The sequence below is a fragment of the Qipengyuania flavescens genome (genome assembly GCF_029688735.1).
Classification (GTDB): Bacteria; Pseudomonadota; Alphaproteobacteria; order Sphingomonadales; family Sphingomonadaceae; genus Qipengyuania.
Map to the genome: position 1 here is coordinate 170,007 of NZ_JARULD010000001.1, position 110,209 is coordinate 280,215.

Annotated in this window: 110 protein-coding genes, 5 tRNA genes, 1 other RNA gene and 1 pseudogene (2 of these 117 only partly in view); 41 read left to right on the forward strand and 76 right to left on the reverse strand. The window is 64.0% G+C overall.

Annotation, left to right across the window (positions count from 1 at the left end):
- The 4 genes and pseudogenes from P8R33_RS00815 to P8R33_RS00830 all read right to left on the reverse strand — a co-directional run.
- Window positions 1–241: pseudogene (locus P8R33_RS00815) on the reverse strand (SDR family oxidoreductase) (its annotated part extends 209 nt beyond the left edge of the window); the annotation flags it as partial.
- A gap of 30 nt (window positions 242–271) precedes the next feature.
- Window positions 272–394, reverse strand: a complete 123-nt coding sequence (locus tag P8R33_RS00820; protein ID WP_278327095.1) for a hypothetical protein — start codon at window positions 392–394, stop codon at window positions 272–274.
- A gap of 3 nt (window positions 395–397) precedes the next feature.
- Window positions 398–541 (reverse strand): SDR family NAD(P)-dependent oxidoreductase, encoded by a 144-nt coding sequence (locus P8R33_RS00825; RefSeq protein WP_278327096.1) that lies wholly within the window; start codon window positions 539–541, stop codon window positions 398–400.
- A gap of 73 nt (window positions 542–614) precedes the next feature.
- A complete protein-coding gene (locus P8R33_RS00830; RefSeq protein ID WP_278327097.1) occupies window positions 615–1,022 on the reverse strand; it encodes an EVE domain-containing protein in 408 nt (135 codons plus the stop codon).
- A 205-nt stretch (window positions 1,023–1,227) separates the two neighbouring features.
- Here P8R33_RS00830 and P8R33_RS00835 point away from each other — a divergent pair, with 205 nt between their 5' ends.
- The 5 genes from P8R33_RS00835 to P8R33_RS00855 are packed head-to-tail and all read left to right on the forward strand — an operon-like array spanning window position 1,228 to window position 6,478.
- The gene (locus P8R33_RS00835; RefSeq protein WP_278327098.1) at window positions 1,228–2,871 is read left to right on the forward strand and encodes a putative bifunctional diguanylate cyclase/phosphodiesterase; all 1,644 of its coding nucleotides are present in this window, start codon (window positions 1,228–1,230) and stop codon (window positions 2,869–2,871) included.
- 52 nt (window positions 2,872–2,923) lie between these two features.
- Window positions 2,924–3,733 carry a diaminopimelate epimerase gene (gene dapF / locus P8R33_RS00840; RefSeq protein WP_278327908.1) on the forward strand — a complete coding sequence of 270 codons (810 nt, stop codon included), beginning with the start codon at window positions 2,924–2,926 and terminating at the stop codon, window positions 3,731–3,733.
- Window positions 3,730–4,905: a MiaB/RimO family radical SAM methylthiotransferase gene (locus tag P8R33_RS00845; RefSeq protein WP_278327099.1), complete on the forward strand. Its 1,176-nt coding sequence runs from the start codon at window positions 3,730–3,732 to the stop codon at window positions 4,903–4,905. The genes dapF and P8R33_RS00845 overlap by 4 nt, the downstream gene beginning before the upstream one ends.
- Window positions 4,902–5,828, forward strand: a complete 927-nt coding sequence (gene ftsY, locus P8R33_RS00850) for a signal recognition particle-docking protein FtsY (protein WP_278327100.1) — start codon at window positions 4,902–4,904, stop codon at window positions 5,826–5,828. Before P8R33_RS00845 ends, ftsY begins: the two co-directional genes overlap by 4 nt.
- Entirely contained in the window at window positions 5,828–6,478 is a 651-nt protein-coding gene (locus tag P8R33_RS00855; protein ID WP_278327101.1) for an inner membrane-spanning protein YciB, read from the forward strand. Before ftsY ends, P8R33_RS00855 begins: the two co-directional genes overlap by 1 nt.
- Window positions 6,479–6,528: 50 nt before the next feature.
- Here P8R33_RS00855 and P8R33_RS00860 read toward each other — a convergent pair whose 3' ends face one another.
- The 11 genes from P8R33_RS00860 to P8R33_RS00910 all read right to left on the reverse strand — a co-directional run bounded on the left by P8R33_RS00860 (window position 6,529) and on the right by P8R33_RS00910 (window position 15,455).
- The gene (locus P8R33_RS00860; RefSeq protein WP_278327102.1) at window positions 6,529–7,212 is read right to left on the reverse strand and encodes a DUF6445 family protein; all 684 of its coding nucleotides are present in this window, start codon (window positions 7,210–7,212) and stop codon (window positions 6,529–6,531) included.
- Window positions 7,213–7,269: 57 nt separating this feature from the next.
- Entirely contained in the window at window positions 7,270–9,216 is a 1,947-nt protein-coding gene (locus P8R33_RS00865) for a potassium transporter Kup (RefSeq protein WP_278327103.1), read from the reverse strand.
- A 119-nt stretch (window positions 9,217–9,335) separates the two neighbouring features.
- Window positions 9,336–9,992 carry a tetratricopeptide repeat protein gene (locus P8R33_RS00870; RefSeq protein ID WP_278327104.1) on the reverse strand — a complete coding sequence of 219 codons (657 nt, stop codon included), beginning with the start codon at window positions 9,990–9,992 and terminating at the stop codon, window positions 9,336–9,338.
- Window positions 9,989–10,399, reverse strand: a complete 411-nt coding sequence (locus tag P8R33_RS00875; RefSeq protein ID WP_278327105.1) for a cytochrome c-type biogenesis protein — start codon at window positions 10,397–10,399, stop codon at window positions 9,989–9,991. Before P8R33_RS00875 ends, P8R33_RS00870 begins: the two co-directional genes overlap by 4 nt.
- Window positions 10,396–10,920, reverse strand: a complete 525-nt coding sequence (locus P8R33_RS00880; protein WP_278327106.1) for a DsbE family thiol:disulfide interchange protein — start codon at window positions 10,918–10,920, stop codon at window positions 10,396–10,398. Before P8R33_RS00880 ends, P8R33_RS00875 begins: the two co-directional genes overlap by 4 nt.
- A complete protein-coding gene (locus P8R33_RS00885; protein WP_278327107.1) occupies window positions 10,917–12,872 on the reverse strand; it encodes a heme lyase CcmF/NrfE family subunit in 1,956 nt (651 codons plus the stop codon). Before P8R33_RS00885 ends, P8R33_RS00880 begins: the two co-directional genes overlap by 4 nt.
- Complete coding sequence (gene ccmE, locus P8R33_RS00890) at window positions 12,869–13,339, reverse strand: cytochrome c maturation protein CcmE (protein WP_278327108.1); 471 nt, start codon at window positions 13,337–13,339, stop codon at window positions 12,869–12,871. The genes P8R33_RS00885 and ccmE overlap by 4 nt, the downstream gene beginning before the upstream one ends.
- Entirely contained in the window at window positions 13,336–13,476 is a 141-nt protein-coding gene (locus P8R33_RS00895; protein ID WP_278327109.1) for a hypothetical protein, read from the reverse strand. Before P8R33_RS00895 ends, ccmE begins: the two co-directional genes overlap by 4 nt.
- Complete coding sequence (gene ccmC / locus P8R33_RS00900; protein ID WP_278327110.1) at window positions 13,476–14,198, reverse strand: heme ABC transporter permease CcmC; 723 nt, start codon at window positions 14,196–14,198, stop codon at window positions 13,476–13,478. The genes P8R33_RS00895 and ccmC overlap by 1 nt, the downstream gene beginning before the upstream one ends.
- 60 nt (window positions 14,199–14,258) lie before the next feature.
- Window positions 14,259–15,326, reverse strand: coding sequence for a Leu/Phe/Val dehydrogenase (locus P8R33_RS00905; protein WP_278327111.1), 1,068 nt, complete (start codon window positions 15,324–15,326; stop codon window positions 14,259–14,261).
- A gap of 52 nt (window positions 15,327–15,378) precedes the next feature.
- A tRNA-His gene (locus P8R33_RS00910) sits at window positions 15,379–15,455 on the reverse strand.
- Window positions 15,456–15,648: 193 nt separating this feature from the next.
- Between P8R33_RS00910 and P8R33_RS00915 the strand changes: the two genes are divergently transcribed.
- Both P8R33_RS00915 and P8R33_RS00920 read left to right on the forward strand, forming a co-directional pair.
- Window positions 15,649–16,284 carry a prolyl hydroxylase family protein gene (locus P8R33_RS00915; RefSeq protein ID WP_278327112.1) on the forward strand — a complete coding sequence of 212 codons (636 nt, stop codon included), beginning with the start codon at window positions 15,649–15,651 and terminating at the stop codon, window positions 16,282–16,284.
- The gene (locus P8R33_RS00920) at window positions 16,281–16,595 is read left to right on the forward strand and encodes a hypothetical protein (RefSeq protein WP_278327113.1); all 315 of its coding nucleotides are present in this window, start codon (window positions 16,281–16,283) and stop codon (window positions 16,593–16,595) included. The genes P8R33_RS00915 and P8R33_RS00920 overlap by 4 nt, the downstream gene beginning before the upstream one ends.
- 65 nt (window positions 16,596–16,660) lie before the next feature.
- Here P8R33_RS00920 and rpmE read toward each other — a convergent pair whose 3' ends face one another.
- The 12 genes from rpmE to rpsB form a co-directional block, all read right to left on the reverse strand.
- Complete coding sequence (rpmE, locus tag P8R33_RS00925) at window positions 16,661–16,888, reverse strand: 50S ribosomal protein L31 (protein WP_278327114.1); 228 nt, start codon at window positions 16,886–16,888, stop codon at window positions 16,661–16,663.
- Between the two features lie 94 nt (window positions 16,889–16,982).
- Entirely contained in the window at window positions 16,983–17,441 is a 459-nt protein-coding gene (gene fabZ, locus P8R33_RS00930; protein ID WP_278327115.1) for a 3-hydroxyacyl-ACP dehydratase FabZ, read from the reverse strand.
- A 22-nt stretch (window positions 17,442–17,463) separates the two neighbouring features.
- A complete protein-coding gene (locus tag P8R33_RS00935) occupies window positions 17,464–18,153 on the reverse strand; it encodes an OmpH family outer membrane protein (protein WP_278327116.1) in 690 nt (229 codons plus the stop codon).
- Window positions 18,153–20,801 carry an outer membrane protein assembly factor BamA gene (bamA, locus tag P8R33_RS00940; RefSeq protein WP_278327117.1) on the reverse strand — a complete coding sequence of 883 codons (2,649 nt, stop codon included), beginning with the start codon at window positions 20,799–20,801 and terminating at the stop codon, window positions 18,153–18,155. The genes P8R33_RS00935 and bamA overlap by 1 nt, the downstream gene beginning before the upstream one ends.
- 169 nt (window positions 20,802–20,970) lie before the next feature.
- Window positions 20,971–22,104 (reverse strand): RIP metalloprotease RseP, encoded by a 1,134-nt coding sequence (gene rseP, locus P8R33_RS00945; RefSeq protein ID WP_278327909.1) that lies wholly within the window; start codon window positions 22,102–22,104, stop codon window positions 20,971–20,973.
- A 10-nt stretch (window positions 22,105–22,114) separates the two neighbouring features.
- Window positions 22,115–23,266 carry a 1-deoxy-D-xylulose-5-phosphate reductoisomerase gene (dxr, locus tag P8R33_RS00950; RefSeq protein ID WP_278327118.1) on the reverse strand — a complete coding sequence of 384 codons (1,152 nt, stop codon included), beginning with the start codon at window positions 23,264–23,266 and terminating at the stop codon, window positions 22,115–22,117.
- Window positions 23,263–23,973, reverse strand: coding sequence for a phosphatidate cytidylyltransferase (locus tag P8R33_RS00955; protein WP_446532487.1), 711 nt, complete (start codon window positions 23,971–23,973; stop codon window positions 23,263–23,265). The genes dxr and P8R33_RS00955 overlap by 4 nt, the downstream gene beginning before the upstream one ends.
- Window positions 23,960–24,643, reverse strand: a complete 684-nt coding sequence (uppS, locus tag P8R33_RS00960) for a polyprenyl diphosphate synthase (RefSeq protein WP_278327120.1) — start codon at window positions 24,641–24,643, stop codon at window positions 23,960–23,962. Before uppS ends, P8R33_RS00955 begins: the two co-directional genes overlap by 14 nt.
- Before the next feature lie 24 nt (window positions 24,644–24,667).
- Window positions 24,668–25,225, reverse strand: a complete 558-nt coding sequence (frr, locus tag P8R33_RS00965; protein ID WP_278327121.1) for a ribosome recycling factor — start codon at window positions 25,223–25,225, stop codon at window positions 24,668–24,670.
- A 12-nt stretch (window positions 25,226–25,237) separates the two neighbouring features.
- A complete protein-coding gene (gene pyrH / locus P8R33_RS00970) occupies window positions 25,238–25,963 on the reverse strand; it encodes a UMP kinase (protein ID WP_278327122.1) in 726 nt (241 codons plus the stop codon).
- A gap of 737 nt (window positions 25,964–26,700) precedes the next feature.
- Window positions 26,701–27,627: a translation elongation factor Ts gene (gene tsf, locus P8R33_RS00975; RefSeq protein WP_278327123.1), complete on the reverse strand. Its 927-nt coding sequence runs from the start codon at window positions 27,625–27,627 to the stop codon at window positions 26,701–26,703.
- Window positions 27,628–27,744: 117 nt separating this feature from the next.
- A complete protein-coding gene (gene rpsB / locus P8R33_RS00980) occupies window positions 27,745–28,494 on the reverse strand; it encodes a 30S ribosomal protein S2 (RefSeq protein ID WP_278327124.1) in 750 nt (249 codons plus the stop codon).
- A 352-nt stretch (window positions 28,495–28,846) separates the two neighbouring features.
- Between rpsB and P8R33_RS00985 the strand changes: the two genes are divergently transcribed.
- Complete coding sequence (locus P8R33_RS00985) at window positions 28,847–29,089, forward strand: hypothetical protein (protein WP_278327125.1); 243 nt, start codon at window positions 28,847–28,849, stop codon at window positions 29,087–29,089.
- Here the strand turns inward: P8R33_RS00985 and P8R33_RS00990 are convergent.
- The 4 genes from P8R33_RS00990 to P8R33_RS01005 all read right to left on the reverse strand — a co-directional run bounded on the left by P8R33_RS00990 (window position 29,073) and on the right by P8R33_RS01005 (window position 33,115).
- Window positions 29,073–29,900 (reverse strand): CDP-alcohol phosphatidyltransferase family protein, encoded by an 828-nt coding sequence (locus tag P8R33_RS00990; protein WP_278327126.1) that lies wholly within the window; start codon window positions 29,898–29,900, stop codon window positions 29,073–29,075. The genes P8R33_RS00985 and P8R33_RS00990 overlap by 17 nt on opposite strands.
- Window positions 29,897–30,649 (reverse strand): phosphatidylserine decarboxylase, encoded by a 753-nt coding sequence (locus P8R33_RS00995; protein WP_278327127.1) that lies wholly within the window; start codon window positions 30,647–30,649, stop codon window positions 29,897–29,899. Before P8R33_RS00995 ends, P8R33_RS00990 begins: the two co-directional genes overlap by 4 nt.
- Before the next feature lie 39 nt (window positions 30,650–30,688).
- Window positions 30,689–31,831: a beta-ketoacyl-ACP synthase III gene (locus P8R33_RS01000; protein ID WP_278327128.1), complete on the reverse strand. Its 1,143-nt coding sequence runs from the start codon at window positions 31,829–31,831 to the stop codon at window positions 30,689–30,691.
- A gap of 63 nt (window positions 31,832–31,894) precedes the next feature.
- Window positions 31,895–33,115, reverse strand: a complete 1,221-nt coding sequence (locus tag P8R33_RS01005) for an MFS transporter (RefSeq protein WP_278327129.1) — start codon at window positions 33,113–33,115, stop codon at window positions 31,895–31,897.
- A 91-nt stretch (window positions 33,116–33,206) separates the two neighbouring features.
- Between P8R33_RS01005 and P8R33_RS01010 the strand changes: the two genes are divergently transcribed.
- Window positions 33,207–33,545: a tRNA-binding protein gene (locus P8R33_RS01010; protein WP_278327130.1), complete on the forward strand. Its 339-nt coding sequence runs from the start codon at window positions 33,207–33,209 to the stop codon at window positions 33,543–33,545.
- Here the strand turns inward: P8R33_RS01010 and P8R33_RS01015 are convergent.
- The 4 genes from P8R33_RS01015 to P8R33_RS01030 form a co-directional block, all read right to left on the reverse strand.
- Window positions 33,542–35,509: a tetratricopeptide repeat-containing sulfotransferase family protein gene (locus P8R33_RS01015; RefSeq protein ID WP_278327131.1), complete on the reverse strand. Its 1,968-nt coding sequence runs from the start codon at window positions 35,507–35,509 to the stop codon at window positions 33,542–33,544. The two genes, P8R33_RS01010 and P8R33_RS01015, sit on opposite strands and share 4 nt — an antisense overlap.
- A 79-nt stretch (window positions 35,510–35,588) precedes the next feature.
- Window positions 35,589–38,234: a TonB-dependent receptor gene (locus P8R33_RS01020; protein WP_278327132.1), complete on the reverse strand. Its 2,646-nt coding sequence runs from the start codon at window positions 38,232–38,234 to the stop codon at window positions 35,589–35,591.
- A gap of 364 nt (window positions 38,235–38,598) precedes the next feature.
- Window positions 38,599–40,284 (reverse strand): BCCT family transporter, encoded by a 1,686-nt coding sequence (locus tag P8R33_RS01025; protein WP_278327133.1) that lies wholly within the window; start codon window positions 40,282–40,284, stop codon window positions 38,599–38,601.
- Between the two features lie 157 nt (window positions 40,285–40,441).
- Window positions 40,442–40,527, reverse strand: a tRNA-Tyr gene (locus P8R33_RS01030).
- A 152-nt stretch (window positions 40,528–40,679) separates the two neighbouring features.
- On the opposite strand from P8R33_RS01030, the gene rlmB reads away from it, so the two are divergent.
- The gene (gene rlmB, locus P8R33_RS01035) at window positions 40,680–41,474 is read left to right on the forward strand and encodes a 23S rRNA (guanosine(2251)-2'-O)-methyltransferase RlmB (protein WP_278327134.1); all 795 of its coding nucleotides are present in this window, start codon (window positions 40,680–40,682) and stop codon (window positions 41,472–41,474) included.
- Window positions 41,475–41,572: 98 nt separating this feature from the next.
- Here rlmB and P8R33_RS01040 read toward each other — a convergent pair whose 3' ends face one another.
- From P8R33_RS01040 to P8R33_RS01075, 8 genes are all read right to left on the reverse strand, one after another.
- Entirely contained in the window at window positions 41,573–41,845 is a 273-nt protein-coding gene (locus tag P8R33_RS01040) for an HU family DNA-binding protein (protein WP_278327135.1), read from the reverse strand.
- Between the two features lie 252 nt (window positions 41,846–42,097).
- Complete coding sequence (gene lon, locus P8R33_RS01045) at window positions 42,098–44,491, reverse strand: endopeptidase La (protein ID WP_278327136.1); 2,394 nt, start codon at window positions 44,489–44,491, stop codon at window positions 42,098–42,100.
- A 130-nt stretch (window positions 44,492–44,621) separates the two neighbouring features.
- Window positions 44,622–44,951 carry a YbaB/EbfC family nucleoid-associated protein gene (locus tag P8R33_RS01050; protein WP_278327910.1) on the reverse strand — a complete coding sequence of 110 codons (330 nt, stop codon included), beginning with the start codon at window positions 44,949–44,951 and terminating at the stop codon, window positions 44,622–44,624.
- Between the two features lie 7 nt (window positions 44,952–44,958).
- On the reverse strand, window positions 44,959–46,800 hold the full coding sequence (locus tag P8R33_RS01055) for a DNA polymerase III subunit gamma/tau (protein ID WP_278327137.1): 1,842 nt from the start codon (window positions 46,798–46,800) through the stop codon (window positions 44,959–44,961).
- A 93-nt stretch (window positions 46,801–46,893) separates the two neighbouring features.
- Window positions 46,894–46,988, reverse strand: an RNA gene (gene ffs, locus P8R33_RS01060) — signal recognition particle sRNA small type.
- A 173-nt stretch (window positions 46,989–47,161) separates the two neighbouring features.
- A complete protein-coding gene (locus tag P8R33_RS01065; protein ID WP_278327139.1) occupies window positions 47,162–47,440 on the reverse strand; it encodes an ETC complex I subunit in 279 nt (92 codons plus the stop codon).
- Window positions 47,441–47,556: 116 nt separating this feature from the next.
- Window positions 47,557–49,998: an ATP-dependent helicase HrpB gene (gene hrpB / locus P8R33_RS01070; protein WP_278327140.1), complete on the reverse strand. Its 2,442-nt coding sequence runs from the start codon at window positions 49,996–49,998 to the stop codon at window positions 47,557–47,559.
- Window positions 49,999–50,035: 37 nt separating this feature from the next.
- Window positions 50,036–51,052: a polyprenyl synthetase family protein gene (locus tag P8R33_RS01075; RefSeq protein ID WP_278327141.1), complete on the reverse strand. Its 1,017-nt coding sequence runs from the start codon at window positions 51,050–51,052 to the stop codon at window positions 50,036–50,038.
- Window positions 51,053–51,119: 67 nt separating this feature from the next.
- Between P8R33_RS01075 and P8R33_RS01080 the strand changes: the two genes are divergently transcribed.
- A complete protein-coding gene (locus P8R33_RS01080) occupies window positions 51,120–51,428 on the forward strand; it encodes a chorismate mutase (protein ID WP_278327911.1) in 309 nt (102 codons plus the stop codon).
- Here the strand turns inward: P8R33_RS01080 and P8R33_RS01085 are convergent.
- The 4 genes from P8R33_RS01085 to P8R33_RS01100 all read right to left on the reverse strand — a co-directional run bounded on the left by P8R33_RS01085 (window position 51,425) and on the right by P8R33_RS01100 (window position 54,732).
- Window positions 51,425–52,825 (reverse strand): sensor histidine kinase, encoded by a 1,401-nt coding sequence (locus P8R33_RS01085; RefSeq protein ID WP_446532488.1) that lies wholly within the window; start codon window positions 52,823–52,825, stop codon window positions 51,425–51,427. The genes P8R33_RS01080 and P8R33_RS01085 overlap by 4 nt on opposite strands.
- Before the next feature lie 28 nt (window positions 52,826–52,853).
- Entirely contained in the window at window positions 52,854–53,531 is a 678-nt protein-coding gene (locus P8R33_RS01090; RefSeq protein WP_278327142.1) for a response regulator transcription factor, read from the reverse strand.
- 97 nt (window positions 53,532–53,628) lie between these two features.
- Complete coding sequence (locus P8R33_RS01095; protein WP_278327143.1) at window positions 53,629–53,931, reverse strand: hypothetical protein; 303 nt, start codon at window positions 53,929–53,931, stop codon at window positions 53,629–53,631.
- Between the two features lie 72 nt (window positions 53,932–54,003).
- Window positions 54,004–54,732 carry an SIMPL domain-containing protein gene (locus tag P8R33_RS01100; protein ID WP_278327144.1) on the reverse strand — a complete coding sequence of 243 codons (729 nt, stop codon included), beginning with the start codon at window positions 54,730–54,732 and terminating at the stop codon, window positions 54,004–54,006.
- 141 nt (window positions 54,733–54,873) lie between these two features.
- Between P8R33_RS01100 and P8R33_RS01105 the strand changes: the two genes are divergently transcribed.
- From P8R33_RS01105 to P8R33_RS01115, 3 genes are read left to right on the forward strand one after another with little or no spacing between them, the layout of a single operon-like run.
- Window positions 54,874–56,439 carry an amidohydrolase family protein gene (locus P8R33_RS01105; protein WP_278327145.1) on the forward strand — a complete coding sequence of 522 codons (1,566 nt, stop codon included), beginning with the start codon at window positions 54,874–54,876 and terminating at the stop codon, window positions 56,437–56,439.
- A 42-nt stretch (window positions 56,440–56,481) separates the two neighbouring features.
- Window positions 56,482–58,287, forward strand: a complete 1,806-nt coding sequence (locus P8R33_RS01110; RefSeq protein WP_278327146.1) for an ABC-F family ATP-binding cassette domain-containing protein — start codon at window positions 56,482–56,484, stop codon at window positions 58,285–58,287.
- Window positions 58,284–58,862 carry a uracil-DNA glycosylase family protein gene (locus P8R33_RS01115; protein WP_278327147.1) on the forward strand — a complete coding sequence of 193 codons (579 nt, stop codon included), beginning with the start codon at window positions 58,284–58,286 and terminating at the stop codon, window positions 58,860–58,862. The genes P8R33_RS01110 and P8R33_RS01115 overlap by 4 nt, the downstream gene beginning before the upstream one ends.
- Here the strand turns inward: P8R33_RS01115 and P8R33_RS01120 are convergent.
- The gene (locus P8R33_RS01120; RefSeq protein ID WP_278327148.1) at window positions 58,847–59,320 is read right to left on the reverse strand and encodes a DUF6456 domain-containing protein; all 474 of its coding nucleotides are present in this window, start codon (window positions 59,318–59,320) and stop codon (window positions 58,847–58,849) included. The two genes, P8R33_RS01115 and P8R33_RS01120, sit on opposite strands and share 16 nt — an antisense overlap.
- Before the next feature lie 88 nt (window positions 59,321–59,408).
- Between P8R33_RS01120 and P8R33_RS01125 the strand changes: the two genes are divergently transcribed.
- Together P8R33_RS01125 and P8R33_RS01130 are read left to right on the forward strand one after the other, a co-directional pair.
- Window positions 59,409–59,981, forward strand: a complete 573-nt coding sequence (locus tag P8R33_RS01125) for a helix-turn-helix domain-containing protein (protein ID WP_278327149.1) — start codon at window positions 59,409–59,411, stop codon at window positions 59,979–59,981.
- On the forward strand, window positions 59,978–61,168 hold the full coding sequence (locus P8R33_RS01130; RefSeq protein ID WP_278327150.1) for a glycosyltransferase: 1,191 nt from the start codon (window positions 59,978–59,980) through the stop codon (window positions 61,166–61,168). Before P8R33_RS01125 ends, P8R33_RS01130 begins: the two co-directional genes overlap by 4 nt.
- Before the next feature lie 9 nt (window positions 61,169–61,177).
- Here the strand turns inward: P8R33_RS01130 and secF are convergent, their stop codons facing one another.
- The 3 genes from secF to yajC are packed head-to-tail and all read right to left on the reverse strand — an operon-like array spanning window position 61,178 to window position 64,113.
- Entirely contained in the window at window positions 61,178–62,155 is a 978-nt protein-coding gene (gene secF / locus P8R33_RS01135; RefSeq protein ID WP_278327151.1) for a protein translocase subunit SecF, read from the reverse strand.
- A gap of 13 nt (window positions 62,156–62,168) precedes the next feature.
- Window positions 62,169–63,767: a protein translocase subunit SecD gene (secD, locus tag P8R33_RS01140; protein WP_278327152.1), complete on the reverse strand. Its 1,599-nt coding sequence runs from the start codon at window positions 63,765–63,767 to the stop codon at window positions 62,169–62,171.
- Window positions 63,768–63,786: 19 nt separating this feature from the next.
- Window positions 63,787–64,113, reverse strand: a complete 327-nt coding sequence (gene yajC / locus P8R33_RS01145) for a preprotein translocase subunit YajC (protein ID WP_278327153.1) — start codon at window positions 64,111–64,113, stop codon at window positions 63,787–63,789.
- Window positions 64,114–64,345: 232 nt separating this feature from the next.
- On the opposite strand from yajC, the gene P8R33_RS01150 reads away from it, so the two are divergent.
- Both P8R33_RS01150 and P8R33_RS01155 read left to right on the forward strand, forming a co-directional pair.
- A tRNA-Pro gene (locus P8R33_RS01150) sits at window positions 64,346–64,422 on the forward strand.
- A 134-nt stretch (window positions 64,423–64,556) separates the two neighbouring features.
- Window positions 64,557–64,970: a holin family protein gene (locus tag P8R33_RS01155; RefSeq protein WP_278327154.1), complete on the forward strand. Its 414-nt coding sequence runs from the start codon at window positions 64,557–64,559 to the stop codon at window positions 64,968–64,970.
- A gap of 40 nt (window positions 64,971–65,010) precedes the next feature.
- On the opposite strand, the gene P8R33_RS01160 is transcribed toward P8R33_RS01155, so the two are convergent.
- Window positions 65,011–65,244 carry a hypothetical protein gene (locus tag P8R33_RS01160; protein ID WP_278327155.1) on the reverse strand — a complete coding sequence of 78 codons (234 nt, stop codon included), beginning with the start codon at window positions 65,242–65,244 and terminating at the stop codon, window positions 65,011–65,013.
- A 94-nt stretch (window positions 65,245–65,338) separates the two neighbouring features.
- Here P8R33_RS01160 and P8R33_RS01165 point away from each other — a divergent pair, with 94 nt between their 5' ends.
- The 4 genes from P8R33_RS01165 to P8R33_RS01180 all read left to right on the forward strand — a co-directional run bounded on the left by P8R33_RS01165 (window position 65,339) and on the right by P8R33_RS01180 (window position 68,437).
- Window positions 65,339–65,773: a type II 3-dehydroquinate dehydratase gene (locus tag P8R33_RS01165; RefSeq protein WP_278327156.1), complete on the forward strand. Its 435-nt coding sequence runs from the start codon at window positions 65,339–65,341 to the stop codon at window positions 65,771–65,773.
- Window positions 65,774–65,846: 73 nt separating this feature from the next.
- On the forward strand, window positions 65,847–66,341 hold the full coding sequence (gene accB, locus P8R33_RS01170) for an acetyl-CoA carboxylase biotin carboxyl carrier protein (protein ID WP_278327157.1): 495 nt from the start codon (window positions 65,847–65,849) through the stop codon (window positions 66,339–66,341).
- 9 nt (window positions 66,342–66,350) lie between these two features.
- Window positions 66,351–67,703, forward strand: a complete 1,353-nt coding sequence (accC, locus tag P8R33_RS01175) for an acetyl-CoA carboxylase biotin carboxylase subunit (protein WP_278327158.1) — start codon at window positions 66,351–66,353, stop codon at window positions 67,701–67,703.
- Between the two features lie 173 nt (window positions 67,704–67,876).
- Window positions 67,877–68,437: a hypothetical protein gene (locus P8R33_RS01180; protein WP_278327159.1), complete on the forward strand. Its 561-nt coding sequence runs from the start codon at window positions 67,877–67,879 to the stop codon at window positions 68,435–68,437.
- A gap of 12 nt (window positions 68,438–68,449) precedes the next feature.
- Here the strand turns inward: P8R33_RS01180 and P8R33_RS01185 are convergent, their stop codons facing one another.
- From P8R33_RS01185 to P8R33_RS01195, 3 genes are all read right to left on the reverse strand, one after another.
- On the reverse strand, window positions 68,450–69,244 hold the full coding sequence (locus P8R33_RS01185; RefSeq protein WP_278327160.1) for a class II aldolase/adducin family protein: 795 nt from the start codon (window positions 69,242–69,244) through the stop codon (window positions 68,450–68,452).
- 316 nt (window positions 69,245–69,560) lie between these two features.
- On the reverse strand, window positions 69,561–69,989 hold the full coding sequence (locus P8R33_RS01190; protein ID WP_278327161.1) for a GFA family protein: 429 nt from the start codon (window positions 69,987–69,989) through the stop codon (window positions 69,561–69,563).
- A gap of 12 nt (window positions 69,990–70,001) precedes the next feature.
- The gene (locus P8R33_RS01195; RefSeq protein ID WP_278327162.1) at window positions 70,002–70,469 is read right to left on the reverse strand and encodes an Lrp/AsnC family transcriptional regulator; all 468 of its coding nucleotides are present in this window, start codon (window positions 70,467–70,469) and stop codon (window positions 70,002–70,004) included.
- A 230-nt stretch (window positions 70,470–70,699) separates the two neighbouring features.
- On the opposite strand from P8R33_RS01195, the gene P8R33_RS01200 reads away from it, so the two are divergent.
- From P8R33_RS01200 to P8R33_RS01215, 4 genes are all read left to right on the forward strand, one after another.
- Window positions 70,700–72,475 (forward strand): sensor histidine kinase, encoded by a 1,776-nt coding sequence (locus P8R33_RS01200; RefSeq protein ID WP_278327163.1) that lies wholly within the window; start codon window positions 70,700–70,702, stop codon window positions 72,473–72,475.
- A gap of 35 nt (window positions 72,476–72,510) precedes the next feature.
- Window positions 72,511–73,512 carry a polysaccharide deacetylase family protein gene (locus P8R33_RS01205; protein WP_278327913.1) on the forward strand — a complete coding sequence of 334 codons (1,002 nt, stop codon included), beginning with the start codon at window positions 72,511–72,513 and terminating at the stop codon, window positions 73,510–73,512.
- A 57-nt stretch (window positions 73,513–73,569) separates the two neighbouring features.
- Window positions 73,570–73,646 (forward strand) — tRNA-Ile (locus P8R33_RS01210).
- Between the two features lie 27 nt (window positions 73,647–73,673).
- A tRNA-Pro gene (locus tag P8R33_RS01215) sits at window positions 73,674–73,750 on the forward strand.
- 34 nt (window positions 73,751–73,784) lie between these two features.
- Here the strand turns inward: P8R33_RS01215 and P8R33_RS01220 are convergent.
- On the reverse strand, window positions 73,785–74,408 hold the full coding sequence (locus P8R33_RS01220; protein ID WP_278327164.1) for a glutathione S-transferase family protein: 624 nt from the start codon (window positions 74,406–74,408) through the stop codon (window positions 73,785–73,787).
- Between the two features lie 61 nt (window positions 74,409–74,469).
- On the opposite strand from P8R33_RS01220, the gene P8R33_RS01225 reads away from it, so the two are divergent.
- Entirely contained in the window at window positions 74,470–75,810 is a 1,341-nt protein-coding gene (locus tag P8R33_RS01225) for an MATE family efflux transporter (protein WP_278327165.1), read from the forward strand.
- Here the strand turns inward: P8R33_RS01225 and P8R33_RS01230 are convergent.
- Entirely contained in the window at window positions 75,782–76,939 is a 1,158-nt protein-coding gene (locus tag P8R33_RS01230; protein ID WP_278327166.1) for a GGDEF domain-containing protein, read from the reverse strand. The genes P8R33_RS01225 and P8R33_RS01230 overlap by 29 nt on opposite strands.
- Before the next feature lie 314 nt (window positions 76,940–77,253).
- Here P8R33_RS01230 and ettA point away from each other — a divergent pair, with 314 nt between their 5' ends.
- The gene (gene ettA / locus P8R33_RS01235) at window positions 77,254–78,927 is read left to right on the forward strand and encodes an energy-dependent translational throttle protein EttA (RefSeq protein WP_278327167.1); all 1,674 of its coding nucleotides are present in this window, start codon (window positions 77,254–77,256) and stop codon (window positions 78,925–78,927) included.
- A gap of 948 nt (window positions 78,928–79,875) precedes the next feature.
- Window positions 79,876–80,313 (forward strand): FKBP-type peptidyl-prolyl cis-trans isomerase, encoded by a 438-nt coding sequence (locus P8R33_RS01240; RefSeq protein WP_278327168.1) that lies wholly within the window; start codon window positions 79,876–79,878, stop codon window positions 80,311–80,313.
- Window positions 80,314–80,394: 81 nt separating this feature from the next.
- Here the strand turns inward: P8R33_RS01240 and P8R33_RS01245 are convergent, their stop codons facing one another.
- A complete protein-coding gene (locus P8R33_RS01245; RefSeq protein ID WP_278327169.1) occupies window positions 80,395–81,282 on the reverse strand; it encodes an OmpA family protein in 888 nt (295 codons plus the stop codon).
- 268 nt (window positions 81,283–81,550) lie between these two features.
- Entirely contained in the window at window positions 81,551–82,120 is a 570-nt protein-coding gene (locus P8R33_RS01250; RefSeq protein WP_278327170.1) for a pyridoxamine 5'-phosphate oxidase family protein, read from the reverse strand.
- A 184-nt stretch (window positions 82,121–82,304) separates the two neighbouring features.
- Between P8R33_RS01250 and P8R33_RS01255 the strand changes: the two genes are divergently transcribed.
- Entirely contained in the window at window positions 82,305–83,165 is an 861-nt protein-coding gene (locus P8R33_RS01255) for an RcnB family protein (protein WP_278327171.1), read from the forward strand.
- 87 nt (window positions 83,166–83,252) lie between these two features.
- On the opposite strand, the gene P8R33_RS01260 is transcribed toward P8R33_RS01255, so the two are convergent.
- Window positions 83,253–83,810: a cytochrome b gene (locus P8R33_RS01260; RefSeq protein ID WP_278327172.1), complete on the reverse strand. Its 558-nt coding sequence runs from the start codon at window positions 83,808–83,810 to the stop codon at window positions 83,253–83,255.
- A gap of 97 nt (window positions 83,811–83,907) precedes the next feature.
- Between P8R33_RS01260 and P8R33_RS01265 the strand changes: the two genes are divergently transcribed.
- Window positions 83,908–84,576 (forward strand): prolyl hydroxylase family protein, encoded by a 669-nt coding sequence (locus P8R33_RS01265; protein WP_278327173.1) that lies wholly within the window; start codon window positions 83,908–83,910, stop codon window positions 84,574–84,576.
- 11 nt (window positions 84,577–84,587) lie between these two features.
- On the opposite strand, the gene P8R33_RS01270 is transcribed toward P8R33_RS01265, so the two are convergent.
- The 4 genes from P8R33_RS01270 to P8R33_RS01285 form a co-directional block, all read right to left on the reverse strand.
- Window positions 84,588–84,851: a hypothetical protein gene (locus tag P8R33_RS01270; protein ID WP_278327174.1), complete on the reverse strand. Its 264-nt coding sequence runs from the start codon at window positions 84,849–84,851 to the stop codon at window positions 84,588–84,590.
- Window positions 84,832–85,644: a PAS domain-containing protein gene (locus tag P8R33_RS01275; protein WP_278327175.1), complete on the reverse strand. Its 813-nt coding sequence runs from the start codon at window positions 85,642–85,644 to the stop codon at window positions 84,832–84,834. The genes P8R33_RS01270 and P8R33_RS01275 overlap by 20 nt, the downstream gene beginning before the upstream one ends.
- A 157-nt stretch (window positions 85,645–85,801) precedes the next feature.
- Entirely contained in the window at window positions 85,802–87,427 is a 1,626-nt protein-coding gene (locus P8R33_RS01280) for a lysine--tRNA ligase (protein ID WP_278327176.1), read from the reverse strand.
- A gap of 319 nt (window positions 87,428–87,746) precedes the next feature.
- A complete protein-coding gene (locus P8R33_RS01285; RefSeq protein WP_278327177.1) occupies window positions 87,747–88,412 on the reverse strand; it encodes a hypothetical protein in 666 nt (221 codons plus the stop codon).
- Between the two features lie 276 nt (window positions 88,413–88,688).
- Between P8R33_RS01285 and P8R33_RS01290 the strand changes: the two genes are divergently transcribed.
- From P8R33_RS01290 to P8R33_RS01300, 3 genes are all read left to right on the forward strand, one after another.
- Entirely contained in the window at window positions 88,689–91,433 is a 2,745-nt protein-coding gene (locus P8R33_RS01290) for an ATP-dependent DNA helicase (RefSeq protein ID WP_278327178.1), read from the forward strand.
- On the forward strand, window positions 91,430–91,957 hold the full coding sequence (locus P8R33_RS01295; protein WP_278327179.1) for a SixA phosphatase family protein: 528 nt from the start codon (window positions 91,430–91,432) through the stop codon (window positions 91,955–91,957). Before P8R33_RS01290 ends, P8R33_RS01295 begins: the two co-directional genes overlap by 4 nt.
- Window positions 91,958–92,020: 63 nt before the next feature.
- Window positions 92,021–92,560 carry an acyloxyacyl hydrolase gene (locus P8R33_RS01300; protein ID WP_278327180.1) on the forward strand — a complete coding sequence of 180 codons (540 nt, stop codon included), beginning with the start codon at window positions 92,021–92,023 and terminating at the stop codon, window positions 92,558–92,560.
- Here the strand turns inward: P8R33_RS01300 and soxR are convergent.
- On the reverse strand, window positions 92,557–92,994 hold the full coding sequence (soxR, locus tag P8R33_RS01305; RefSeq protein WP_278327181.1) for a redox-sensitive transcriptional activator SoxR: 438 nt from the start codon (window positions 92,992–92,994) through the stop codon (window positions 92,557–92,559). The genes P8R33_RS01300 and soxR overlap by 4 nt on opposite strands.
- 90 nt (window positions 92,995–93,084) lie before the next feature.
- Here soxR and P8R33_RS01310 point away from each other — a divergent pair, with 90 nt between their 5' ends.
- Window positions 93,085–93,459 carry a VOC family protein gene (locus P8R33_RS01310; protein ID WP_278327182.1) on the forward strand — a complete coding sequence of 125 codons (375 nt, stop codon included), beginning with the start codon at window positions 93,085–93,087 and terminating at the stop codon, window positions 93,457–93,459.
- A 53-nt stretch (window positions 93,460–93,512) separates the two neighbouring features.
- On the opposite strand, the gene P8R33_RS01315 is transcribed toward P8R33_RS01310, so the two are convergent.
- From P8R33_RS01315 to ubiA, 3 genes are read right to left on the reverse strand one after another with little or no spacing between them, the layout of a single operon-like run.
- On the reverse strand, window positions 93,513–93,839 hold the full coding sequence (locus tag P8R33_RS01315) for an ArsR/SmtB family transcription factor (RefSeq protein ID WP_278327183.1): 327 nt from the start codon (window positions 93,837–93,839) through the stop codon (window positions 93,513–93,515).
- 46 nt (window positions 93,840–93,885) lie between these two features.
- On the reverse strand, window positions 93,886–94,506 hold the full coding sequence (locus P8R33_RS01320; protein WP_278327184.1) for an SOS response-associated peptidase: 621 nt from the start codon (window positions 94,504–94,506) through the stop codon (window positions 93,886–93,888).
- Window positions 94,506–95,420 (reverse strand): 4-hydroxybenzoate octaprenyltransferase, encoded by a 915-nt coding sequence (gene ubiA, locus P8R33_RS01325; RefSeq protein ID WP_278327185.1) that lies wholly within the window; start codon window positions 95,418–95,420, stop codon window positions 94,506–94,508. Before ubiA ends, P8R33_RS01320 begins: the two co-directional genes overlap by 1 nt.
- Before the next feature lie 39 nt (window positions 95,421–95,459).
- On the opposite strand from ubiA, the gene P8R33_RS01330 reads away from it, so the two are divergent.
- The 3 genes from P8R33_RS01330 to P8R33_RS01340 are packed head-to-tail and all read left to right on the forward strand — an operon-like array spanning window position 95,460 to window position 97,947.
- Window positions 95,460–96,215 carry a 16S rRNA (uracil(1498)-N(3))-methyltransferase gene (locus P8R33_RS01330; RefSeq protein WP_278327186.1) on the forward strand — a complete coding sequence of 252 codons (756 nt, stop codon included), beginning with the start codon at window positions 95,460–95,462 and terminating at the stop codon, window positions 96,213–96,215.
- Between the two features lie 42 nt (window positions 96,216–96,257).
- Window positions 96,258–97,628, forward strand: coding sequence for a glutamate--cysteine ligase (locus tag P8R33_RS01335; protein WP_278327187.1), 1,371 nt, complete (start codon window positions 96,258–96,260; stop codon window positions 97,626–97,628).
- 16 nt (window positions 97,629–97,644) lie between these two features.
- On the forward strand, window positions 97,645–97,947 hold the full coding sequence (locus P8R33_RS01340; RefSeq protein ID WP_278327188.1) for a putative quinol monooxygenase: 303 nt from the start codon (window positions 97,645–97,647) through the stop codon (window positions 97,945–97,947).
- Here the strand turns inward: P8R33_RS01340 and P8R33_RS01345 are convergent, their stop codons facing one another.
- From P8R33_RS01345 to P8R33_RS01365, 5 genes are all read right to left on the reverse strand, one after another.
- Window positions 97,948–99,306 (reverse strand): methyltransferase family protein, encoded by a 1,359-nt coding sequence (locus P8R33_RS01345; protein ID WP_278327189.1) that lies wholly within the window; start codon window positions 99,304–99,306, stop codon window positions 97,948–97,950. It abuts the gene before it with no gap.
- A gap of 55 nt (window positions 99,307–99,361) precedes the next feature.
- A complete protein-coding gene (locus P8R33_RS01350; RefSeq protein ID WP_278327190.1) occupies window positions 99,362–100,750 on the reverse strand; it encodes an outer membrane protein assembly factor BamB family protein in 1,389 nt (462 codons plus the stop codon).
- Between the two features lie 19 nt (window positions 100,751–100,769).
- Window positions 100,770–101,567 carry a tetratricopeptide repeat protein gene (locus P8R33_RS01355; protein WP_278327191.1) on the reverse strand — a complete coding sequence of 266 codons (798 nt, stop codon included), beginning with the start codon at window positions 101,565–101,567 and terminating at the stop codon, window positions 100,770–100,772.
- 132 nt (window positions 101,568–101,699) lie between these two features.
- Entirely contained in the window at window positions 101,700–102,833 is a 1,134-nt protein-coding gene (locus tag P8R33_RS01360) for a glycosyltransferase family 4 protein (protein ID WP_278327192.1), read from the reverse strand.
- Entirely contained in the window at window positions 102,830–103,696 is an 867-nt protein-coding gene (locus P8R33_RS01365; RefSeq protein WP_278327914.1) for an alpha/beta fold hydrolase, read from the reverse strand. Before P8R33_RS01365 ends, P8R33_RS01360 begins: the two co-directional genes overlap by 4 nt.
- 75 nt (window positions 103,697–103,771) lie before the next feature.
- Here P8R33_RS01365 and P8R33_RS01370 point away from each other — a divergent pair, with 75 nt between their 5' ends.
- Window positions 103,772–105,193: a protein adenylyltransferase SelO family protein gene (locus P8R33_RS01370; protein ID WP_278327193.1), complete on the forward strand. Its 1,422-nt coding sequence runs from the start codon at window positions 103,772–103,774 to the stop codon at window positions 105,191–105,193.
- A gap of 95 nt (window positions 105,194–105,288) precedes the next feature.
- Window positions 105,289–106,692, forward strand: a complete 1,404-nt coding sequence (gene astD / locus P8R33_RS01375; RefSeq protein WP_278327915.1) for a succinylglutamate-semialdehyde dehydrogenase — start codon at window positions 105,289–105,291, stop codon at window positions 106,690–106,692.
- A 24-nt stretch (window positions 106,693–106,716) separates the two neighbouring features.
- Here astD and P8R33_RS01380 read toward each other — a convergent pair whose 3' ends face one another.
- A complete protein-coding gene (locus tag P8R33_RS01380; protein ID WP_278327194.1) occupies window positions 106,717–107,427 on the reverse strand; it encodes a hypothetical protein in 711 nt (236 codons plus the stop codon).
- Between the two features lie 237 nt (window positions 107,428–107,664).
- Window positions 107,665–108,180: a glycine zipper 2TM domain-containing protein gene (locus P8R33_RS01385; protein ID WP_278327195.1), complete on the reverse strand. Its 516-nt coding sequence runs from the start codon at window positions 108,178–108,180 to the stop codon at window positions 107,665–107,667.
- A gap of 175 nt (window positions 108,181–108,355) precedes the next feature.
- Here P8R33_RS01385 and rarD point away from each other — a divergent pair, with 175 nt between their 5' ends.
- Window positions 108,356–109,258, forward strand: coding sequence for an EamA family transporter RarD (rarD, locus tag P8R33_RS01390; RefSeq protein WP_278327196.1), 903 nt, complete (start codon window positions 108,356–108,358; stop codon window positions 109,256–109,258).
- Here rarD and pyrC read toward each other — a convergent pair.
- Window positions 109,236–110,209, reverse strand: partial view of a dihydroorotase gene (gene pyrC / locus P8R33_RS01395; RefSeq protein ID WP_278327197.1) — the 3' portion only. It continues 64 nt past the right edge of the window; the window shows 974 of its 1,038 coding nt (coding positions 65–1,038); its start codon lies beyond the right edge, outside the window; the stop codon is at window positions 109,236–109,238. The two genes, rarD and pyrC, sit on opposite strands and share 23 nt — an antisense overlap.

The window sequence follows — 110,209 nt, forward strand, 5'->3', positions numbered from 1 at the left end:
CGGGCGACACCGCATTCACCCGGATGTTCCGCTCCGCCAGCGCGCTGGCCCAGCTGCGTGCGAGCGAGAGGCAGGCAGCCTTGGTCGCGGCATAGACCGCACCTTGCGCCTGGCCAAGATATGGGGCGACCGAAGCGCTGAGCAGCACCGCACCGCCGTCTTTGATGTCGTCCATCAGCTCGGCCATCTGCAACACCGGCCCGCGAACATTCGTGTTCATCATCTGGTCGAAGAAATCAGCGTCATTCTTCTGGTTCGGGCGAAACTTGCCCTAGCCGGCATTGAGCCACAGCCCGTCGATGCCATCCCAATTTTCGCGTACGGCTTTTGCGAGATCCCCCACTGCGCCCGGATCGGAGGCATCGTTCTTGAGCACGAGGGACCCTTCGGGCAATGCCTAGCGCGCATCCTCGAGATGGTCGTCGCTATGGCCGGTGACGGCGACACGGCCGCCTTCGCTGGCGATCGTCTTGGCGGCTTCGAGGCCGAAGCCGCTGGTGCCGCCGGTAATCAGGACAGTCTTGTTTTCGAAACGGCTCACGGGGTTCTCATGATGGGTGTGCTTCACGCCACCAACCACGGGCCCTGCCGCGCCGTTCCTCCGTTTCGCCGCGTCAGATGCCCGCCATCTCGAGAATGACCGACCATTCCTCCGGCTTGATCTCCGCCACCGAAAGGCGCGACAGCTTCACCAGCTCGCAGTCGGCAAGCTGGGGCTCTGCCTTGATCTGCTTGAGCGTGACCGGACTCGGCAATTTGGTCTTGGGCTTTACCTTCACCGCAGCCCACTTGCCTTCCGGATCCGTCGGATCGGTGATCCCCGCGACGCTAACCTCGCAAATGCCGACGATCTCCAAGCCTTCTCGCGAGTGATAGAAGAACGCCTGGTCGCCGACCTCCATGGCCGCGAGATTGTTCTTGGCGCGGTGATTTCGGACGCCGTCCCACGTGCCTTCCTTCTCGGCGACAAGGTCGTCCCAGCTATATTTGAAGGGTTCCGATTTCATCAGCCAATAGCGCATCGCGTGCTTCGTCCTCTTCGTGTTCCGGGTCTCGCGGCCGCGGCCTAGCCCCTAGGGGTTGCCGTGACCAGACCCGCGACCCGAAACTGCGAGGTTAACCGCTTCTTAGGGTGCGCCCGATAGTTCGATCAGATCGAATTCTTGGGGGTCCTAATTGTCTGAACAATCGTCAGCGTCGTCGAAGGCAGAACGCGCCGGTCGCGCTGTGCTGCCCGCGACACGCAAGCACGATATAGTCACGCTCGGTATCGCGCTGGCCGCGATCATCCTTTTCGTCGGCACCGCTGGCGTCGTCCTACCGACTCTCATCCGCGCCTTCCAAGGTGCAGCGCCATCGCCCGATCTCGCACTGACGAATGCGCTGCTCCTCAACATCGCGCTCATTCTCCTCGGCTGGAACCGCTACAAGGCCCTGACAGCAGAGCTCGCGCGCCGCTGCGCATCCGAGGAAGAGGCGCGCCGTCTCGCCGACATGGATCACCTGACAGGCTGCTTCAACCGCCGTAGCCTGACCGTCGCCCTCGCCGATCTGCTGGCCGAGAAAGCCCATCGCGAACGCGCGTTGGCAGCTGTCGCTGTCGACCTCGATAATTTCAAGCAGATCAACGATCTCAACGGGCACCTTGCCGGAGACGAGGTGCTGCAAGCGATCGCGCGCCGGATACAGCGCCTTATGCCCGAGGGTGGCCTGCTGGCGCGCCTGGGCGGCGACGAATTCCTGTGTGTCGTCCCCTATCACCCGCAGGTTCCCGACCGGATCGACCAGCTTGCCTCGCGTATGATCGAAAGCGTCGCCGTGCCGGTCGATCACGAAGGCAATTCGATCGACGTCACGATTTCCGTTGGCATCGCATCGAGCACCCAGCTGGATCTTACCGGTCAGGGCACCGTCTCGGCCCAGAAGCTGATGCACAAGGCGGATATCGCCATGTATCACGCCAAGAAGCAGGGCAAGAACCGCTTCTTCTGGTTCGAACCGCCGATGGAAAACGAGCTGCGCTTCCGCAACGAGCTGGAAACGGGCATTCGCCGCGGCATCGCGCAGGGCGAATTCCGGCCCTATTACGAACAGCAGGTGGACCTCGAAACGGGCGAACTGACAGGCTTCGAAATGCTGGCCCGCTGGGACTCGCCCGAACTCGGCGTGATCGGCCCCGACATCTTCATTCCGATCGCCGAGGAGATCGGCGTCATCGGCGAAATGAGCGAGCGATTGATTTCGCAGGCGTTCGAGGATGCCAAGCAGTGGGCGCCGGAACTGACGTTGTCGGTCAATATCTCGCCCGTGCAGATGCGCGATCCGTGGTTCGCGCAGAAGCTGCTCAAGCTGATGGTGAAGCACAATTTCCTGCCCAACCGTCTGGACATCGAAATCACCGAAAGCTGCCTGCACGAGAATATCGGCATGGTCCGCTCGATGATCACCTCGCTGCGGAACCAGGGCGTGCATGTCAGCCTCGACGATTTCGGGACCGGCTATTCCAGTCTCTCGCAACTTCGTACCCTGCCCTTCGACCGGCTCAAGATCGACCGCGCCTTCATTTCGGAGCTGACCGACGAGGCGCATGGCGGCAAGCTAGTCGATGCGATCATCTCGATGGGCGACGGGCTCAAGCTGCCGATCACGGCCGAGGGCGTGGAGAACGAGCAGGTGCTCGAGGCGCTGAAGGCGATGGGCAAACTCAAGGGCCAAGGCTATCACTATGGCCGCCCCGAACCTGCCGACAAGGTGCTCGAGCGCCTGCAAAGGCAAGGACGCCTGTCCGAGGAAGAGGCGAGCAACGTAGCAGCGGTCGATTTCGGCGACAGGGGCTCTCCGGAACCCGAAAGCGACGCACGGGCCAGCTAGGCGGCCCTGCACACTGGACGCTGCGGCTGCCAGTGCATAGATGCGCGGCATCATGCGCGTCGAATTCTCCAAGATGCACGGTCTCGGCAACGACTTCATCGTGCTCGATGCGCGCGAGGTCAGCTTGCCTGCCATCGACACCACTGTCGCGCGTGCGCTGGCGGACCGGCGTACGGGGATCGGTTGCGACCAGCTGATCGTGCTGGAGCCGAGCGAGACTGCGGACTTCCGTATGCGCATCTTCAATCAGGATGGCGGCGAGGTCGGGGCCTGCGGCAATGCCAGCCGCGCGGTGGCCCTCCTGCATGGCTCTGCGGCGAGCGTCGAGACGTCGGGCGGCACGATCAGGGTGGAACCGACGGAGAATGGCGCCAGCGTCGACATGGGCGAGCCGCGCTTCGACTGGGACGCCATCCCGCTCGAATACGCAATGGACACGGCTACGATGCCGGTCGGCTGGGACGGCCTCGACCAGCCGGGCGCGGTCAATGTCGGCAATCCGCATGTGATCTTTTTCGTCGAGGATACCGGAGCTGTGCCCCTCGACAGGATAGGCCCGGAGATCGAGACCGATCCGCTGTTTCCAGAGCGCGTTAACGTGAACGTGGCGACGATCGAGAGCCGTACTCACATCCGCCTGTGCGTCTGGGAGCGCGGCGCAGGCCTCACCCGCGCCTGCGGCACCGGCGCGTGCGCCACTGCGGTCCACGCAATGCGACGCGGCCTCGTCGAGCGCGAGGTGACCGTCACCCTGCCCGGCGGCGATCTCCTGATCGTGTGGGGCGAGGATAATCGCATTCGCATGACCGGTCCCGCGACCGAAAGCTATCGCGGCAGTTTCGAATGGAGCGACTTCGCGTGAGCGAAGCGCAGGTCATTTCGCTCGGCTGCCGGCTCAACATTTCCGAGAGCGAGCAGATCCGCGCGATGCTGGCGCAGGAGCGCGACATCGTGGTCGTCAATAGCTGCGCCGTAACCAGCGAGGCCGTGCGCCAGACGCGACAGGCGATCCGCCGCGCGCGCCGCGCCAACCCGCATGCCCGCCTGTTGGTGACCGGCTGCGCCGCCGATATCGAGCGCGATCAACTCGCCGCCATGCCCGAAGTGGATGGCTTGGTAGCCAACACCGCGAAGCTCGATGCGCGAGCCTGGAACGTGCCGGTCGACACGCCGCCGGTCCCGCAGGATCGCACTCGCGCCTTCATCGCGGTCCAGAACGGCTGCGACCATGCCTGCACCTTTTGCGTGATCCCGCAGGGCCGCGGGCCGAGCCGCTCGCTGACCATTCCGCAGGTGCTGGCCGAAGTGGAGCGGCACTTGGCCCATGGCGCGCCGGAGATCGTGATAACCGGCGTCGATGTGACGTCCTGGGGCCACGATTTGCTCGACACGCCGCCGCTTGGCGCCCTGGTGCAGGCGGTGCTCGACACCTTCCCCGACCTCCAGCGCCTGCGCATGTCCTCGCTCGACGGGATCGAGATCGATCCGCTGCTGTTCGAGCTGTTCGCGAGCGAGGAGCGTCTGATGCCGCACCTGCACCTCTCGCTGCAACACGGGCACGATTTGATCCTCAAGCGGATGAAGCGGCGGCACTTGCGCGATGATGCGGTGGACCTCGTTCAGCGCCTGAAGGACAAACGCCCGGACATCGCCATCGGCGCGGACCTCATCGCCGGTTTCCCGACCGAGACCGAGAAACACCACGCAGCCAATCTCGCCATTATCCGCGAGCTGGGCATCGTCTACGCCCACATCTTCCCCTATTCGCCCCGTCCCGGCACGCCCGCTGCGCGAATGCCTCAAGTCGACCGCGCCATCGTGAAGCGACGCGCTGCCGAACTGCGCGCTGTCGCCTGCACGACGCGCGACGCGTGGCTGGCATCGCTCGTCGATAAGCCGCACAGCGTCCTCGCCGAGCGCGACGGAACGGGCTACACACCGCACTTCGCAAGAGTTTCCGTGCCCCAAGGCACACGCGCCGGTGACATCCTTACCGTGACGCCCACCCGAGACGAGAACGGCCTGCTGCTATGAGCGACAAACCCAGCTGGACAGAGCGCCTGTTCGGCGGCTTCCGCAAGACTTCCGAAAAGCTGACCAGCAACCTCACGGAAGTGGTCGGCACCGCCAAGCTCGACGATGCGACGCTGGACGATGTCGAGGATGCGCTGATCCTCTCCGATCTCGGCCCCAGCGCCGCCGCTCGCATCCGCGAAAAGCTGCGCGAGAAGCGCTTCGGGCTCGAGATCAGCGAGGCCGAGCTCAAGGAAGCCGTCGCCGAGGAAATCGCCGCGATCCTGCGCACGGTGGCCAAGCCGCTCGAAATCACCGCCTTCCCGCGCCCGCAGGTGCTGCTGGTGATCGGCGTCAACGGCAGCGGCAAGACCACCACTATCGCGAAGCTCGCTCACCTGTTCCAGGAGGACGATTACGCCGTCATGCTGGCCGCGGGCGACACCTTCCGCGCCGCCGCGATCGGCCAGCTGCAGACCTGGGCCGATCGCATCGACGTGCCGATCGTGCGCGGCCCCGAAGGCGGCGATCCCGCCTCGATCGTCTTCGACGCGGTCAAGCAGGCGACCGACATCGGCACCGATGTGCTGATCGTCGACACGGCAGGACGCCTGCAGAACAAGCGCGAATTGATGGACGAGTTGGCGAAAATCCGGAAAGTCCTCGGCCGCCTCAACCCCGAAGCGCCGCATGACGTGGTGCTGGTGCTCGACGCGACCAACGGCCAGAACGCTCTCAGCCAGATCGACGTGTTCAAGGAGGTCGCAGGCGTGACCGGCCTGGTTATGACCAAGCTCGACGGCACGGCACGCGGCGGCGTGCTGGTGCAGGCGGCGGAACAATATGGCCTGCCGATCCATGCTATCGGTGTCGGCGAGAAGATCGACGACTTGCGGCCCTTCGACCCGGATCTGGTGGCTCGCGTGATTGCAGGGGTGGCGTGATGACCGAAGCCGATTCCAAGGCCAAGCCCAAGTCCGGCTGGCTCAATATCCTCGTCGATTACGGCCCGCTGCTGGTCTTCCTCGGCGTCTACAAGTTCTACCAGCCGCCCGCCGATTCCACCTTCGGAGAGATCGCGGCGGTAATCTACGGCACCATCGCCTTCATGATCGCCGCCGTCGTCGCGCTGGTCTTTAGCAAATTCAAGTTCGGGCATGTCAGCCCAATGCTGATCCTCTCGACCGCGCTGATCGTGGGCTTCGGCGGCCTGACCATCTGGTTACAGGACGAGCGTTTCATCCAGCTTAAGCCGACCGCGATCTACCTGCTGTTCGGCGTGCTGCTGGTCGGCGGCTGGCTGCGCGGCAAGGCGCTGCTCCAGATCCTGCTCGAGGCTGCGTTCGAGGGCGTCGACCGCGAAGGCTGGCTCAAGCTCTCGCGCAACTGGGGCTTCTTCTTCTTCGCGCTGGCCGCGCTGAACGAGGTGCTGGTGCGGGTGATGGACTTCGAAGGCTGGCTCTGGGCCAAGCTGTGGGTGTTCATGCCGCTGAGCTTCCTGTTCACCTTCACCCAGATCCCGATGTTGCTGCGCCACGGCTTCGCGCTGGACGACGCCGAGGAAGTGGCCAAGGACGAGCCGCCGACGGCGTAACGCCTACCTTTCCATCGAAAATCGCGGGGTCGGTTATTTGGATTGCCGCCTTACGCGCCCATGAGGAACATGTTGATGGTCAGCCGACCCTTTGCCGGATCGGCGGACAGGCTCGCGCTTTTCGGTATCACACCGGAGTGGAGCGACCAGCCGCGATAGAGGATGAACCGGTCGGGCTGCGCTTCGATCTCTCCGATCATCTCGTACCGGTCGTTGTCGCCATAATGATAAGCGGGGCCCGGTTCGTCCGAATGGTCCTCGGCTCGCACCGCGTCCTCGTATCTTGCCTGACGTTCAGGGGTGATCGCCTCGAAGCCGGTTGCGCGGTGGCGATAGAAGGCGGTGCCGCCGCTCTCGGGACCGAGCAAATAGTGCATTACCGCGATCAGTCCGGCTTCGGAGCCGTCGTAATGCGGGCGGCGCTGACCGGGCGAGAGATCGTCCGCGCGCTTCGTGACGAGCGAAAACGTCGAAGCTTCGAGCTTGATACCCCGTCTGATTCCGAAAACCTTTTGCAAAACCTCGAACATGAGGCCGCGGCGACGGTCGAGATAAGAGGGATCGGCCCAGGCGCGGATGCCCGGATAGGCGGCACCGCCTGGCTGGTATTCAGCTTTCGTGGCTTGGTCGCGCAGCCTGTCGGCCATCCCGCTGAAGCCGTCGATTACGACCACGGGCTGCCGGTCAGCACCGAACTGGCGAACGTCGATCTGCGGGCGGGTAAGCGTCTGCATGGGGTCGATGGTCCACGGGCCGACCGCCGATGTCAAACGGTAGCTTTCGCCGGAGAGTCAGATCTCGACCTGACTTCCCAACTCGACCACACGATTGGTCGGCAGGCGGAAGAAATCCATCGCGGTTGCGGCATTCCGCAGCATCCACGCGAATATCTTCTCGCGCCAGATCGGCATGCCTGGCTTGTCGCTGGCGAGCAGGGTCTGGCGGCTGAGGAAGAAGCTGGTGTGCATCATGTCGAACTTGCCGCCGCAGCGCTCCATCTCCTTCAGCCCTTCCGGCACGTTCGTCTCTTGCATGAAGCCATAGTGCAGGATCGCGCGGTAGAAGCCATCGCCGAGGTCGTGGATCTCGCAGCGCTTGTCGCTTTCGACATAGGGGCTGTCGGCGATCAGGACGGTCAGGATGATGACCCGTTCGTGCAGCACCTTGTTGTGCTTGATGTTGTGCAGCAGCGCGCTGGGCACTCCAGCGGTCTGGCTGGCCATGAAGATGGCGGTGCCCGGCACGCGGGTGGCGGAGTTCTTGGCGCTCTTGGCGAAAATCTCGATCGGCAATGCCGTCTCGCTCATCCGCTCGCGCATCAGCCTGCGCCCGCGCGCCCAAGTGGTGAGCAGCGTGAAGGCGACGAGGCCGACCACCAGGGGGAACCAGCCGCCATCGGGCACCTTCACGAGGTTTGCGGCAAAATACGCCCCGTCCACGATCAGGAAAAACACCACGATCGGCAGGGCGACCCACCATTTCCACTTCCACACGCCGACGAACAGCACGCCCATCAGGATCGTATCGATCGTTACCGCGCCGGTCACCGCGATGCCGTAAGCCGCGGCGAGGTTGGACGAGGTCTGGAAGGTCAGCACCAGCACGATCACCGCGACCATCAGCGCCCAGTTGATCACCGGAATGTAGATCTGCCCCGCCTCGGTCTCGCTGGTGTGGCGGATCGAGAGGCGCGGCATGAAGCCCAGCTGCATGGCCTGGTGGGTGATGCTGAATGCGCCCGAGATGACGGCTTGGCTGGCGATGAAGGTCGCCATGGTGGCAAGGATCACCAGCGGCAGGCGATATTCTTCGCTCGCCAGCAGGAAGAACGGGTTGCGGACGACTTCGGCCGCCTGCTCGGGAGGCAGCCCCGCAATCATCGCGCCCTGCCCGAAATAGTTGAGCAACAGGCACGGCATAACGAAGCCGAACCAGCTCAAGCGCATCGGGCCGCGCCCGAAGTGGCCCATGTCCGAATACAGCGCTTCGGCCCCGGTCACCGCCAGCACCACCGCGCCCAGCGCAAGGAAGGCGATCACGCCGTCGGTCACGAAGAACATGACCGCATAATAGGGATTGAGCGCCCAGAGGATGTCCGGGTTCTGCACGATCTGGTTGAGCCCCAGCCCGGCGATCACCGCGAAATAGACGATCATCACCGGCGCGAAAAGCGCCCCCACCTTGGCCGTGCCGCGTGCCTGCAGCAGGAACAGTCCAACCAGCAGGACCAGGGCGATGGGGATCACCAACGGGTCGAGCCGGTGATCGACCACCGTCAGGCCCTCGACCGCTGAAAGCACCGAGATTGCGGGCGTGATCATGCTGTCGCCGTAGAACAGCGAGGTCGCGAACACGCCAAGTAGCACCACCAGCCAGGCGTATTTCGTCTGTCCGATATGGCGGCTGATCAGCGCGAGCAGGGCAAGGCTGCCCCCCTGCCCCTTGTTGTCCGCGCGCATCAGGATCGTGACGTACTGGATCGCCACGACAACCGTCATCGACCAGAAGATCAGGCTGACCACGCCCAGCACATGCATCCGGTCGATGGCGATGCCGACCGACCCGGAGAAGGTCTCGCGGAAGGCATATAGCGGGCTGGTGCCGATGTCGCCGAAGACGACGCCGATTGCACCGACTGCCAGGGCCGTGCGCGATGCGCCGCCATGGCCATTGCCGTGGCCGCCGGTGGAGGGAGCACCCTCGGGCACCGGGTCCTGGACGGTTGCGCTATCGCTCATGAGGAAAAGATGTCCGGCCGCATTGCGTCATTCGCCTGAATGGCAGGGCACTGCCCCGCGCAGGGCGCGCCGATTAGCAGCATGGCTGCCCGCCCGCAATACGGTGCCGCACGACTGTCTCATTCGGCTGCTTCGGCTTCTTCGGCGGCCGAAGAGATGCCGAGCAGGCCGTCGAGCCGCGCGATGCGTTCGGCCAGCAGCGGGCGCCAGTCGGCGTCCTCAGGCGCCTCCGCCAGCAGCTCCACCCAGAGTTCGCGCGTGCGCTGCGGTTCACCGGCCCGCAGCCATGCGAGGCCGAGGAAATAGATCGGCGCCGGGTTGCCGCGCCCGACCGCGTCGGCACGTTCGTAGGCGTTGAGGGCCGCCGGGGTCAGCTGCCCCTCGGCATGCTCAACCAGCGAGTTGCCCAGCGCCAGCCAGGCTTCTGAATCGTTCGGGTTCTCGGCGAGGGCGTTGCTAAGGAAACGCGCCGACTGGTCGAACTGGCCGCGGCGCGCGAAGGCATCGGCGGTCACCACGAAGCGGGAGGGTAGCACGCCCTCGGCATAGAATTCGCGCCGGGCCTGCACCATGGCCTCGCCCGATCGCGCGGTTTCGCCTCCGGTTGCGACGCGAGGCGCGCCCGCCTGCCCGGGCGAACCCTGAATCGCATAGCCCGCCAGCCCGAAAAGGAGCGCGGCCCCGAATAGCGCCCAAACGCTGCGCGGCAGCTTCAGCAGGAAGACGGCCCCGGCGAAGGTCAACAGCGCCAGCAGCAGGATCGGCACCCAGCTCACGATGCGCGCCTCCGCAGGCGGCTTGCCAGCACCGCAGCCGCGATCAGCACCAGCAGCGCGGGGATGGCGAACAGCGGCCAGGTTACAGCGCTTACCTCGGGCCGATAGCTGACGTAATCGCCATAGCGCTGGACCAGCCACGCGCGCACCGCCTCCGGGTCTTCGCCAGCCGCGATGCGAATGCGGACCTGATGCCGCATGTCGCCCGCCATCGGTGCATCGCTATCGGCGATGGACTGCGACTGGCACTTCAAGCAGCGCAGCGTCTCCATGAGGTCCTGCGCGGCAGCCTCCTGCGCCGGGTCGTCGAGCTGGCGATAGGCGAAGGGTGCGGGAGGCATGCTGTCTTGCGCGGCAAGCGGCAACGCAAGGCTCAACGCGAGCAGACAGAGCGCCAACCGGCTCATCGCGCCTTCTCCAGTTCGGCCAAAAGCGTCGGCACATCGCGTTCGCGAATATCGCCGAGGTGCTGGTAGCGGATGATGCCCCGGCCATCGATGACGAAAGTCTCGGGCACCCCCGACGAGCCGATCGCCAGCTGGACTTCCGACAAATCGTCGCGCGCGATACGCGTGTAGGGGTTGCCATGCTGCGCCAGAAAGCGCGCCACATCCTCGGGCCGGTCGCGGATCGCGATGCCGACGATGGGCACACCCGCCTCCTTCAGCCGCTCCAGCTGCGGCGCTTCGGCAATGCACGGCAGGCACCAGCTGGCCCAGATATTGAGCAAGCGGGGCGTCCCGTCCTTGAAGTCGGTAGTCGCGGCACCACTTGCGCCCTCGGTCGCGGGCGGAAGGTCGAAATAGGGCAGCGCCTCGCCGATCATCCCGCTCTCGACGAAATCGTCCTTCGGCTGGGTCAGCTGGTAGGCGGCCAGGCCAAGGAACCCAGCGAACAGGAACAGCGGAAGCCACACGCGCCAGCTCATGCCATCGCCTCCATCTCCGCGCGCCGCTCGACGATCCGCCGGGCGATGCGCCGTCGCCGGATGTCTGCGATCACGCGACCGACCAGCGCAAGCGCGCCGCCCAACGCGACCAGCAGGCCGCCGTACCAGATCAGCGTGACGAGCGGCTTCCACCACAACCGCAGCTGCCAGCGGCCATCCAGCGTCCGGTCGCCGATGACGGCATAGAGCTGGCCATTCCACCGCGTCGACAGCGCGCTCTCGGTGGTTTCCTGCGGCGGTGCCCAGAACCGCCGCGCCTGCGGATTGAGCATGACCGGCTCGGCTCCGTCATAGCTCGCTGTCAGGCGACCCTCGATGGCCGTCCAGTTGGGCCCTGCGACCGGCATCACCTCGCTCAGCGTCACGGTCCAGGGGCCGACCTGCGTGCTCTGTCCTGCCTCGACTGCCGCGAGACGTTCCTTCGAGAAAGCGCTTTCGCTCGCCATGCCGATCAGGGCCACGGCGATACCGAAATGGGCAACGATCATACCCCACGTCGCCAGAGGAACGCGCTTCAGATTGCGGCCCCGCAGCGGGAGGAAGCTGGCCACGCCAAGTCCGATCCCGAGGGCGAGCCCTAGCAAGGGCAGGATCGCGACGCCGGTGACGAAGCCGAAGAATATCAGCGATACGAGCACGAGCGCCGCGAACAGCGCCAGCTCTGGCCGGATGCGCTCCAGCCGGTCCTGGCGCCAGCGCAGCAGCGGTCCCACGGCCATGACCAGCAGCATGGGAACGACGAAAATCGCCGAAACCGGATTGAAATAAGGCGGGCCGACGGACACGCGCATGTCGAAGGCTTCGGTCAGCAGCGGATAGAGCGTGCCGAGCAGCACAATCGCAAGAATGGCGCTCAACATCACATTGTTAAACACCAGCGCACCCTCTCGGCTGGTCGCTGTAAAGCGCTGACCTTCATTGATCGTATTGGCGCGCAGGGCGAACAGCAACAGCGCGCCGCCGATGAAGAGGCCCAGCAGCACGAGGATAAAGCTCCCCCGTTCCGGGTCGACGGCGAAGGCGTGGACGCTGGTGAGAATGCCGGAGCGCACGAGGAACGTCCCCACCATGCTCATCGAGAATGCAACCACGCCGAGCATGATCGTCCACACGCGCAGGGCATCGCGGCTGGCGAGGACGCTGGTCGAATGCAGCAAAGCCGTCGCGGCCAGCCAGGGCATAAGCGAGGCATTCTCGACCGGATCCCAGAACCAGTACCCGCCCCAGCCAAGCTCGTAATAGGCCCAATAAGACCCAGCCACGATGCCGAGCGTCAGGAACACCCATGCCCCAAGCACCCAGGGCCGCATCGCACTGGCGAAATCCGGCGTGACTTGCCGCGTCAGCAGTGCGCCGACGGCGAAGCTGAAGGCGACCGAGAGGCCGACATAGCCCATGTACAGCGTCGGCGGATGGAAGGCGAGGCCCAGGTCCTGGAGCAGCGGATTGAGGCCAAGGCCCTCCGGCGCGGGCACCGGCAATCGCTCGAATGGATTGGAACTCAGGATCAGGAAGGCATAGAAGCCCAGCGAAACGAGGCCCTGCGCCGCCAGTGTCGCCTGCATCGTGCGCTCCGGCAGGCGCCTTTCTGCAAGCGCGATAAGCCCGCCCGAGAGCGACATCACCGTCACCCACAACAGCATGGAGCCTTCGTGGTTGCCCCATGCACCGGAAAGCTTGAACACCAGCGGCTTTAATGAATGGGAGTTGGCTGCAACCAGCTTCACCGAGAGATCGGTGATGGCGAACAGCCACAACAGCATGGCGAAGGCAATGCTGGCGAGCGCGGCCTGCACGACCGCACTCGGCCTTACCAACCTGGCGATCTCGCTCCCCTCGCCGGCGCGAACGGCGAGGAACCCGGCGGCCATCTGAAGCGCGGCAAGCGCGGCGGCGAGCCACAGCGCGGCATGACCGAGTTCGGCGATCATTCGATGCCGACCGTCGTCTCTTCGGCCATCTTCGCGGCCTGCATCTCGCTCATGCCCTCGAGTTCCTTGGGCACGTAATTCTCGTCATGCTTGGCTAGCAAGTTGTCGGCCACGAAGGTGCCGTCGGGGCCGAGCCGTCCCTCGGCAACCACGCCGGAGCCCTCGACAAACAGGTCGGGCGCGATGCCGCTGAAGCGTACCGGAATGCGCGAGCCGTCATTGCCGGTGACTGCAAAGCGCAGCGTCACACCGTCGTTATCGGTCGTAAGCGAACCCTGTTCGACCATGCCTCCCAGCCTCACGGCCTGGCCCACGGCGGGCGGATCGGCCTGCATCTGCTCCGGCAGGTAGAAGTAGTTCGCCTGATTGCGCAGCGCATAGGCAGCCAGCAGCCCCGCGCCGACAAGCGCCACGAGAGCCAGGACCACGAGGATCAGCCGCTGATGCTTGGGTTTGAGCGCGCTCATTTCCGACGGCTTTCCGCGCGGCGACGTTCGGCCCGCTTCATATCGACCCACGCCCAGGCGATCATCGCCAGCGTGCCGACGACCCCCACCGCATAAGCGGCAAGGACGAAATCCCACTGGTCGAGCGCTTCGCGCATCAGACGGCCTCGCTCGCTCGGCGCCGCAGGCGCGCTTCGGCCTGGATGTCGGCCAGCAGCGCTCGCATGCGTGCCAGCACGATCCCGCCGAAGATCAGCGAGAAGCCGACGACTGCGACCAGCAGCGGCGCAAGGTATTCGCCATCGATCGCGCTATTACCCATGGTAATGCTCGGCGGCTGGTGGAGCGAGTTCCACCAGACGACGCTGCGATTGATGATCGGAATGTTGATCGCACCAACCAGCCCGAAGATCGCCGGGATGCGGGCGCTCACTCCCTCACGGGCAGCGGCTTGCGCCAGCGCGATATAGGCGGCGTAGAGGAAGGCCAGCACCAGCATGCTGGTCAGCCTGCCGTCCCATACCCACCAAGTCCCCCAGGTCGGGCGACCCCAGATCGAGCCGGTGACGAGGCAGATCAGCGTGAAGACGAGGCCGGGCACTGCCGCTGCACGCGCGGCAAGTGCCGCGAGCGGGTGCCGCCACACGAGGTATACGAGGCTGGAAATAGCAATTGCGGTCCATCCTCCCATGCCCAGCCATGCTGCGGGCACGTGCAGGAACAGGATGCGCACCGTCTCACCCATCAACCGGTCGGGCGACACCTGCGTCAGCCCCCACCATAGCGCGCCTGCGCTCAGCACGAGCCCTGCCACAAGCAACAGCGGCGTCAGCCAGCTGGCGAGCGTTTGGAACCGTTTGGGATTGGCGAAGCCGTGCATGATGTAAGCCGTGCGCGCGCTTTTACAGGCCCGCGCCTGACCCGCAAGTGAAGATGGTCCCTAAGCGCGCCCGATCAGGCGTTGGGCCATGCGATCGGCGACCTGATCGGGAGAAAGGCCGCTTTCGTCGCTCTCGGTCCAGATCTGCTCGAGACGACCGGGGATTTGCGCAATGCGCTTGCGGACCTCGTTGATGTCGCACGGCGCTTTGTCACACCGGCAGAGGTATTCGAGCGTCACCGAGATGATGCCGCCAGCGTTGATGACATAGTCCGGCGCGTAGAGAATGCCGCGCTCTGCCAGCATGGGGCCATGTTCGGGCCGTCGCAGTTGATTGTTCGCCCCGCCAGCCACGATTTTACAGTCCAGCCGGGCAATCCCTTCGTCGTCGAGCACTGCACCAAGCGCATTCGGACTGAATACGTCGCAGGCAATGGACATGACCGCATCGGGCGCGGCAGTATCGGCACCGAGTTCTGCGGCGAGCGATTCGGCGCGGTCCTGGTTCACGTCCGACAGCGTCAGCTTTGCGCCCTCCTTGGCGAGCAATCGGGCGACTCCGCCACCGACGCTGCCGGTGCCCTGAATCGCGACATGCACGCCTTCGACGCTGTCCTTGCCGAGCTTGTGCTGCACCGCGGCCTTGATGCCGAGGAAGATGCCAAGCGCGGTGAAGGGCCCCGGATCGCCACCCGCGGCGTCCTCGCCCTCGACCGGAAGGCCGGAGACATATTGCGTGCGCTCGGCGACGGCCGCCATGTCGGCTTCGGAGATACCGACGTCCTCGGCGGTCACATACTTGCCGCCGAGACCTTCGACGGCATCGGCGAAAGCGGCGAGCATTTCGGGCGTCTTGCTCTTGTCTTCCGGTGCGAGGATCACGGCCTTGCCGCCGCCCATGGGCAGGCCGGCCATGGCGTTCTTGTAACTCATCCCGCGCGAGAGGCGCAGGGCATCGCGCATGGCATCGCCGGGTTCGGCATAGTGCCAAAAACGCGTGCCGCCCGCGCCGGGGCCGAGATGGGTGGAATGGAGCGCGATAATCGCCGTGAGGCCGCTTTTCCGGTCACGCACGAAATGCACGAGTTCGTGATCGTCGTAGTCCGCTTCGGTCCAGAAAGCCGTCATCGCCAAAATGCCCCTGCAAGCTGTGCGGAGCGGTCTAATCTCGGAGGGAAAATGGGGCGATCGAGGGGTCTCGAACCCCCGACCTCCGGTACCACAAACCGGCGCTCTAACCAACTGAGCTACGATCGCCACAAGCCCCCGGAACCGCCCGGGAAGGGGGCCTGATACGCCCGCACGATTGGGCGTCAACCCGTCCCGTGCAGCGGCGTGGGCCTGTTGCACAACACTCTGCAAATGGGAAGCGAAAAAGCGCGAAGGCGGCACAACGCGCAACATTATGTCGCGACTTGCCTGAAGGCTCGGCTCGGCTAGTCTGCGCTGCATGACGGGGTCGGGCGAATCTTCGGCAGAGCGACTGCTCGCGCAGGACGGCATGCAACGCGTGCCGAACCCGAAGGCCGAGCTGTTCCAGCTACGCGATTTCGTGCCGCCGGAGCTGTGCGCCGAACTGATTGCCCTGATCGAGACGGACCGCCGCCCCTCCACCCTCGCCGATGCGGGCGACGACCATTATTTCCGCACCAGCGAGACCTGCGACCTGTCGGCTGACGAGCCCGCGGTTCAGGCGCTGGAAAACAAGCTCCATGCGCTGACCCGGATCGACCCCGCACATGGCGAGCCGCTGCAGGGCCAGCGCTACGATGTCGGCCAGGAGTTCAAGCCGCATTGCGACTATTTCAATCCCGGCGGGCAGGACTGGGAGAAATACTGCTCGGTCGCCGGCCAGCGGACCTGGACCTTCATGATCTATCTCAACGATGTGGAGGCCGGGGGCGCGACGCGGTTCAAGGCGATCGGCAAGACCTTCCAGCCCGAAGCGGGCAAGCTGCTCGGCTGGAACAACCGCCGCCCCGACGGCCGAGAGAACCCGAACACAATCCATCACGGGATGAAGGTGCGGAAGGGCGTGAAATACGTGATCACGAAGTGGTATCGCGAGAAGGAGTGGGGGTGGTGAGCCGGGAAGGCGTTTGGGGCATCGCTGCAATATTCGGCACAGTTGGCTTGGGTTTTAGTGCCTTCTGGTTTGTGTCCAACTACACGATCTTGCATAATCGACATGACGTCGTGACCGAGGCTCGACTTGTCTGGACTGGAGGCGCAAAACCGATGTCACGCCTCCCTTGGGGCGACTATATCGTGCGGGTTGACGGTGATGCAGGAATCGAAATCACCTGCCGCGATGGAACCGTAACGAACGGTGGCTACGTCACCGGATTGATGGCCGAGGACTACACCGTCACGCGCGACTGCAAAATCATATCGTAACTCAGAATGAAAAAAGGCGGCCCCGCAGGACCGCCCTCTCGAATACGCGCGACTGGCGCGGGTGCTCAGTTCTTCTTGAGCGACAGCCCGCCGAAACGCTTGTTGAAGGCTGCGACGCGGCCGCCTTCCTGAAGCTGCTGCTTGCCGCCGGTCCACGCCGGGTGGCTCGTCGGGTCGATTTCGAGCGTCAGCGTGTCGCCTTCGCTGCCCCAGGTCGAGCGCGTCTGGAATTCGGTGCCATCGGTCATCTTGACCGTGATCATGTGATAATCGGGGTGGCCATCGGTCTTCATGATAGTCGTCCTTTGAGCTTCGGAGCGGTTCCGACCGGTCCAGCTGTGTTTGGGAAAGGCGCGCGCATAGCGGCGAGCGCCGAGATTGGCAACCTTATTCAGGTGCGTCGGCGATCATCGCGGTGAAGCTGACCTCGCAAGTCACTTTGCCCTCGACGCTAGCCTCGCCCGCAAACTTGCAGACGCGCGCGCGTTTCTGGACGAATTCGGCCTTGAGGTCGAGCAGCACGCCCGGCGTCACGGGCGCGCGAAACTTCGCGTTCTCGATCGCCATGAAATAGACGAGCTTGCCCGATCCCGCGAGGCCGAGGCTTTCGACCGCGAGTACGCCCGCAGCCTGCGCGAGTGCCTCGATCTGAAGCACGCCGGGCATGATCGGCGAGCCGGGGAAGTGGCCCTGGAAAAAATCCTCGTTGAAGCTGACCGCCTTGATCGCGTGTATGCGCTCGTCGACGACCAGCTCTTTCACCCGGTCGACCAGGAGCAGGGGATAGCGATGCGGCAGGCGCTTGAGAACCTGCACTACGTCGAAACCGGTCGTTTCCTCGCTCATCGCCCTGCTCCCGTCGTCAGGATCAGCGGCCGGCCGGCTGCTGCTGCGCGGGCTGCTGGCCCTGCTGCTGCGCGGCTTGCTGGGCGGCCTGCTGTTGCGCGACACCGACAAGGATTTGCGAGACCGTTTGCTGGGTCTGCAGCGATTCCTGGCGCGGACGCCAGTTCGCCGGCGGCGTGATCTGCACGCTCGGCACGCGCTGGTTCATGACGGTGACGAGATCGTTCGTCACGTTGAGCGTTTCGGGTGCCCACTGGACCGCATCCGGCGACAGCAGGAGCTGGATGTTCTTCTGCTGCACGACCTGCTGCTGCACATTGCTGTAGTCGTTGATGAGCTGCTCGATGGCATAGGTCTGTGCCAGCACGATCGGCTGCGAAGCCTGCTGGATCTGCTGTTCCTTTTGCTGGATCTGCTGCACGACGGAGGGATTGGCCTGCGCTTCGGCCTGGGTCAGCTGGCCGTCGTTATTGGTGTCGAGGCTCTGCTGCAGCGTCGCTGCTTCCTGGCGCAGGGTGCGTATCTGGGTGAGTTGCGCCGTATATTGCTGCTCGATCTGCTGGTAGGCGGCGATGCGCGCCTGCGAGCGCACAATCACTGCTTCCGGGCTGCTGGTGGCGATCGCGCCGGTCACCTGCGCGGCGGCGGGCGTGCTGGCAATAGCCGCGCCTGCGAGAGCCGCGGCAGCGAGAATCTTGGTCTTGCTGGTCATTAGAATTGCGTTCCTACGTTGAATGAGAAGGTCTTGGTGTCGTCTCCGACTTCCTTCTTGATGATTTGGGCGAAATCGATCCTGAACGGACCGAAGGGCGAGTTCCAGTTGACGCCGATGCCCGCGGAAATGCGCGGTGCAGCAGTGTCGCCGACGAAAACTTCGCGATAGAAAGAACTGGCGGGGATGAACGGCAAAAGCGGATTGCCATCGGCGTCGACCGTGTCGGTCGTGGTCAGTCCGTCTTCATCGATGAAGAGCAACTGACCGTCCTGCGTAGCCTGACGACCGTTGGGCTGATTCACCAATGTGGGCGTCGTAATCGAGAACAACGAACCGACATCGACCCAGACGGACGGGCGCAGACCGAGTTCGCGTGCACCGCTACCGAGCGGGATCTCGAGCTCGGCTCGGCCGAGATAATAGGCCTTGCCGCCGATGGCATCGTCGAACCGCTGGTCGGACGACAGCGCATCCTCGATCGGCGTGGGAATACGCGGGCCATCGGGATTGTCGGGATCGGTCACGAAATTGAGCCGCACGATGCGCGGGCCGATCCCGCGAATGTCGAAGCCGCGCATCTGCGGTTCGCCGAGGAAGAAGCGGTCGGTCAGGCGAATGCTGTCACGTCCGGGTTCCTCGCTGTCCTCGAGGCCGCGGATCCATCCGCCTTCGCCCGCCAGCGAGAACACGAACCCGCTGCCGATCGACCAGTATTTGGCCATGCGGGCGCGCGATCGGATGTATTTCTCCGATCCGCCGAGGCCGGCGAACTCGTTGGTCCAGCTGATTGTTTCGCCGCGGCTCGGCCGCAGCCTGCTGTTGAGCGTGTTGTAGTTCAGGGTCAGCCCGAGAATCGAGCTCGAACGCTCGCCGATGGCTTCGCACAGGAAGCGCGTTGCGCGGCACTCGCCGTTCTCGAAGAACTCGTCGCCCAGCGACACGTCGTCATAGTTGAACGTGTAGCTGCCGATGGCCGAGAGGTATTCGGTCAGCGGGACGCCCGCACGCAGCGAGAAGCCCGTCGTGGACTGCTCGTACGTCGTATTGCGTTCGCTGTTGCGGAAGTTGAAGCTGTTGAAATCGCGGCGATAGATGTCGACGCCTGCAGAGATATTGCGGTCGAAAACATAAGGTTCGCTGAAGCTGATCTGCGCCGATTTGGAATAGCGGGAGTAGTTGACGCTCAGGCCGACCGTCTGCCCGCGACCGCGGAAATTGCGCTGGCGGATAGAGCCTGCGAGGATGAAGCTTTCGAGCGAGCTGAAGCCCGCCGATAGCTGCAGTTCGCCGGTCGCCTGTTCTTCCACATTCGCTTCGAGCACGATGCGGTCGGGCGCGCTGCCTTCGACCTGGTTGATCTCGAAGTTTTCCTGGAAATAGCCCAGCGAATTGATGCGCGCAGTGGAGCGGGACACGGCGAGCGAATTGAACGCGTCTCCTTCGGCGATACGGAATTCGCGGCGGATCACCTTGTCCTGCGTCAGCGTGTTGCCGTTCACGTCGATCCGCTCCACGTAAACGCGGGGCGCCTCGCGCAGGACGAAATTGACGTCCATCGTCAGATCGTCGGCGTCGCGACGGATTTCCGGGTTCACATCGGCAAAGGCATAGCCGAAGGTGCCGGCAAGTTCGGTCAGCTGTTCGACCGTGTCTTCGACCTGCTTGGCGTTGTACCAGTCGCCGCTCTTCATGGGAAGCCGTCCGGCCAGCGCATCGCTGTCGAAGTCGCGAATCTGGCTGTCGACGGTCACTTCGCCGAACTTGTGGCGCTCGCCTTCCTCGACGACATAGGTGATGATGAAATCGCGCTTGTCGGGCGTAAGCTCGGCCACGGCCGATACGACGCGGAAATCGGCATAACCTTCGGTCAGGTAAAACAACCGGAGGTTCTGCTGGTCGAACGCGAGACGGTCGGGATCGTAGCTGGTATTGGAACTGAAGAAGCTCGTGAGGCGCGCCTGCTTGGTCAGCATTTCGCCGCGCAACTCGCCGTCCGAGAAAGCCTCGTTGCCGATGATGTTGATCTGGCGAACCTTGGACTTGGGCCCCTCGTTGATCTCGAACACCACGTCGACGCGGTTCTGGCTCAGCTGCACCATCTTGGGCTCGACCGTCGCCGCGAAGCGGCCCTGGCGCTTGTAGAGCTCGATGATGCGGGCGACGTCCGCGCGAACCTTCGAACGGGTGAAGATCTGGCGCGGCGAGAGCTTGATCTCGGGCAGGATCTTGTCGTTCTTGATCCGCTTGTTGCCCTCCAGGATGATGCGGTTGATGACCGGGTTCTCGGTCACCTCGATCACCACATTGCCGCCGTTGTTCACGACGCTGGCATTGGCGAACAATTCGGTGGCGTAGAGATCCTTCAGCACCTGGTCGCCGACCGCCTGGGTCCAGACGTCGCCCGGGCGCAGGCGGATGTAGGAGAGGATCGTCTGCGGCTCGAGGCGCTGGGCCCCGCTCACCGCGATGGTCTGCACCGTCTGCTGCTGGACTGCGGGCGCCGGCGCCGCGGCTTCCGCCTCTTCAGTGTCCTGCGCGAGCGCGATCTGGGGGATGCCGGCGAGCATGGTTCCGGCGAGAAGGCCCATGGCCAGCCGTGCGGGCGAGGCTTTGCGGCGCGCGGCGGCAGGTGCGAAATCAGTCATCGACAAGGAAAATCCCGTCCTCGTTAAAATGCTACGGAGCCGGTGGAAGTTGGGCCCATCGGCAAAAGCCGCTGTCTATGCAGCGGCCCGAAAGTCCCCTGCCCTAAGCGCTTGTGCCAATCAAGCTTTGCAACCGTGAACGCCCGCCTCCGCGCTGTGCTTTCCCCGGCTAATTCCCGAAGATCGGGAGACCGGCCAGGTCGTTGATCGTGACGAATACCATCAGCGCAAGCACGAGGGCCACGCCGGCGCGATACGCCACTTCCGTTCCACGAGGGCCGATGGGTTTCCGGCGGACTGCTTCTGCCGCGTAGAAAGCCAGGTGCCCGCCGTCGAGCGCGGGAATTGGCAGGAGGTTGATGAATGCCAAGTTAAGCGAAATCAGGGCGACGAAATTGGTAAAGGCCAGCGCACCCATGCTCAGCTGTTCGCCCGAAAATTTGGCGATCTTGACCGGACCGCCGAGCTCCTGGACCGAGCGTTCTCCGGTAAAGATCTGTGCGACACCGGTAATCATCATGTCGACCACGCCGATGGAATGATCGACGGCAAGACCGAGGCTGCCGACGATGCCCTGCGGCTCGTAGGTCATTTCCGCCTCTGCCGCCTGAATTCCGACGAGGCCGATCTTGGACTTGTTACCGAAACCGTCTTCGACCTCGCGGCTTTCGGTGGTGACGGCGAAGGTCTCGCGCGCTCCGTCGCGCAGGACGGTGATGTCGAGCGTGCGGCCCGGGTACATCATGATCGCGTTCTGGACGTCGCGGAAGCTCTCCATCGCCTCACCTTCAATGGAGACAATACGGTCGCCCGCGCGCAGGCCGGCGTCACGCGCGGGCGAAGTTTCTGCGAACTCGGCGATCGTCAGCTGGCTATCCGCATCGGCAGGTACGGGCTTACCGTAGAAGGCAAAGAAACTCGCGAAGATCGCCAGCGTGACGAGGATGTTGGTCGCCGGTCCTGCGAACACGATCAGAGCGCGCTTCCATAGGGCAGCATGGTGGAAGCTACCCGCGCGCTCCTCTGCACTTACCTCTTCGGCAGCGGCGGTATCCGGAATGCTCGCCGGGTTCATGTCGCCCTTGAACTGGACATAGCCGCCCAGCGGCAGCGCGCTAAGCTTCCAGCGCGTCCCACGTTTGTCGGTGAAGCCCCAGATTTCCTTGCCGAAACCGATCGAGAAGGCTTCCGCCTGCACACCGAACCAGCGGCCGACGAGATAATGACCCAGCTCGTGAACGGTGATCAGCGGCCCCAGCAACAGCGGGAAACCGAGGACGTAATAGACCCACAGGGGCAACATGTTTTCCAAGTCAGGCGAGCTCCAGCATTTCGGTCGCGCGCTTGCGGGAAGCGTCGTCCACCATCAGCACCTCGTCCAGAGAACGCGGAGCATCAGGCAGGTTTCCTTCCGAAAGAACGCGCTCGACCAATAGCGGAATGCGGCTGAATGGAATCTTACGGTCGAGGAATGCGGCGACAGCCACTTCGTTGGCGGCATTCAGCACGGCCGGGGCCGCCCCGCCCGCCTCTGCCGCCTCGCGCGCCAAACGGGTCGCGGGAAAGCGCTGTTCGTCGGGCTGGAAGAAACTGAGCTCGCCGATGGTCGGCAGGTCCAGCGGCTCGCAGGGCGTATCCATGCGCTGCGGCCAGGCGAGGCAGCTGGCGATGGGCACGCGCATGTCGGACGGGCCGAGCTGCGCCAGCGTGGATCCGTCGCGATATTCGACCATCGAGTGGATGACGCTCTGCGGATGGACCACGATGCGAATCTTGTCGAGGCCGACCGGGAACAGGTGGTGCGCCTCGATCAGCTCCAGCCCCTTGTTGAACATGGTCGCGCTGTCGACGCTGATCTTCGCGCCCATGTCCCAGTTGGGATGCGCCACCGCCTGCTCGGGGGTGACGGCAGAGAGGTCCTCGACGGCGCGCAACGGGCCGCCGCTGGCGGTGAGCGTGATCCAGCGCACATCCTCGATCCGCCCGCCTTCGAGGCACTGGAAGATCGCATTGTGCTCGCTGTCGACGGGGAGCAGCGTCGCGCCGTGTTTCGCGACGGCAGCAGTCATCACCTCGCCTGCCGAAACCAGCGCTTCCTTGTTGGCGAGCGCGATTGTTCCGCCCTGTTCGATCGCCGCCATGACCGGGCCGAGGCCCGCACAGCCGACAATCGCGGCGACGGTGATGTCGACGGGGCGCGCCGCAGCTTCGCACAGCGCCCGCTTGCCGCCAGCCGCCTCGATCCCCGAACCGTCGAGCGCGGCGCGCAGGTCGTCCAGACAGCTCTCGTCCGCCACCACGGCAATCTCGGCGCGAAATTCCTTCGCGAGCGCGGCGAGTTCGGCAACGTTGCAATTCGCGGTCAGCGCGACGATGCGCCAATCATCGGGCGCGCGCCGGATCAGATCGAGCGTCGATGTGCCGACGGAGCCGGTGGCGCCAAGAATGGAGATGGAGCGGGTCACAAAGCCGCTCCGAAAGTCGCTGCAGCCAACAGAGCTACAGGAACTATCCCATCGGTCCGGTCGAAGACACCGCCGTGACCGGGGATAAGGTTCGAGCTGTCCTTCACCCCAGCTTTGCGCTTGATCCAGCTCTCGAGAAAATCGCCCGCCTGTGCGGCTACCGCAATCGCGGCCCCGATGCCCCCCAGTTGCAGCCAATCCAGCAAGCGTCCGCTCCATTCGGGACCATCGACCGACGCGATGAAATGCAGAAGTCCGAAGACCCAGATCGACGCTCCGACCGTGCCCCCCAGCAGCCCCGCCCAGGTTTTCGATGGACTGATGGCAGGTGCGATCTTGGGACCGCCAATCGTCCGCCCGAAGAAATAGGCAAAGGTATCGACAAACACGACCGCGCCGATCACCCCAATCACCACGATCAGCGGGAAACTCGTAAGGGCATAACCTGCCAGCCCGATGTAGATCGCACCGGCAGTGACGGCTGCCAGCCGGGCACCCTGCCGCTGCGTCGCCTTCAGCACGAGGATCACAAACTCCACGAGAGTCGCGAAAGCGACCCCTGCGATGAACAGGTCGAGCCAGATACCGCCGAGCCAGAAAGCCAGCCCGGCCACCGCCACCATGACCAGCGCCGACGCTGCGCGCACGGGCAGGTCGGCGTTCTTGCCCTTCGCGGGCACCGCTTGTGCTGCTCTACCGTCCACCAAAGCGCCTCTCCCGGTCGCCGAAATCCGCCAGCGCCTGCTTGAACAGCTCGGGCGTGAAATCGGGCCATAGGACGTCGGTGAAGATCATTTCCGCATAGGCCGCCTGCCACAAGAGGAAATTCGACAGCCGCACTTCGCCACTGGTGCGGATCAGCAGGTCAAGCGGAGGCAGCGGCGCGGTGTAGAGATGCTCGGCAAGGCTTTCTTCGGTGATCTCGCCCACAGCCGCAGCTCTGCGCGCAGCCGCCACGATCTCCGCCTGCGCGCCGTAGTTCAGCGCCACCGCCAGCGTGCGCGAGCCCTTACTGGTCTGCTCCAGCGCATCCTCCAGCATGGCGACGATATCGGGCGCGAGTGCCTGCCAGTCGCCGAGAATATGCAGTTTCACGTCATTGGCAATAAACTCGGGCAGGTCCGACTTGATGAACTTGCGCATCAGGTCCATCAAATCGTCGACCTCGTCCTCCGGCCGCTTCCAGTTTTCGGAGCTGAAGGCGTAGAGCGTCAGGCATTCGACTTCGGTGTCCTTGAGGCTGCGCACCAATTCGCGCACCGCCTCCACGCCCTTGCGATGGCCCATCACGCGCGGCAGGTGCCGGCGCTTCGCCCAGCGACCGTTGCCATCCATGATGATGGCGACATGGCGGGCCTGCTGGCCTTGCGCGCTCATTCCTGCTCCCCGATCCTCACCCGCTTACTGGGTCAGGATTTCCTGCGTCTTCTTCTCGACCGCCTCATCGGTTTCGGCGACGTATTTGTCGGTCAGCTTCTGGACCTCGTCCTCGGACCGCTTGCGGTCATCTTCGGAGATTTCCTTCTTCTTCTCGTCTTCCTTAAGCGCTTCCATGCCGTCGCGGCGCACGTTGCGAATGGCGATCTTGCCCTTCTCGCCATATTCGCCCGCCAGCTTGGCGAGGTCCTTGCGGCGTTCCTCGGTCAGGTCGGGCATCGGCAGGCGGATGGTCTGACCATCCTGCATCGGGTTTAGGCCGAGATTGGCCTTGGCGATGCCCTTCTCCACTGCGCTCACATTGGCCTTGTCCCATACCTGCACGCTCAGCATGCGCGGTTCGGGTGCGCTGACCGTCGCGACCTGGCTGAGCGGCATCATCGAGCCATAGACCTCGACCACGACCGGATCGAGCAGGCTGGTATTCGCGCGGCCGGTGCGCAGGCCCGAAAGATCGCCCTTCAGGCTTTCGACGGCACCCTTCATGCGGCGCTCGATATCGGCTTTGTCGTATTTGGCCATGATGGCTTCCTCTTAGCTTTTTTCGTTGGTGACGACCGTCTGCACGCCCTCGCCCTTGAGAACGCGGGCCAGATTGCCCTTCTCGCGGATCGAGAACACGACGATCGGAATATTATTATCGCGGCACAGGGCCACGGCGCTGGCGTCCATCACCTTGAGATCATCTGCCAGCACGCGGCTGTAAGTGACGGTGTCGAAACGCTTTGCCTCGGCGTTCTTCTTTGGGTCGCTGTCATACACCCCGTCGACGCTGGTGCCCTTGAGCAGCGCATCGCAATTCATTTCCGCCGCCCGCAGCGCCGCGCCACTGTCAGTGGTGAAATAGGGCGCGCCCACACCGGCGGCGAAGATCACCACACGACCTTTTTCGAGGTGACGTTCGGCCCGGCGGCGGATCACCGGCTCGCATACCTGGTCCATCTGCACCGCGCTCTGCACGCGGGTCTGCACGCCCAACTGCTCCAGCGCGTTCTGCATCGCCAGCGCATTCATGACGGTCGCCAGCATGCCCATGTAATCAGCCTGCGCGCGGTCCATTCCCTGCGCCGCGCCCGCCATGCCGCGAAAGATATTGCCGCCGCCGATGACGAGGCAGATTTCGAGGCCGGTTTCCTTCGCCGCCTTTACCTCTTGTGCGAGTTCCATAACGAATGCCGGGTCGATCCCGAACGGCCCCTCGCCCATGAGCACCTCGCCCGAGAGCTTGAGCAGGACGCGCTTCATCGTGGAAAAGGGCATGGAGACGAAGAATCCGTGTTGCGTGAGGGGCCTGCGGCTCCTTAGCCATGATGCATGGCGCGCGCTAGGGGGAAGGGACTATCGTTGTAGTCCATACCCTCTTGATCGAAAGGGCGGCTAGCCTATCGAACTTCGCGCTTACGATAGACGTCTGCCTGCGTTATCCATGGTGAACGGTCCTGCAAAAATCTGACAAGCAGATTATTTGACGTCACCCTACGACGCCCTTCGTTTTTCCAGCACAGCTTATAATGGTTTCAGGGACAGGGCTGAGGGAGAGATTAGGCCCGCTCATAATGGTCGATACTAATGCCCGCCAGAGGTGCTCCTTTAAGACTGGCGACTAGGCTTTGAACAAAAGAGCAAGCCGACGAATGGGATGGAGCCTGCGGCTTGGACCGATCAGAGATCCATGTTCTTGTGCGGTTTTTCAGCGATTTCCTCGCGCAGGTCGCGCGCGCCCTCGTCGGCCTTGCGTTCAAGTCGGTCGGACGTATTGCGATTCCTAAACCAGGCAAATATAATTACGCCAATGAGCAAGATTGGGCCAATGATTATCGCGAGGGACCATACGCTTCCCATGAGTTTCTCCAATAAGTTCGCGTGAGCATCCACTGAAGAAGTGATGGCAGGCCCGGCTCGTTCCCTAAAACGATCATTGGTACGCATTAGTGTCGGACGAAAAAGGCCGCCGAAGCGAACTCCGGCGGCCCATTTTCGTAGGATGTGGGGCTTGTTCAGCCGCCGACGGCAGCGGCCACTTCGGCAGCGAAGTCGCTCTCTTCCTTCTCGATGCCTTCACCCAGCTGGAAACGGACATAGTCCACCAGCTCGACCTTGGCGCCGACGTCCTTGCCGGCAGCTTCCACGACCTGCGCGATCGGGGTCTTGTTGTCGATCACGTAGACCTGGCTGAGCAGCGCGTTTTCCTTGGCGTATTTGTTGACCGCGCCTTCGACCATCTTTTCCTGGACGTTCTCGGGCTTGCCGCTTTCGGCGGCCTTTTCCTTGGCGATAGCGCGCTCGCGCTCGATCACTTCGGCGTCGAGGCCCTCGGCGGTCAGCGCCTGCGGGAAAGCAGCGGCGATATGCATGCCGAGCTTCTTGCCCAGCTCTTCCAGCTTGGCCTTGTCGCCTTCGCTTTCGAGAGCAACCAAGACGCCGATCTTGCCGAGGTCCGGCGCGACGGCGTTGTGCATGTAAGGCACGATCACGCCGTTGGTGACCGAGACGGTCTTGATGCGGCGGATCTGCTGGTTCTCGCCGATGGTGGCGACATTATCGGTCAGCTTGTCGGACACGGTGCCGCCATCGGGATAGGCAGCGGCCTTGAGCGTATCGACATCGTCACCGTCGGTGCCGAGCGCGACCTGCGTGGTCTTGCGCACGAAATCCTGGAACTTGTCGTTCTTGGCGACGAAGTCCGTTTCCGAGTTCACTTCGACGGCAACACCCTTTATGCCTTCGACGGCAATGCCGACGAGACCTTCGGCCGCAGTGCGGCTCGATTTCTTCTGGGCAGTGGCGAGACCCTTGGCGCGCAGTGCGTCGACTGCGGCTTCGATATCGCCGTTCGCGGCTTCGAGCGCCTTCTTGGCGTCCATCATGCCCGCGCCGGTCTTCTCGCGCAGGGCCTTTACGTCAGCAGCAGTGAATGCAGCCATGATGATTTCCTTCTTGGTATCTTGAATGCGGGGCACCGGGCCTGCTGGTATCAGCGGCCCGGCGCATAATTCGCCTGTGTGACGGGAGAATTGCGCTCCCAAGTCACGAATTGGGCATTAAGCCGCGGCTTCTTCCGGCGGATTTTCCATTGCGCCGACGTCTGCACCGCTGTCCTGCACGCCTTCGCCCTTGCCGGTGCGAGCCGCTTCGGCAACCGCATCGCAATAGAGCTTGATAGCGCGGCTGGCGTCGTCGTTGCCCGGGATCGGGAAGGCGATGCCTTCGGGATCGACATTGGTGTCGAGCACGGCGACGACCGGGATGCCGAGGACGTTGGCTTCCTTGATGGCGAGGTCTTCCATGTTCGCATCGATCACGAACATCACGTCGGGAATACCGCCCATGTCGCGGATGCCGCCAAGACTCATTTCAAGCTTGTCGCGCTTGCGCGTGAGGTCGAGGACTTCCTTCTTGGTCAGGCCCTGCGTGTCGCCCGAAAGACGCTCGTCGAGCGTCTTGAGGTACTTGATACGCTCGCTGATCGTCTTCCAGTTGGTGAGCATGCCGCCCAGCCAGCGGTGGTTGACGAAGTGCTGGCCCGAGGCGAGCGCGGCTTCGCGGATCGCGTCCTGAGCCTGACGCTTGGTGCCGACGAACAGCACCTTGCCGCCCGAACGGGCAGTCTGGCTGATGAAGTCGAGCGCGCGAGCGAACAGCGGCACGGACTGCGACAGGTCGATGATGTGGATGCCGTTGCGCGCGCCGAAGATATACGGCTTCATGCGCGGGTTCCAACGGTGGGTCTGGTGGCCGAAGTGCGCGCCGGCCTCGATCAATTGCTGCATCGTGACGGTAGGAGCCGCCATAGTGTAATTCCTTTCCGGTTATGCCTCTGGAAAGCTGGAACCCGAATGCGGTCTTGTCCCGCGACGGGCACCGGTATGTGCGCCTTCCATGTGGATTTGCCCGCCTGACGAAACGCCCGAACTGGCCGAATCTACTGCGGACCGCGCGCCTGTAGCCGGTGGAGCGCGACAAATCCACCCTCCATTCGCCGCAAAATAATGCAGCTTCGGCTCGAAAAGCGCTTGACTAGCGAGAACAAAAAGAGAACATTGTTCTCGTCGCCGGAACGTCCGGCGGGCAATCAGGGTTTTCCACTAGTTATCCCCGGCCTGTCAACAGTGATCTGAACAGTAAGGGGCAGGAGAATTAGAGATGTTCGCATGGTTCCTTGTCGCACTCGTCGCCCTCACGGCTGTCGTAGCATTGGGCGTGCTCGCCGATAGCGGACTGCGCTGGTGGTCTGCTTTCGGCCAGTTGCGGCGCGAAACGAAGCGAACTTCGGTGATCGCCGAGCTCCCCGCATTTCGCGCAGGGATTGCGCAAGGTGGTGCGGCTTTCGGTCGCTTGCCCTCGCGGCCGGACGTGATTGTCCGGCCGGCTACGCGCGCCGCTTGATGCGTGAATACCGCAGCAGGGTGAACGGTAGCAGGGCGAGGTAGCCTATCCCGATAGCGCTCAGGGTCCACCACGGCTCGACGAGTAGCGCAGCGAACAGCAAGCCGACGAAGGCCAGTACCCACAACCGGATGCCGCGACGCGGACGCAGCGAGGTCCAGCTTGGCGTGGCCATGCTCGAAATCATCAGCAGCGCAGTTGCCAACAACCACGGTGCGACGAAAGCCGGCTCGCGAAAGAAGTCGATCCCGGTCGCCGACCACACGAAGAATGGCATGAAGGCGAGCCCCGCCCCCATGGGCGCGGGAACACCGGTCAGGAAACCGAGCGATTTGTGCGGCTGGTCCTCGGTGTCGATCTGCGCATTGAAGCGCGCGAGACGAAGCGCGCAGCAAATTGCCAATGCGAGTGCCGCGAACCAGCCCCAGCGCGGCTCGTTCTGCAGCGACCAGAGGTACAGGATGATGGCAGGCGCTGTGCCGAAACTCAGCGAATCGGCAAGGCTGTCCAACTCCGCACCAAAACGCGATTGCGCCTTCAGCAAGCGCGCGATCCGCCCATCCATCCCGTCGAGAATGCCCGCGATGATGATGGCCACGGCGGCAGCCGCCCATTGCTCGGAAATCGCGAACCGTATGCCGGTCAGGCCCGAACAGAGCGCCGCTGCGGTGATCGCATTGGGGGCCATCGCCCGAAGTGAAAGGCCCCGACCGGATGGACCCAGCACGGGCTTTTCGTCCTCCGCCGCCTTCGGCCCCAACCGGGCGCGTTCCTCATGCTGGTCCGTCCCGTTGCGAGGTTCGAAATTCATTGCGACACACCTTCCAGAAGCTTGCGCGCGCCAAGGCGCGCGATAACCGTTTCACCCGCAACGACGCGTTGACCGAGCAGCACGTCCGATCCGGTCCCCGCAGGCAGATAGATGTCGACCCGACTGCCGAACCGGATCAGTCCGACCCTCTGCCCCGCCCCGAGCGTATCGCCGGGTTTTACGAACGGCACGATCCGCCGCGCCACAAGGCCGGCGATCTGGGTGAAGCCGACCTTGGTGCCGTCGCTCCGCTCGACAAGGATATGCTGTCGTTCGTTTTCTTCGCTTGCCTTGTCGAGACCGGCATCGGCGAAACTTCCGGGAATATAGACGACACGTTGCACGGTACCTGCGATCGGCGTGCGGTTGATATGGACGTCGAACACCGACAGGAAGATCGACACGCGCGTCACCGTGTCCGGTGACAATCCGCCGATACCGCTGCCATCGTCGATGACCAGCTCGCGCGGCGGCTCGACTTCGACAATCATGGTCACCTGACCGTCGGCCGGTGAGAGAATTGCGGAATCGTCTTGCGGAACGACGCGTTCGGGGTCCCGGAAGAAGGCGAATATACCTGCGCTAAGGGCAAGTAGCGGCCAGCCGACGATCTCCCAGTCGAGACCGACAAGGAAAACCAGGCTTACCGCCAAAGCGATCAGGCCGTATTTGCGCCCCTCGGGATGGATTGGCGGCAGCGACCACCGGACGTCGCCGCGGCCCTGATTGTCGAGGAGGTCACCTGCCATCGGATAAGCCTACGCGCCGCATGGCGGCGTCACAAGGCGTCACGCGGCCTTACGCACGAACACGGTTCCCGCAGAGTACCCCGCTCCGAAGCTGCAGATCAGCCCCGTGTCCCCCTCCGCCAGATCCTCGCTGTGGAGGTGGAAGGCGATGATCGACCCGGCGCTGGAGGTGTTGCCATAGGTATCGAGCACGGTTGGACTCTCGTCGGCATCGGCTTCGTGGCCGAGCACGCGATGGGCGATCAACCGGTTCATGCCGGCATTTGCCTGGTGCAGCCAGAGGCGCCGCAGGCTCTGCGGGTCGATGCCGAGCCGGTCCGCCTCGCCGATGATCATTTCGGCCACCATCGGCACCACTTCCTTGAACACCTTGCGGCCTTCCTGCACGAAGAGCTTGTCCGCCTTGCCGACGCCTTCGGGCGCAGCCCGGTTGAGGAAGCCGAAATTGTTGCGGATGTTGTTCGAGAATACCGTCTTCAACTTGGTGCCGAGAATGTCCCAATGCTCCACCGGAGCGATTGCCGCATCCTCGACCAGCACGGCAGTCGCCACGTCTCCGAAAATGAAATGGCTGTCGCGGTCGCGCCAGTTCAAATGGCCGCTCGTAATTTCCGGACTGACAACGAGCACGCTCTTCGCATTGCCCGACCGGATGTAATCTGCCGCGGTCTGGATGCCGAAGGTGGCCGAGGAGCATGCGACATTCATGTCGAACCCGAAGCCATCGATTCCCAGCGCCTGCTGGATTTCGATCGCCATGGCCGGATAGGGCCGCTCCATATTCGACGCTGCACAGAGCACGGCATCGACGTCCGCAGCTTCGCGACCCGCCCGTTCGAGCGCCTGGCGGCACGCTGCCACGCCGATCTCCGCCATCTGCGACAGCTCGTCGTTGTCGCGTTCTTTCAGGCGAGGCTCCATGATCGCGGGGTCGAGTATCGGTTCTTTCGACAAGACGTGGCGCGCCTTGATCCCGCTCGCCTTCTCGATGAATTCTACCGAACTCGGGTGCAGCGCTTCGACCTCGCCCGCAGCGATCGCATCGGCGTTCTGCGCGTTGAACCGCTCGACGAAGGCGTTGAAGCTTGCGACCAGTTCTTCGTTGCTGATGCTCTGCTCGGGCGTGAACAGGCCGGTGGCGGAAATGACGGGGCGACCGGTCATCGATGTCTGTTGTGTCATGGCGCGAGGGATTAAGCCGAGCGGTGGCCTTGGGCAAGCCACCCGACTTGTTTTGGGCTGAAGCTACTCGTCTTCGGCCTCGAGCACCGCCGCCATCGGCGTGGTGCGCGGAAGGCTCTGGAAGGCCTGCTGCTCGGCGGAAGGCACCGGTGCGCTGCGTGCCATGCGCCAGAAGCCGTAAAGGGCACCAATCAAGGCGAGCACTCCGATCACGACGAACAGTCCGGATGGCCCCATGATGCTCATTCCGGTTGAGCCGACGATCGGCCCAGTCATGGCACCCGCCGAGTATGTCAGGACCAAGCCTCCGCTCGCCCCCACCCGCTCGTCTTCGCCCAGATGGTCGTTGGAATGGGCGACGCACAGCGGGTAGAGAGCGAAGGCGAAGCCGCCGAAAAATGCACCTGTGACAATGATCCCGAGCGCGGGCAGCGGGGCGAAAGCCAGGACTGCGCAGATCGCCGCCACTGCCGCCAAACATGCGATGATCACACGTCGGCGATCGAAGCGGTCGGAGAGCTGGCCGAGCGGATATTGCAGGGCCACGCCGCCCGCGATCACCATCGAGGTAAACAACGCGACTTGCGATAAGCCCAGGCCGGTCCGTTGCACGTAAACAGCACCCAGCGCGTAGAAGGCCCCGAGGATGGCCCCCGTAACCAGTGTTCCGACCATCCCAAGCGGAGACGCCGAAAACAGCCGTTTGATGGAGAAGGATTCCACGCGTTCGATCCGCGGCTGCTCCATCTTGGTGAGCAGGACGGGGAGCAATGCGATCGAAAGAAGGATCGCAGACAGCATGAAGGGCAAGTCGGGCGAAATCTCCGCGGTGTTCAGCAGGAACTGTCCGACCGCCTGCCCCAAGTAAAGAGCGATCATGTAAGCGGCGAGGATGCCGCTGCGATTGTGGGGCTGTGCTTGCTGGTTGAGCCAGCTTTCGAGGCAAACGAAAACGCCCGCCATCGCAAACCCGTCGATGAGTCGCAGGCCAATCCAGAGTGCCGGGAGATCGATTATTGCATAGGCGAGGCTGCTGGCGGAGAACACGGTCACGAATGCGGCGAACGCCCGGATGTGACCGATGCGTGAAATCAGGGCCGCGACCCTGACCGAGCCCACCGTCAGTCCGGCGAAATAGGCTGTCGCGACGAGGCCGATGAGCAGAGAACTCGCCCCGCCCTGTTCCAGACGGATGGCGATCAAGGTCGACAGGAATCCGCTCCCCGCCATGAGGATGAAGATCGCCGCGAGGATCGTGCGAACGGAGATGGCGGCCGCTATCATTCTCGCGCCCTTAGCACCGCGATTTTGCCGCGCAATCTTTGTGGCTCGGCGGCAATGGACACAGGCGCTTGTAACCCATACCCATGCGACCATGGACCAGATCGACATCGCCGACTTCCTCAGGGTCGATATTCGCAGCGGGACTGTGATCCGCGCCGAGCCTTTTCCCGAAGCGCGCAAGCCCGCAATCAAGCTGTGGATCGACTTCGGTGACGAGATCGGTCAGCGCAAGACCTCCGCGCAAATCGCCGACCTCTACGATCCGGCTACGCTGCCCGGTCGCAAGGTCATGGCGGTGGTCAATTTCCCGCCGCGCCAGATCGGGCCGTTCATGTCCGAAGTGCTGGTGCTGGGCTTTCCCGATGCCGAGGGACGGATCGTCCTCGCTTCACCGGGGGAGACCGTGCCTAACGGCGCGCGAATGAGCTAGGTCGCGAGCGGACCCAGCGCGTCTTTCAGGTCACCGAGCCACGGCTCATACGGCTTCCACGCGCCCTGCCCCTTGCGGTTGATCGGCTGACGCACCTGCTCGCTGCTCGCGGTTCTCACGGCGCGGTCGGTCTTGTGAAAGTCCAGGCAGGCCTCTTCGAAGTCGAGGCCGCAGTGATCGAGCATACACCGGACCTGCCCTTCCAGATCGTCGAGCACATCCTCATGCCGGACGCGCAGAACCTTGCCCGGAAGAACCTCGTCCCAGTGGTCCATCAGATCGACGTAGTCCGCATAATAGCGGCCGACCTCGGTCAGCCCGTAAGTGAACTCCTGTCCCTCTGCGAAGAGCTGCTTGAAGCCGGAGAAACAGCAATCCATCGGATCGCGGCGCGCGTCGATGATTTTCGCGTTCGGCAGGATCAGGTGGATCAGCCCGATGTGCCGGAAATTGTTCGGCATCTTGTCGATGAAGAAGGGTGCACCCTGCCGGTGGACGCGCGTATCCTCGATGAATTGCCGGCCGAACTTCGACAGCTGCTCGGCGGATAGTTCATGCAGCACTTCGGGGTAGCGCGACTGGCCTGCCTTGCGGCCACGCAGACGGTGGGCAAGCGCAAGGATGTTCGGCAGTTCCAGCGTGCCGTCCACCTGGCTGTGGCTGGCAAGAATTTGTTCGAGCAGCGTCGATCCAGCCCGCGGAAGACCGAGAATGAAGATCGGATCCGGAGACTGATCGCCTGCGCCCTCATGCTTTGCGAACAGATCTCGTGTGCAGACCTCTTTCTGGCGCGCCAGTTCCTCCGACATGCCATCTGCGCTGTAACGGGTCTGGGCGCGCTTCAGTGAATTCCCGGTCTCGTAGAAGCCGAAGCTGTCGCCGTACTCCTTGCGGTCCTCAAGAGCCTTGCCGAGCGCGAAGCTTAGGTGAACGCGATCCATGAAAGCCAGATCTTCACGCGCGGTTTGCTCGCGCATCCCGATTATCTCGTCGTCGGTGAAGCTATAGGTCTTGAGATTGGCGAGCGCATACCAGGCGTCGCCGTGATCGGGCTTCGCCGCGACGGCAGCGCGGTAGCTCACAACCGCCTCCTCCTGCGCGCCGGTCGTCTTCAGCGCGTGTCCCTTGCTTGTCAGCGTTGCGACATCTCCGGGGAGCCGATCGAGGACCGCATCGAAAAGTTCGAATGCACGGCCATAATCGCCTGTCTGCATGCTTTCGATGGCAAAATGCGACTGGAACAGCGGATTTGCCGGGTCGCGCGCATGCAGCGCTTCCGCCTCCTCGCGCGCTCGATCGAACTTCTGGCGCCGCCGCAGCGCGTCGATATAGTCGAGCTGGACCTGAATATTGTCCGGCTCGAAGGCCCGCGCGCTCTCCAGTAGGAATTCCGCATCGTCGAGTATGCCGAGCTTGATGCCGATCTGGGCGAGCAGGCGCATGCCTTCGACATTGCGAGGATTGGCGCGCAGGAAGCGCCGGCAAATCTCTTCGGCGCGAAGAACGCGCCCTTCGTGCAGGTGATGGGTGACCGCGACGAGTTCGCGCGGCAGCGCCGCAATTCTGCGAGCTTGCGCCTGCGCCGCTTGCGCCTCCGCGCCGTTGCCACGCGCCGCCTCGATCTCCGCCAACGCACGCCAGCTGGCATCCAGCGCGGGGTTGAAGCGGGTGGCTCTGGCGTAGGCCGCGATGGCGCGATCCGTGTCACCGCGCGCGCGTGCCAGATGGCCCGCCTCCTGCCACGCACGTCCGTACTCGGGCATGGCGGCGTGAAGGCGCGAAAGGTGCTCGTCGGCCTGCTCGAACCGTTCGAGATACCGCGCGGCTACCGCGGCGATATAAAGTGCTTCGGCGTCGCCAGGATCGGCTTGTAGCAAAGCTTCGGCAATCTGGAGGCCACGCGCGAAGTCTCCCACCTGCAACGCCTTTTGCGCTGAACCCAGATGCTCTTCCCGTGACGCCATCCCTCGCCCCTATCAAAGCGAACGGCGGAGGCGAAGCCTTGCTTCACCCCCGCCGCCCGGATTTCGTGATTGCGAACGATCAGTAGTCGTAGGAGACCCTGAGGCCGACCGTCAGCGGACGGTTGGTGGCGATCCGCGCACGGTCGTTCACGTAATTGCCCGAGATTTGCGCGCGCTCGTCGAACAGGTTCTCGCCGAACAGCTCGAACTTCCAGTTCGCCGAGGTGATACCCGCGGCCAGATCGAACAGCGTGTAGCCGTCGAGCCTGAGCTTGTTGATCTCGATCACATCGGTGAACTTCGAGGCCGAATGCGTGACCTGCGGCTGGATATAGGCACCCAGCGTATCGTTGAGATCCCACTCGTAGCGTACGCGGATATTACCCTGGAAGGACGGAGCGAACGCCAGATCGGAACCTTCGACGACATCGTCGGTCGGGATCAGCACGTCGGTGATCTCGGTGTCGAGGATCGAGAATGCACCCGCGACCGTCAGACCCGGAGCCGAATAAGGCGCGACGGTGAAGTCCGCCTCCAGCCCCTTGATCTCCGCATCCGCCGCATTGGCCGAGAAGAACAGGTTGGTGATCGACGGATCGAAGATCGTCGTCTGCAACCGGCTGATATCGACGTAGAACGCGCTACCGTTGAAGCGGAACTGCCCGTCGAGCAGGTCCATCTTCCAGCCGAGCTCGTAGTTCTTCACTTCGTCGGTCTCGAGCTCGAACGGGACGGTGAAGCCCGCGCCGTTGGTCGCGCCGCCCGGGCGATTCAGCAATCCAGGGCGGAAGCCTTCCGAATAGGTCGCGTAGAACAGCAGGTCTTCGGTCGGGGTCAGCGTCAGCGTGCCCTTGTAGATGAACCCATCGGTCGAGGCCGTGTCCGGTGCGCGCACCGCGTTGAACACCTGCTGCGCCTGAGAAGCGCTGAGGCCGGCATCCTGAATGTCCTGCAGGCTGTCATCCAGCGTGAAGGTCTGGCGCAGGTCCGCGTTGCACGAGCCGATGAAGGTGTAGCTACCGTCGCCATCGTACAGATCGTTGAGGTCCGTCCCGAAGGCATTGGCATCCTCGGCTGCGCCGCTGTTGCAGAAGCTGCCGTTGGCGCTGCCCTCGAAGTCGACTTCGATATCGTAATACCGCGCGCCCAGCGTCACCGTCAGCAGGTCGGGCACGATGTCGAACGCCGCTTCGCCGAAGATGCCGAACTGTTCGTCCGTGCGGCGAATATCGTTGCGGAAGATGGTGTCTGCAGGGAACGGCCCGGGCTGGCTGGTATAGCCTTCCTGCGGGAAGTTCGGTGCGAACGGGCCGAAGGGCTGTGCGATGACATTCCCGGGATAGTTGAAGTCGTTGCGTTCCTTCAGCTCGAGGTCGGAGTAAAACCCGCCCGCGGTCACCCGCCAGCGGTTTTCCGCCGGCGTGCTGAAGCGGAGTTCCTGGGTGAAGACGGTCGTTTCACTGTCCGACGTCACGTAGAGGTTCGGCGCCTGACAAGTGCCGCTGGGATCAGCCGAACCGGGATAGCTCACCGAGCCATCGCAGATGTAATACGGCAGGTACTGGCCGACGAAGAGGTAGTCGGTGTAGTCGACCCGCTGCTCCGTCTCGCGGTCGGTATAAGCGCCGGTGTAGACGATATCGAGCATCGCGAGGCGGCCTTCGACCGTCCAGCTGGTGTTCGAGAAGTCGTCCTCGAGGCGGTCTTCCTCGTAACGCTGGATTTCGAGGTCATCCAAACCGCCGAGTTCGGGGTCGGCGAAGAACACGCCGTCGCTCTCGATGCTCTGGCGCGAATGGGCGACCGTCACGCGCCAGTCGGGCGTGATTTCCCACAGCGCAGTAGCTCGGAAGCCGGAATATTGCGTGTCGTTGAAATCTTCCTCGACGAGGCCGGCATTGTCGGCATCGAGGAAAGTGACATCGCTCAAATCGGCGGTCGACTGGAAGCCGGCGCGCAGCGGGCTGACTGGCACGCCGTTTGAACGGACGGTGCCGGCCGGGCGGAAGCGCGCACTGTCGCGCAGGTTCTGCGTGCCCGGCACATTGTCGATGTAACCACCCTGGTCGTCGAGGTAGAAGACGCCGCGCAGGCCGAAAGTATCGGTGACCGGCACGTTCAGCATGGCTTCCGCCTTGTAGCTGGTCTCGCCGCCTTTGGTGAAGGACACGCCGGCGCTCGCCCCGGCATCGAAGCCGCCGAGGTCGGGCTTGTTGGTGATGAGGCGAACGACGCCTGCCTGCGAGCTTGCGCCAAACAGCGTTCCCTGCGGACCCGAGAGCACTTCGATGCGCTCGAGATCGGCGGCGTAGACGTCGAGGTTGCGGCCGGGCTGCGCCAGCGGCTGCTCGTCGAGATAGAGCGCGACATTCGGCGCGAGGCCGGCGACGCCGGCCGTCGTCAGGTTCGGCGTCGTCGATGCGAGGCCGCGAATGTAGATCGTGCTCTGGCCCGGTCCGCTACCGCCGGCGGTGACCGTCGGCAGCTGGTCGAGATAATCTTCGAACGTGTCGATGTTGAGCTCTTCGAGCCCTTCTTCGCCCAGTGCCTGGACCGAGACGGGCACGTCCTGCAGATCCTCGCTGCGCTTCTGCGCTGTCACGACGATCACGTCGACGCCGCCGCGGCGTTCCTGCGCTACGGGCGCAGCATCCTGCGCCATCGCGGGAGTTGCAAGTGCCACAGCCAGCGCACCAGCCGATGCGCCGCTAACAAACTTCTTCATGGTGGATAGCCCCTAGCCAAACTACATTCAGAGACAGCGACGCGTCAGACAATGCGGCGCATCGCATGAGAATAGTCCCGCTTTCGGAAAATCAACGAAAGCGACGGGGGGCGATAGCAATCGAAAATTGCGCAGGCCACCGGCGCCGGGGAGAATTGCGGAATGCAACCCAGCCTGTTGCAAAGAGTCCACACGCCACAAATTTAATCGAATAGTGTTCGATGCCGTGTGACTATTATAAACTACGGTGTGAGCTTATCTTTGGGTATTCTTTTTCTCTCTAAACGCTTTCAACAGTAAAACTTAAGTATCGAAATTTTTCACTTCGAATGGCTGAAGGCTAGCTCGGCTCGATACTGTTTTCCTACTCTCCTCGAGCGAGATCAGCGCAACCTTCCGCAGTAGTCGGTACGCCATGACGCTTCCGGACCAGATCGAATGCGATCGCCTTGAGGATTGCGACAGCCATCAGCGCCACGACAAAGGAAAACGGAAGAGCGCCGATGATCATGGTAATGCGGATCGCGTCGATCCCGCCGAGGATCAGCATGCTACCGACGACAAAGGCCAGCGCCCCGCCCCAGAACAGGATGTGGTGTCGGCGCTCCCCGTCGGTTTCGCCTGCGCCATTGATCGTGTTGACGATCAGGATGGCGCTGTCAGCAGACGTGATGAGGTAGGTCATCAGCAAGATCACGACGAGGCCGGATACCAGGCTGGCGACGGCCGGGTCCAGCAGAACGGCAAGCGTCGCATAGAGCTGGTCGGATATGCCGGTCTCGACGATGGTCCCGCCCGCGACGCCGCTCAGCTCAAGGTTGATCGCCGTACCACCGACGATGGCCATCCAGACGAAACACATCAGCGACGGCACAAGGACCACGCCGAAGACGTATTCGCGCACGGTCCGCCCGCGCGAGATCCGCGCAATGAACATGCCGACGAACGGTGCGAAGGCTATCCACCACGCCCAGTAGAACACCGACCAGTCGAGCTGCCACTGCAGCAGCGCCTGCGCCGTCTCACCCTGCACATCAGGAAACAACCGCAGCGAGTTGGGCACGAGGGTGACGAAATAGTCCCACAGCGCTGTCCCCAGAAGGCCCAGCCCGTACAGGCCCGAGCCGACGATGGCGAACAGCGCGAGCAAAGCGAAGGACAGACCCATGTTCAGGTTGGAGAGCCATTTGATGCCCTTCCCCACGCCAGACAGCGCGCTGAGCGTCGATGCGCCGACCAGGAGCATCAGCGCCAATATGATGGCTATCACCGACGATCTGCCGTCTTCGGCCAGCAGCCAGTCACCCAGACCGAGTCGCGCCAGGCCGGCGATGAACTGCTCGACGCCGAGGCCCATGGTAACCGCCACACCGAGGATCGTCGCCACGACTGCGACGATATCGACCAGATGGCCGGAGAAACCGGAAAGGACGCGCCCGAACAGCGGCGCGAGAGCCGAGCGGATGGTCAGCGGCAAGCCCCGGCGATAGGCGACATAGCCAATCGCCAGCCCGACCAGCGCATAGGTACCCCAGGCGGCAAATCCCCAGTGCAGGAAGGTATAGATATAGGCCGGCCGAACCGCCTCCTGCGATAGCGGCTCGATCGTTCCGCGGATGATGTCGGGATTGTTCGCGAAATGCGCGAGAGGCTCCCCGGTGGAATAGGTCAGCATGCCGATGCCGATCCCCGCGCCGAACAGCATCGCGAACCACGAGAAGCGCCCAAACTCGGGCTTCTCGTCCGGGGGGCCGATGCGCAGGCGGCCCGACTGCGGGATGACCGCCACCATGAAGCACGCGAACATCAGGAAGGCCACAAGATAGACGTACCAGCCGGCGAAGGCGCGGATAATCGTGGAATTGGCAGCTGTTAGCGTTTCGTTCGCACTGACCGGGAAGAAGATCGCCCACATGATGATGAGCGAGACGATGATCTTGGAAGGGATCGTAACCGCCCGGCTGAAGCCGTCGTAAAAACCGCGGTTCGCAGTCCGGATCGGGAGATCGACTAGCGGCGGATCGATCGGTGCGTCGTTGGTGCTGCTCATGTGCGGAATCGTGCTCGCTTTCCTGGCGCCCGTGCGTTCATGCTGTCGGCTGATGCGTAGGGAGAGCCCCCCCGCGGTTCACGGGCCAGCATAGGAAAAGGGCCGCGGAATGCAAATCGCGCTGCCGGATTTCTGCGGTTGGAGATGTGAAGCGAGGTGGTGGACAGGGCTGGATTCGAACCAGCGTACGCTTGCGCGGGCAGATTTACAGTCTGCTGCCTTTAACCACTCGGCCACCTGTCCACACGGGCTCGCTCAGTCTCTATCGAGAGAGAAATGCTGGGGAAGCCGCATGGCTCCCCGGCCGAGAGGCGCCCCTTTGGCGAAGCGGCGCTTGCCTGTCAATGCCCTCGCTGGCAGGAGCCGCAGCCAATGCTTCAGACAGGACGGATATGATGGCCAAAGGCGAACGGAAAAGGGCCCTGCGTGGGCGAGCAGGCAGGATGAAAGGCGGGCGCGGCAGTGGCCGGGCCAGCACGGGTCATGTGCGTCTGTGGGGTCGCCATGCGGTGGAGGCCGCGTTGAAAAACCCTGACCGGGTGCACCGTAAGCTATGGGCCACGCGTGAGGGCATCGAGACCCTCGATGGCGAACTGCCCGCAGATTTCCCGGTCGAATATGCCGATGTCGCGGATCTCGCGCCTCTGGTGGCAAAGGACGCCCCGCATCAGGGTCTGGTGCTCGAATGCGCGGCGCTGGAAGATGTGCATCTCGATGAGGTCATAGGCGGCGAGGCTGATGCGCCGTTGGTCTTTCTCGACCAGGTCACCGATCCGCACAACGTCGGCGCGATCATGCGCTCTGCGGCCGCTTTCGGCGCCGCGGCAATCGTCACCCAGGATCGGCACGCTCCACCGGAAGGCGGCGTGGTTGCCAAGTCCGCCTCGGGTGCGCTCGAAACCGTGCCGTGGGTTCGCGTGGTAAATCTTGCTCGCGCGCTCGAGCAGGCAGCCGATGCGGGGTACTGGCGGATCGGGCTAACCGGAGCGGCGGACGCCACACTGGCCGAAGCTTTGCCGGCAGGGCCGGTGGCGCTGGTCCTTGGCGCGGAGGGTCCGGGCATGCGCCATAATATCGAGGTGCATTGCGACGCGCTGGCCCGCCTCCCGATCGGCGATGCGGTCGAAAGCCTCAACGTCTCGAACGCCGCCGCGATCGCGCTTTATGCGATCGCTACGCGGCAAGCCTAGACCAAAACAAAAACGCCGCGCCCCTTTCGAGACGCGGCGTAATTTGCATCTCCGGCCGCTGCCGAGGCGTTGGCAGGTCCGGACAGATCGTCGATCGCTTAGTTGACCGCGTCCTTGAGGCCCTTGCCGGCCTTGAACTTCGGCTGGTTCGATGCCTTGATGGTCATCGGTTCGCCGGTACGGGGATTGCGGCCGGTCGAAGCCTTGCGCTTGGCAACCGAAAAGGTGCCGAAGCCGACGAGGCGAACTTCGTCGCCGCTCGACAGTGCCTTGCTGATCGAATCGAAAACGCCTTCGACGGCGCTCGATGCATCGCTCTTGGAAAGGCCGCTCGCATCGGCAACCGCGCTGATCAGGTCGTTCTTGTTCATTCTGGGAACCCCCTCAATATAATTTTGAAAACTGTTCGGTGAATCGCCTCTCCGAAGGCGCACGAATTGAGAGAGTTTTCCGGGCTCTGTCAAAGGCAAATATGGCCAAAATGCGCGATTTTTCGGGCGAAATTCGCCGCGAACACGGTTAACGGCGCATTCACCGGTCGCGGCGGTGACGCAGTCCTTGTTTGCAACTCAAAATGATCGTGCTCGCAACCGACGAGTCGCTGCGACGCAATATATCTTTTGTTAGTGTGCTGTCGCGGAAGGGCCGCCGTTCTGACCATGGTCGGGCTGGCTGGCGAGATCGTCGGCTTCGGACCATTCGATCGGCTCGGGCAGCTCGCAAAGAGCGTGCGCAAGGACCTCGTCGACATGGCTCACCGGAACGATCTCGAGACCTTCCTTCACATTATCGGGAATTTCCGCGAGGTCCTTCACATTCTCTTCCGGGATCAGCACTTTCTTGATCCCGCCGCGGAGTGCTGCGAGCAGCTTCTCCTTGAGGCCGCCGATGGCGAGCACCCGACCGCGCAGCGTGACCTCGCCCGTCATCGCGACATCCGCCCGCACGGGAATGCCCGACAGCGTCGAGACGATCGAGGTGACCATGCCGACACCGGCGCTCGGCCCGTCCTTCGGCACCGCGCCTTCGGGCAAGTGGATGTGGATGTTGCGGCGATGGAAGAGGCTCGGGCGGATGCCGTAATGTGGCGCCCTTGCCTTCACGAAACTGAAGGCTGCCGCGACGCTCTCGTTCATAACGTCGCCGAGCTTGCCGGTCGTCTTGACCTCGCCCTTCCCCAGCGTGGTGACGCTCTCGATGGTCAGCAGCTCGCCGCCGACTTCGGTCCACGCCAGACCGGTGACGGCGCCAACCTGCGGCTCGTCTTCGCTCATGCCATGCTTGAACTTGCGGACCCCAGCGAAGTCGCTGAGGTTGTCCGGTGTAATGGTAACGCTTTCCGCCTTGCCCTCGAGGATCTTGCGCAGGCTCTTGCGCGCAAGCCGCGCCAATTCGCGTTCGAGCGTGCGAACGCCGGCCTCGCGGGTGTAATAGCGGATGAGATCGCGCAGACCGTCTTCGGTCAGCTCGAACTCGTCATCCTTGAGCCCATGGTCCTTGACCTGCTTGGGCAGGAGGTGGCGCGTGGCGATCTCCACCTTCTCATCCTCGGTGTAGCCCTCCAGCCGGATGATCTCCATCCTGTCGAGCAGCGGCTGCGGCAGGTTCAGGCTGTTGGCGGTGGTCACGAACATGATGTCCGACAGGTCGAGATCGAGTTCCAGATAGTGATCCTGGAACTTGCTGTTCTGTTCCGGATCGAGCACTTCGAGTAGCGCCGAAGCCGGGTCTCCGCGGAAATCCTGACCGAGCTTGTCGATCTCGTCGAGCAGGAACAGCGGGTTGATCTTGCCGGCCTTCTTGAGATTGCTGACGATCTTGCCCGGCAGCGAGCCGATATAGGTACGCCGGTGGCCGCGGATTTCCGCTTCGTCGCGCACGCCGCCCAGCGACTGGCGCACGAATTCGCGGCCCGTTGCCTTGGCGATCGACTTGCCGAGACTGGTCTTGCCGACACCCGGCGGGCCGACGAGGCACAGGATCGGCCCTTTCAGCTTTCGCGTGCGCGCTTGCACGGCGAGATATTCGATGATCCGGTCCTTGACCTTCTCGAGGCCGTAGTGATCGGCATCGAGGACCTTCTGGGCCTCGCCGATATCTTTCTTGACCTTGCTTTTCTTGCCCCAGGGCAGGCCAAGCAGCACGTCGAGATAATTGCGGATCACGGTCGCTTCCGCGCTCATCGGCTGCATGCTCTTAAGCTTCTTGAGCTCGCTTTCAGCCTTCTCGCGCGCTTCCTTCGACAGCTTTGTCTTGCCGATCTTCTCGGTCAGTTCGGCGATCTCGTTGCCGCCGTCCTCGTCGCCATCGCCCAGCTCGTTCTGGATCGCCTTGAGCTGTTCGTTGAGGTAATATTCGCGCTGGGTCTTCTCCATCTGGCGCTTCACGCGGCCACGGATGCGCCGCTCCACCTGCAGCACCGACAGCTCGCCTTCCATGAAGGACATGACCATTTCGAGGCGTTTCAGCGGATCGTGCTCGACCAGCAGGGCCTGCTTGTCCGAAACCTTGGCGTTGACGGCGGCGGCGATCGTGTCGGCCAGTTCGCCGGCGTCGTCGATATCGGCCAGCTGGTCGGCTGCGTCCTCACCGATCTTCTTGTTGAGCTTGGCATATTCGCCGAACTGTTCGACCACCTGGCGCATCATGGCCATTACTTCGCTGCCCGAGGCAGTCATCGGATCGCGCGACGAAACCTCGGCGATCACGTGATCATCCTGCTCGACCAATGCCTCGAGCGTAGCACGGCGCGTACCTTCGACGAGAACGCGCACCGTCCCGTCGGGCAGCTTCAGCAATTGCAGCACCTGCGCCACCACGCCGACCTCGTAGAGATCGCTGCGCTCAGGATCGTCACAGCCCGGATCGAGCTGCGCGAGCAGGAAGATGTCCTTCGATCCTTCCATCGCCACTTCGAGCGCCGCGACCGATTTATCGCGGCCCACGAACAGCGGCACGACCATACCGGGAAACACCACGATGTCGCGCAGGGGAAGGAGGGGAAAAGCGTTGCTCATAGAAATATTCCGTCATGTGGCCGAAGCCGTTCCGAGGGAATATGGTGACGCAACCGCCCTTTCGCAACGCAGTGCGGGCAGAAGAGTGTGGACGGCAGAGCCCGCCGTGCGCAGGCTCCGCCGAGCCGAATTACATTCCGGGAAGCTTCATACCCGGCGGAAGGCCCATGCCTTGCTGGACCTTGGCCATTTCCTCGCCAGAAACGCGGTCCGCCTTGTCGCGCGCATCGTTGAACGCAGCGGCCACCAAGTCCTCGACCATTTGCTTTTCTTCCGGCTTCATCATGCTTTCGTCGATCGTTACACCGATGATGCGGCCGCGGGCAGTGGCGCGAACCTTTACAAGTCCACCGCCGGCCGTCCCCTCGACTTCAATCTCGTCGAGCTTCGCCTGTGTTTCGTTCATCTGCTTCTGGATCGTCTCGGCGGCTTTCTGCGCCTGAGCCAGCATTTCTTCCATATCCATCTTACGCGTTCCTACTCCAGGGTATTTCGCGCCGCGAGGGGGGAGCGGCGCCGTCTTCGATCAGTTCGGCATCGGGAAATGCCTCGAATGCGGCCTTTACCAGCGGATGCGCGCGAAGTGCAGCCGCGTCCGCATCACGCTGTGCGATTTCCTGCTCGACCAGCGAAGGAGCGCCCTCTCCGCCAGGCACTTCCTCGACATCCCAGCGCTTGCCGGTGTGGCGGAATAGCGTGTCCTTGACGATCGGCAGAATTTCGTCGCCGAATTTCGCATCGCGGCCATAGCGTAGCATACCGTCGCCGAGTTCCACCACGCGGACCTGCAGGCGCAGGACATTTGCTTCCTGCATCATCCCGCTGGCGTCGATCGCCTCGACCAGCGCACGCCAGTCCGGCCTCGCCTCGGCGCGCGGCGCAGTTTGCTCGGACGCGGTGGAAGGCGTCGAGATCGTGGCCGGCGCGCGCTCCGCCAGCGTCTCGAGCTTCTTCGCGAGCTTGCCGGGATCGGGCATCTGCCCGGCATGGAGCACGCGCAGCAAGGCCATCCGCAGCGATACCAGCGGGTCAGGCGCAAGGCGGACTTCTTCGTGTCCTTTCAGCAGCAACTGCCACAGCCGGTGCACCTGCCCCACATCGAGCCGGGTGGCCCACTCGCCCAGCGCCTCGCGCTCGTCTTGCGACGCGCCCTCGACTTCTCCCCCCGATACCTGCGCCAGGGCGATCCGGTGCGCGAGATCCATTTGCGCGCGCATGAGCGCCAGCGGCTCGACGCCCAGCGCGTATTGTTCGTCGATAGCTGCAAGCAGCGCAGCGCCGTCGCCTTCTAGGATATGCCCGAACAGGCGGCGCTGGGCGGATTTGTCGGCGAGCCCGAGCATATCGCGAACGCGCTCGGCGGAGACCTTGCCCTCGGTGTCGAGATCGGCATGGGCGATGGCCTGGTCGAGGATCGACAGCCCGTCGCGCACCGATCCTTCCGCCGCACCGGCGATGATGTGCAGCGCCTCCTCGTCGGCCTCGACGCCTTCCTTGCGGCAGATCTCGGCGAAGTGCGACTGGAGCAGCTCCGCCGGAATCCGGCGCAAGTCGAAGCGCTGGGTCCGGCTGAGCACGGTGACGGGAAGCTTCTCGACCTCGGTGGTCGCGAAGAGGAACTTCACATGCGCGGGCGGTTCCTCAAGTGTCTTGAGCAAGGCATTGAAAGCATTGCGCGACAGCATGTGAACTTCGTCGATGATGTAGATCTTGTAGCGCGCCGAGACGGCGGCATAGCGTACCGCCTCGATGATCTCGCGCACGTCGTCGACGCCGGTGTGGCTGGCGGCATCCATCTCGATCACATCGATGTGCCGGCCTTCCGCAATTGCGCGGCACGGCTCGCATTCGCCGCACGGGCTGATCGTCGGCCCGCCCTGCCCGTCGGGACCGATACAGTTGAGCGCCTTGGCGATCAGCCGCGCTGTCGAGGTCTTCCCAACTCCGCGCACGCCGGTCATCAGGAAGGCATGCGCCAGCCGGTCGCGCGCGATGGCATTGGCCAGCGTGCGTACCATGGCATCCTGCCCGATCAACTCGGCGAAGGTCTGCGGACGGTATTTGCGTGCCAGCACGCGATAGGGCTGCTGCGCAGTGGTGGCGGGAGGCGCGGCGCGAGTTTCTGCGGGAGGGGGCGGCACGACCGGCGCGGGAGCGGCCGCCACCTCTGCGGGAGGGGCCGGATCCGCTACCGCGTCACCGAACATCGAATTCTGCCCCGCGGCCTCCAATTCGGCAGCGCTCGGCGCGGCCTCTTCGGCCTCGCTTTCCCATGGCAGCGAGTCGGGATTGTCCGGTGAATCACCCATGCGACATTAGGTAGGCACTGGCGCGCCGAATGTCATGTAGACATCTCATCCAACATGTGGGTGAATGGGAGCGGTTCCGATCGTAGCTCCTCACGAGAAGGAGCCGGGCGACCCGCCGCAATTCACCTGGGCTGCTTCCTTCCGGACCTGACCCGGTGAGCGAACGCAAACGTCCACCCGACTCCCGGCGCGCCATATGGAGTCCTCAAGTGGTTTTGTCCAGCCCTCCAGCTGGCCACGGTTCCAGCCCGACTCCCCCGCCCAGCCACCCGATAGCCTGCCGATACTGGATCGGGTGGCTGGGCGGGGGAGTCGGGCCGGCACCGCGCGAGGTCATCCGCCAGGATGACCGGTCAACGCATCAACGGAAATTATCCGCGTAGGCTTGCAGCTTGAGGCTCTTGGGCGGCGTCGCGTGGACGCGGGCGGTGATGCCGTATTTTTCAGCGTAGGCCTTGGCCGCATCCTTGCTCGGGAAGGTCAGCTGCACCTGCGCCTGCGTATCGCCGCTGCCGGTCCAGCCCATCAGCGGATCGGGGCGGCGCGCTTCGGACTGCTCGAATTCGAGCACCCATTCGTCCGCCCGGGCCTTGCCGGACTGCATTGCGCTCTTGGGTCGCTGGAAGATACGTGCTGCCATTCTTTTTGTCCCTCAGACGCCGGGCGGTGGCCATCCGGCCACCTTGGCTTCCTCGCATTGGCTCGGGCGGGCGGTCGCCCTTGCCTCCCGCCGTGCGGTCGGAAATGCCCTCTAATTCAGCCGCCCGATTTTTGGAAGGCGTTCTTGGTCTTCAAACTTGGCTTTTCGGTCCAGGGTTCCTCGGGCCAGCGGTGCTTGGGATAGCGGCCCTTCATGTCCTTACAGACATCCGCCCAACTGCCGCGCCAGAAGCCCGGCAGGTCGCGCGTCGCCTGGATCGGGCGGCCGGCGGGGCTGGTCAGCTTGAGCAGCAGCGGCGTCTCTCCGATCATCGGATGGCGGTCGTGGCCGAACAGGGCCTGCACCCGCACCTCGACGCTCGGCGCGTCGTCGCCGGTATAGTCGATTGCGTGGTGCGTGCCCGCAGGCGACACGAACTCGCGCGGGGCCAGCCGCTCGAGCGCCTGCCGCGCATCCCAATCGAGCTGGCCGAGAAGCGCATCGACCACCTTGCCTTTGGGAACCGCGAGATCGCGCCTTCCGGCCATCAGCGGCGCGAGCCAGAGCTCGGCTGTTTCGGCCAGCCGCTCCGGCGCCAGTGCATCGACCCCGGCGTAGCCCGCCCGCGCCAACAGCGCCTGCGGAATGAGTTTTGCCGGGTTTTCCAGAGCCTTTTCCACAAGCATGTCCACGATCGCACCCTCGTCTGGGTCGGGATCCGGTCCCTTGGAGAGGAGGATCGCTCCAAGCCGCCGCTCGCTCAGCGCCTCGACCCGCTGGCCGGTCCAGCGCAGGACAGCGCGCCGCTCGATCCGGTCGGCGAACCATTCCTCTACCTCTGCAAGCCCAAGCGCCGCGGCCGATGTGATCCGCGCGCCCTTGGCCTGGCCCTGCGCATCGCCGATGGCGAGGAATTCTGCGCGGGCCAGCGGTGACGCAGGGTCGAGCTGGAACCCCCGTCCGCCAGCCGCGATCCATTGCTCGCCCGTCGCATCGCGCCGTTTCGCGAGAAACTGAGGGCGACCTGCGGCGAGGATGACGCCTGCCGACGGCTCGACTCCGCCTTCCTCTTCCACCAGCTTGCGTGCCGTGTTCGCCCAACGCTCGGCAAGTTTGCGGCTGGCCCGTGCGCGCTGGTTGCGATCACCGTTCCAGCGCGAGAGCCGCGTTTCGATATCCTCGCCGCGTCCGCCCAGCCCGCGCTCCTGCAACAGCAGGGCAATCTGCGCTGCCCTCTCCGCCGCACCGTGCCGCGCCCCGAACAGGACCATCGCCGCACTCTGCGGATCGAGCGGAAGCTGCGCCAGCCGCTCGCCCTGCGGCGTGATGCGCCCATCCCCATCGAGTGCGCCGAGCGCGGTAAGCGTCTCGCGCGCCGCAGCCACCGAAGGCTCCGGCGGGCTGTCGAGCCACGCGAGCGTTCCGGGATCGGTCGTCCCCCAGCGCGCCAAGCCGAGCACCAGCGGTGCGAGATCGCTGGTCGTGATCTCCGGCGGATCGTAGGCTGGTCGCCCGGCGTGGCCGCCCTCCTCCCACAGGCGATAAGCCACGCCCGGCCCCTGCCGCGCGGCTCGCCCCACCCGCTGAATCGCGGCGGCCTGGCTGGCGCGGTGGGTGACGAGATGCGTCGTTCCCGCAGCCCGATCGAACTCGGCACGGCGCGAGAGGCCGGAATCGACGACCACCGAAACGCCGTCCAGCGTAAGCGATGTTTCCGCAATCGCCGTCGCCAGTACAATGCGCCTGCGCCCCTCGGGATCGCGGCGAATGGCGGCGCGCTGGTCGGCCGGCTGGACCTGACCGTGCAGCGGCAGAATTAGCGCGGTCGGCAATCGCTCTTCCAGCCGCTCGCGGGTCCGCTCGATCTCGCCGACGCCCGGCAGGAAGGCGAGGATATCGCCCTCCTCTTCGCGCCAGGCAGTCGCGATCGCTGCCGTCATGGCGTCCTCGATCCGTGCCTGCGGGGACGAGCCGAGCCAGCGAATGTCGAGTGGATGCGCCCGGCCCTCGCTTTCGATCACCGGCGCATCGCTACCGAGCAGCTCCGCGAAGCGCGCACCGTCGATGGTGGCGGACATAACCAGCACTCGAAGGTCATCGCGCAGAACCGCCCGGCTTTCGAGCGCCAGCGCCAGGCCGAGGTCGCTGTCGAGATGCCGTTCATGCGCCTCGTCGAACAGCACGGCGGAGATGCCGTCCAGCTCCGCATCGGCCAGGATCATGTTCACGAAAATCGCCTCGGTCACCACCAGCACGCGGGTTTTCGCCGTGCGCTTGCTGTCGAGGCGAGTGACATAGCCGATGGTCTCGCCGGGTTTTTCGCCAAGCGCTTCCGCCATCCGCTCGGCCGCTGCGCGCGCGGCAACGCGGCGGGGAGATGTCAGGATCACGGTGCCGCTGCACCAGTCCTCGCCGATCAATGCCGGGGCGACGGCGGTGGTCTTGCCGGCACCCGGCGGCGCTACCAGCACCGCTGCGGTGCCCTGGCTTAGTGCTGCGAGGACATCCGGCAGAACGGCTTGGATGGGAAGCTCTGGCACGGGGCGCACATCTACCATGTCGTCGTCCCAGCAAAAGCCGGGATGACGGAACGGATCAGTAACCCCGCGCCACTGCGAACAGCGCAGCCTCGGTCATCGCGCGGCGGGCCTGGCCGTCGGGAAAGATCGAGAGCGCATCGATCGCGCGCTGCGCGAAATGGCGGGCGCGCAGCTTGGTGTCCGCAACCGCATCGTGCCGCTCGATCAGCGCGATGGCGTGGTCGAGATCCTCGTCCGACGTTTTGAATCCGCCGATCGCCTGCTTCCAGAACGCGCGCTCTTCCTCGTCGCCACGCGCATAGGCGAGGATCACCGGCAGCGTCATCTTGCCTTCGCGGAAGTCGTCGCCCCGGTCCTTGCCCATGGCAACGGCATTGGAATCGTAGTCCAGCGCGTCGTCGACCAGCTGGAACGCCACGCCGAGATTGCGGCCGTATTCGTCGAGCGCCTGCTCCTGCTCCTCGCTGCATTCGGCCACCACGGCGGCGATACGGCTGGCAGCGGCGAACAGGGCCGCGGTCTTGGCGCGGATGATGTGGAGGTAGCGTTCCTCGCTGGTGTCGATCTTGCGCTGGGCGGTCAGCTGGTCGACCTCGCCCTCGGCAATGATCGCCGAAGCGCCGGAGAGAATCTTTAGCACCTTCAGGCTGCCGTCTTCCGTCATCAGCTCGAACGACCGGCTGAACAGGAAATCGCCGACCAGCACGGTGGCGGGATTACCGAAGATGATGTTGGCCGCCGCCTTGCCGCGCCTGAGATCGCTGCCATCGACGACATCGTCATGCAGCAGCGTCGCCGTGTGAATGAACTCGACCGCGGCAGCGAGCTTGTGGTGGCGCGTGCCGCTGTAACCCACCAGCTCGGCCCCGGCGAGCGTCAGCATCGGGCGCAGGCGCTTGCCACCGCCCGAGATCAGATGCCCCGCCAGCGCCGGGATCAGCGGCACCTCGCTCTGCATCCGGTCGAGGATGACCTGATTGACCTGGTTCATGCCCTGCGCTGTCAGGGCGAGCATCGGTTCGATCGAGCCCTCGGGCTGTCGGCGCGGCAATTGTACGACGTCGGCTGTCATTTCGGCTTGGCCATGCTCTTGCTATGCTTTCTTGGCAAGAGAACGATTGGCGTTAATCTGGCAAATGATGACGCAGGACGTGCAACAATCGGGATCGGAAGACGCGACGCTGGCGGGCTTCCGCAAGAGCATCGACAATATCGATGCCGCGCTGGTCCACATGCTGGCCGAACGGTTCCGCATCACGCAGGCCGTGGGCGAGTACAAGGCGAAGACCGCTCTGCCCCCCGCCGATCCGGGCCGCGAGAAGGAACAGATCGCGCGGCTGCGGCGGCTAGCCGAGGAAAGCGAGCTCGATCCCGAATTCAGCGAGAAATTCCTGCGCTTCATCATCGACGAGGTCATCCGCCACCACGAACGGGCACGGGAAAGCTAGATACCGGCGCGCGGCAGGGTAAGCTTCACCAGCAGGCCGCCCAGATCCTCGCTTTCGTCCAGTTCGACCGAGCCGCCGTAGATTTCCGCGACATCGCGCACGATTGCAAGGCCGAGGCCGGTGCCCGGCTTGCCCGTGTCCAGCCGCGCGCCGCGATCGAAGATACGGCTGCGTTCGCTTGCGGGAATGCCCATGCCATCGTCCTCGACCCAGATGGTGCAGCACTCTGCCTCGGGTTCAGCATCGATGGTGACGAAGACGCTGCCGCCGCCGTATTTGGCGGCATTCTCGATCAGATTGCCGAGGATTTCATCGAGGTCCTGACGTTCTATCGAAACAGCGGCGAGCTTTTTGCCGTCGAGATCGAAGCGGGTGTCTTCGTAAATGCGCGTGACGGCGCGAAGGACGCTTTCGGCGCTTGGCCAGACGTCGGCACGACTATGCCCCGAAGCGCGGCGACCGACGGCGCGGGCGCGAGCGAGGTGGTGCTCCACATGCCGCTGCATCGTCTTGGTTTCGCGGAAAACGAGGCTGGCGAGCTGCGGATCGCGGGCCGTCGCAGCGTTGGTCAGCACGGTCAGCGGGGTTTTCAGCGCATGGGCGAGATTGCCGGCATGCATGCGCGCTTCTTCGGCCTGCCTTTCGGTATGGGCGAGCAGCGCGTTGATTTCCTCGACCAGCGGTTCGACCTCGAGCGGCAGCGGCTCGGTAATGCGATTGCTGCCCTGGCTGCGCATTGACTGAATCGCGGCGCGCACCCGGCGCAGCGGGGATAAGCCGTAATAGCTCTGCACCATCGCCATCGCCATCAGACCGAGGGCGAGCAGGGCGAAGCTCCAGATCAGGATCGAGCGGATGCGGCTGATCTGGAAATCCAGTTCCTCGCGCGCCGAGGCGACGGCGAAGGTCCAGCGCGTATCGCTGTCGGGCAGCAGCACGGTGCGCTCGACGATGCGGAGCGGTTCGGCGTCGAACTGGGCGGAATCGTAGAAATGCGGTTCCATGTCGAGATGATCGGCCTGAAGTTCGAGCTGCGTGTCCCATAGCGAGCGCGACGGTGTGTCGAGCTGCCCCGCCCCGCTGATCTGCCAGTAGAGGCCGCTATTCGGCTCGAGGAATCGCGGCTCGCCCAAAGGACGGTTGAAATACACCTCGCCATCCGGGCCGATCTCGGCCGTGACGATCATCGCGTTGAGGAGGTATTCGAGCTGGTCGTCGAAATTGCTTTCGACCATGCGAGCCAGCGTACGATCGAGCGCAAAGCCGCCGCCGAGCAGCAGAACGCCGATCCACAGCGCGGCGATCGCCATCATGCGCGCGGCAAGGCTGCGGCGCGCAGGTTTCGGCGTGTCTATCGTGACGGGCGCATCCGCAGGCTCGCCAGCCCGCGCAGCCATTGCCTCGCTTCCCGAAGGAGCGTCGGCGTCAGGCGCGCGGCTGGTCGGCGGGGTCGTCGAGGCTGTAACCGAGTCCACGGATGGTCGTGATGACTTCCGCACCCAGCTTCTTGCGGATGCGGGTGACGAAGACCTCGATCGTGTTCGAATCGCGGTCGAAATCCTGATCGTAGATGTGTTCGATCAGTTCGGTGCGGCTGACCACCTTGCCCTTGTGGTGCATGAGGTAGCTCAGCAGCTTGTATTCCTGCGCGGTCAGCTTGACCGGCTCCCCCGCCAACGTGACGCGGCCCGAGCGCGTATCGAGGCGCACGTCACCGGCGGTCAGCTCGGAGGAGGTATTGCCAGATGCACGGCGGATGAGTGCGCGCAGGCGGGCGATCAGCTCTTCGGTCTGGAACGGCTTGGCGAGGTAATCGTCGGCGCCTGCATCGAGGCCGGCAACCTTGTCGCTCCAGCTGTCACGCGCGGTGAGCACGAGGACGGGAAAATCGCGCCCTTCCTTGCGCCACATGCCGAGCACGGTCAGCCCGTCGATCTCCGGCAGGCCGAGATCGAGGATCACCGCGTCGTAATCCTCGGTGCTGCCGAGGAAATGGCCGTCCTCGCCATCGGCCGAGAGGTCGACGGCGTAACCGTTCTGCTCCAACGTCGATTTCAACTGCTGGCCGAGCGTGGGCTCGTCTTCGACAATCAGGATTCTCATGAAGGCTTTGTCCCTGTTTCGTTGCGACGCGTGTCGTTCATGTAGATGAACGCGTCAACCTGAACGGGGTTTCTGCGCATGAAAAGCGGCGCCGGGATCAGCGACTGCGACGCAGGATGCGACCGGTGCGCGCATCGACATCGACGAAGATCACGCGGCCCTTCTTGATGAACTTGAGGCGATAGGCCTTGGCCGTCGGATCATAGGCTGGGCCGAGATATTCGGCATCGCCCATCGTCGGCACCACGCGACGTTCGATATCGCGCAGCTTCATCGCATTGCCCGCGCTCATCTCGCGGCGTGCCTCGCCCTGCTCGCTACGCTGCGCGAAGGCAGGCGCAGAGGCGATCGGACCGGCCACGAGACCGGCTGCGAGGATCGAGGCTAGGATGCGTTTCATGATGCCGTCCTGCCTAAGACTAACCTATTGAACAAGGTGTGAATGTTCTCTCTCGCCCGAGTTCAGCCTGGATCAGCGCGTCATTTCGTAGGTCAATGCGATGCCTACTCCGGTCGAGACGACGCCAGGGGCGACCGGCGGCGGTGGTGCGGCAGCCATGCGCGACCCGGACACCAGGATCGCCTCGTCCTTGGCCATCGGGCCGCTCGACCCGCGTATGGCTTCGGCAACTTGCAGCAGGCGAACGCCCGAATATCCCGCCAGCCGCGCATATTCCTCTGCCTGTGCGCGTCCGCGCTCCAGCGCATTGCTCCGCGCCTGCGCCTTGGCCGCCTCGTCGTCCTCGATGGAGAACTGAGGCCCGTTGATATTCGTCGCACCCGCTTCGACCATCGCGTCCAGCACCTCGCCCACACGGTCGAGATCGCGCAGCTTCACCGTCACCTGATTGCTGGCCTGATAGCCGAGGAAGCGCGGCGGCTGATCGCCGCGATTGTTGTAGTCGTAACGCGGGTTGAGATTGATACTCGCCGTCTGGATATCGCGCGCCGGAATGCCTAGTGCGCGGATCAGCGCGACCAGCCGCTCCATTTCCGCTGAATTGCGGCGCAGTGCCTCGACCGCCGTGTCCGCGTCGGTCTGCACGCCGGTCGAGATCGTTGCCATGTCCGGCTCGACCTCGATCTGCTCGAACACCGACAGTTCGATCACCGGGTTCTGCGTGGTAATCTGAACCTCCGCAGCCTGCGCCGGAGCGGCGATGGCGGTTGCGGCGAGCAGGGCTATGGCGAAACGTTTCATCGGCGGATCTCCTTTTCGGTGCGCATGGTCGGCCCGCCCTTGTTACAGCTGACTGAACGAGCGGTTCCCCGCCGCGTATCGTTGCAAGCTTCACAGCCCCCTTCTCCTGATCTAGGGCGCAAGACAGGCAGGGAGAAATCGATGACATTCCGCAAACTGGCACTCGCGGCGCTGCTGGCGCTCGCCCCGGCAGCCCTATCCGCGCAGCAGATGGATGCCGTGCCCGACCGCGCGGCCGGCGAAGGCGAAGGGCCGTTCCCGCGCATGCTGATTGCGGGTGCTACAGTAATCGAAGGCAGCGGTGCGCCGCCCGCCGGACCGATCGATATTCTCATCGAGAACAACCGCATCGCCGCCCTCTATCCTGGCGGCGCGCCTGCCAATGTCCGCAGCTCTGCCAGCAAGGTGGTCGAGGCGGGCGGAATGTATGTCCTTCCCGGCTTCGTCGACACGCATGGCCACAATGGCGATCCGTCGAAAGCCAACCAGCCGTCCTACGGCTACAAGCTGTGGCTGGCCCATGGAGTGACGACCGTGCGCGGGGTCAGTTTCTATTTCGGCCCGAACCAGCCCGATCTGACCGACACCGCCCGTAGCGCGGCAAACACGATCGCCGCACCGCGGCTGATCCCCTATGCCGTGTTCGGCGACAAATGGTCGCGCGGTGCGCCCGATACGCCTGCCAAGGCGCGCGAGTGGGTCCGCTGGGCCAAGGCGCAGGGGTATTGGGGCATCAAGTTCTTCAACTCCGCCACTCCCGATGTGCTGGAGGCTGCGCTGGATGAGGCGGAGACGCAGCAGATGGGAACCGTTGCCCACCTCGCGCAGACCGGCGTCGCCGAAATGAACGCGGGTGAAGCCGTCGATCTCGGCCTCGATGGGGTCACCCATTTCTACGGCCATTTCGAGAGCCTGCTGAAAGACGGCGCGCTTCCCTATTACCCGGAAGACTACAATTACTTCGACGAGCAATCGCGCTTCGGCTGGGTCGCACGGCTGGCCCCGCAGGCCGTCCAACCTGGCAGCGACGAATGGGAGACCTATGTCGACGCGCTGGTCGAAAGCGGCGTGACGCTCAGCCCCACCTTCAACATCTATTCCGCCAGCCGCGATGTCATGGCAGCCAAGAACCGTGACTGGCATGCGCGCTACAGCCTGCCGTCGCTGATGGATTTCTACGCTCCCAGCGCCACCAACCACGGAAGCTACTACAAGGATTGGAGCACCGAAGACGAGGTCGCCTGGCGCAATTTTTATGACAAGTGGTTCCGGCTGACGAAGGACTTCCACCGCAAGGGCGGCCGCGTCACCGCCGGCTCGGACCCCGGCTATATCTACCAGACCTGGGGTTTCGCCTATATCGGCGAGTTGGAAATGCTGCGCGAGGCAGGGCTCGCGCCGCTCGAAGTGATCCGCGCCGCGACGCTCGATGGCGCGCGCGAAATCTACGAGCCGCGAGGTATCGAGCCGCCGATGGGCCGTATCGCGGTTGGCCAGCTGGCCGATCTCGTGATCGTGCCGGAAAACCCGCTCGCCAATCTCAAGGTGCTGTACGGTACCGGCCACACGCGGTTGAATTACGAGACCGGGGCGATCGAGCAGGTCGGCGGGGTGCGCTGGACCGTCAAGGACGGCATCGTCTACGACGCGCCCCAGCTGCTCGAAAGCGTCGCCGCAATGGTCGAGGCGCAGAAGGCGGCGCGCTAACCGCTTGCAGCATTGGGGCCGCGCGCCTACCTCGCGCGGCCTATGGCACAGCCCCCGATCCTCAGCCTCGAAGGCATGGCCCTGCAGCAGGGCGGCAAATGGCTGTTCGGCGGTCCCGACCACGACGCGCTCGACCTCCACATCGGTCCGCGTGACCGGCTCGCGCTGATCGGCCGCAACGGCGTCGGCAAGACGACGCTGTTCCGCATGATCGACGGCCAGATCGAGACCGATGCAGGCGAGCGCAAGATCAAGCCCGGCACGCGGATCGTGCTGCTGGAACAGGATCCGGACCTTACCGGCCATGCGACGCTGATGGAGTGGGCGCTCGACGGCACGCACGCGCCGCAAGAGCACGAGGTGGAGGCCATCGCCGGCCAGCTCGGCATCGACATGAGCCGGGAGACGAAGGGCGCCAGCGGCGGCGAGAAGCGCCGCGCCGCCATCGCCCGCGCGTTGGCGCAGGATCCCGACCTGCTGCTGATGGACGAGCCGACCAACCATCTGGATCTCGGCGCGATCGACTGGCTGGAAGGCTGGCTCGACCGCTACAAGGGCGCCTTCGTCGTCATCAGCCACGACCGGACGTTTTTGAAGCGCCTCACCCGCGCGACCATCTGGCTCGACCGCGGCAGCCTGCGCCGCAAGGAAGTCGGCTTCGGCGGTTACGAGGCCTGGGAAGAACAGGTCTATGCCAAGGAAGCGCGCGCGGCGGAAAAGCTCGATGCAAAACTGAAGCTGGAGGCGCACTGGTTAGAGCGCGGCGTGACCGCACGGCGCAAGCGCAACCAGGGGCGGCTGGAAAAGCTGTGGCAGATGCGCGCCCAGCGGGCTTCGATGATTTCGGCGGGCGGCACGGCCAAGCTGAAGCTGGCGACCGAAGAGGACTTCAAATCGAAGTCGGTCATCGTCGCGGAGAACATCACCAAGAGCTATGACGATCGCACGATCATCAAGCCCTTCAGCCTGCGCATACAACGCGGCGACCGGATCGGCATCGTCGGCGCGAACGGCGCGGGCAAGACGACGCTGCTCAAGATGCTTACGGGCGAACTGGAGCCCGACAGCGGCACGGTGGAGATCGCCAAGACGCTGACCGGCGTGATGATCGACCAGCAGCGCCAGCTCCTCACTGCCGACAAGACCGTGCGGCAGGTTCTGGCCGAAGGCGGCGACTGGATCGACGTGCGCGGCAATCGCAAGCATGTGCAGGGCTATCTCAAGGAGTTCCTGTTCGATCCCAAGATCGTCGACATGAAGGTGGCGGTGCTGTCGGGCGGCGAACGCAGCCGTCTCTTGCTGGCGCGCGAATTCGCCAAGGCCTCGAACCTGCTGGTGCTGGACGAGCCGACCAACGATCTCGACCTCGAAACGCTCGACCTGCTGCAGGAAGTGATCGCGGATTACGAGGGCACGGTGCTGATCGTAAGCCACGACCGAGACTTCCTCGACCGGACGGTGACGGTGACGCTGGGCCTCGACGGCACGGGCCGCGTCGATGTGGTCGCGGGCGGATACGAGGACTGGCAGGCGAAGCGGCAGAAGCCGGTCGAAAGCAAGACGAAATCCGACAAGTCGGAGAGCGCACCCTCTCCTCCCCCGCCGCCGCAGAAGCCGACCAAACTGAGCTACAAGGACCAGCGCGACTTCGAGCAATTGCCCGCGCGGATCGAGGAACTGGAAGCCGCCATCGCGAAAGGCGAGACGATCCTGTCCGACCCCGACCTCTACACCTCCGACCCGCAGCGTTTCGCGACTATCTCGCGAGGCATTGAGAATGCGCGGACCGAGAAGGACGCGGCGGAAGAACGCTGGCTGACGCTGGCCGAGCAGGTCGAGGCGATGTGAGCGCCGAGGCGCTCAAACGCGAAATCCGCGGCTGCACGCTGTGCGCGGAGCACCTGCCGCTCGGCCCTAAACCCATCGTCCAGTTCAGCGTGACCAGCCGCGTCGTCGTGATCGGGCAGGCACCGGGACGGATCACGCACCAGGCAGGCCTCGCCTTCGACGACAAGTCCGGGCAGCGGCTGGCCGAATGGCTCGGCGTGGGTTTCGATACGCTCCACGATCCGGAGCTTTTCGCCATCGTCTCGATGGGCTTCTGCTATCCCGGCAAGGCGAGCGGAGGCGACAAGCCACCCCGCCCCGAATGCGCGCCCACATGGCATGAGCGGGTGTGGGAAGAATTGCCCGCCGACCGCCTGACGCTGCTCGTCGGCACCTACGCCCAGCGCGCCTACCTGCCCGAGACCAAGAGCTGGACCATGGTCGAGCGCATGCGGCGCTGGCGAGACTTCCTGCCGCAGTTCCTGCCCCTCCCCCACCCCGCCTGGCGTAGCACGCTGTTCATGCGCGACCATCCGTGGTTCGAGGCGGAAGTGCTGCCCGCTCTGCGCCGAGAAATCGCTCAGCGGATCCGGTAGAAATCCGCCACCCTATCGAGCGCGAGCTTGAGGACCAGCTTGCCGCTGCGCGCGGGCCATTCGAGCGCCTGTTCCGCATCGGGCAACCCCTCGCAGGCGCAGGCGACGCGCCAGAGGATGTCCTTCAGCCCCGGTCCCACTTCCGCCATCGCGCCATCGAAGCGCGACTTGGCCGACAATTGCCGCTCCGATGGCGTCAAGCCGTCGCCACCGCCGCCATCGACGCGGACCGGGTCCCAGCGCATGGTCACCGATGGCGAGAGCTGTGCCCGCTCGTAATCCGCGCGTAGCCGCTCGCCGGCATCGAACTGGCGATCGGACAAATGTCCGCGCGAATGGAGCCAGGTCAACGGCGATTCAGCGTGGTTCACGGTGACACTTCGGCGGCGGGCTCGGGCGCTGCCTGCACGACGCGGACCCTCGGGCGTGAGTTCGCGTTCGACGAGTTTACGGGGCATCGGTTTCTCCTGTGGTTGGAAAAACCGCTTGCGTCGGAGAGCTTCGTGTAGGAAAGTCGAAAAACCAAATCGGTTATTGGGACAGGCGATGATCAACCGCATACGCGACATCCGCAGGCAAAAGGGCATGACGCTCGCCGATCTCGCGGTGGCCTGCGATCCGCCTACGACCCCGCAGACTGTCGGGCGACTCGAGACGGGGATGCGCAACCTTTCCATCAAGTGGATGGACCGCATCGCAGCCGCGCTCGACGTCGATCCGGAGCTGCTGGTCCGCTCGGAGAAGGCAGCGCAGCCGCAGATCGTGGCGTCGCTCGAGAAAGCCGGACCCGAAGCGCTCGCTTCACCTCGGGACGCAATCCTCGCTACCGATCTGGGCAGCGAAGGCGCGCTCATGGTGCTCGACATCGCCTACCCCCATGGCGAATACCGACCCGGCGACCAGCTATGGCTGCGGCAGCTCGACCCGTCCGAGGCCGCCCGCGCGATCAATCGTGATGTGCTGGTGCCGAAGAAGGGCGGCCGCTTCGCCTTCGGGCGGCTGATCGACCGACAGGGCGATCTGCTCGGCGTACTGCCGCCGGGACAGGGGCAGAAGCAAGACGTCATCAAGGATGCGCCCTGGATTGCCGTCGCCGAAATGCTGGTCCGCAAGCTGTGAGTGTCATCAAGACCCGCCGGGTTCTCTCGCTCTCGACCCTGTTCCCCAACGCCGCCCAGCCCCGCTTCGGCATCTTCGTCGCGAAATCGCTCGCAGCGCTTCAGCGCGACACGCATTGGGAGGTCACGCTCGTCAACCCGATCGGACTGCCGCCAGTCGTATTCGGCCATTATCGCGACCTGCGCGAGGCTGCCGTCGAAAGCGAAGAGTTCGGCCTGCCCGTACATCGCCCGACCTTCCGGCTCATCCCCAAGGTCGGCGGGCGGCTCAACCCCGCAAGCATCGCCCGCGCCGTGTTGCCGCTGGTCGAGCGGCTCCATCGCGAGAACCCGTTCGATCTGGTCGATGCGCAATTCTTCTATCCCGACGGGCCGGCGGCGATGGCAATTGCCGAAGCGCTGGGCCTGCCCTTCACCGTGAAGGCGCGCGGGGCGGACATCCATTACTGGGGCTCGCGCAATTACGGGCGCAAGGCGCTGCTCGAGACCGGAAAGCGCGCAACAGGTTTGCTCGCGGTGTGCAAGGCGCTGGTCGACGACATGGCATCGCTGGGCATGCAGCGCGAATCGATTGCCATCCACTACACGGGTCTCGACCGCGATCTCTTTCGCCCGCTGGACCACACGGGGTTGCGGCGTACGATCGCCGAGACCTACGGCTTTCCCTACGATCCGAAGGAGCGGCTGCTAGTCACCGTCGGCGCGCTGATCGAGCGCAAGGGTCAAGGCATCGTGATGAAAGCGCTGGGCGACCTGCCCGACGCGCGGCTCCTTCTGGTCGGCAAGGGCGAGGAGGAAGACTGCCTCAGAAAGCTCGCAGTCGAACTCGGCATTGCCGACCGGGTGCATTTCCTCGGCAGCCAGCCGCCATCGAGCCTGCCGCCGATCCTGTCGGCAGCCGACGCCATGGTGCTGCCGTCGAGCAGCGAGGGACTGGCCAACGCCTGGATCGAGGCGCTCGCCTGCGGCACTCCGCTGGTCATCACCGACGCCGGAGGCGCGCGCGAGGTGGTGCAGTCGCCCGATGCGGGGGTGATCGTCGCCCGCACACCCCGCGCCGTGCGCGAAGGCATCCATCGCGTTCTCGATCGGCCGCGCGATCCGCAAAAGGTCGCGCAGACGGTCGAGAATTTCAGCTGGGAGGCCAATGGCAAGGCCTTGGCCGTCTATTACGATACGCTGGTTTAGACCCGCACCCTAGACGACGCCGCGTGCCTTCTTCTCCTGCACGTCGGCAACCGTTTCCTCCGGCACGAAGCTGTCGCTGGTAACTCCCAGCCAGACCAGGATCGGCGCGGCCATATAGACCGAGCTATAGGTACCTACGAACAGGCCGAGCGTGATGCCTGCAACCATGCCGAACAGGCTTGCCGGACCGAACATCAACAGCGGCAACAGCGCAACGAACAGCGTCAGCGAGGTCATCACGGTACGCGCCAGCGTCTCGTTCACCGAGAGGTCCAGCAGCTCGGGCAGCGGCATCTTGCGATACTTCTTCAGGTTCTCGCGGATACGGTCGTAGACGACGATGGTATCGTTCAGCGAATAACCGATAATCGCGAGGATCGCGGCAATGATCTGGAGGCTGAATTCCAGCTGGAAGAGCGCGAACATGCCCAGCGTCAGGCTGACGTCGTGAAACAGTGCGAACAGCGCGCCGACGCCGAATTGCCATTCGAAACGGATCCAGATGTAGAGTGCGATCGCGGCCATCGCAGCCAGCAACGCATAGATCGCGGTCATGCGGAACTCGCCCGACACCTTGCCGGACACATTGTCGTTCCCGTCGAGGCGGAAGTCGGGATATTCCGCCTGCAACGTGCTCACGACCTTATTGGCGGCTTCCTGCGCGGCTTCCTGATCGGCAGCAACATCGTCGGGCAAGCGCACGCGGATCGAGACCTGGTTGTCCTCGCCGAAGCGCTGGACGACGGGGGAACCATAGCCGAGCGCTTCCACGTCGTCGCGCAGCTGCGCGACCGGCGCTTCCGCGCTTTGCGTGAAGGTTGCGCGCACTTCCAGACCGCCAGCGAAATCGACGCCGTAATTGAGGCCCTTGGTCATCACCAGCGCCCAGCTCGCCGCGATCAGCAGGATGCTGACCACGAAGAACGGGATGCGCCACTTGAGGAACTTGATGTTCGTATTGTCGGGGACGAGTTTCAGAAGTCGCATATCTCGCCTCCTCCTATAGGTTCAGATCGCTGGGCCGCGCCTTGCGCAGCCAGGCGGCGACCCACATGCGGGTGAGCGTCACCGCGGTGAAGACGCTGGTGAACAGGCCGATGACCAGCACCACCGCGAAGCCGCGGATCGGGCCGGAGCCGAACAGGAACAGCAACACACCGGCGATGAAGTTGGTGACATTCGCATCGTAAATAGCGCGGCTGGCTTCCTTGTAGCCGGTCTCGACCGCAGCGACCACGCGGCGGCCACGCGCGCGTTCTTCGCGAATACGCTCGTTGATCAGCACGTTGGCGTCCACCGCCGCGCCGATCGTCAGCACGAAGCCGGCGATGCCCGGCAGGGTCAACGTAGTACCAAGGCCGGCCATGATACCGAGCAACATCAGTATGTTAATGACCAGAGCTATCGTCGCATAGACCCCGAAGCGGCCGTAGCTCGCGATCATCAGCGCGATGACCAGCAGCGAGCCAATGGCCATCGCCAGCATGCCGCTGCGGATCGAGTCGGCGCCAAGATCGGGTCCGACGGTGCGTTCCTCGACCACTGCCAGCTCCACCGGCAGTGCGCCGGAGCGCAGCGAGATGGCGAGGCGGTTAGCCGTTTCGACGCTGAATCCACCGGAAATCTGCGCGGTCCCGCCACGGATCGGTTCGTTGATATTGGGGGCGGACAAGACCTGCCCATCGAGTATGATAGCGAAGGGTTTACCGACGTTTTCGGTCGTCAGCTTGGCAAAACGACGGCCGCCATCGCTATCGAACTGGATCGTAACCACAGGCTCGTTGGTCTGCGGATCGAAGCTTTGCTGCGCGCCGGTGAGATTGTCGCCGCGGATACCGCCGAGGCGACGCACGGCGAGATTCTGCCCGGCAAAGTCGGAGGTCGCGGCGTATGGATAAATCTCGCTTCCCGGAGGCGCGCGGCCCTCGGCCACATCGCTCGGCAGGGCGTTCTGGTCGACCAGCTTGAATTCCAGCTCGGCCGTTTCGCCCAGCAGAGCTTTCAACTGTTCGGGATCTTCGAGACCCGGCACCTGAACCACGATACGCGTGTCGCCCTGGCGGATAATCGTCGGTTCGCGCGTGCCGAGCTCGTCGATACGCTTGCGGATGACTTCGATCGCGCTTTCCATCGCGTCGTTCACGGCAGTATCGGTGCCGTCTGCCGTGGGCGAGAGGATCATGCGGTTGCCGTCCTCCATCGTCAGATCCCACTCGCGCACCAGGCCGGTGCCGTTGATCGACGGCAGCATGACTTCGCGCGCCTGGTCCATCTGCGAGGGATCGTCGAGGATGAAGCTCAGCTGCCCGCCACGGGTCGAGACATCGCCGATGCGGATGCGCGGTTCGGCATTGCGCATCAGGCTGCGGACGTTCTCCTCCATGTTCTCGAGCCGCTGCGCCGCGACATCGGCGGGATCGGCTTCCAGAAGGATGTGGCTACCGCCGGCAAGGTCGAGGCCGAGATTGACCATCGGCTGCGGCAAAGCATCGGGCCAGCGGACACTGGTCGCCGACAGCAGCGAGGGCAGCGCGGCGAGCATGGCGATGATCGCGATCGACCACAGCCAGACCTTACGCCAGGTGGGAAAATCGAGCATGTTGGCTTGCGTCCCCGGCTCAGTCGTTTGCAGCGGGCTTGCCGCGCGAGGACAGCACTTCGCCGATGGTGGTGCGGACTGCTTTCACGGTCATGCCCTTGGCCAGTTCGACGTGGACGAAGTGATCCTCGACCTTGGTGATCTTGCCGACAAGGCCGCCCTGCGTGACGACTTCATCGCCCTTCTGCAGCCCCGCAACGCGTTCGCGATGCTGCTTCTGCTGGCGCATCTGCGGCCGGATGATCAGGAACCAGAGGATCAGCAGCATGCCGAGCGGCAGGATCCAGCCGGTCCATGCGGGAGGCGCGCTTCCAGCGGAACCGGCGGCGGCAAGAAGATCGAGCATTGAAATATACCTGTCGAAATGAATGAACGACCGGTCGCAGATGGGCGGCGAATGCAGGCCGTTCAAGCCCGCCCCGCACCCTCACGTCCGAAGTGCGGGCGCGGTTAGCAGCAATGCCGGGCACTAGCAACGAATTGGACGCACACTGCGTGCAAACTTGCGTGAGAGCTTGAGTCAGACTGGCGCTTGCCATGCACGGGCGTGCCGCCTATAGGGCCGCCTCCACTGGTTTCGGGATGTAGCGCAGCCTGGTAGCGCACCATACTGGGGGTGTGGGGGTCGCTGGTTCGAATCCAGTCATCCCGACCAGTGGTTTCCCTCCTGACGAACCGGTTTTCGCGGCAGTCTCGCACTGCGTGCGCGCTCACGGCTTCGGGACCTCTTTCCTACACGAACCGATCTGGTTAGCTGTTGCGCCGTTCCTAACCGACGGAGACCGCGCCATGCCCCTCATCGATTCGCTTATCGGCCCCATCGCTTCGATCATCGACAAGGTGATCCCGGACAAGGAAGCGCGTGCCAAGGCCAAGCTCGAACTCATCGCGCTGGAGGGTACGCAGGAACTGAAGACCATCGAAGCGCGCCTCTCCGCCATCGTCGCCGAAGCGCAAAGCGCCGACCCCTGGACCAGCCGCGCGCGCCCCAGCTTCCTCTATGTGATGTATGCGCTGATCCTGTTCAGCGTGCCGATGGGCGTGATCGCCGCCTTCGTCGCGCAGACCGCGCACGACATCGGCACCGGAATGACGCACTATCTCGCGGCACTGCCGGACGCGCTTTATGCCCTATTTGGTACTGGGTATCTTGGATATACGGCGGCGCGTCAGTGGGGGAAGGTAAAGGGGAGCGATCAGTAGTGCTGCCCCTCAAGGGCGGCGTTTGGGTGGTTTGCTGAAGCTAGTAATAGCTCTCTACGAAGCGAAAAATTTTCATGCAGAAAAACCACACACCATAGCCGAATGTCGCCATCAATGGCGCCGCCCAGAGTATTTTCGGGTCAGCGTTCCATCCGAGTGCGAATGCCCAATCCAGCGCTGCCCAGAGCCGGAACATCAGCAGGCCAGCCACGATCAGACCAAATAGAAAATTGACTGTATTGCGCTGCTGCGAAACGAACTCTTTCGTGCTCATGAGTGACAGATTACAGATAATTATAACGTCCGCAATCGGGTCGTTAGCGGACAGGCCGCTTCTCACCCGCCCCAAGTCCCGCTAACCCTCCCCCATGACCGCAACCGTCTTCGTCCTCAACGGACCCAACCTCAACCTCCTGGGCACGCGGGAGCCGGAGATTTACGGCTCGGACACGCTCGACGATATCGGCCGGATGCTTGATGCCAAGGCGCAGGACCTCGGCCTTGCCATCGACATGCGACAAACCAATCACGAGGGCGTCTTGGTCGACTGGCTGCACGAGGCGCGCGAGGTCGGGGCGAAGGCGGTGCTGCTCAATGCGGGGGCCTATACTCACACCTCCATCGCGCTGCTCGATGCGATCAAGGCGATCGGCGTGCCGGTGATCGAAGTGCACCTCTCCGACCCCGCGAAACGCGAGGAATTCCGCCACATATCCTATGTCGGCATGGGCGCGGTGGACGAGGTCAAAGGCCTGGGCCCCCGCGGCTATGCCGTAGCGTTGGAGAAGGCTGCGGCGCTCTAAAACACGCCTGCCACCCCTTGTCTTGCGCGCCGCTGCGGCGCATAGGCGCTGCAAAGCTACAACAAGGGTAACCATGGCCGATCACAAGGGCAGCGCCGGCAAGTCCGGTATGAACATCGACATCGCAATGGTCCGCGAACTGGCGGAAATGCTGGCCGACACCGGCCTCACCGAAATCGAGGTGGAAGACGGCGACCGCATGATCCGCGTTTCGCGCGGCGGCGGCCTGGCGATGGCCCCGGCGCAGGTGGCCGCTCCGGCAGCGGCACCCGCAGCCGCTCCGGTCCCTGCATCTGCCGCTCCCACCCCCGACGCGGCGCCCGCTGCGGACCATGCCGGTGCGATCAAGTCGCCCATGGTCGGCACCGTCTATCTCGCGCCCGAGCCGGGAGCATCGGACTTCGTCAAGGTCGGCGACAGCGTGAAGGAAGGCCAGACCCTCGTCATCGTCGAGGCGATGAAGGTGATGAACCCGATCACCGCCGACAAGGCCGGAACGGTCAAGGCGATCCTCGTCGAGAACGCCCAGCCGGTCGAATTCGACCAGCCTCTCGTCGTCATCGGCTGAGGTTTCCAAGTGGCCGATATCAAACGTATCCTCATCGCCAATCGCGGCGAAATCGCGCTGCGCATCCACCGTGCGGCGCATGAAATGGGCATCGAGACGGTCGCGGTGCACTCCACCGCAGACGCCGATGCCATGCACGTCCGCCTCGCCGACCATGCGATCTGCATCGGCCCGCCGAGCGCAACCGACAGCTACCTCAACATCGCCAACATCATCTCGGCCGCGGAAATCGCCGAGGCCGATGCGATCCACCCGGGCTACGGCTTCCTCTCCGAGAACGCCAAGTTCGCCGAGATCGTCGAAGCGCACGACATCAAGTGGATCGGCCCGAGGCCCGAACATATCCGTACCATGGGCGACAAGGTCGCGGCCAAGAAGAGTGCCGGCGACCTCGGCCTGCCGCTGGTGCCCGGCTCCGCAGGCGCAGTCTCCGACATCGCCGAGGCGCGCGAGATCGCCGAGGAGATCGGCTATCCCGTCATCATCAAAGCCGCCAGCGGCGGCGGCGGGCGCGGGATGAAGGTCTGCGAGAGCGAGGACCAGCTTGAAACGCTGATGCAGCAGGCCGGCAGCGAGGCGAAAGCCGCCTTCGGCGATGCGACCGTCTATATCGAAAAATACCTCGGCAATCCGCGTCACATCGAATTCCAGGTGTTCGGCGACGGCGAAGGCAATGCGATCCACTTGGGCGAGCGCGACTGTTCGCTCCAGCGGCGGCACCAGAAGGTGCTGGAGGAAGCGCCCTCCCCCGTCATCACGCATGAAGAGCGTATGCGCATGGGCGAGGTCTGCTCGAAGGCGATGCGCGACATGGGCTATCGCGGCGCGGGCACAATCGAGTTCCTGTGGGAAAACGGCGAGTTCTACTTCATCGAGATGAACACTCGCCTGCAGGTGGAGCATCCCGTGACCGAGGCGATTACCGGCGTCGACCTGGTGCGCGAACAGATCCGCATAGCGGCGGGCAAGTCCCTGTCGGTCACCCAGGACGAGATCGAGTTCAAGGGCCACGCTATCGAATGCCGCATCAATGCGGAAGACCCGTTCACCTTCACGCCCAGCCCCGGCAAGGTCACCTATTACCACCCGGCCGGCGGCATGCATGTGCGCGTCGATAGCGGGCTCTACGCCGGCTATTCGATCCCGCCCTATTACGACAGCATGATCGCCAAGCTAATCGTCTACGGCCGCGACCGCGACCGCTGCATGATGCGCCTCAAGCGTGCACTGGACGAAATGGTGGTCGAAGGCGTGAAGACGAACATCCCTCTGCATCAGGAACTGCTGCTGCAAGAGGACGTCCGGACCGGCGACTACACCATCAAGTGGCTCGAGGACTGGCTGAAGGAGCGTGTGGGCTGAACAGCGAGGTCATCGAGGCCGTTTATCGCGCATTCGCAGACGAGACGCGTCCAAGCTATCTCGACCGATCCCCCCATCGTGATTCCGATGAAGATCGCGTGCTTGGCAAACTGGTATCAGTCGACCTGCGCGAGCTTCCAAATGAGGTAATAGGTCCATACGCAGGTTGGGCGATGACCACCGTCGGGGGCTCGGGAGAATATCGGTATTTTCTGCCGCGCATCCTGCAACTAGCAATCGAAGATCCGACATGGCTTGGCCTTGAGCCGCCCCTGCTTGCATGGCGCATCCGGAAAAGCGGCTGGTCCAATTTCAGCCGGGAAAAACGAGAGGCTGTGTCGAGGCTTTTCGCCCATGCGTTGGCTACAGGTGTTTCTGCGCATCCGTTCGGCGATACTAGCTATCTCTCATGGTGGAGCGGCGCGGCAGCCCTCGATTGGCCGGTGGAGCGCGGGTATGAAATTATCCGAGGCATTCACGGCCACAACGTCGCACTGCAGCTCGCTACTTCTATCGTCGACGAATACCCCACTCTCTTAAAGAAGGGCCGCCTTAAAGCGCAGTTTGCTGACGAGTATGAGGGCGACGCCGCGTTGAATGCGATGACCCGCTTCCTCCTGTCGGATGAGACCGAGGCTAGGATCATCGAAGCTTCAAGCAGCGCGAGCGACTACGAGGTCTCGATGATACTCGAGCCTGCCTTGACCTATATCGAGCTGATTCGGTCTACCTGACCGGACCTCACATCAATCCCGGAAACTCGGATCGATCCGGTCGAGCTTGCGCAGCAGCGCAGGCCAGGCGAGCCCGTCTGCGACCATGCCCATGCCGGCGGCGGGCGTCTGCGATTGAACCTTTTGCGGCGTGCCCTGCGGGGGATTGTTGAGGTTCTCGCGGCCCGCGCTCAGCATGCGGACCTGCGCGGTGCAAGCGCGCTCGATGAAATAGAGGCGCAGGAAACACTGGGCCACCGTCTTGCCGATCGCCAGCGTGCCATGGTTGCGCAGGATCATGGCGTGCTTGTCGCCCATATCCTGGACCAGCCGCTCGCGCTCTTCGAGATCGGTCGCGATGCCTTCGTACTCGTGATAGGCGATGTCGTGGCGTGCGATCATGCCGGTTTGCGTGTGCTCCATCAGCCCTTCGGACATTGCGCTCACTGCCTGCCCGTCTGGTGTGTGGAGGTGCATCACGGCATGCGCATCCTCGCAATTCATGTGCAGCGCGGAATGGATGGTGAAGCCCGCCGGATTGACCGGATGCGTGGTCTCGATCACCGGCTGGCCCTCGGTGTCGATCTTGACGAGGCTGGAAGCGGTGATCTCCTCGAACATCATGTCGTAGGGGTTGATCAGGAAGTGATGCTCCGGCCCCGGCACACGCGCGGACAGGTGCGTGAAGATCAGATCGTCCCAGCCGTAGAGCGCCACCAGCCGGTAGGCCGCCGCGAGATCGACGCGGACCGCCCATTCCTCTTCGCTGACCGAGCCGCGGATGTGGCTGTCGTCATTGGCGGATTTGGTTTCGAGTACGGTGGCCATGGGTCTCTCTCCGGATGTAGCTTTGTGCGCACCGTACACATCGGCGCTGCCCTGCTCAAATCCAAACCTTCGCGAATCATGCCGCGAATTGGTGGTTCGACATGCAGGACCCTAAAAACCACTAGCCTTCATGCGTTTCGACGACACGCCCGCCCCAAGACCTGTTGGTCAAACTGCGCGCCGACAAGTCAGAGGGTATCGACCTAATATCAAAGGTATCGAACTCATATCGGGCGAGGACGGCCTGCAGTGGCTAGCCGCCTTTTACGACGCCCACCCCAACCGACCGGATCTGTCCACTATCGAGCAGTTGCGCTCAGTCGAAGGTGAAGCCTGCCGCTTCGGCCTCGGCGATGACCTCGGCGCCGGTCTGGCGGGGATGATCGCCTTGGATGCGGCACCAATCCGCCGCTTCGTCGACGAAAATTTCCTTCTCGATCGTGTGCGACGCGGCGGCATCGAACAGGCCGGCGGAGAAGCTGCGATTGCCGGTGGGCAGGAAGCGGAACCACAGGTGGCTGCCGCACGTCCCGCAAAAGGCTCGCTCTGCCCAGTCGCTCGAGCGGTAGACGCTGGCCTTGTCCTCGCCCTCGATCATGACCGATTTACCCGTCTGTGCGGTGTAGATGGCTCCGCTCCAGCGGCGGCACATGTTGCATTGGCAGATTTCGATCTCGTGGGCGGGTCCTTCGATGGTGATCCCGACCGCGCCGCACAGGCAATGGCCCTGTATCGTGTCGGTCATCGCAGCGCCTCCTTATTTACCCAGCGGCACGCCAGGCTCACTCTTGCTGGTGCGGATCGTCAGCGATGTCTTCACACTCGCCACATTGGGCGCCGGAGTCAGCTTGCTGGTAAGGAATTCCTGGAAGCTTTGCAGATCCTTGCTGACGATTTTGATGATGAAATCGATCTCGCCGTTAAGCATGTGCACCTCGCGCACTTCCGGCAGGTCCCGCATAGCTTCTTCGAACTCGCGCAGCGCGTCTTCGGCCTGGCTCTTCAGGCTGACCATGGCGAATACCGTGATCGAGAAGCCTAGCTTCCCCGGATCGAGATCGGCGTGGTAGCCCTTGATCACGCCCTCGTCCTCCAACGCGCGGACGCGGCGCAGGCACGGCGGAGCGGTCAGGCCGACCCGGTGGGCCAGCTCGACATTGGTAATGCGCCCTTCGGCCTGCAATTCGCCCAGCAGCTTGCGATCGATTTCGTCGAGATTGGCCATGACCCATGAGCCCCTAAAATGCGTTTGTCCGTTATCCCGGTCCGGCATGCATCGCGAAATGTTAACAACGCATCTGGAGCCTCTTGGCTAACATTATTATCTTTGCCAGCAATTGTCCCGCTTTGCAACGCGAAGGCAAGTTTCCGTTCATCGTAAACCTTACACGGATAGAAAGCGAAAAAGTGTCATGGTTTACCCTTCGCAAACCTTGATGCCGCACCGGAGTATCCATGCATTTTGACGACCGCCTTGCCACAGTGTTGCGCCACCGCGCGACGGGCGAGCGTGCGGGCAAGACGCAGTTTCGCCAACTGATCGACCTGCTGGGCGAGCGGCCGCAGGCGGGCGACCCGGCGTTGAAGGCGGCGGCATATCTGCGTCTGATCGCATTGGCGGAGATGATCCCGGTCGATGAGCGCGCACGTATCGTAGGCGAGAACGGCTGGCGGTTCCGCAATCCCGAACTTGTGAAATGGTTCGGCGAGGCGCATCCGAAGATCGCCGCCGCGGCGCTCTATCGCGCGCATTTGACGGGTGAGGAATGGGAGAGTCTCATCCCCCGCCTGCCGATCCGCGCGCGCGGTTTCCTTCGGCACCGTCGCGACCTGCCCGAAGCTGCCGTACGCGTGCTCGACCGGCTGGGCGTGCAGGACCGCGCATTGCCCCTACCCGACATGCTGGAGCTGCTGGACGAGGCGGAGCCGACCGAAGCGATCAAGGCTGACCTGCCCGCGGAGCCACCGCCGCTGGTGCTGTCGGCAGCGAACGATGGCGACGACACGAACACCGATGTCCCGCCGGATGGAGAGCCTGAAGAGGACGTTCCCGCCGCTACTCCCGCCCCCTCTCCCGCCACGACCGGCGGCATCCGCGCCCTCGTCGACCGGATCGAGGCGTACAAGCGCAACCGCGGAAGCACCGGCGGCGAGGCCCCGTCCCTGCCGCTGGGCGATCCGGAACCGGCGGTGCAGCGCAAGCCGGTCGCCAGCTTCCTGTTCGGCACCGATGCCGAGGGCCGAATCGACTGGGCAGAAGACGGGATCGCGCCCATGGTGGTCGGCACCGCGCTCGCCCAGCGGCGCGGCGATGGCGCGGGCGGAGACGATTTCGCTGCTGCTTTCCTCAATCGCAGGCCTGTTCGCAGCGCCATGCTGACGCTGCGCGGCGGCGAGGCCATCGCGGGCGAATGGACGGTCGATGCCGCGCCCCGCTTCACGCGCGGCGAGGGCCGGTTCTACGGCTATGTCGGGCGCTTCCGCCGGGCTGTCGCGGCGAGCGACGACCGCCGCCATGACAGCGCTGATCGCCTGCGCCAGCTCCTCCACGAACTGCGCACGCCGGTTAATGCTATGCAGGGCAATGCGGAGGTCATCCAGCAACAGGTCTTCGGCCCCACGCCGCACGAATATCGCGCGCTGGCCGCTTCGATTGCCGGGGACAGCGCACGCATCCTCGCGGGCTTCGACGAACTCGACCGGCTGGCACGGCTCGAAACCGGCACGCTGGAATTGGAGCCCGGAACGGCGGATTTCGCCGCCATCGCGCATGCGCAGATCGACCAGCTGCAATCGGTCCTGAAACCGCGCGTCGCCAGCTTCGCCACGCAGCTGGAAGCCGATGCCGCGCTGCTGCCGATAACGAGCGGCGATGCAGAGATGCTCGCCTGGCGCGTATTGGCCACGATCGCGGGCGCGACCGGTGCGGGCGAGACGATCAAGCTCTACTTGCGCACGGAAGACGGGCAGGCGACCCTGCGCGCCCAATTGCCGGCTACGCTGGCCAGCGCAAACGACGTCTTCTCTCACGAAGCGCGCGGCGGTACCGGAGCGGTCAGCGCCGGGATCTTCGGCGCGGGCTTCTCCCTCCGTCTTGCCCGCGCGGAGGCGCGCGCAGCGGGCGGCGAATTGTCGCGCGACGACCAGTGGTTGATCCTCTCGCTGCCGCTCTTGACCGGGGAAGAGGCGCTGCCTAGCCCAGCCAATACGCCGGGTCGCGCGGCGGGCTGATCATTCGCCATTGGACACGCCGGGGGGCAAGCGACATTCAACACGCGAATCTTCTCCATCCGCCGTCGCGCAATCAGACCGTCAGCTTTGCACCCGATTTCGGGCAGCGGGCGCTTCTGACCGTCGATGCCGAGGAGGAATTCGACTGGACGGGCGACTTCTCGCGCCAGGGTTATACGCTCGACCACGTGCCGCGGATCGCGAAGTTCCAGCAGTTCTGCGGTTCGCTTGGCATTTCGCCGGTCTATCTGATCGACTGGCCCATCGCGCAGTCACCGATCGCGCAAGACATTATCGGTGGTGCTGTGGCCAAGGGCGAGGCCGAGGTGGGCGTCCAGCTGCATCCGTGGGTCAATCCCCCCTTCGACGAAGAACTGACCCGCCGCACCAGCTTTTCCGGCAATCTGCCTCCCGACCTCGAGCGCGCCAAATTCCGGGCCTTGCGCGATCTTATCGAGGAAAAATTCGGCGCCGTCCCCCGCATCTACCGCGCAGGCCGCTATGGCGTGGGGCCTGCAACCGCCGCGATGCTTTCGGAGACCGGCATCGCCATCGACAGTTCGGTGCGCTGCCGCTTCGATTACAGCGCCGAAGGCGGGCCCGATTTCCGCGCCCATCCTTGCACACCCTATTGGACCGACACGCAGCGCAAGCTGCTCGAGTTGCCATTGACCACGGTCTACTGGGGCATGCTGCGCAAACAGGGCGACGCTCTGTTTCCGCTCGCCCGGAACTCGGCGATGCTCACAAGCCTTTTTTCGCGCCTCGGCCTGCTCGAGCGCATCGCGCTCACACCCGAAGGCACGTCGGCAGAGGAAGCCCTCAAGGCCTTGGACATCGCGCTCGACGATGGGCTGCCGGTGCTCACGCTCAGCTTCCACAGCCCGTCATTGTCGCCCGGCCACACACCTTATGTGCGCAGCGAAGACGACCTCGACCGCTTCTACGACTGGTTGCGGACCGTTTACGCCTACCTCGACCAGCGCGGTGTTCGGTCGACGACGGTTGCGGAAATCATCGATTCCGTCGTTGTCTAGCGGCTTGCCAGTCCGGCGCCGTGCCGCTAGGCGCTTGCCTCCGCATGCGGTGCATGGGGGCCTGTAGCTCAGTTGGTTAGAGCTGGCCGCTCATAACGGCTAGGTCGCGGGTTCGAGTCCTGCCGGGCCCACCATCTACAGCAAATTGCGGGACATCCGGTCGGGGAGTGGCGCAGCCTGGTAGCGCACTTGTTTTGGGTACAAGGGGTCGCTGGTTCGAATCCAGTCTCCCCGACCATTTGTCTCTTGTCTTGGTCAAGCAGAGCGCACGCTTAAACGGACTTCATGTCCTGCCGGGAAAGGGCCAACTTGACGCCCTCGTCCTCCTGCATGCGGTCGCGGAATGCCCGCAGGGTCGGGTAGTCGTCGATCGACAGCGGGGTCTGCTCGATCCACCGCGTGACGACATAGAGATAGGCATCGGCGAAGCTGCGCTCGGATAGATACCACTCGCTATCGGTCTCCTGGAAATTGGCTTCCAAGCGCTCGAAATGTTTGCGCAGCTTGTCGTAAGCCGCTGCCTTCACTTCGTCTTGCGTGTCCTTGCTCTCGGCGTAGGTCTTCGCAGCGAAATGCGGTCCGAAATCGGCATGCACTTCGCTCGTGAGGTAGGATAGCGCTTCGGCTTCCTTGCGCCCCAAGACCTTGTCGCGTGCATAGTCCTCGGTCCCGTATTCCGCGCCGAGCCAGCTCAGGATTGCTGCGGCCTCGGTCAGGACGTCGCCGTCTTCGAACGCGACTGCAGGCACCTTCCCCTTGGGATTGATCGCGAGATACTCGTCCTTCTTGTGGTCGCCATAGGCCATGTTCTTGACCTCGACCGGAGCATCCAGCCACGCGACCGCAATATTGGTGGCAAGGGCACAGGTGCCGGGCATCGTGTAAAGTGTGGGCATATCATCGTCCTCGGGTTTCGGTGGTCTTGCGTTCAATGGCCCGCTCCTGTCTCAAGTTCCGGTGAGCGCGACGACACCTGCCAAACTCGATCGGACGGCGATCCTGGCGATCTGGGCCATCGCCCTGCCTGCAATGGTCACCAATGTCGCGACTGCGCTGATCGGGATCGGCGACATGTGGATTGTCGGCCAGCTTGGCGACGCCCCCACGCAAGGTGCGGTCGATGTCGGCGCCAAGCTTTTCGCAGCGCTGTTCACGGTCATGAATTTCCTGAAGACCGGCACGACCGGCCTCGTCGCGCAAGCCGGCACTCGGTCGGGTCCGGCAGAACAGGTCGCCGTGATGATCCGCGGATTGGTGGTCGGACTCGCCATTGCCGCGTTGCTGCTGATGGCCAAGCCGATCCTGCTGCCCGCGCTGCTCGACGCGCTGGGCGCACAGGGCGAGGTCCGCACTGCTGCCGTAATCTATGCCGACATCCGCTATTGGAGCGCGCCAGCGGTGCTCGCTAATTTCGCCATGGTCGGCTTCCTAGTCGGGCGGCGGCGGATGAAGACGGTGCTGGCGATCGAGGTGGCCTACAACCTGCTCAATGTTGCGCTCGGGCTGTGGTTGGCCCTGGGGCTGGACTGGGGCATTGCCGGGATCGGCTGGTCCAGCTTTATCGCGGAATTCGCCAAGCTGGTTGCCTGTGTCGCCATCGTCGTTGCACTCGCCGGATCGGACCTTCGCGACGCAGTCCGTGACCGTGCTTCGATCTCGCTTGCGGCGCTTAAGCCCTTTCTCTCGGTCAATCGCGACCTGTTCCTGCGGACCGTGATCCTGATGGTCGCAATCTCGGCCCTCACGCGGCTCGGCGCAGAGCGCGGTGCAGTGGTGCTGGCCGCCAATGGTATCCTCTATCAGCTGTTCGTGTTCTCCGCGCTGTTGCTAGACGGGTTCGAGAATGCGGCACAGGTACTCAACGGCGAGCGGCATGGAGATGACGACCGCGACGGCTTTCTCGCCTACATGCGCGCCATCCTGCTGCGTGGGCTCGGCATTGCCGCAATCCTGGCCGGAGTTTTCGCCGTGGCCGGCGGCTCGATCCTCGAGTCATTTGCAGCGACCGAGGCAGTGGCTGTCGAGGCTCGCGCTCTCGTGCCGTGGCTGGTGATCATACCCTTCGCAGGGGTCGCCGGATTCGTACTCGACGGCGTGTTCGTCGGGGCCAGCTGGACGCGCGCCCTGCTGCTCAGCATGGCCGGAGCGTGCGTGGGCTATGCGCTATTGCTGTGGCTGACCTGGCCGCTGGGGAACGACGGCTTGTGGCTGTCTTTCGTGGCGTTTCTGGTGCTCAGAGCGGTGCTGCAGCTGGCCCTGATCCCTCGGCTTATGCGCGCTGGGCGTCCTTCGACCTGAACTCGGTCACGACGTTCGCCATCTCCTCGCGGCAGACGCGGTTGCGACCGCTTTCCTTCGCACGGTAAAGCTCGGCATCGGCGCGTGCGAACAGCTTGCCATAGCCCTCGCCCGCCTCGCGCGCCGCAACGCCGAAGCTGGCAGACAGGCGGTTGTTGCTCGGCATGCCCGACACCGCTGTCTCCGAGAAACGCCGGCGGACGCGCTCGGCCATCGCCTCCGCCCGTTCATCATCGCAATTCCATGCGAGGATACAGAACTCCTCGCCGCCGATGCGCCCGGCGATGTCGCTGTTGCGGATCATGTCGGCAATGACGCCGCCGAACGCCGCGATCGCCTTGTCGCCGACCTGGTGGCCATAGACGTCGTTCACCGCCTTGAAGTGATCGATATCGGCGACCACCAGCCCCACCGGGACGCCTTCCTGCTTGGCCCGTTCGATGATGGCAATCGCGTCCTGCTCGAAGGCCCGGCGCGCGCGCAGGCCGGTGAGCATGTCGCGTTCCCCGCGCTCACGCTCGGCTATCACCATGTCCCATGCGCAGGCCCCGATCAGGGCCACGCCGGTCATCAGCGAAGCGACCGTCACCGCGACGCTCAACACCGAGTAGTAGATGGATTCGCGATAGGCGGAAGCGTCAGACCCGCCCGCGATGATCAGCGTCAATACCGGCCGGACGAGAAAATTGACGGCTGCCAGCGCGAACAGCACGGCGATCAGCGTGTCGATCGCATTGCGGCGCTGCACGTTGAACAGCGCCATCGTTCCGATGACCATCATCACGCCATAGCCCGTATTGATGATGTAAAGCCGCGGCCCCGTATCGTTCGACAGGAATATAGCGGCGGCCAGCGTGAGGGCGGAGATCGCGTAGACCACGGCCAGCGCCCGGATCGAGACATGCTGCCCCACCCGCTTCGCCGCTGCCCAGATCAAAGCGCCCGTCCCCAGCGTATAGAGCACCTGCGTCGCGTGAAAAACGTAGAACGCTCCCGGATCGGGCACGAGATGCGTGACCAAGAAACCGAGGCCGAGGCAGAAATAGGCGGCCGCAAAGCCGAGCACATAGGACCCCATGTTCCCGCGCTTCCACAGCACGAGAAACATCGCCATGAAAATCAATGCCATGGCAGGTGTAATAAGTCCGAGTATCTGCTCGCGCATGATGTCGCGTAAAAACCCCCTGCCGGGGTCCTAGAGACCGTTACTTAATAAGTCCTCACTTTTTTCTTGGGTTTGTCCGGAAATCCCGAACTAAATCAGTGGCTGCATGCAACCCGATGCAAGCTCGCGCCGCAAGAACGTCCGACGCCTTGTGATATCGAGCAGCGGTTCTCGCACACCGCGCTTGCCCCTGCGCCCCGTGACCATTATCTGCGCCACCATACCTGCCGGGCGCGCGCCGCCCGCTTATTCCAACCCGATCACGAAGGACCCGCCCGATGGCCGCGCAATACGCATTCGTCATGAAGGACATGACCAAGACATTCCCCGGCGCGCAGAAGCCGGTGCTGAGCAATATCAACCTACAATTCTATCGCGGGGCGAAGATCGGCATCGTCGGGCCGAACGGCGCGGGCAAGTCCACCCTCATCAAGATCATGGCCGGCATCGACACCGACATTTCGGGCGAGGCCTGGCCGGGCGAGAACATCACCGTCGGCTATCTGGAGCAGGAACCCGAGCTGGACGAGAGCAAGACCGTGCTCGAAAATGTCAAGGACGGTGCCCGCGACATCGCCGACAAGGTCGATGAATACAACGCGATCGCCGCGCAGATGGCCGAACCCGATGCCGATTTCGAAGCGCTGGGTGACAAGATGGCCGCGCTGCAGACCGAGATCGACGCCGTCGACGGCTGGACCCTCGACAACCAGCTCGAAATCGCGATGGAGGCCCTGCGCTGCCCGCCGGGCGACAGCCCCGTCACCGATCTTTCGGGCGGCGAGAAGCGCCGTGTCGCGCTGACCCGCCTGCTGATCCAGAAGCCCGACATCCTGTTGCTGGACGAGCCGACCAACCACCTCGATGCCGAAAGCGTCGAATGGCTCGAAAACCACCTCAAGGAATATGCCGGCGCCGTGCTGATGATCACCCACGACCGCTACTTCCTCGACAATGTGGTGGAATGGATCCTCGAACTCGACCGCGGCAGCTACTACCCCTACGAGGGCAATTACTCGACCTATCTCGAGAAGAAAGCGAAGCGCCTCGAGCAGGAAAGCCGCGAGGAAAGCGGGCGGCAGAAGTCGCTCAGCCGCGAGCTCGAATGGATCCGGCAGACGCCGTCCGCGCGCCAGACCAAGTCCAAGGCACGTATCCGCAAGTTCGAGGAACTCCAGGAAAGCCAGAAGGACCGCAAGCCGGGCAAGGCGCAGATCGTCATCCAGGTGCCCGAACGGCTCGGCGGCAAGGTGATCGAGGCCAAGGGCCTGACCAAGTCGTACGGCGACAAGCTGCTCTTCGAAAACCTCGATTTCATGCTGCCCCCGGGCGGCATCGTCGGCGTGATCGGGCCGAACGGCGCGGGCAAATCCACCCTGTTCAAGATCATCACCGGGCAGGAAGAGCCCGACAGCGGCAGCATAGAGATCGGCAGCACCGTCCACCTCGGCTATGTCGACCAGAGCCGCGACGACCTGAACCCGAAGAACAACGTGTGGGAGGAAATCTCCGACGGCCTCGACTACATGAAGGTCAACGGCCACGACACCTCCACGCGCGCTTACGTGGGCGCGTTCAATTTCAAGGGCGCGGACCAGCAGAAGAACGTCGGCAAGCTTTCGGGCGGCGAACGCAACCGCGTGCACATGGCCAAGATGCTCAAGGAAGGCGGCAACGTGCTGCTGCTGGACGAGCCGACCAACGACCTCGACGTGGAAACGCTGGGCGCGCTGGAAGAGGCGATTGAGAACTTCGCCGGCTGCGCCGTGGTCATCTCGCACGACCGCTTCTTCCTCGACCGGCTTGCAACGCACATCCTCGCCTTCGAAGGCAACAGCCATGTGGAGTGGTTCGAGGGCAATTTCGAGGCTTACGAAGAGGACAAGCGGCGCAGGCTGGGCGATGCAGCGGATCGGCCGACACGGCTGGCGTACAAGAAGCTGACGCGATAACCGGCCTGTGCGGGTCGTTAGCAGACTGGCAGCTAACGACCCGATTGCGGACATCGTCATTTGGTTTTCCTTAAGCGTGCTTTGTGGGACTTCCATTCCGGTACATTAATGCACCTTACCAAATGCCGCTCGAACTCACCGATCTCGATGGCTCTTGTGCTTATCGACGAGCTGCCATTTCGCAGTGCACGTTTGGCGCGGTCGTGGAGAGCAGTGTGAAAACACCATGCAGATAGCTGGAGCCATTCATCCCTTCCCGACGTGGCATCTACCGCCTTATAGTGCTCCCAAAGCGACCAGATCACACCATCGCGCACAGTGAGGGCGATCTGAAATGGCCACAAAGGCCTGACTTTCGCGAATAGCATTCGGGCATCCATCTTGTTGCGTTACCAAACGGTCCTGCCTCGGCAACCGCTATGACCGCTTTCCACCCACACGCAGACATTGGGAAGAATCGGTCGTCTACCTGAGAGCGGACATTAGGTTTGCGCTTCGGCATAACAGGCCACTTTCGCCTTCGGCCCGCGTTAGTTGATCCTCGCAAACCAAACGTGGTCTCCACTCGTCCATCCTCTTTAATCAGGGCGCCGCTTTCCTACCTGGCGGCTCGCTGATACCGAGGTAATCCTCTTTGGCAGACGAGGTCTGTATTCGTGACACCAATGCTCGCCCCCCCCCCGGGGGGGGGAGATCGAAGTTTGGCACGCTGCGAATTGAACTATTCTATTGTTTACGAACGATTTTTTGGGCGATCGCAATTTGCGACAGGGTGTCGCCTTTGTCGCCTCTGTGTCGCTTTCGCCCCGCTCTCCGAACTCGCTCCGCCGCTGCGTTTGACTCACCCCACCCCGGTTTGACACAATAGCGCGCAACGTGCCCGACACGCGGGCGCATTCCCGGTGGCGCATTTCCTCGCGCCGCGAACACGAAATTCAAAGGAATACCATGACGACACCCAGCAACGGTGACACCGTGACCATCGACTACGTCCTCAAGCGCGGCGACGGGCAGGAAATCGGCAATACGTCCGAAGTCGGCCCGCAGACCGTCCAGCTTGGCGCTGGCCAGATCTTCCCGGCGATCGAAGAAGCGCTGACCGGCATGGAAGTCGGCGACAGCCAGACCGTCTCCATCGACAGCGACAACGCCTTCGGCCCGCGCCGCGAGGAACTGGTGATCGACATCCCGCGCGCCAACCTGCCTGCAGAGCCCGCTCCGCAGCCCGGCATGGCCATGCAGGCGCAGACGCCCGAAGGCCAGCCGATGACGCTCTACATCCTCGAAGTGGGCGACGAGCAGGTGAAGGCCGATGGCAACCACCCGCTCGCCGGCGAGGACGTGACCTTCGACCTCACCCTGCGCGACATAAAGCAGGCCGCCTGACTCTTCCGTCAGAGTTGGACGCAACGAAAAAGGGGCGAGCCGCGAGGCCCGCCCCTCTTGTTTTGTTCGATGGTCCGAGGCTCAGCCTTCCTCGGTCGCCTTGCTGACGAGGATGTTGACCGACACGCGGCGGTTCTGGCGACGGCCCTCGGCAGTCGAATTGTCCGCTGCCGGATCGGCTTCGGCGAAACCGGTCGGGGTCAGCATGCGCCAGGGCTTCCAGCCGCATTCCTGCTGGAGGATGTTGACCACGCGCGCCGCGCGCCGCTCGCTCAGCGTCTGGTTGTAATCCTGATCGCCGACCGAATCCGTGTAACCGACGACCAGCAGCAGCGCATTGCTCATGCTGTCGGCCTGGCTGGCAGCCTGGCACAGCTGCGCACGGTCGCCCTGCCCCACGGCCCACTTGCCGGTGTCGAAATAGACGTTGGTGACGCCCTTCACATTGTAGTTGTCGATATTGCCCATGCGCCCGCGCAGCGCCTCGGCGGCGGCGGTGTTGGTGTCGATATCGGCGCGCTGTTCGGCAAAGCGCTGCGAGGTGCCGGCCTGGATCATCTGCGCGGTCTCGAGATCGTCGTTCTTCAACTTGATCTCGCTGGCGAGCAGCATCTCGCCAGCCTGCATGGTTTCGACCTCGACCGGAATGCCGTTCAGCAGGTCCTGCGCGGTGAGCGAGGTACGGCCAAGGCCGAGAAAGCCACCGGTTCCGCGGATCTCGGTGTCGGGTTCAACGGTGATGACGGAATTCGTGCCATCGGCGCTGGTGACCTGGATCTGGTCGCCGCGGCGGGCGGTGATCACGCCGTCGATATCCGGCCCTTCGACCGGCGTCGCGCCATAGACCGTGGTGAGGACTTCACCGTCCTGCGCAGGCTCGATCTCCTGCGCCGAAAGCGTGCCGGCTGCAGGCAGCGTCACTAACGCGACGAGGGCAAGGCGCGAGGCCGTGCTGGTTCGAATTGTCATATTTGTACTCCTTCATGTGCGACCGCGTGCCTCGCCAAATGCGACCGTTTGGTTCGCCTCCCCCTGTGAGACTTGGCCCGCTGTCCCGACCCCCGATGTTTCTTGTCGACAGACGATATGCAGTCCCCGCGGGGGTGATCGCCTGCGCCCGCAATCGGCTTGCCACATTTCTGCCACATGAACCATTGGCTATGGTGGTTGGTCGGAGGGGGTGGCTTGGGCGCAAACTGCGGCGAAGCGTTGTTCAAGCGCCGGCCGCACGCCTCGCTCAAGGCGAAATCCAGCGCCCTTCGTCACCGATGAACAGCGCGCGGCGATGGCCGGTATGGGCGAGGCTGAACCAGTCCGCCTCCTCGATCTGGACCAGCAATAGGGCGAAGTTCTCGCGCGCGGAGTTCACCTGATCGTCCGTCGGCTCGACGCCTTCGAACTCCGGGGGCAGGCCGCTGGTCGGTTGATCGTACTGCTCGCCAGGTCCACTCCCGAGGTAGCAACGCCGGGCAAAGTTGTCGCTCTGCGACCATGCGCTGTCGACCGCTTGGCCGGTCGTGACGATCCGTCCGCTCCCCCGCAGACGTAGCTGCAATTTCGCCTGCTTATCATACGCAAGGACGCCAATGCGTGGATCGCTTTCGATCACGGCGACCTTGGGAGAGCGAGCATCGGTGTGAAATCGCAGCGTCCAGCTCTCGGGATTGAAGCCGCGCAGTACCATCACCCGTGCATCGGCATCGGCGGTAGCGACGACCGGCGTGTGCATCGGCGACCTGCGATTGGTGGCGCCCTCTGCCAGGCGCTGCGAGATATCGTTGCGGATCGCGTCTAAGGTTGAAAGCATCACCGCAAGCTTGCACCGCCACACCCTACCTGCCAAGCTCGATCTCGTTCAGATTAATAAGGCCAAACATTAACGGCAGGTCGACAGACCGGTTCAGATTGGGGTCAGCCCGAACTGGTACAAACAGCGACAGTGAAACGAGCCGCAGGTGGTGGAGCGGCTGGTATAGCGGAAGGAACGCTCCATGACACTTACCAGATTGATGAAAGGAAGCGCACTCAGCGCCCTCGCCGCAGCGATGGCAATGACTGCCCTGCCGGCGGACGCGCAAGCCCAGGAATGGCGTGAGCGTGCGAATGAAATCAAGCAGCAGCGCCAGCAGAGTCGGCAGGATCGCCGGGGCGATCGCCGCGAAGCGCGCCAGGAGCGCCGCGGCGATCGCGTCGAGGCTCGCCAGGAGCGCCGTGGCGATCGTAGGGAGGCTCGGCAAGAGCGTCGCGAGAGCCGACGCGACGCACGGTCTGAAAGGCGCGGAGACATCAACGACCGAGTCCAGCGGCGCGTCGAGCGTCGAGTGGCCGAGGATCGGCGCGAGCGCCGCGCAGATCGACGTGTCGAGCGCCGGGAAGACCGGTACGAGCGCAATCGGACGTATCGCGCCGACCGCAACACGACCTACCGCGACCAGCGCCGCTATGACGGTCGCAACGCCTATCGCGACGGCTATCGGGATGGACGCCGCTACGATCGCCGGGCGCGCTATTACGATGGCCGCCGTTGGCACGACTACGATCGCTGGGACCACCGCCGCTGGCGCGATAACGATCGCTACAACTGGAACCGCTATCGCTACAACAATCGCAGCCTCTACCGGCTGGGCCGCTACTATGCGCCTTATCGCGATTACAGCTATCGCCGCCTGAACATCGGCTTCCGCCTCGGCAGCCTGTTCTTCGGCAGCCGCTACTGGATCAACGATCCGTGGCAGTATCGCCTGCCGGAAGTCTACGGTCCCTATCGCTGGGTCCGGTATTACGACGACGTCCTGCTGGTCGATATCTACAGCGGCGAAGTGGTCGACGTGATCCACGACTTCTTCTGGTAAGTCACCTTCGCCAGCCGGCTTGAGAGTGGTCCGGATGGCACAGCAGCCCCCGCCGAGCGATCGGCGGGGGCTTTTTCGTGCGTAGCCTTAGCCGGGCATTTTACCGAAAGGCAGCATGCGAAAGATGCCGCCATTCCTGTCGAAGAAGGTGTGCTTCAAGGCCCCGAGGATATGCAGCGCGATCAGGTAGATGAAGATCGACCCGCCAAGGGCGTGCAGATCGAAGATCGTCCCGCCGAGATCCTCGTTCGTGCCGATCGGCAGCGCGGGGATCGTGAACAGGCCGAAGAAATCGATTTCCCGCCCATTCAGCGAGTTCGCGATCCATCCGCCGATCGGCAGACCGATCAGCAGGACGTAGAAAATGACATGCACCGTGCGGGCCAGTGTCTTTTCCCAACCCGCCAGATCGGACGGGAGCGGCGGCACCGGATGCGTCCAGCGCCAAAGCAAACGGCCGACCGAAAGCACGAGAATCGCGATGCCGAGCGCCTTGTGATCGGCGAAGATCGCCATGGCTTGCGCCCGGTCATCGGTATGGTGGGCGTTTTCGGCGAGACGCCAATTCCAGATGACGGCCACGGCGATGGTCCAGTGAAAGATCATCGCGCCGATCGAATAACGCCGTGCGGTGCTATCAGCCATTTTGCTCTCCCGAAGATTGTCGCGGCAGCCTAGCGACCGATCGCCAAACGGCAAGCGCGGTACTTGAAGCGTCGGCTGTGCTTGCTAACACAAGCGCATGAGCAAGACAGCCACCATTGCCGATCAGGGCGCGCTGAAACGCATCGGCGCACAAGTGCGCAAGCGCCTGGAGGCAGATCCCCAGGCCTACAGGGTACCGACCGACAAGGCCGAGATTTTCGCGATCGGCGATTTCTTCAGCGCTGAGGAATGCCAGCGGCTGATCGGCATGATCGACGCGGTCGCCCGACCGAGCGAGCTGCACGAGACTGCGTACGTCGCGAAGTTCCGCACCTCCTATTCGGGCAATTTCGATCCGCACGACCCGTTTGTGAAAATGATCTCGCGGCGGATCGACGATCTGCTAGGGATGTCGCCGGCCCAGGGCGAGCGTATCCAGGGGCAGCGCTACCTTCCGGGGCAGGAGTTCAAGCCACATAACGACTGGTTCTACACCGACCAGGAATACTGGCAGATCGAGCGCAAGCGTGGCGGGCAGCGTTGCTGGACCGCCATGGCCTTTCTCAACACCGTTGAAGAAGGCGGCCACACCCATTTCGTGGAGGTCGGCGCATCGATCGAACCCAAGCCCGGCGTCCTGCTCGTCTGGAACAACGCCACGCCGGAGGGCGAGCCGAACGAAGGCACGCTGCACGCCGGAACCCCCGTCATCAAGGGTTCGAAATATGTGCTGACCAAATGGTATCGCGCCCGCAAGCACGATTGACACCTCACCGGCTAAATGAGCTCCTGCTCCGGAGCAGGCACCCGGATCGTCGTTCGCAGCCCCTGTGGATTGAACTGCGTATCGACATTTCCGCCCAAGCCACGGATCACACCTTCGATCAAGCGAGTGCCCGACCCGCTTCCTCCGTTATCAGCGGCGCCGCGCGGTTCAGGCGATGTTTCGCCCAACTTTTCCACCCAATGCAGTTCCAGCATGTGGTCAGCGGCGACCTTCCACTCGACGGAAACCTTGCCGTCATGCAGACAGGGCGCCATATTTGATCGCATTGGTCGCAAGCTCATGCATCGTAAGACCGAACGGCGTGACATATTCGCGCGGTAATTCGACCAGATCGCCGGACAACTCGATACGGTCCGAGTGGCTATCCCGGTAGGGGCGCATCACCGCTTCTGCCAAGGCCGGAAGGCTGGTCTTGTCCTGATGCAAACCTTCATCCGACAACGAAACGCGATGCGCACCCGCAAGTGCTTCGATACGTTCCTGAATGATCTCGGAAAGGTTGCTCACATCGGTTGCCGATCGGGCGGAAAGGCGCACGATGGCATTGAGTACGCCGAACAGATTGTCGGTCCGGTGCCGCAACTCCTTCGTCACCTGCTCGTTCTTGACGATCGTCTCGCGCGAACGGAGCAGTTCGGTGATGTCCCATCGCGAACCGAAGAAATACGCCAGTACGTCATTTTCGTCGTAGATCGGCCCGACGTGGACGGCGTTCCAGAACGGCGTTCCATCCTTGCGATAGTTGAGGATATCGACGACGCGATATTCTTCAGCCTCGATCGCATCGCGCAATTTGGACACTGATTCCTCGGAGGTATCCTGGCCTTGCAGGAAGCGGCAGTTATGGCCGATCACGTCCTCCCGGTCGTAGCCGGTCAGATCGAGAAATGCCTGGTTCGCATATACGATCGGGCAATCGGCCTGACGGGGATCGGAAATGCATTGGGCCATCCGCGTCTGTTCAGTCGACTGGAAGAACAGTTGCTCGGGGCTCACGCGCAGATCGTCGATCGAACCGATCATGCCCTCTTCACGGGTATCGCCCACGGCTGTTTTGTCTTCCTGGCCGCTCGTGCTCTGGCTCTGGTCGTACGATTCCGCCAAACCTTCTTCCCCTCGGCTGGCATCGCGGTCCTCTCACCGCGACACATGCCCGTTCAATGAGTTAGAGCGTGCGAGCGTTCCCAGACGATAGGCTCAGCCCCTATCGAGCCAGCGCCTCCGCGATCAGCTTGCGGCTGTTCTCCACGCCGTAGAGCGCGATGAAGCTGCCCATGCGCGGCCCCTGGTCGCTGCCGAGCAGCATCTGGTAAAGCGCCTTGAACCAGTCCCGCAGGTTCTCGAACCCGTATTCCTCGCGCTTGCCGATCTCGTAGACCTCGGTCTGCAGATCCTCCGGGCTCGCATGGGCCGGGGCATCGGCGAGATAGGCGTCGAGCGCCTTCAGCGCCTCGGCCTCGTTCGGCGTCGGTGCGCGCTTGACCAGCGTCGGCGCAATGTAGTCGCGGGTGTAGTTCACGGCTGTCTCGATCAGCACCTCGAGCTCGGGCGTCACCTGCCCTGCGCCGATGTAGCTTTCCAGATAGTCGCGCAGGTTCGGCACCGTGGCTTCGGCCCCCAGCACGCTGGCGAGGTTGAGCAGCAGGCCGTAGGTCACCGGCAGGCTGTCGCCCGCGCCCGGCGCCTCGCTACCATCGAACCCGCCATTGGCGCGCGCTAGATGCCACACCGGATTGCCGAGCTGCTTGTCGAGCTCCTGCTCGGCCAGCCGCTCGCGGAAGCTCCAGTAATCGTCCACCGCGCGCGGGATCACGCCGACGTGCAGCTGCTTGGCGCTTTTCGGGTTCGGGAAGATGTAGAAGCCCAGGCTTTCCTCGCTGCCATATTGCAGCCATTCCTCGATCGAGAGGCCGTTGCCCTTGGACTTGGAGATCTTCTCGCCGTTCTGGTCGAGAAACATCTCGTAGATCAGCCCCTCCGGCTTGCGCCCGCCCAGCACCTTCACGATCTTGCCCGACTGAACGCCGCTGTCGGTCAGGTCCTTGCCGTACATCTCGTAATCGACGCCGAGCGCATACCAGCGCATCGCCCAGTCGACCTTCCACTGCAGCTTGGATATGCCGCCCAGCGCGGACTGTTCGACCACACTGCCGTCCTCGTCGGTAAAGCGGATCGTGCCGGCCTCGGCATCGACCACCTCTACCGGCACCTGCAGCACGCGGCCCGTGGCGGGCGAGACCGGCAGGATGGGCGAGTAGGTCTTGCGCCGCTCCTCCCGCAAAGTGGGCAGCATGATGTCGAGGATCGCCTCGTTCTTGCGCAGCACCTGCTTCAGCGCTTCGTCGAACTTGCCCGCATTGTACATGTCGCTCGCCGCGATGAACTCGTACTGGAAGCCGAAGCGGTCGAGGAAGGCGCGCAGCTGCGCATTGTTGTGCGCGGCGAAGCTCTCGTGATCGGTGTCGAACGGATTGGCGACGCGGCTGAGCGGCAGGTGCAAATTCTCCTGCAACAGCGCCTGGTTCGGCACGTTGTCGGGCACCTTGCGGAGGCCGTCCATATCGTCGGAAAAGGCGACGAGGCGCGTCTTGCCGTCCTCCGGCTTCGCCCCGATCATCGCCTCGAACGCGCGGCGGACCAGCGTGGTGCGCAGCACCTCCTGGAAGGTGCCGATATGCGGCAGGCCGGAAGGGCCGTAACCGGTTTCGAACAGCACCGGGCTGCCATCGGGCTTCGCGCCATCGGGATAGCGCTTGAGCAACCGCTGCGCCTCTTGGAACGGCCAGGCCTTGGACACGCGTGCGGCGGCGATCAGATCGGTCATGCTCATGCGCGAACCCTTTGCCGCTGCGTGCCCCTTTCGCAAGTGCGAAGTGTCGGACGCCTGTTGGAGCGGCGCCGGGCCAGTCCAGTCACATGGACCGCATGGACCACAGTCCTGGGCGGAAAAAGTTGCGGGGTGGTTTGGGGATGAACTCGTGAGGGGGACGGGGCATCGTAGTATCCGGCCATCTATCGATCATTATTGGATCCTGCCGGTGTAGGACAGAAGTCTTGGATTGTAGGACCCTTCGGTCTCATCACGGCGCTCGCGAGCCGTTTCTAATCCTTCACAGGTTCCGCTCACGGTCCCTTGGTCTAAATCGGTACTATCGCTTTTTCTCCGCGATGCATCTTGCGAGATCATCGGCACCGACAGTGGTCATATAAAACTTGCGCCATTCGGGCGTGAGGATTTTTAGACGACCGATTCCGGCATCGCGGTTGTTCTTCAGACCATCCCTTTTGGCTTTCACGGCGATCCAGTAATCCGCAGCTACATCCATGGCGTAGCGGGCGCCTCTGTCGAAATCGGTCCTGTCCATCCGCGCTTCTGCGCGAACGAAAATCCCGGCAACGTCATCGGGCTCGATAGGCTTGCGACCCGAAGCAGGCCAGAAATGCATCATGAAGCGCTCATCGACAGTCATACGCGTAGTGGGCTCTCGGTAGACTGTGGGAAGAGTGCCGAATTGCGCATTAGAAGTCATTTTTTTGGTATAATAAGCCCCTCCGATTTTCCCCGGTGAAAATACCTCACGCCATCTGCCAGTCTTCTTCGATAAGATGAACAATGACATATTGCGTACGTCCACCGAAGCATTGCGCTGCGAGTTTTCCGGTAACGGGTAGATGACCGACCATGGGGTGACCGCATGAAAATTCCCCGCCTCATTGCCGATGCCGATGCGGCCCCCGCGCAGCCAGTCGGCGCCGGACGGGACGCCTAGACTATTTAGAGGGATGCCTTCCGAAGGTTGGCTCATGTCGATCAAAGCGGCACGCTGATCTCTGGCGGAGAACGCGGAAACGCAGTGTCTGGGTTCGTGAGCTGCGACTTGAGAACACGCGAGGGCCGCGAGCATTGCGAAGCCGATCTGGAACCAATTTAAGTTTGGCAAAATCTTCTCCTGTTCCGAAAACAGATTGACGTGTCTCCATCAACGGAAGCTGAATAGACGGACTCTCAACTCGACCGAAGGCACGACATCTAGCAAGAACCCTCTCTACCAAGCTTGCCCCGCGTTCCCAATGTGTTCTAACGCCAAAGCGTGAGCCAGCCTCTCCCCCTCCCTGCCCTTCACGCCAGCCATGCCGGAACCTGGCTGCGCGATGCAAACGGGGCGACGCGCGTGTGTTCCAAGGGCGAGGCGGTGATGGCGGCCGCGGACACGCCGCTGTTGATGATGAACGCGCCGCTGGTGGCGAACCGGCTGGGCTATCCGGACTTGAACGGCCTCGACCTGCTGGAGCTGTTCGCTTTCGTCCATCCCGCGCAGTTCTGCGTGCCGACGCCCAAGGGCCTCGCCCATGCGCTGGGGCTGGAGGAGCCGGGCGACGATGCCGAGGTGCCGCTGCTGCTGCAGAAAGCCGCGGGCACGCTGGTGGCGACCTGCGAGAGCGCGGAGTGGGCGCAGCGCGAAGGGGCGTGGTCGACGCTGCAATCGCTGGCGCGGCTGCGCTGGCCGTGGGCGGGCGTGCTCGCCCCGCATGTGAAGAAGCCCGAACGGGCCGAGAAATGGCTCTTCAGCCGCCTGCCCGAATGGGAGGAGACGCCCGAGCGCCCGCAGCCTTCGCAGGTGCTGATCGAGGAGCCGGAGATCGAGGCGCATCTGGAGCGGCTGACCGGCGAAGGGGCCGAACGGCGCGAGGGGCAGCGGCTGTTCTCGCGCGATGCGGGCAGCGTCTTCGCCCCGCGCGACCGGCAAAAGCGCCCGCACCTGTTGCTGGCGCAGGCGGGCACTGGGATCGGCAAGACGCTGGGCTATCTCGCCCCCGCCTCGCTCTGGGCGAAGCTGTCGGGCGGGACGGTGTGGGTGAGCACCTATACCAAGAACCTCCAGCGCCAGCTGCGCCGCGAGAGCGCCCGCGCCTGGCCTGCGACCCGCGAGGACGGATCGCCGCCGGTGGTGGTGCGCAAGGGGCGGGAGAATTACCTCTGCCTGCTGAACCTGGAGGATGCCTTGCAGGGCGGCTTTGCGGGACGGCCCGCGATCCTCGCGCATCTGGTGGCGCGCTGGGCGGCCTATACGCAGGATGGCGACATGATCGGCGGGGACCTGCCCGGCTGGCTCGGCACGCTGTTCCGCAAGCGCGGGATCGCGGCGCTGACCGACCAGCGCGGCGAATGCGTCTATGCCGGGTGCCCGCATTACCGGAAATGCTTCATCGAACGCAGCGCGAGGAATGCCGCCCAGGCCGATCTGGTGATCGCCAATCACGCGCTGGTGATGGTCAACGCCGCGCGCGGGCGCGATCAGGGCGGGCGGCCGACGCGGATCGTGTTCGACGAGGGGCATCACGTGTTCGACGCGGCGGACTCGACCTTCTCCGCCGCGCTAACCGGGCAGGAGGCCATCGAGCTCAGGCGCTGGATCGTCGGGCCGGAGAAGAATTCGCGCGGGCGGCGGCGCGGGCTGGCGGCGCGGCTGGCCGATGTGGCAAGCTACGACGATGCCGGCGGCGAGGCGGTGGAGGCCGCGGTCGAGGCGGCGCACGCGCTCCCCTCCGAAGGCTGGCTGGGGCGGCTGGCGGAAGGCGCGCCGATCGGCCCCGTCGAGGAACTGCTGGCGCAGGTCCGCGCGACCACCTTCGCGCGCGACGAAAGCGGGCTGGAGGCAGGTTACGGCATCGAGACCGAGACCGCGCAGATGCCCGGCGAACTGGTCGAGGCGGCAGGCACGGCGGCGCAGGCGCTGGCTGCCATCCGCGTGCCGCTGCTCAAGCTGGCGGGCCGGCTGGAAGCGGTACTGGAAGACGCGCCCGACTGGCTCGACGGACAGGGCCGCGCGCGGATCGAAGGCGCGCGGCATTCGCTCGCCTGGCGGATCGACCTGATCGCCGCGTGGGAAGCGCTGCTCGGGCGGCTGGGCGGGCCAGCGGACCGGGAATTCGTCGACTGGCTGCAAGTCGACCGCAACGATGCACGCGAATTCGACGTCGGCCTCTATCGCCACTGGCTCGACCCGATGAAGCCTTTTGCCCGCGTGGTCATGGAACCAGCGCATGGGCTGATGATGACCAGCGCCACGCTGACCGACCGCGACGAGAGCGGGCCGGACTGGCCGCACGCCATCGCCGCCAGCGGCGCGCCGCACCTGGAGCTAAATCCGCGCACTGCGCAGGCCGACAGCCCCTTCGATTATGCCAACCGCGCCGAGGTGCTGATCGTCACCGACATCCGCAAGGGCGACATCCCGGCAATGGCGGGTGCCTACGCGCGGCTGATCGAGGCGAGCGGCGGCGGCGTGCTCGGCCTCTTCACCGCGATCCGCCGGATGCGCGCGGTCTATGGCCGCATCGCCGACCGGCTCGCGCGGGCGGGCCTGCCGCTCTATGCACAACACGTGGACCCGATCGACACCGGCACGCTCACCGATATCTTCCGCGACGATCCGCGCGCCAGCCTGCTCGGCACCGATGCCCTGCGCGACGGGGTGGACGTGCCGGGCGAGAGCCTGCGCTGCGTGGTCCTAGAAAGCGTGCCCTGGCCGCGCCCGACCATCCTCCACCGCGCCCGCCGCGCGGCTGCCGCCGAGCAAGAGGGCGGCGCCAAGCGCTACGACGACCGCATCATCCGCGCGCGGCTGGCGCAGGCCTTCGGTCGCCTGATCCGCAGCCGCGACGATTCGGGCCATTTCATCGTCCTCTCCAGCGCCTTTCCCAGCCGGTTGCTGTCCGCCTTCCCCGAAGGCACGCCCGTCATCCGCCTGACACTCGAAGAGGCTTTACAGCGCGTGGCGAAGGGTGTTGGAACAGTGGACGCCCAAGTCGCAGCGGAGAATGACGCCTCGTGAAAAACCTCGGTCTCCTGCGCCACGCCAAGTCCGACTGGGGCGCAAGCGACAAGCGCGATTTCGACCGGGGCCTGAACGATCGCGGCCATCGGGGCGCGAAGGTCATCGGCGAGCATATCGCCCAGCACGGCTTAAAGTGGGACACAGTGCTCGCCAGTCCGGCCGAGCGCGTGAAGCTGACACTGGCCGACGCCCTGCCCGATCTCGAACCGCAATGGGACCAGCGGCTCTACCTCGCCGGGACCGATACGATCATGGACGTGCTGCGCGAATGCGGCGGCGATGCGGAGGCGGTGCTGCTGTCGGGCCACAACCCGGGCCTTGGCGACATGCTGTTCGAACTCGTCGCGCCGAAGAACGAGAACGACCTCTATGACGAGGCGAAGGTCAAATTCCCGACTGCCGCCTACGCGGTCTACGAACTCGATATCGAGAGCTGGTCCGATTTGCGCGACGGCTGCGGCAAGCTGGTCCATTTCGCCCGCCCGCGCGACCTCGACGAGGAGCTGGGGCCGGAATACTGAGCGTCAGGCTGCAGCAAGGATAGCGTGATTAAGCAAGGCTTTCACTCCAGCGAAAGCCTCCGAATGAAACGCCTTTTCCCCATCCTCGGTGCCTGCCTAGTCTCAGCCGCGGCGACCTCGGCGGACGCGGGAGAAGTCTATGGCGGCGTCCTGGCGCATGGTGTCGATACGCCGTTCACTTTCGAGACTAACGAAGAGGGGATCGACCTTCAGGCCGGCGTGCGTAGCGAACCTATCGAGGCCTTGTCCTTCGTCGGCAAGCCGTCGCTCTATGCTTTCGGGTCGGTCAATACGGCGGGCGATACCAACTTCGTGGCGGCGGGCGTCAGCTGGAAGATCGATCTCGGCCCGGTGTACCTCCGCCCCGGTGTCGGCCTCGCCCTGCACGACGCGCCTGCGTTCAGGCTCGACCTCGAGACACGCATCCGTACCGACCTCGGTAGCCGCGTGCTGTTCGAGCCGGAGATCGCGATCGGCCTGCCGGTATCGGAGCGCGTCTCGGTCGAGGCGAGCTGGGTGCACATCAGCAATGCCCGACTGTTCAATTCCCAGCAGAATCCCGGCATCGACATGATCGGTGTGCGCGCCAATCTGGCGTTCTAGCGCAATACCCGCGGACCCTTCCCGCTCTCGCCCCATGTGTCGTTCGCATTGTAGAGCGCGCATTTTTTTAGGCTCAGGCAGCCGCAGCCGATGCAGCCGTCGAGGTCCTCGCGGACCTTCTCCAGCCGCGCAATCTGCGCATCGATGCGCTGGCGGATGGCGGCGCTGATGCGTTTCCAGTCGGCGGCATTGGGCGTGCGGCCATGCGGCAGGCCCTTCATCGCATCCTCGATTTCAGACAGCGACAGGCCAAGGTTCTGCGCGATCAGGATGAAGCTCAGGCGCCGGATGTCGCTGCGCAAAAAGCGGCGCTGGTTGCCGCCGGTGCGCATTGGCTCGACCAGACCCTTGTCTTCGTAGAACCGGATCGCAGACACACTGAGGCCGGTGCGGCGGGCGAGTTCGCCGATGCTGAGCAGGTCGTTCGCTTTCATCGATCAGACTGATAGCGCAATAAACCTTGACCTCAACTTAGCTTGAGGTTGCATCAATGCGTGCATCGCCATTCGAACAGGAGATTATTTATGGCCAATGCACGGTTGGAACACGTCAATTTCTCGGTCACCGACGGAGAACGCAGCGCGAAACTGCTCGAACAGCTGACCGGCTGGCACCGCCGCTGGGAAGGGCCCTCGCTCGACAACGGACGCTCTATCCATCTCGGCGACGATCATGCCTATGTCGCCATTCACACCAGCCCGCGCATCGCCGGCGGTTTCGCCAAGAGCGTGCCCATGAACCACATCGGCATCGCGGTCGACGATCTCGACGCCGCCAAAGCCATCGTGATCGAACACGGCCTCGAAACCTTCAATCACGGCAAATACGAACCCGGCCCGCGCAGCTTCTATTTTTTCGACTGGGACGGGATCGAGTTCGAGGTGGTCAGCTATGAATGAGATCATGCCGCGCGAGCCGCTGTTCGCCCGCCGTCGCCAAACGCGGCGACCGGTTACATCCGTGGCGCCAGACCCGGATGCCGATCGGACCCGTGATAGCCGGCCAGCGCGGTCATCGGCACGTCCTCGAACCGCCCGAGCCAGCGCCGTGCCATCTTCGCCAGTGGCATCGGGTTGAGGTAATGCCGCTTGCATCGCCCGTCGCGCTCGCTCGCGACCAGCTCCGCCGCCTCCAGCACGGCGAGATGCTTGGCCACCGCCTGCCGCGTCATCGGAAGCTCCGCGCTGAGATCGGAGAGCGTAAGCCCGCCCTGCTCGCTCAGCCGGTCCAGCAGGAGCCGGCGCGTGGGATCGGAAAGGGCGACGAAGGTGTCCGTCATGCGGCAAGGCTAGGCAAACCGCGCCGAGTCGCTCAAGGTTAGGGGGTCAGAGCAGCGAGACTTGTCCACGATCGGACCACGGTACGTCCGTGCGGTCGAGGGTCAGGTCCCCTTGCCAGGGCGTGCACAACGCCCGCGCATCGTCGGGCGAGCCGCCGGTCCAGACGCCGATGTCAGCATCCGCCAGCAGCACCGGCATGCGCGAATGGACCTCTGCCGCCAGCCCGCCCGCATCGGTCATCACCATCGAATAGCAGCGACCCCATTCATCCGAATCGTGCCACACGCCGGCGACGGCGAAGACCTCTGCGTCGGGCCGCGACATCCAGCTGCGCGTCTTGCCACCCTTGGGCCCTTCGGCCTCCGCCCAAGCCGTCACCGGGATGATGCAGCGGCGCTCCTCGAAGCTGTAGCGCCAGAAGAAGCTGTCGAGCTTGTCGGTGCGGGCGTTATTGACCGGCTTCGGCTTCAGCGGCTGGCCGTTCTTGCCCTTCATCACCAGCGGGAAGCCCCAAGTCATCTGCTGGAGCCGGCCTTCCGCGACCACGGCACCGGGATAGCCGGGAAAGACTTCCTCCGCGAAATTCGCCCCGCCGAGCGTATCGACCGCGTCGAACCATTTGGCGACTTCGTCGGTGGTCTTGGTCATGCGGTAGAGATTGCACATCAGGCGTTACCCACCACGAAGCAAGCGGCGGCGACCAGCGCACCGGTCCAGCGGTTGGAGCGGAAGCGGTCGAGCGGGTTGGCGGGATCGTCGGCATCTAGCGTCGCGACCTGCCACGCGAGATGCGCCGCGGCCGGGAGCAGCGCAAGCAGCGCGATCCAGTCCGCACGGTAAAGCCAGAAGGCCAGCGCCCAGAGCGTTACCGCGCCTGCATAGAACAGCGCCACCCCGCCGGTCACATGGCCGCCGAGTCGCAGCGCGCTGGAGCGGATGCCGACCAGCGCATCGTCCTCGCGATCCTGCAGTGCGTAGATCGTGTCGTAGCCGATCACCCACAGCGCCGCGCCTGCGTACATCGCGGCGAGCGCATCCCAATTGTCGGCGCGTAATTGCGTCCAGCCGACAAGCAAGCCCCAGGTAAAGACCATGCCGAGCCACGCCTGCGGCCACCAGGTGATGCGCTTCATGAAGGGGTAGGCGGCGACAAGAGCGATGCTCGCCAACGCCACACCTTGGGCCAGTGGGCGCAGCTGGAAGAGCACGAGCAGGCCGATCAGGCACAGTGCGAGCAGCCAACCCCACGCTACCTTCTTCGAAACACGTCCGCTGGCGACCGGACGACTTGCAGTGCGGGTCACCTTCCGGTCGAGCCTTGCATCGACGATATCGTTATAGACGCAGCCCGCGCCGCGCATCGCGATACTGCCGAGCAGCAGCCAGCCGAGCAGTGCGACTTGCCAGCCCGCCCCAGCCAGCCACACGCCCCAGGCGCAGGGCCAGAACAGCAGCCACCAGCCGATCGGCCGGTCGAACCGCGCCAGCATTGCGAGATCGCGCGGCAATTGCGGCAGCCGCGCGACGAGGCCTTTATGTTCGCTGTCGGGGACGACGTCGGGATTGGCGGTTTCGCTCATCGCTTGCTCCCTAACCTCCGACGTGCCACCTGCAAAGCCATGCCCGCAACACCCGCCTGGCCGCCCAAGAGTGCACCGCGCCTGTTCGTCGAGGACGAACTCGGCACCGGCCGGACTATCGCCGTCGAAGGCAATCAGGCCAATTACCTCGCCCGCGTCATGCGCGTTACCGAAGGCGATGCGGTGATCCTGTGCGACGATCTCACCGGGGAATGGGCCACGCGGGTCGTGCAGGTCGACAAGCGCCGCGTCGAGCTCGAAGTCGAGCAGCACCTGCGCCCGCGCGAGCCGGTGCCGGATTTTTGGCTGTGCCCTGCGCTGCTCAAGAAAGACCGCTTCGACCTCGTGCTCGAAAAGGCGACCGAGCTCGGCGTCGCGCGCATCGCCCCTGTCGTCACCCGGCGCTGCGTGGCGGACAAGCTCAACCCCGAACGCGCCGACACGATCGTGACCGAGGCGGCCGAACAATGCGCGCGTACCGCCCTGCCCGAGATCGCACCGGTCGCGAAGCTCGAGGCCTTGCTGCGCAACTGGCCGCAGGACCGCCACCTGTTCTTCGCCGACGAGGAGGGCGGCGAACCGGCCGCCGACGCCTTTTGCTATGCCGAGGGACCGGCCGCGCTGCTGGTCGGCCCGGAAGGCGGCTTCGACGATGCCGAGCGCGCCGCGATCCGCGCGCATCCCGCGTCGGTCGCGATCAGCCTCGGCCCGCGAATCCTGCGCGGCGAGACGGCGGCCATCTCCGGGACCGCCGTGTGGATGGCGGAAGCGGGCGACTGGCTGGACGAAGAATAAAACGCTTTCCTCGGAAGGTTCGGTTTTCTAACGCCACCGACCATGAGCACGCGCGAGACCTCCGGCAACGCCGATCCCGTCATCGAATCCCGCGACCAGCTGGTCGCCCCGATGCAGCGCGGGGAGAAGCCCAAGGACAAGTGGCGCATCGGCACGGAGCACGAGAAACTCGTCTTCCACCGCAGCGATTTTCGTGCGCCGTCCTACGACGAAAAAGGCGGCATTCGCGACATATTGATGAGCCTGCGCCAGTTCGGCTGGGAGCCGGTGGAAGAGGGCGGCAAGGTCATCGCGATGCGTGGGGACGACGGGACGGTCAGCCTCGAACCCGCCGGCCAGCTCGAACTGTCGGGTGCACCGCTGGAAAACCTGCACCAGACCTGCGCGGAGACCGGGCGGCATCTCGACCAGGTGAAGCGCGTCGGCGAGGATTGCGGCGTCGGCTTCCTCGGCCTCGGCATGTGGCCCGACAAGACCCGCGACGAGCTGCCGATGATGCCCAAGGGCCGCTATGAAATCATGAAGCGGCACATGCCGCGCGTCGGCACGCTGGGCCTCGACATGATGCTGCGCACCTGCACCATCCAGGTGAACCTCGACTATTCCAGCGAGGCGGACATGGCGCAGAAATTCCGCACCGGCCTCGCGCTCCAGCCGCTCGCGACCGCGCTCTTCGCCAATTCGCCTTTCACCGAAGGGAAACCGAACGGTTACCTGTCGTACCGCAGCCATATCTGGAGCGACACCGACCCGCACCGTACCGGCATGCTGCCCTTCGTGTTCGAGGACGGCTTCGGCTACGAGCGGTGGATGGATTACATGCTCGATGTGCCGATGTATTTCGTCTTCCGCGACGGAAAATATATCGACGCTGCGGGGCATAGCTTCCGCGATTTCCTCAAGGGCGAACTCGAAGTCCTGCCGGGCGAGAAACCGACCGAAAGCGACTGGTGGGACCACCTCTCCACCGCTTTCCCGGAAGTGCGCCTGAAGAGCTTTCTTGAGATGCGCGGTGCCGACGGGGGCCCTTGGAGCCGGATTTGCGCCCTGCCCGCCTTTTGGGTCGGCCTGCTCTACGATCAGGGCGCGCTCGATGGCGCATGGGATCTGGTCAAGCACTGGACGATGGAGGAGCGCGAGGCGCTGCGCAATGCCGTGCCGAAGCAGGCGCTCGCCGCACCGATCCCCGGAGGCGGCACCTTGCGCGATCTTGCGAAAGAGGTGCTGGCCATTGCCCGCGCCGGCTTGGCTTACCGCGCGCGCCTCAACTCCTCCGGCGACAACGAGACCGGGTTCCTCGAAACGCTCGACGAGATCGTCGCCAGCGGGAAAGTGCCTGCGCAGGTCCTGCTCGATCGCTATCACGGCGACTGGGGCGGCGATATCAAGCGCGTCTACAAATACAGTTTCTGAGCGAAGGGAAAGAGCGATGATCCAGATCAATGGCACCATCAAGCTGGGCCGCACGATCGATGCCGCGACGCGCAAGGCGATCGTCGAAATGGTCCGCGCCAGCCGCGCGGAAGACGGCTGTCTCGACTATGCCTTCGCCACCGATCTGGCCGATCCCGACACGCTGGTCCTGTTCGAGCGCTGGCGCGACCAGGCGGCGCTGGATGCGCATGGCACGTCCGCGCATATGGCGGAATTCCAGAAGGTGATGGCGGACAATCCGCCCGCTTCGCGCGATATCCGCATCTACGAGACTAACGAGGGCAATCCGCTCGGCTGATTACTCCGCCGGCTGCGGCGCCAAAGCTGCGCGCGGCTTCCAGACCAGACGTTTCAGGCGCACAAGCGGTGCGGTCAGCAGGCCGTGTTGCGCCATATAGGCATGGTACTCGCGATATTTCGCATCCTCGCGCAGCAGATGCGCTTCCTCGGTCTTGGCGCGCCAGAAATAGATCGCGTTGACCACCAACAGGAAGAAGCAATTGCGGATGGTCTCCACCCATGACCCGTCCTGCACCAGGAAGGGCAGCGTCGCGCACCACCAGAACAGGTTCTTCGACACATAGGCCGGATGGCGCGTGAAGCGGTAGGGCCCGTTCGTCAGCACGCCGCGATAGGTAAGATTCGAAAACCGCAGGCCGAAGGCGAAGGTCGCCCAGGCGTAGAACGCGGTCAGCACCACCAGCAGCGCGCCCCACGCCGCCAGCGCGAGATCGTTGCCCTCCAGCCAGAATATCCACCCCGGAGTGCCGAGTTCGTAATTGATCGCCTTGCCCTCGCCCAGAATGCCCCAGACGATCGGCGGGTAGCAGATCAGCGCCGCGACCCAACCGGCGAGGAAGGGATTGCCGCTGCGGATCTGCGCATCGAGCGGGCGCATGGTGACGATATAGCCGACCGTGCCGATCATCACGTCGACCATGAACATGGCCTCGATCATCATCAGCGCAAGCTGCTCGGGCCGCTGCGCCAAGAGCCCGAAATCGGCTTCCACGACATTTCGGAAAGCGAACGGAATGATCGAGATCATGAAGGCGGTGAAGAAGGCCTTGATGATCCAGCTACGCCAATGCGCCTTGACTTCATCCGCTTGCCACCCAGCCTTGCGAACGAGCAGTGCCCCGAAGTGCCAGGCATGGTCGCGCGGGTTCACCATGTAGCGATCGATCCAGAACACATAGGGGACCGACAACACCATCAGCGGAATTGCCGCATAACCCAGCACCCGCATCGAGAAGAGGTAATTCCCGCTCCAGTACCAGCGGCACAGGCAGTAGAGCGCGGCAATGATGGCCCAGGTCGCCCACAGGCCGATGAGCTTGATCAGCGTGTCCGCACGATCGGGCTGGCGCGTGCGGCCGAGCGACCAATCGAGCCCGGTACTGCGGCGACGATGCACCTTCTCCACCACTACCGACCACAGCGCCATTGGCAGCGCCGCGGCGAGCAGGCCGACCAAGGCGGCGTGCGGACCGGACATGACCTCGCGCGGCCCGGGCAGGTCGAGGCTGGTGGCAATCGCGGGATAGGCGCGCGCGAACAGGACCCAGGCGAACAGCCCGGCCAGGCCGACCAACCCGACAGCCGCAGAGACATCGCTCTTCGGCCGCGTCATCGGGATCGATTCACGCGTATTCATTTCCCCGCCGTCCTACACCCGAATGGTTAACACCCGGCAGAGAATAGCGCAAAGCCTAGCGGAAGGCGGTCACCGTGCCGCTGTCGTCGAGGATGTAGAGCGTGTTGTTCGCCACGACCGGAGCCAGGCTGACCGGTTCGTCGAGGTCGTAGAACAGGCTGGCGGAACCCTCGCCCGTGCTCACGCGATAGATCTCGCCTTCGCTGCTGGCGACCCAGAGGTTGTTGCCGGCGAGGACAGGACCGGTCCAGAAGATCGGACCTTTCTTGTCCTCCTGGTCGCGATACTGCGCCAGCTGCGTGATCCAGCGGACCTTGCCGGTGCTGCGCGCGATGGCCAGCAGGCGGGCATCGTCGGTCAGGGCGAAAATCCATTCGCCGGCGATAGCCGGAGTGGAAATCCCTGCGAGGCTGAGTTCCCAGATGCGCTGCCCGGTGACCAGCTCGTAAGCTGCCATGCGACCGCCCTGACCCAGCGCGTAGACGCGGCCGTTGTCGATGATGGGGTCGGCGTCGATATCGGTGAGCGAACTGACCGAAGTCGAGATCGAGGTCCGCGCCAGTGCATCGGCCCACAACGTCCGTCCGTTTTCGTAACGGTGCGCGATGAGCTCGCCCGAGCTGTAGCCGGCGATAACCGTACCCTGCCCTGCAGCAGGCGCCGCCACGCCGAAGACGCCTGCCTGGGTGGCCGAACCGGATTGCTGCCACTGGACCGCGCCGTCGGTCAGATCGAGCGCATAAATCTGGTTGTCCTGCGTCATCACGAACAGGGAACCGAAGGCGATGGTGGGCGAACCGCGCAACGGTCCGGCGGGCTTTACCTGCCACAGCTGCGCGCCGGTGTTCGCATCGAGGGCGATGACGTCGCCCGCACCGGTGGTCATGTAGACCTTGCCATCGGCATAGCTCGCACCGCCTCCAAACGCGGAAGCGCGCGTGTCACCAGTCAAGTTGGGGGCAAATGCCCAGCGTTTGGCACCGGTCTGCGCATCGAAAGCATCGAGTTCGCCGTCACTACCGACCGCGAACAGCATGCCGCCGCCTACGACCGGCGCAGCACCCAGACGCTCGCGGTTGGAGCCGCCCGCGACTTCGGCGGTAAACGCCCGCGTCGGCGTGGCGGAGAGCGCGAGATGGCCATAGGACTTGCTGGCCGTTCCGCCGGCCTGCGCCCAGCTGTCATTCGCCTGCGCGGGAGGGAGAACCACCGCAACACCCGCCAGCGCAGGATCGACTTCGGCACCGGCTTCGATGCGCGAAAGGATCGGTTCGCGATTTCCGATCGTCGGCGTCGCCTTCTTATCGCCCCCGCCGAACAGGCCACCGCTGCATGCGCCGAGGCTGGCGACCAGCGCTGCGGCCAGAACGCCGCGCGCCAAACCGCTGCTTGAGAGAGCTTTCGAAGGCTTCCGGCCCTTACGATCCATAGTCGGTTCTTCCATTCCGGCCCGAACGGGCCCCTTACTGGATTTGCGCGGCGGCTTCGCCATCCGCGGCCTGAGTGTCCACGCCCTGTTCTTCGAGCAGAGCGTCCACGTCCTCGATCGCGTCCACGCCGAGCACGCCGGCCATCTGCCGTGCGCGCGAGCGTAGTCCTTCGGGTGCATCGTCTGCCTTGGCGATCTGCGCGAACAGCGCGCCCGCCTCGGCATTCTTGCCCTGGTCCATATAAGCATGGGCAACAAGCTCGCCGGCGCTGGCGAAGAAAGGATTTCCGGGCACGGCGAGCGGTTTGAGTTGGGCAATTACCTCGCCGCTCGACAGGCTGTCGTACCGTGTGGCGACTTCTCGCAGCTTCGCGAGGTCGCGTAGCGCCTGTGGTGCGCTTTCATTCGCGGCGACGGCGGCGAAGAGTCGCGCGGCTTCATCGGGCCTGTCCTGCTCGGCGGCGATTCCCGCGCGCATGAGCCCGGCAACTGCAGAGGCCCCGCCCCGGTCTTCTCCGGCCAGTGCTTCGAGCTGGTCGTATCCGGTTTGCAGATTGCCGGCTTCGACCTGATCGAGCGCGCCCACGAGAACTTCGGAATCGGCTTCCATCGCCTGTTCCTGGCGGCTGTCCCAGAACAGATAACCGCCGAAACCGACCAGACCGAGGATGAGCACAGCGAGCAAGGGCTTGCCGTATTTCGTGAAGAATTCCTCGGTATCGCCTTGGCGCACCGCGTCGTCGACCTCCCGCAGCAGGGCTTCCTGCTCGGCGGCGTCACGTTTCGCGAGTTTTTCCTCGCGGCTGAGTTCTTTCTTGGGTGTGAGGGCCACGTGTGGCGGGCTCCGCTTTGTCTCGTCGAAAAATGTTTGCGCGTCTTTAGGCAGTGCGCCCGCCAAGGGCAATGGTCGTCGAAGCCTGTCCCCGTCCGGGTGAACGGACGATGAAAGCGAAGGTCCGCTCGCCTACAGCTCCCGCCCCATCGCGCTGGAGTAGAGGCGGCGGTAGGTCGCCACCATTTTCGCTTCGTCGAACTTGGCCACGGCCTTTGCGCGATTGGCCTCGCCCACCTGGCGGCGCAGGTCCTTCGACTGCGCCAGCGCGGCCAGCACATCCTGAAGGCCGCCCTCGCTGCCGGGTGAGGTGATGTAAGGTTCATTGGCCTCGGCCACCATTGCCGCGATATCGCCCACCGCCGGGGCGGCGATCGGCAGGCCAGCAGCCATGGCCTCGACGACCGAGAGCGGGAATTGCTCGGAATCGCTCGACAGGGCGAAGATATCGAACAGGCCGATAATCCTCGCCGGATCGGCGACCGCGCCGGGCAGGTGGACGCGGTGATTGATCTTGAGGCGATCGACCTCGGCCAGGATCGCATCGCGCGCTTCGCCCTCGCCGACGATGACCAGCTGCCAATCTTCCGGCAGCGGGGCGAAGGCGCGCACCAGCCGGGGCAGGTTCTTGATCGTACGCAAGCCCGCCAGCGTACCGACCCAGTGCTCGTCCGGACGCTTGATCAGCCGCAGCGCATCTTTCTTCGGCCGCATGCCGAAGGCCTTGGTGTCGATCCCGTTGGGAATGCGCTTTACCCGACCGAGCGGCTGCTGCCAGTCGACCAGCGCGATCTCCTCCAGCCGTTCGGACGGGACGACTAGGCCGGAGGTTCTGCCCAGCGCGATCCGCCGGTACCACGTCCGGCGTTTCTTCAGGCGGTGCAGCTCGCTTTCGTCGAATCCGTCTTCATGGTGGATCAGGGGCGGAAGGCCGTGGACGTCCTTGAACAGCGTATGCGCCATCACCGCATCCATCGCGCCCCAATTATAGGTGAGGATGAGATCGAACGGCTTCATCGCCTTGGCGAGCCGTTGCAGGCGACCGGGAAGCGGAAAGCCCTTGAGGCTGGGGAATTCGGGCTGCACCATCGCGTCGATGCTTTTCGCGATGCCGTCGGCGGCGCCCAGCCGGTCGGGCTCTGCCGAGACAATGGTGTGCCTCGCCTTCGCACCGAAGGCGTTGATCAGTTGCACGCTGCGCCGTTCCTTGCCCCCGGCGGCGAAGGTGGAATGCAGGTGCAGGATGTGCGGGCGACCGGCGCTCATGCCACGCGCTCGAGCAGTGCGTCGATGGCCGTGCGCGCCTCGGCCTCGTCCAGCGTCGGCGCGTGGCCGATCTGCGGGATAGTGACGGCAGTGGCATCGGGCAGCCGCTGCTGCATTTCGGCGAAGCTTTCCTTCGACAGGAGGGGCGATACTTCGCCGCGCAGCAGCAGCACAGGACGTCCGCCGAGCGCCTCGAAAGCAGGCCACAGATCGGGCGGAACGGCGGCTTCGTCCGCTGCAAGGATCGGCTCGGCGATCTTCATGTCGTAGTCGAAGACGATGCGCCCGCTGCTGGCCAGCGTCATCCCGCGCTTGGCCATGCGGATCCAGTCCTGCATCTCGAAGCGCGGGAAGTTCGCGCCCTGCACCTCTTCCAGCGCGCGGGCGGCATGCATCCAGGTCGGAAAACTGCGCCCCTGCCCGACATAGCCCTTGATCGCGTCCAGTCCCGCCATTTCGAGCGCCGGACCGATATCGTTGAGGACGACGCCCGACAGCGCATCGGGCCGGACGGTGGCGAGGACCATCGTGATAAGCCCGCCCATCGACGTGCCGACGGAAACGAAACGCTCGATCCCCTCCTGCTCCAGCAGCGCGAGGACATCGCCGACATAGGTCGGCACGGCATAGCTCGCCGTGTCGCTGGCATACTCGCTATCGCCGCGCCCGCGAATGTCGGGAACGATCACGCGCCAGCCCTGCGCAACGATATGTGCCGCCAAATCCTCGAAATCGCGGGCGTTGCGGGTGAGGCCGTGCAGGCAGATCACCGGCGGCCGGTCGTTCGCCTCGCCATAGTCGCGGAAATGCAGGGTGAGGCCGTCGGCGCTCTGCCAACTGCGGTCGGTGTAGCTCGTGTCCATGGTCGAAGGAGTGTGTCCCGTGCCGATTTCGGTGTCGCCCTTGCTGCGGGCGGGCTTCGTCCCCACTATCGCTGCATGCGCGACGAACCGCAACCTGTCCCGAGCAAAGCCGAGGGAGCCGCGAGCTATCGCCCCGAGACGCCGATCGTCGCCCTCGCCGAATGGATCGGCGACCCGGTCGCACCGGGCGATTTCCCCGAGACGACTTTGCGCTTCCGCAATGATCGCCATGCAGCCACGGTCGGGCTTGAGGGTCTCTCGGACGAGGACTGGCTCCGCCATTTCGGCCGCTTCGAGGCTTTGCCCGACAATCTGCCCCAGCCGCTGGCGCTACGCTATCACGGCCACCAGTTCCGCGTGTACAATCCCGAAATCGGCGACGGACGCGGCTTCCTGTTCGCCCAGCTGCGCGATGACGCAGGCCGCCTGCTCGACCTTGGCACCAAGGGTTCGGGCCAGACGCCGTGGAGCCGCGACGGTGACGGGCGCCTGACTCTGAAGGGCGCGGTGCGCGAAATCCTCGCGACCGAAATGCTGGAGGCCCTGGGCGTCTACACCTCCAAAACCTTCAGCGTGGTCGAGACGGGCGAATCGCTGTGGCGCGGCGACGAGCCCTCCCCCACGCGCTCCGCCGTGATGACGCGGCTGAGCCACGGGCACATCCGCATCGGCACCTTCCAGCGCCTGCTCGCTTTGGAACAGCCTGAGCATATGGCCCAGCTTGTCGACTATTGCCTCGAACAGTTTCCCGGCCCGCCCCCGCCCGAGGATGCACCCGGACGCGACGAACCTGCGGTGAAGCTGATGCACCTCGTGGTCGAGCGGCTGGCCGATCTCGCTGCCAGCTACATGGTCGCAGGCTTCGTCCATGGCGTGCTCAATACCGACAACATGAACATCTCGGGCGAGAGCTTCGATTACGGCCCCTGGCGGTTTTTGCCAAAGTGGGACCCAGCCTTCACTGCCGCCTATTTCGATCATCAGGGCCTTTATGCCTTCGGCCGCCAGCCGGAAGTGCTGCACTGGAACTGCGGCCAATTCGCCATTGCCCTGCGCCTGCTGACAGACGCACCGCCGCTGATTGCCGCGATGGATCGCTACGGACCGCTTTACATGGAAGCGATCGGGCGGCGCTGGTGCTGGCGCCTCGGCGTCGAAAGTCGCGGCGCGGAGGCGGACGCGGCGCTGGTTGCGGCAAGCGAAGCGCAGCTGCGCGAAAGGGGGACCCAGCCAGACGAATTCTTTTTCCGGCATCGGGGCAAGCGAGAGGCGGAAGGTGCGCTGGCGGACGCGCTGGCGGATTATCGCCCTCTACCGAGTAATCACCCCTACTGGAGCGACGAGGCGCCGCAATCCATGCTGATCGACGAGGTGGAAAGCATCTGGTCAGCAATTGCCGAAAACGACGACTGGCAACCGCTGGCCGACAAGGTCGCGGCGCTGCGGCGGATGGGCGAAGCGCACGGTCCTGCACCGGAACAGGCGGGCCACGCGTAATGCTGTCGCCAATTGCCGTTTGACGCACTCACGCAGCTATCTCATAGGCGCGCACACGAACGAAAAAGGTCCCGGGAAGGTCTCGATTGTCTGATATGGAACTGGTTTCTACCGAACCTGCCACCGGCGCGGAAATCTGGCGCGGCACGGCGGGCGATGTCGAGCAGACGATTGCCCGCGGGCGCGAGGCGATGCGCGACTGGGCACGCACACCGCTGGGCCAGCGCGTCGAATTGCTCCGCCGCTTCGCCAATGTCGTGCGCAAGCATGCCGAACCCTTCGCCGAACTGATCGCGCGGGAAACCGGCAAGCCGCTGTGGGAAGCCCGGACGGAAGTGCAGGCCGTTATCGGCAAGGTCGATATCTCCGTCACCGCCTATGCCGAACGCACCGGGCAGAAGAAGCTCGATAGCGCGCTGCAGGGCACCGCCGCGCTGCGCCATAAACCGCATGGCCTGATGGTCGTGCTCGGACCGTACAACTTCCCCGCGCATCTGCCGAATGGCCATATCGTCCCCGCGCTGATCGCGGGCAATGCCGTGATCTTCAAGCCGAGCGAAAAGGTGCCCGCAGTCGGCGAATTCCTGACGCGCTGCTTCCATGAGGCCGGCATTGCGGAAGGCGTGGTGCAGTGCATTCACGGCGGCCCGGACGCGGGCAAGGCGCTGGTCGAACATGCCGATGTCGACGGCGTACTCTTCACCGGCTCGGCGCGCGCGGGGATTGCGATCAATCGCAAGCTCGCCTCGAACCCCGGGAAGATCGTCGCGCTGGAGATGGGCGGCAACAACCCTATCGTCGTCACCGACACGCCCAAGCTGGCCGATGCCGCCGCGACGATCGTCCAGTCCGCATTCACGACTGCAGGCCAGCGCTGCACCGCCGCACGCCGCCTTATCGTCGTCGACTCGATGTTCGATCAGCTCGTCGCGGAAGTGAAGGCGCTGACCGAGCGGCTGATCGTCGACGAACCCTTCGCCGATCCCCAGCCGTTCATGGGCTGCGTGATCGACAATCAGACCGCAGATCTGCTGTCGGAAAGCTTCGTCGCACTGATGTCGCGCGGCGGAAAGCCGATCGTGCACATGAAGCGCAAGGACGAGAGCCTGCCCTTCCTGTCGCCATCGATCCTCGATGCTACGGACATCGCCGAGCGGCCGGATATCGAGCTGTTCGGCCCGTTGCTGCAGGTGATCCGCGTGGCCGATCTCGATGCCGCTATCGCCGAGGCGAACAATACTCGTTACGGCCTGTCCGCCTCGCTTATCGGAGGAAGTCCGAGCGATTTCGAGCAGTTCTGGAGCGAAATCCGCGCCGGTATCGTCAACTGGAACCGGCCGACCAATGGGGCCTCCTCGGCCGCGCCCTTCGGCGGGATCGGCCTTTCGGGCAACCATCGTCCGGCGGCGTTCTACGCAGCGGATTACTGCGCCTATCCGGTGGCGAGCACCGAAATGGAACAGCCGCGTGCGACTATCGGCGTCGGCCTAAAATCCTGACGGCTGCCCGGCGGGGCGGACGCGTCAGTTGCTCGTGACGAGATCGATCTGGGTCACGCCCTGATCGAGGCGGCGGCCATAGACGACATATGCCGACTGGCCCTTCGTGCCGCTGAGAATATTGTCCCCATCCTTCACCGTGTGCTCGACATTGAAGCCGGCATCGCGGGCGCGCGTGCTGTAGAAGGATAGAACGTCGTCGAGGGCGACCGGCGTGTAGAAGGAGACGATTCTCAACGCACAGTCGCCCTCGTCCGTCCCGGCGGCTTCTTGCGTATTGCCGCGCGGATAGACGGGGAAAGCAGTCGGGAGCTTGGCGGCCCAGGCCGAGCCGTATTCGGCGCTCGCAGCGCAATTCGGGCCGTCCGGCTTTACCGCAGCGCGCGCTGCGGCCACCATCGCCGCGGTATCGGGCGCATTGGCCGCCAGCTGCTTGGCAGCAGGAGCGGCCTTCAGATTGGACGATCCGCCGACCATCTGCGCAGCGCGGTTGCGCGCAGCCTCGACGGCGCGCGGGCTCTTGTCGATTTCGGGAATCGCCTGGCTGCCCGTGCCGGACAAGGCCGCATTGGCCTCGTTCTGACCGGCCAGGTCGGGATCGCTCATGAGGCCATCGTTGAGCGCCTGTTCGCTCGCCGGATCGACCGCATCGGCATCCTGCGCCTCATCCGCATTACCGCCACAGGCAACCAGCAGGACGACAGGGGCGAGCGCAGCTAAGGGACGGAATTTCATCATTGGCCTCCGGCAGATAAGTGTCGGCTTCTGCTGTCTGGCGCTGGCGGTTTCCAGCCGCTTGCAGCGCGCTGCATCATAGCGGGACACCCGGCCTGCGGAAAGTTTTAGGCCAAACGATAAGGGCGCCTCCTCTCTCCCGAAGGAAAGAGGAGACGCCCTTGGCGGCCCGTGATTGTTATCTTGGGTACCGCCCTCCGCCCGTGGGTGGGCACGGACGAAAGCTGGTGTTTCGAATTAGCCGCAGCGTGTGCTGGAGCGATCGATGGTCCGGCCGAGCAGCGCTCCGGCAGCACCGCCGAGGATGGCGCCGAGCGTGCGATCGCCGCGACCGGCCACTTCATGACCGATCAGCGCGCCGACTCCGGCACCGACCAGAAGGCCGGTGGTGCCATTGTCGCGGCGGCAATAATACCGCCCGTCACGACCGCGCCAGATGCGGGTATCGCGGCGGACCGGCTCGCCATAATTGCGGTCATAGCCCATGTAGTAGGGACGCGACTGGCGGTAATCGCGATAGTCGCGGCGATCGTTGTAATATCCGCGGTCGCTGTAATAGGCGCGATCGCGATAGCGCTTCCAATGCTTGCGCTTCTTCCCGTGCTCGTAAACCGTGGAAGCAGGCCCATCATAGTAGACGGAAGCGTGCGCCGCCGGAGCAGCATGGGCGGCCGGTGCGGCGGATGCCGGCACGGCCAGAGTGAGGCCCGCTGCGGCCATGGTCAGTGCTGGAAGCTTGAACATATTTGCCATCGTATTCGTCCCTTTTGCAATCTTGTATTGGCCCTGTGACGTTCAGCTTTAGGCCCGCCAACCTGAACCGAATGCAACCGAGCCGTCAGATTCAAAATTTGCGACGAACCGACCGTTCCGTATCGGCGAGATGAAGCTTGCCGCGCCGATTACGCGCGCCTAGCGCCGCTGCAGGATGACCCAGGCCGCTTCACAAACAGACAAGACCGGCCTCGGCGCAGCCGTCGGCGCCTATGTCATCTGGGGCTTCCTGCCGCTCTATCTGATTCTCGTCAGCAGCGTGCCGCCGTTCGAATTCGTCGGCTGGCGCATCATCTGGACGCTGCCGCTCTGCCTGCTGATCGTCGCCTATCGCAAGCAGGGCGGCGAGGTTCGCCGGGCCTTGGCGGATCGCAAGACCCTCGCCCTGCTCCTGCTCAGCGCGACGCTGATCGCGGTCAACTGGGTGGTATATGTCTGGGCGATCCAGAACGGGCAGGTCTACGCCGCCAGCCTCGGCTATTACATCAACCCGCTGGTAAACGTGCTGCTGGGTACGCTGCTGCTGGGCGAGCGCCTGTCGCGGCTGCAATGGGTTGCAGTGGCAATCGCCGGGATCGGCGTTTCGCTGCTGCTGGCAGGAGCGCTGACGACCCTCTGGATCAGCCTGACGCTAGCCATGAGCTTCGGTACCTACGGCCTCATTCGCAAGCAAGTGCCGGTCGGCTCGCTGCCCGGTCTCACCATCGAATCAGCGATTCTGCTCGTCCCGGCCCTCGGCGTCGCCTGGTATTATGCGCAGAGCCCGGCGGCTTCGTCATTCGTGCAGGACATCGGCCTCAGCCTCGCGATCATGCTGGGCGGCGCTCTGACGGCATTCCCGCTGCTGCTTTTCGCCATCGCCGCGCGCAAGCTGCCCTACTCGACGCTCGGCTTCATCCAGTTCCTGGCACCGAGCATCGTCTTCATTCTCGGCCTTACGGTATTCGGCGAAGAGCTGAACTACGCCCAGGCGGCTTGCTTCGCCTGCATCTGGGCAGCGGCGGCGATCTTCGTCTGGGACTTGTGGTCGCGCTCTAGGAAGCCAGCCGCCAGCTGAGCGTTTCGCCGGCGTGGAACGGCACGATTTCTGCCGCACCGCCAGCGACCGATGCCGGAACTTCCTGTGCGACCTTCTCGAGCGTCACGGTGCCTTCGTTGAGCGGCAGGCTGTAGAAGCGCGGCCCGTTCTCCGACGCGAAAGCCTCGAAGCGGTCGAGCGCACCCTCCTCGTCGAACACCGAAACATAGCTTTCTAGCGCATAAGGTGCGTTGAATATGCCTGCACAGCCGCAGTCGCTTTCCTTGTCATGGCGATGGTGCGGCGCGCTGTCGGTGCCGAGGAAGTACTTTGCGGAGCCACCGGTCGCGGCCTCGCGCAAAGCCAAGCGATGCTCCTCGCGCTTGGCGACGGGCAGGCAATACATATGCGGCCTGATCCCGCCGACGAGGATGTCGTTGCGATTGATATGCAGATGCTGCGGCGTGATCGTCGCCGCGATATTCGCGCCCGAAGCATCGACGAATTCGACCGCCTGCCGCGTCGTGATGTGTTCGAAGATCACCTTGAGTTCGGGTAGGCGCGCGACCAGCGGCTGCAACACGCGCTCGATGAACACCGCCTCGCGGTCGAAGATATCGATCGCCGCATGGGTGACCTCGCCGTGGACGCAGAGCGGCATGCCGATCTCGGCCATCCGCTCCAGCACGCCGCTGATGTTGGCGACATCGGTAACGCCATGCGCGGAGTTCGTCGTAGCGCCGGCGGGGTAAAGCTTGGCAGCCGTTAGCACACCGTCGGCGAAGCCAGCCGCAAAATCGTCCGCATTGCTCTCGTCGGTCAAATAGGCCGTCATCAACGGCGTGAACTCTACGCCCTCCGGCACTGCGTCCACGATCCGCTCGCGATAGGCCGCGGCGAGAGCGCTGGTGGTGACCGGCGGCGAGAGGTTCGGCATCACGATCGCGCGGGCGAACTGCCGCGCGGTGTGCGGCACCACGGCGCGCATTG

Bases quoted from the DNA above. Each gene is read 5' to 3' on its own strand.
- P8R33_RS00855 (WP_278327101.1), top strand. From the start codon at position 5,828: ATGACCGAAGCCGATTCCAAGGCCAAGCCCAAGTCCGGCTGGCTCAAT.
- P8R33_RS01020 (WP_278327132.1), bottom strand. From the start codon at position 38,234: ATGAAGAAGTTTGTTAGCGGCGCATCGGCTGGTGCGCTGGCTGTGGCA.
- rarD (WP_278327196.1), top strand. From the start codon at position 108,356: ATGACCCAGGCCGCTTCACAAACAGACAAGACCGGCCTCGGCGCAGCC.
- hrpB (WP_278327140.1), bottom strand. From the start codon at position 49,998: ATGGTAGATGTGCGCCCCGTGCCAGAGCTTCCCATCCAAGCCGTTCTG.
- P8R33_RS01385 (WP_278327195.1), bottom strand. From the start codon at position 108,180: ATGGCAAATATGTTCAAGCTTCCAGCACTGACCATGGCCGCAGCGGGC.
- P8R33_RS00875 (WP_278327105.1), bottom strand. From the start codon at position 10,399: ATGAGCCGGTTGGCGCTCTGTCTGCTCGCGTTGAGCCTTGCGTTGCCG.
- P8R33_RS00865 (WP_278327103.1), bottom strand. From the start codon at position 9,216: ATGAGCGATAGCGCAACCGTCCAGGACCCGGTGCCCGAGGGTGCTCCC.
- P8R33_RS01025 (WP_278327133.1), bottom strand. From the start codon at position 40,284: ATGAGCAGCACCAACGACGCACCGATCGATCCGCCGCTAGTCGATCTC.
- rseP (WP_278327909.1), bottom strand. From the start codon at position 22,104: ATGTTGCCCCTGTGGGTCTATTACGTCCTCGGTTTCCCGCTGTTGCTG.
- frr (WP_278327121.1), bottom strand. From the start codon at position 25,225: ATGGCCAAATACGACAAAGCCGATATCGAGCGCCGCATGAAGGGTGCC.
- P8R33_RS01300 (WP_278327180.1), top strand. From the start codon at position 92,021: ATGAAACGCCTTTTCCCCATCCTCGGTGCCTGCCTAGTCTCAGCCGCG.
- soxR (WP_278327181.1), bottom strand. From the start codon at position 92,994: ATGAAAGCGAACGACCTGCTCAGCATCGGCGAACTCGCCCGCCGCACC.
- rpmE (WP_278327114.1), bottom strand. From the start codon at position 16,888: ATGAAGACCGATGGCCACCCCGATTATCACATGATCACGGTCAAGATG.
- P8R33_RS01010 (WP_278327130.1), top strand. From the start codon at position 33,207: ATGGACCAGATCGACATCGCCGACTTCCTCAGGGTCGATATTCGCAGC.
- P8R33_RS01015 (WP_278327131.1), bottom strand. From the start codon at position 35,509: ATGGCGTCACGGGAAGAGCATCTGGGTTCAGCGCAAAAGGCGTTGCAG.
- secF (WP_278327151.1), bottom strand. From the start codon at position 62,155: ATGCGACTTCTGAAACTCGTCCCCGACAATACGAACATCAAGTTCCTC.
- rlmB (WP_278327134.1), top strand. From the start codon at position 40,680: ATGGCCAAAGGCGAACGGAAAAGGGCCCTGCGTGGGCGAGCAGGCAGG.
- P8R33_RS01050 (WP_278327910.1), bottom strand. From the start codon at position 44,951: ATGGAAGAAATGCTGGCTCAGGCGCAGAAAGCCGCCGAGACGATCCAG.
- P8R33_RS00905 (WP_278327111.1), bottom strand. From the start codon at position 15,326: ATGACGGCTTTCTGGACCGAAGCGGACTACGACGATCACGAACTCGTG.
- P8R33_RS01195 (WP_278327162.1), bottom strand. From the start codon at position 70,469: ATGGCCAATCTCGACGAAATCGATCGCAAGCTGCTGGGCGAATTGCAG.
- P8R33_RS01380 (WP_278327194.1), bottom strand. From the start codon at position 107,427: ATGAAATTCCGTCCCTTAGCTGCGCTCGCCCCTGTCGTCCTGCTGGTT.
- P8R33_RS01190 (WP_278327161.1), bottom strand. From the start codon at position 69,989: ATGACCGACACGATACAGGGCCATTGCCTGTGCGGCGCGGTCGGGATC.
- P8R33_RS01240 (WP_278327168.1), top strand. From the start codon at position 79,876: ATGACGACACCCAGCAACGGTGACACCGTGACCATCGACTACGTCCTC.
- P8R33_RS01330 (WP_278327186.1), top strand. From the start codon at position 95,460: ATGCCCGCAACACCCGCCTGGCCGCCCAAGAGTGCACCGCGCCTGTTC.
- rpsB (WP_278327124.1), bottom strand. From the start codon at position 28,494: ATGGCGGCTCCTACCGTCACGATGCAGCAATTGATCGAGGCCGGCGCG.
- ftsY (WP_278327100.1), top strand. From the start codon at position 4,902: ATGAGCGACAAACCCAGCTGGACAGAGCGCCTGTTCGGCGGCTTCCGC.
- P8R33_RS01125 (WP_278327149.1), top strand. From the start codon at position 59,409: ATGATCAACCGCATACGCGACATCCGCAGGCAAAAGGGCATGACGCTC.
- P8R33_RS01345 (WP_278327189.1), bottom strand. From the start codon at position 99,306: ATGAATACGCGTGAATCGATCCCGATGACGCGGCCGAAGAGCGATGTC.
- lon (WP_278327136.1), bottom strand. From the start codon at position 44,491: ATGAGCAACGCTTTTCCCCTCCTTCCCCTGCGCGACATCGTGGTGTTT.
- P8R33_RS01185 (WP_278327160.1), bottom strand. From the start codon at position 69,244: ATGGCCACCGTACTCGAAACCAAATCCGCCAATGACGACAGCCACATC.
- P8R33_RS01180 (WP_278327159.1), top strand. From the start codon at position 67,877: ATGACCACCGTCGGGGGCTCGGGAGAATATCGGTATTTTCTGCCGCGC.
- P8R33_RS00880 (WP_278327106.1), bottom strand. From the start codon at position 10,920: ATGAGCTGGCGCGTGTGGCTTCCGCTGTTCCTGTTCGCTGGGTTCCTT.
- P8R33_RS00895 (WP_278327109.1), bottom strand. From the start codon at position 13,476: ATGCGCGAAGCGCTCGACCAGTGGGATTTCGTCCTTGCCGCTTATGCG.
- P8R33_RS00990 (WP_278327126.1), bottom strand. From the start codon at position 29,900: ATGAATTTCGAACCTCGCAACGGGACGGACCAGCATGAGGAACGCGCC.
- secD (WP_278327152.1), bottom strand. From the start codon at position 63,767: ATGCTCGATTTTCCCACCTGGCGTAAGGTCTGGCTGTGGTCGATCGCG.
- astD (WP_278327915.1), top strand. From the start codon at position 105,289: ATGGAACTGGTTTCTACCGAACCTGCCACCGGCGCGGAAATCTGGCGC.
- P8R33_RS01160 (WP_278327155.1), bottom strand. From the start codon at position 65,244: ATGAGCACGAAAGAGTTCGTTTCGCAGCAGCGCAATACAGTCAATTTT.
- P8R33_RS01335 (WP_278327187.1), top strand. From the start codon at position 96,258: ATGAGCACGCGCGAGACCTCCGGCAACGCCGATCCCGTCATCGAATCC.
- P8R33_RS01245 (WP_278327169.1), bottom strand. From the start codon at position 81,282: ATGACAATTCGAACCAGCACGGCCTCGCGCCTTGCCCTCGTCGCGTTA.
- P8R33_RS01120 (WP_278327148.1), bottom strand. From the start codon at position 59,320: ATGCCCCGTAAACTCGTCGAACGCGAACTCACGCCCGAGGGTCCGCGT.
- yajC (WP_278327153.1), bottom strand. From the start codon at position 64,113: ATGCTCGATCTTCTTGCCGCCGCCGGTTCCGCTGGAAGCGCGCCTCCC.
- P8R33_RS01255 (WP_278327171.1), top strand. From the start codon at position 82,305: ATGACACTTACCAGATTGATGAAAGGAAGCGCACTCAGCGCCCTCGCC.
- pyrH (WP_278327122.1), bottom strand. From the start codon at position 25,963: ATGCCCTTTTCCACGATGAAGCGCGTCCTGCTCAAGCTCTCGGGCGAG.
- P8R33_RS01110 (WP_278327146.1), top strand. From the start codon at position 56,482: ATGGCACAGCCCCCGATCCTCAGCCTCGAAGGCATGGCCCTGCAGCAG.
- P8R33_RS01340 (WP_278327188.1), top strand. From the start codon at position 97,645: ATGATCCAGATCAATGGCACCATCAAGCTGGGCCGCACGATCGATGCC.
- ubiA (WP_278327185.1), bottom strand. From the start codon at position 95,420: ATGAGCGAAACCGCCAATCCCGACGTCGTCCCCGACAGCGAACATAAA.
- P8R33_RS01280 (WP_278327176.1), bottom strand. From the start codon at position 87,427: ATGAGCATGACCGATCTGATCGCCGCCGCACGCGTGTCCAAGGCCTGG.
- P8R33_RS01200 (WP_278327163.1), top strand. From the start codon at position 70,700: ATGCATTTTGACGACCGCCTTGCCACAGTGTTGCGCCACCGCGCGACG.
- accB (WP_278327157.1), top strand. From the start codon at position 65,847: ATGGCCGATCACAAGGGCAGCGCCGGCAAGTCCGGTATGAACATCGAC.
- P8R33_RS01315 (WP_278327183.1), bottom strand. From the start codon at position 93,839: ATGACGGACACCTTCGTCGCCCTTTCCGATCCCACGCGCCGGCTCCTG.
- P8R33_RS01220 (WP_278327164.1), bottom strand. From the start codon at position 74,408: ATGCCCACACTTTACACGATGCCCGGCACCTGTGCCCTTGCCACCAAT.
- P8R33_RS00860 (WP_278327102.1), bottom strand. From the start codon at position 7,212: ATGCAGACGCTTACCCGCCCGCAGATCGACGTTCGCCAGTTCGGTGCT.
- fabZ (WP_278327115.1), bottom strand. From the start codon at position 17,441: ATGAGCGAGGAAACGACCGGTTTCGACGTAGTGCAGGTTCTCAAGCGC.
- P8R33_RS01310 (WP_278327182.1), top strand. From the start codon at position 93,085: ATGGCCAATGCACGGTTGGAACACGTCAATTTCTCGGTCACCGACGGA.
- P8R33_RS01005 (WP_278327129.1), bottom strand. From the start codon at position 33,115: ATGATAGCGGCCGCCATCTCCGTTCGCACGATCCTCGCGGCGATCTTC.
- P8R33_RS01100 (WP_278327144.1), bottom strand. From the start codon at position 54,732: ATGAAACGTTTCGCCATAGCCCTGCTCGCCGCAACCGCCATCGCCGCT.
- ccmC (WP_278327110.1), bottom strand. From the start codon at position 14,198: ATGCACGGCTTCGCCAATCCCAAACGGTTCCAAACGCTCGCCAGCTGG.
- P8R33_RS01105 (WP_278327145.1), top strand. From the start codon at position 54,874: ATGACATTCCGCAAACTGGCACTCGCGGCGCTGCTGGCGCTCGCCCCG.
- P8R33_RS01055 (WP_278327137.1), bottom strand. From the start codon at position 46,800: ATGGGTGATTCACCGGACAATCCCGACTCGCTGCCATGGGAAAGCGAG.
- P8R33_RS01350 (WP_278327190.1), bottom strand. From the start codon at position 100,750: ATGGAAGAACCGACTATGGATCGTAAGGGCCGGAAGCCTTCGAAAGCT.
- P8R33_RS01165 (WP_278327156.1), top strand. From the start codon at position 65,339: ATGACCGCAACCGTCTTCGTCCTCAACGGACCCAACCTCAACCTCCTG.
- P8R33_RS01320 (WP_278327184.1), bottom strand. From the start codon at position 94,506: ATGTGCAATCTCTACCGCATGACCAAGACCACCGACGAAGTCGCCAAA.
- P8R33_RS01365 (WP_278327914.1), bottom strand. From the start codon at position 103,696: ATGGACACGAGCTACACCGACCGCAGTTGGCAGAGCGCCGACGGCCTC.
- P8R33_RS01080 (WP_278327911.1), top strand. From the start codon at position 51,120: ATGACGCAGGACGTGCAACAATCGGGATCGGAAGACGCGACGCTGGCG.
- P8R33_RS01360 (WP_278327192.1), bottom strand. From the start codon at position 102,833: ATGAGCGCCGGTCGCCCGCACATCCTGCACCTGCATTCCACCTTCGCC.
- ettA (WP_278327167.1), top strand. From the start codon at position 77,254: ATGGCCGCGCAATACGCATTCGTCATGAAGGACATGACCAAGACATTC.
- P8R33_RS01250 (WP_278327170.1), bottom strand. From the start codon at position 82,120: ATGCTTTCAACCTTAGACGCGATCCGCAACGATATCTCGCAGCGCCTG.
- dapF (WP_278327908.1), top strand. From the start codon at position 2,924: ATGCGCGTCGAATTCTCCAAGATGCACGGTCTCGGCAACGACTTCATC.
- P8R33_RS01000 (WP_278327128.1), bottom strand. From the start codon at position 31,831: ATGACACAACAGACATCGATGACCGGTCGCCCCGTCATTTCCGCCACC.
- P8R33_RS01260 (WP_278327172.1), bottom strand. From the start codon at position 83,810: ATGGCTGATAGCACCGCACGGCGTTATTCGATCGGCGCGATGATCTTT.
- P8R33_RS00935 (WP_278327116.1), bottom strand. From the start codon at position 18,153: ATGACCAGCAAGACCAAGATTCTCGCTGCCGCGGCTCTCGCAGGCGCG.
- tsf (WP_278327123.1), bottom strand. From the start codon at position 27,627: ATGGCTGCATTCACTGCTGCTGACGTAAAGGCCCTGCGCGAGAAGACC.
- P8R33_RS01095 (WP_278327143.1), bottom strand. From the start codon at position 53,931: ATGAAACGCATCCTAGCCTCGATCCTCGCAGCCGGTCTCGTGGCCGGT.
- P8R33_RS01090 (WP_278327142.1), bottom strand. From the start codon at position 53,531: ATGAGAATCCTGATTGTCGAAGACGAGCCCACGCTCGGCCAGCAGTTG.
- P8R33_RS01040 (WP_278327135.1), bottom strand. From the start codon at position 41,845: ATGAACAAGAACGACCTGATCAGCGCGGTTGCCGATGCGAGCGGCCTT.
- P8R33_RS00915 (WP_278327112.1), top strand. From the start codon at position 15,649: ATGACGGGGTCGGGCGAATCTTCGGCAGAGCGACTGCTCGCGCAGGAC.
- P8R33_RS01370 (WP_278327193.1), top strand. From the start codon at position 103,772: ATGCGCGACGAACCGCAACCTGTCCCGAGCAAAGCCGAGGGAGCCGCG.
- P8R33_RS01265 (WP_278327173.1), top strand. From the start codon at position 83,908: ATGAGCAAGACAGCCACCATTGCCGATCAGGGCGCGCTGAAACGCATC.
- P8R33_RS01230 (WP_278327166.1), bottom strand. From the start codon at position 76,939: ATGGCATTGATTTTCATGGCGATGTTTCTCGTGCTGTGGAAGCGCGGG.
- P8R33_RS01065 (WP_278327139.1), bottom strand. From the start codon at position 47,440: ATGGCAGCACGTATCTTCCAGCGACCCAAGAGCGCAATGCAGTCCGGC.
- P8R33_RS00985 (WP_278327125.1), top strand. From the start codon at position 28,847: ATGTTCGCATGGTTCCTTGTCGCACTCGTCGCCCTCACGGCTGTCGTA.
- bamA (WP_278327117.1), bottom strand. From the start codon at position 20,801: ATGACTGATTTCGCACCTGCCGCCGCGCGCCGCAAAGCCTCGCCCGCA.
- P8R33_RS01075 (WP_278327141.1), bottom strand. From the start codon at position 51,052: ATGACAGCCGACGTCGTACAATTGCCGCGCCGACAGCCCGAGGGCTCG.
- P8R33_RS00885 (WP_278327107.1), bottom strand. From the start codon at position 12,872: ATGATCGCCGAACTCGGTCATGCCGCGCTGTGGCTCGCCGCCGCGCTT.
- P8R33_RS00830 (WP_278327097.1), bottom strand. From the start codon at position 1,022: ATGCGCTATTGGCTGATGAAATCGGAACCCTTCAAATATAGCTGGGAC.
- uppS (WP_278327120.1), bottom strand. From the start codon at position 24,643: ATGAGCGCGCAAGGCCAGCAGGCCCGCCATGTCGCCATCATCATGGAT.
- P8R33_RS01085 (WP_446532488.1), bottom strand. From the start codon at position 52,825: ATGGCTGCGCGGGCTGGCGAGCCTGCGGATGCGCCCGTCACGATAGAC.
- P8R33_RS01270 (WP_278327174.1), bottom strand. From the start codon at position 84,851: ATGGCGCCCTGTCTGCATGACGGCAAGGTTTCCGTCGAGTGGAAGGTC.
- P8R33_RS00995 (WP_278327127.1), bottom strand. From the start codon at position 30,649: ATGGCAGGTGACCTCCTCGACAATCAGGGCCGCGGCGACGTCCGGTGG.
- P8R33_RS01155 (WP_278327154.1), top strand. From the start codon at position 64,557: ATGCCCCTCATCGATTCGCTTATCGGCCCCATCGCTTCGATCATCGAC.
- ccmE (WP_278327108.1), bottom strand. From the start codon at position 13,339: ATGAGCGCGCTCAAACCCAAGCATCAGCGGCTGATCCTCGTGGTCCTG.